This window comes from Alphaproteobacteria bacterium LSUCC0684, assembly GCA_041228335.1.
Classification (GTDB): domain Bacteria; phylum Pseudomonadota; class Alphaproteobacteria; order Puniceispirillales; family UBA1172.
Genome location: CP166130.1, coordinates 115,343 through 230,685, shown reverse-complemented (window position 1 = coordinate 230,685; position 115,343 = coordinate 115,343). Strand labels below are relative to the sequence as shown.

General features: G+C 51.7%; 115 protein-coding genes, 3 tRNA genes and 2 pseudogenes (2 of these 120 running past the window's edge). 60 read left to right on the top strand and 60 right to left on the bottom strand.

Annotated elements, in window-relative coordinates:
- The 5 genes from AB8880_01085 to AB8880_01065 form a co-directional block, all read right to left on the bottom strand.
- Positions 1-440 carry the 5' portion of a peroxidase-related enzyme gene (locus AB8880_01085; protein ID XDZ66018.1) on the bottom strand. It extends 154 nt beyond the left edge of the window, so only the first 440 of its 594 coding nucleotides appear in the window; it begins with the start codon at positions 438-440; its stop codon lies off the left edge, out of view.
- Positions 441-465: 25 nt separating this feature from the next.
- Positions 466-1,218 (bottom strand): amino acid ABC transporter permease, encoded by a 753-nt coding sequence (locus tag AB8880_01080; protein ID XDZ66017.1) that lies wholly within the window; start codon positions 1,216-1,218, stop codon positions 466-468.
- Between the two features lie 52 nt (positions 1,219-1,270).
- Positions 1,271-2,020, bottom strand: coding sequence for an amino acid ABC transporter ATP-binding protein (locus tag AB8880_01075; GenBank protein XDZ66016.1), 750 nt, complete (start codon positions 2,018-2,020; stop codon positions 1,271-1,273).
- Positions 2,021-2,137: 117 nt separating this feature from the next.
- Entirely contained in the window at positions 2,138-2,869 is a 732-nt protein-coding gene (locus AB8880_01070) for a transporter substrate-binding domain-containing protein (protein XDZ67083.1), read from the bottom strand.
- Between the two features lie 111 nt (positions 2,870-2,980).
- Positions 2,981-4,330 (bottom strand): Rieske 2Fe-2S domain-containing protein, encoded by a 1,350-nt coding sequence (locus tag AB8880_01065; protein ID XDZ66015.1) that lies wholly within the window; start codon positions 4,328-4,330, stop codon positions 2,981-2,983.
- Between the two features lie 61 nt (positions 4,331-4,391).
- On the opposite strand from AB8880_01065, the gene AB8880_01060 reads away from it, so the two are divergent.
- Positions 4,392-5,135 (top strand): glutathione S-transferase family protein, encoded by a 744-nt coding sequence (locus AB8880_01060; protein ID XDZ66014.1) that lies wholly within the window; start codon positions 4,392-4,394, stop codon positions 5,133-5,135.
- A gap of 45 nt (positions 5,136-5,180) precedes the next feature.
- Positions 5,181-5,942 carry a creatininase family protein gene (locus tag AB8880_01055; GenBank protein ID XDZ66013.1) on the top strand — a complete coding sequence of 254 codons (762 nt, stop codon included), beginning with the start codon at positions 5,181-5,183 and terminating at the stop codon, positions 5,940-5,942.
- Positions 5,943-6,822: 880 nt separating this feature from the next.
- Here AB8880_01055 and AB8880_01050 read toward each other — a convergent pair.
- The 6 genes from AB8880_01050 to AB8880_01025 form a co-directional block, all read right to left on the bottom strand.
- Positions 6,823-7,962 carry a succinylglutamate desuccinylase/aspartoacylase family protein gene (locus AB8880_01050; GenBank protein XDZ66012.1) on the bottom strand — a complete coding sequence of 380 codons (1,140 nt, stop codon included), beginning with the start codon at positions 7,960-7,962 and terminating at the stop codon, positions 6,823-6,825.
- A gap of 26 nt (positions 7,963-7,988) precedes the next feature.
- Positions 7,989-8,834, bottom strand: a complete 846-nt coding sequence (locus AB8880_01045) for an ABC transporter permease subunit (protein ID XDZ66011.1) — start codon at positions 8,832-8,834, stop codon at positions 7,989-7,991.
- Complete coding sequence (locus AB8880_01040) at positions 8,831-9,712, bottom strand: ABC transporter permease (GenBank protein ID XDZ66010.1); 882 nt, start codon at positions 9,710-9,712, stop codon at positions 8,831-8,833. Before AB8880_01040 ends, AB8880_01045 begins: the two co-directional genes overlap by 4 nt.
- A gap of 75 nt (positions 9,713-9,787) precedes the next feature.
- Complete coding sequence (locus AB8880_01035) at positions 9,788-10,510, bottom strand: transporter substrate-binding domain-containing protein (GenBank protein XDZ66009.1); 723 nt, start codon at positions 10,508-10,510, stop codon at positions 9,788-9,790.
- A 29-nt stretch (positions 10,511-10,539) separates the two neighbouring features.
- Positions 10,540-11,325 (bottom strand): ABC transporter ATP-binding protein, encoded by a 786-nt coding sequence (locus AB8880_01030; protein XDZ66008.1) that lies wholly within the window; start codon positions 11,323-11,325, stop codon positions 10,540-10,542.
- A 265-nt stretch (positions 11,326-11,590) separates the two neighbouring features.
- Complete coding sequence (locus tag AB8880_01025) at positions 11,591-11,755, bottom strand: hypothetical protein (GenBank protein XDZ66007.1); 165 nt, start codon at positions 11,753-11,755, stop codon at positions 11,591-11,593.
- Positions 11,756-11,817: 62 nt separating this feature from the next.
- On the opposite strand from AB8880_01025, the pseudogene AB8880_01020 reads away from it, so the two are divergent.
- A pseudogene (locus tag AB8880_01020) lies at positions 11,818-11,964 on the top strand (ferredoxin--NADP reductase).
- A 537-nt stretch (positions 11,965-12,501) separates the two neighbouring features.
- Here AB8880_01020 and AB8880_01015 read toward each other — a convergent pair.
- From AB8880_01015 to AB8880_01000, 4 genes are all read right to left on the bottom strand, one after another.
- Entirely contained in the window at positions 12,502-14,523 is a 2,022-nt protein-coding gene (locus AB8880_01015) for an ABC transporter ATP-binding protein (GenBank protein XDZ66006.1), read from the bottom strand.
- 1 nt (position 14,524) lies between these two features.
- A complete protein-coding gene (locus AB8880_01010) occupies positions 14,525-15,409 on the bottom strand; it encodes an ABC transporter permease (protein XDZ66005.1) in 885 nt (294 codons plus the stop codon).
- Positions 15,409-16,368: an ABC transporter permease gene (locus AB8880_01005; protein ID XDZ66004.1), complete on the bottom strand. Its 960-nt coding sequence runs from the start codon at positions 16,366-16,368 to the stop codon at positions 15,409-15,411. Before AB8880_01005 ends, AB8880_01010 begins: the two co-directional genes overlap by 1 nt.
- A 121-nt stretch (positions 16,369-16,489) precedes the next feature.
- The gene (locus tag AB8880_01000; protein ID XDZ66003.1) at positions 16,490-17,971 is read right to left on the bottom strand and encodes an ABC transporter substrate-binding protein; all 1,482 of its coding nucleotides are present in this window, start codon (positions 17,969-17,971) and stop codon (positions 16,490-16,492) included.
- Between the two features lie 330 nt (positions 17,972-18,301).
- Here AB8880_01000 and AB8880_00995 point away from each other — a divergent pair, with 330 nt between their 5' ends.
- Positions 18,302-19,015: a Type 1 glutamine amidotransferase-like domain-containing protein gene (locus AB8880_00995; protein XDZ66002.1), complete on the top strand. Its 714-nt coding sequence runs from the start codon at positions 18,302-18,304 to the stop codon at positions 19,013-19,015.
- A 22-nt stretch (positions 19,016-19,037) separates the two neighbouring features.
- Positions 19,038-20,600 (top strand): trimethylamine methyltransferase family protein, encoded by a 1,563-nt coding sequence (locus tag AB8880_00990; protein ID XDZ66001.1) that lies wholly within the window; start codon positions 19,038-19,040, stop codon positions 20,598-20,600.
- Here AB8880_00990 and AB8880_00985 read toward each other — a convergent pair.
- Entirely contained in the window at positions 20,591-21,511 is a 921-nt protein-coding gene (locus tag AB8880_00985; protein XDZ66000.1) for a LysR family transcriptional regulator, read from the bottom strand. The two genes, AB8880_00990 and AB8880_00985, sit on opposite strands and share 10 nt — an antisense overlap.
- Positions 21,512-21,628: 117 nt before the next feature.
- On the opposite strand from AB8880_00985, the gene AB8880_00980 reads away from it, so the two are divergent.
- From AB8880_00980 to AB8880_00965, 4 genes are read left to right on the top strand one after another with little or no spacing between them, the layout of a single operon-like run.
- Complete coding sequence (locus AB8880_00980; protein XDZ65999.1) at positions 21,629-22,804, top strand: alpha-hydroxy acid oxidase; 1,176 nt, start codon at positions 21,629-21,631, stop codon at positions 22,802-22,804.
- Entirely contained in the window at positions 22,794-24,536 is a 1,743-nt protein-coding gene (locus AB8880_00975; GenBank protein XDZ65998.1) for a thiamine pyrophosphate-binding protein, read from the top strand. Before AB8880_00980 ends, AB8880_00975 begins: the two co-directional genes overlap by 11 nt.
- Positions 24,537-24,559: 23 nt before the next feature.
- Positions 24,560-24,907, top strand: a complete 348-nt coding sequence (locus tag AB8880_00970; protein XDZ65997.1) for a hydroxyisourate hydrolase — start codon at positions 24,560-24,562, stop codon at positions 24,905-24,907.
- A gap of 35 nt (positions 24,908-24,942) precedes the next feature.
- The gene (locus AB8880_00965) at positions 24,943-26,061 is read left to right on the top strand and encodes a dimethylsulfoniopropionate demethylase (GenBank protein XDZ65996.1); all 1,119 of its coding nucleotides are present in this window, start codon (positions 24,943-24,945) and stop codon (positions 26,059-26,061) included.
- Positions 26,062-26,110: 49 nt separating this feature from the next.
- Here the strand turns inward: AB8880_00965 and AB8880_00960 are convergent, their stop codons facing one another.
- On the bottom strand, positions 26,111-26,578 hold the full coding sequence (locus AB8880_00960; GenBank protein ID XDZ65995.1) for an Lrp/AsnC family transcriptional regulator: 468 nt from the start codon (positions 26,576-26,578) through the stop codon (positions 26,111-26,113).
- A 112-nt stretch (positions 26,579-26,690) separates the two neighbouring features.
- Between AB8880_00960 and AB8880_00955 the strand changes: the two genes are divergently transcribed.
- The 14 genes from AB8880_00955 to AB8880_00890 all read left to right on the top strand — a co-directional run bounded on the left by AB8880_00955 (position 26,691) and on the right by AB8880_00890 (position 43,306).
- A complete protein-coding gene (locus AB8880_00955; protein ID XDZ65994.1) occupies positions 26,691-30,131 on the top strand; it encodes an indolepyruvate ferredoxin oxidoreductase family protein in 3,441 nt (1,146 codons plus the stop codon).
- Positions 30,132-31,212: 1,081 nt separating this feature from the next.
- Entirely contained in the window at positions 31,213-33,594 is a 2,382-nt protein-coding gene (locus AB8880_00950) for a hypothetical protein (GenBank protein ID XDZ65993.1), read from the top strand.
- Positions 33,595-33,630: 36 nt separating this feature from the next.
- Complete coding sequence (locus AB8880_00945; GenBank protein ID XDZ65992.1) at positions 33,631-34,449, top strand: hypothetical protein; 819 nt, start codon at positions 33,631-33,633, stop codon at positions 34,447-34,449.
- Positions 34,446-36,257: a type II secretion system protein GspD gene (locus AB8880_00940; GenBank protein ID XDZ65991.1), complete on the top strand. Its 1,812-nt coding sequence runs from the start codon at positions 34,446-34,448 to the stop codon at positions 36,255-36,257. Before AB8880_00945 ends, AB8880_00940 begins: the two co-directional genes overlap by 4 nt.
- A gap of 14 nt (positions 36,258-36,271) precedes the next feature.
- Positions 36,272-37,660, top strand: coding sequence for a GspE/PulE family protein (locus AB8880_00935; GenBank protein ID XDZ65990.1), 1,389 nt, complete (start codon positions 36,272-36,274; stop codon positions 37,658-37,660).
- Between the two features lie 2 nt (positions 37,661-37,662).
- On the top strand, positions 37,663-38,838 hold the full coding sequence (locus tag AB8880_00930) for a type II secretion system F family protein (GenBank protein XDZ65989.1): 1,176 nt from the start codon (positions 37,663-37,665) through the stop codon (positions 38,836-38,838).
- Positions 38,835-39,236 carry a type II secretion system major pseudopilin GspG gene (gspG, locus tag AB8880_00925; protein XDZ65988.1) on the top strand — a complete coding sequence of 134 codons (402 nt, stop codon included), beginning with the start codon at positions 38,835-38,837 and terminating at the stop codon, positions 39,234-39,236. Before AB8880_00930 ends, gspG begins: the two co-directional genes overlap by 4 nt.
- On the top strand, positions 39,233-39,577 hold the full coding sequence (locus AB8880_00920; protein XDZ65987.1) for a prepilin-type N-terminal cleavage/methylation domain-containing protein: 345 nt from the start codon (positions 39,233-39,235) through the stop codon (positions 39,575-39,577). The genes gspG and AB8880_00920 overlap by 4 nt, the downstream gene beginning before the upstream one ends.
- Positions 39,578-39,698: 121 nt before the next feature.
- Positions 39,699-39,899, top strand: a complete 201-nt coding sequence (locus tag AB8880_00915) for a hypothetical protein (protein XDZ65986.1) — start codon at positions 39,699-39,701, stop codon at positions 39,897-39,899.
- Positions 39,896-40,429, top strand: a complete 534-nt coding sequence (locus AB8880_00910; GenBank protein ID XDZ65985.1) for a type II secretion system protein J — start codon at positions 39,896-39,898, stop codon at positions 40,427-40,429. The genes AB8880_00915 and AB8880_00910 overlap by 4 nt, the downstream gene beginning before the upstream one ends.
- A gap of 4 nt (positions 40,430-40,433) precedes the next feature.
- Positions 40,434-41,336, top strand: coding sequence for a hypothetical protein (locus AB8880_00905; GenBank protein XDZ65984.1), 903 nt, complete (start codon positions 40,434-40,436; stop codon positions 41,334-41,336).
- On the top strand, positions 41,333-42,265 hold the full coding sequence (locus AB8880_00900) for a hypothetical protein (GenBank protein XDZ65983.1): 933 nt from the start codon (positions 41,333-41,335) through the stop codon (positions 42,263-42,265). The genes AB8880_00905 and AB8880_00900 overlap by 4 nt, the downstream gene beginning before the upstream one ends.
- A gap of 1 nt (position 42,266) precedes the next feature.
- Positions 42,267-42,659 (top strand): hypothetical protein, encoded by a 393-nt coding sequence (locus AB8880_00895; protein ID XDZ65982.1) that lies wholly within the window; start codon positions 42,267-42,269, stop codon positions 42,657-42,659.
- Entirely contained in the window at positions 42,656-43,306 is a 651-nt protein-coding gene (locus AB8880_00890; protein ID XDZ65981.1) for a hypothetical protein, read from the top strand. The genes AB8880_00895 and AB8880_00890 overlap by 4 nt, the downstream gene beginning before the upstream one ends.
- On the opposite strand, the gene AB8880_00885 is transcribed toward AB8880_00890, so the two are convergent.
- The 20 genes and pseudogenes from AB8880_00885 to AB8880_00790 all read right to left on the bottom strand — a co-directional run bounded on the left by AB8880_00885 (position 43,303) and on the right by AB8880_00790 (position 56,769).
- Positions 43,303-43,908 carry a hypothetical protein gene (locus AB8880_00885; protein ID XDZ65980.1) on the bottom strand — a complete coding sequence of 202 codons (606 nt, stop codon included), beginning with the start codon at positions 43,906-43,908 and terminating at the stop codon, positions 43,303-43,305. The two genes, AB8880_00890 and AB8880_00885, sit on opposite strands and share 4 nt — an antisense overlap.
- 544 nt (positions 43,909-44,452) lie before the next feature.
- Positions 44,453-44,587, bottom strand: coding sequence for a hypothetical protein (locus AB8880_00880; protein ID XDZ65979.1), 135 nt, complete (start codon positions 44,585-44,587; stop codon positions 44,453-44,455).
- Between the two features lie 24 nt (positions 44,588-44,611).
- Entirely contained in the window at positions 44,612-44,740 is a 129-nt protein-coding gene (locus tag AB8880_00875) for a hypothetical protein (protein XDZ65978.1), read from the bottom strand.
- A 253-nt stretch (positions 44,741-44,993) separates the two neighbouring features.
- Positions 44,994-45,443, bottom strand: coding sequence for a cytochrome c (locus AB8880_00870; GenBank protein ID XDZ65977.1), 450 nt, complete (start codon positions 45,441-45,443; stop codon positions 44,994-44,996).
- Between the two features lie 4 nt (positions 45,444-45,447).
- On the bottom strand, positions 45,448-46,587 hold the full coding sequence (locus AB8880_00865) for a DUF1501 domain-containing protein (GenBank protein XDZ65976.1): 1,140 nt from the start codon (positions 46,585-46,587) through the stop codon (positions 45,448-45,450).
- Positions 46,584-48,035 (bottom strand): DUF1800 family protein, encoded by a 1,452-nt coding sequence (locus AB8880_00860; GenBank protein XDZ65975.1) that lies wholly within the window; start codon positions 48,033-48,035, stop codon positions 46,584-46,586. Before AB8880_00860 ends, AB8880_00865 begins: the two co-directional genes overlap by 4 nt.
- 79 nt (positions 48,036-48,114) lie before the next feature.
- The gene (locus tag AB8880_00855) at positions 48,115-48,744 is read right to left on the bottom strand and encodes a dimethylsulfonioproprionate lyase family protein (GenBank protein XDZ65974.1); all 630 of its coding nucleotides are present in this window, start codon (positions 48,742-48,744) and stop codon (positions 48,115-48,117) included.
- Positions 48,745-48,810: 66 nt separating this feature from the next.
- Positions 48,811-48,867: pseudogene (locus AB8880_00850) on the bottom strand (hypothetical protein).
- A 374-nt stretch (positions 48,868-49,241) separates the two neighbouring features.
- Positions 49,242-49,317: transfer RNA gene (locus AB8880_00845), tRNA-Phe, on the bottom strand.
- A gap of 166 nt (positions 49,318-49,483) precedes the next feature.
- Positions 49,484-49,711 (bottom strand): DNA gyrase inhibitor YacG, encoded by a 228-nt coding sequence (locus AB8880_00840; GenBank protein XDZ65973.1) that lies wholly within the window; start codon positions 49,709-49,711, stop codon positions 49,484-49,486.
- A complete protein-coding gene (locus AB8880_00835; GenBank protein XDZ65972.1) occupies positions 49,711-50,970 on the bottom strand; it encodes a ribonuclease E/G in 1,260 nt (419 codons plus the stop codon). Before AB8880_00835 ends, AB8880_00840 begins: the two co-directional genes overlap by 1 nt.
- A 27-nt stretch (positions 50,971-50,997) precedes the next feature.
- Positions 50,998-51,597 carry a nucleoside triphosphate pyrophosphatase gene (locus tag AB8880_00830; GenBank protein ID XDZ65971.1) on the bottom strand — a complete coding sequence of 200 codons (600 nt, stop codon included), beginning with the start codon at positions 51,595-51,597 and terminating at the stop codon, positions 50,998-51,000.
- 28 nt (positions 51,598-51,625) lie between these two features.
- Positions 51,626-51,844: a translation initiation factor IF-1 gene (gene infA / locus AB8880_00825; GenBank protein ID XDZ65970.1), complete on the bottom strand. Its 219-nt coding sequence runs from the start codon at positions 51,842-51,844 to the stop codon at positions 51,626-51,628.
- A gap of 84 nt (positions 51,845-51,928) precedes the next feature.
- Positions 51,929-52,363 (bottom strand): arsenate reductase ArsC, encoded by a 435-nt coding sequence (locus AB8880_00820; GenBank protein XDZ65969.1) that lies wholly within the window; start codon positions 52,361-52,363, stop codon positions 51,929-51,931.
- Position 52,364: 1 nt separating this feature from the next.
- Positions 52,365-52,853 carry a UPF0262 family protein gene (locus AB8880_00815; protein XDZ65968.1) on the bottom strand — a complete coding sequence of 163 codons (489 nt, stop codon included), beginning with the start codon at positions 52,851-52,853 and terminating at the stop codon, positions 52,365-52,367.
- Positions 52,854-52,857: 4 nt separating this feature from the next.
- Positions 52,858-54,153: a histidinol dehydrogenase gene (hisD, locus tag AB8880_00810; protein ID XDZ65967.1), complete on the bottom strand. Its 1,296-nt coding sequence runs from the start codon at positions 54,151-54,153 to the stop codon at positions 52,858-52,860.
- Entirely contained in the window at positions 54,143-54,838 is a 696-nt protein-coding gene (hisG, locus tag AB8880_00805) for an ATP phosphoribosyltransferase (GenBank protein ID XDZ65966.1), read from the bottom strand. Before hisG ends, hisD begins: the two co-directional genes overlap by 11 nt.
- Positions 54,839-54,875: 37 nt before the next feature.
- Positions 54,876-55,328 (bottom strand): DUF2948 family protein, encoded by a 453-nt coding sequence (locus AB8880_00800; GenBank protein XDZ65965.1) that lies wholly within the window; start codon positions 55,326-55,328, stop codon positions 54,876-54,878.
- Positions 55,329-55,334: 6 nt separating this feature from the next.
- Complete coding sequence (gene murA / locus AB8880_00795) at positions 55,335-56,591, bottom strand: UDP-N-acetylglucosamine 1-carboxyvinyltransferase (GenBank protein XDZ65964.1); 1,257 nt, start codon at positions 56,589-56,591, stop codon at positions 55,335-55,337.
- Complete coding sequence (locus AB8880_00790) at positions 56,584-56,769, bottom strand: hypothetical protein (GenBank protein XDZ65963.1); 186 nt, start codon at positions 56,767-56,769, stop codon at positions 56,584-56,586. The genes murA and AB8880_00790 overlap by 8 nt, the downstream gene beginning before the upstream one ends.
- 172 nt (positions 56,770-56,941) lie before the next feature.
- Here AB8880_00790 and AB8880_00785 point away from each other — a divergent pair, with 172 nt between their 5' ends.
- The 7 genes from AB8880_00785 (at position 56,942) to AB8880_00755 (ending at position 63,513) form a co-directional block, all read left to right on the top strand.
- Positions 56,942-57,685, top strand: coding sequence for a TVP38/TMEM64 family protein (locus AB8880_00785; protein XDZ65962.1), 744 nt, complete (start codon positions 56,942-56,944; stop codon positions 57,683-57,685).
- Entirely contained in the window at positions 57,682-59,100 is a 1,419-nt protein-coding gene (locus tag AB8880_00780; protein ID XDZ65961.1) for an NAD(P)/FAD-dependent oxidoreductase, read from the top strand. Before AB8880_00785 ends, AB8880_00780 begins: the two co-directional genes overlap by 4 nt.
- Positions 59,101-59,187: 87 nt before the next feature.
- A tRNA-Thr gene (locus tag AB8880_00775) sits at positions 59,188-59,263 on the top strand.
- Between the two features lie 168 nt (positions 59,264-59,431).
- Positions 59,432-60,745 carry a hypothetical protein gene (locus AB8880_00770; GenBank protein XDZ65960.1) on the top strand — a complete coding sequence of 438 codons (1,314 nt, stop codon included), beginning with the start codon at positions 59,432-59,434 and terminating at the stop codon, positions 60,743-60,745.
- Between the two features lie 191 nt (positions 60,746-60,936).
- The gene (locus tag AB8880_00765) at positions 60,937-62,154 is read left to right on the top strand and encodes an MFS transporter (GenBank protein XDZ65959.1); all 1,218 of its coding nucleotides are present in this window, start codon (positions 60,937-60,939) and stop codon (positions 62,152-62,154) included.
- A gap of 17 nt (positions 62,155-62,171) precedes the next feature.
- The gene (locus tag AB8880_00760) at positions 62,172-62,684 is read left to right on the top strand and encodes a hypothetical protein (protein XDZ65958.1); all 513 of its coding nucleotides are present in this window, start codon (positions 62,172-62,174) and stop codon (positions 62,682-62,684) included.
- Positions 62,677-63,513 carry a folate-binding protein YgfZ gene (locus AB8880_00755; GenBank protein XDZ65957.1) on the top strand — a complete coding sequence of 279 codons (837 nt, stop codon included), beginning with the start codon at positions 62,677-62,679 and terminating at the stop codon, positions 63,511-63,513. Before AB8880_00760 ends, AB8880_00755 begins: the two co-directional genes overlap by 8 nt.
- Before the next feature lie 33 nt (positions 63,514-63,546).
- Here AB8880_00755 and AB8880_00750 read toward each other — a convergent pair whose 3' ends face one another.
- Together AB8880_00750 and AB8880_00745 are read right to left on the bottom strand one after the other, a co-directional pair.
- Positions 63,547-64,329, bottom strand: coding sequence for a 3-hydroxybutyrate dehydrogenase (locus AB8880_00750; GenBank protein ID XDZ65956.1), 783 nt, complete (start codon positions 64,327-64,329; stop codon positions 63,547-63,549).
- Between the two features lie 20 nt (positions 64,330-64,349).
- Positions 64,350-64,529 carry a DUF1192 family protein gene (locus AB8880_00745; protein XDZ65955.1) on the bottom strand — a complete coding sequence of 60 codons (180 nt, stop codon included), beginning with the start codon at positions 64,527-64,529 and terminating at the stop codon, positions 64,350-64,352.
- Positions 64,530-64,672: 143 nt separating this feature from the next.
- Here AB8880_00745 and AB8880_00740 point away from each other — a divergent pair, with 143 nt between their 5' ends.
- Positions 64,673-65,239 carry a DUF1013 domain-containing protein gene (locus AB8880_00740; protein XDZ65954.1) on the top strand — a complete coding sequence of 189 codons (567 nt, stop codon included), beginning with the start codon at positions 64,673-64,675 and terminating at the stop codon, positions 65,237-65,239.
- A gap of 10 nt (positions 65,240-65,249) precedes the next feature.
- Here the strand turns inward: AB8880_00740 and AB8880_00735 are convergent, their stop codons facing one another.
- On the bottom strand, positions 65,250-67,151 hold the full coding sequence (locus tag AB8880_00735; GenBank protein ID XDZ65953.1) for a propionyl-CoA synthetase: 1,902 nt from the start codon (positions 67,149-67,151) through the stop codon (positions 65,250-65,252).
- 140 nt (positions 67,152-67,291) lie between these two features.
- Here AB8880_00735 and AB8880_00730 point away from each other — a divergent pair, with 140 nt between their 5' ends.
- The 3 genes from AB8880_00730 to AB8880_00720 all read left to right on the top strand — a co-directional run bounded on the left by AB8880_00730 (position 67,292) and on the right by AB8880_00720 (position 69,132).
- Positions 67,292-67,513, top strand: coding sequence for a YdcH family protein (locus AB8880_00730; GenBank protein XDZ65952.1), 222 nt, complete (start codon positions 67,292-67,294; stop codon positions 67,511-67,513).
- 76 nt (positions 67,514-67,589) lie between these two features.
- Positions 67,590-68,051 carry a 5-(carboxyamino)imidazole ribonucleotide mutase gene (gene purE / locus AB8880_00725; GenBank protein XDZ65951.1) on the top strand — a complete coding sequence of 154 codons (462 nt, stop codon included), beginning with the start codon at positions 67,590-67,592 and terminating at the stop codon, positions 68,049-68,051.
- A complete protein-coding gene (locus AB8880_00720) occupies positions 68,044-69,132 on the top strand; it encodes a 5-(carboxyamino)imidazole ribonucleotide synthase (protein ID XDZ65950.1) in 1,089 nt (362 codons plus the stop codon). The genes purE and AB8880_00720 overlap by 8 nt, the downstream gene beginning before the upstream one ends.
- Before the next feature lie 7 nt (positions 69,133-69,139).
- Here the strand turns inward: AB8880_00720 and metA are convergent, their stop codons facing one another.
- Together metA and AB8880_00710 are read right to left on the bottom strand one after the other, a co-directional pair.
- Complete coding sequence (gene metA / locus AB8880_00715) at positions 69,140-70,060, bottom strand: homoserine O-succinyltransferase (protein XDZ65949.1); 921 nt, start codon at positions 70,058-70,060, stop codon at positions 69,140-69,142.
- 53 nt (positions 70,061-70,113) lie between these two features.
- Positions 70,114-70,758 (bottom strand): COQ9 family protein, encoded by a 645-nt coding sequence (locus AB8880_00710; protein XDZ65948.1) that lies wholly within the window; start codon positions 70,756-70,758, stop codon positions 70,114-70,116.
- Between the two features lie 173 nt (positions 70,759-70,931).
- Between AB8880_00710 and rpsU the strand changes: the two genes are divergently transcribed.
- A complete protein-coding gene (gene rpsU, locus AB8880_00705; GenBank protein XDZ65947.1) occupies positions 70,932-71,135 on the top strand; it encodes a 30S ribosomal protein S21 in 204 nt (67 codons plus the stop codon).
- A 108-nt stretch (positions 71,136-71,243) separates the two neighbouring features.
- Positions 71,244-71,687, top strand: coding sequence for a GNAT family acetyltransferase (locus AB8880_00700; GenBank protein XDZ65946.1), 444 nt, complete (start codon positions 71,244-71,246; stop codon positions 71,685-71,687).
- 85 nt (positions 71,688-71,772) lie between these two features.
- On the opposite strand, the gene AB8880_00695 is transcribed toward AB8880_00700, so the two are convergent.
- From AB8880_00695 to AB8880_00680, 4 genes are all read right to left on the bottom strand, one after another.
- The gene (locus AB8880_00695) at positions 71,773-73,146 is read right to left on the bottom strand and encodes an NAD(P)(+) transhydrogenase (Re/Si-specific) subunit beta (GenBank protein XDZ65945.1); all 1,374 of its coding nucleotides are present in this window, start codon (positions 73,144-73,146) and stop codon (positions 71,773-71,775) included.
- 15 nt (positions 73,147-73,161) lie between these two features.
- Positions 73,162-74,730: a Re/Si-specific NAD(P)(+) transhydrogenase subunit alpha gene (locus AB8880_00690; protein ID XDZ65944.1), complete on the bottom strand. Its 1,569-nt coding sequence runs from the start codon at positions 74,728-74,730 to the stop codon at positions 73,162-73,164.
- Between the two features lie 66 nt (positions 74,731-74,796).
- Entirely contained in the window at positions 74,797-76,158 is a 1,362-nt protein-coding gene (locus AB8880_00685) for an ABC1 kinase family protein (protein XDZ65943.1), read from the bottom strand.
- Entirely contained in the window at positions 76,159-77,964 is a 1,806-nt protein-coding gene (locus tag AB8880_00680; GenBank protein XDZ65942.1) for a M3 family oligoendopeptidase, read from the bottom strand. It lies immediately after the preceding gene.
- A gap of 159 nt (positions 77,965-78,123) precedes the next feature.
- On the opposite strand from AB8880_00680, the gene AB8880_00675 reads away from it, so the two are divergent.
- From AB8880_00675 to AB8880_00640, 8 genes are all read left to right on the top strand, one after another.
- A complete protein-coding gene (locus AB8880_00675) occupies positions 78,124-79,905 on the top strand; it encodes a long-chain fatty acid--CoA ligase (protein XDZ65941.1) in 1,782 nt (593 codons plus the stop codon).
- A 66-nt stretch (positions 79,906-79,971) separates the two neighbouring features.
- Positions 79,972-80,925 carry an NAD(P)-dependent oxidoreductase gene (locus AB8880_00670; GenBank protein XDZ65940.1) on the top strand — a complete coding sequence of 318 codons (954 nt, stop codon included), beginning with the start codon at positions 79,972-79,974 and terminating at the stop codon, positions 80,923-80,925.
- Between the two features lie 145 nt (positions 80,926-81,070).
- Positions 81,071-81,147: transfer RNA gene (locus tag AB8880_00665), tRNA-Arg, on the top strand.
- Positions 81,148-81,356: 209 nt separating this feature from the next.
- A complete protein-coding gene (locus tag AB8880_00660) occupies positions 81,357-82,424 on the top strand; it encodes an ABC transporter substrate-binding protein (GenBank protein XDZ65939.1) in 1,068 nt (355 codons plus the stop codon).
- A gap of 30 nt (positions 82,425-82,454) precedes the next feature.
- Positions 82,455-83,309 carry an ABC transporter permease gene (locus AB8880_00655; protein ID XDZ65938.1) on the top strand — a complete coding sequence of 285 codons (855 nt, stop codon included), beginning with the start codon at positions 82,455-82,457 and terminating at the stop codon, positions 83,307-83,309.
- Positions 83,310-83,343: 34 nt separating this feature from the next.
- Positions 83,344-84,162, top strand: coding sequence for an ABC transporter ATP-binding protein (locus AB8880_00650; GenBank protein ID XDZ65937.1), 819 nt, complete (start codon positions 83,344-83,346; stop codon positions 84,160-84,162).
- Between the two features lie 24 nt (positions 84,163-84,186).
- Entirely contained in the window at positions 84,187-84,966 is a 780-nt protein-coding gene (locus AB8880_00645) for an SDR family NAD(P)-dependent oxidoreductase (protein ID XDZ65936.1), read from the top strand.
- Entirely contained in the window at positions 84,963-85,718 is a 756-nt protein-coding gene (locus tag AB8880_00640; GenBank protein ID XDZ65935.1) for an SDR family NAD(P)-dependent oxidoreductase, read from the top strand. Before AB8880_00645 ends, AB8880_00640 begins: the two co-directional genes overlap by 4 nt.
- A gap of 58 nt (positions 85,719-85,776) precedes the next feature.
- Here AB8880_00640 and AB8880_00635 read toward each other — a convergent pair whose 3' ends face one another.
- The 3 genes from AB8880_00635 to panB are packed head-to-tail and all read right to left on the bottom strand — an operon-like array spanning position 85,777 to position 88,254.
- Positions 85,777-86,691 carry a phytanoyl-CoA dioxygenase family protein gene (locus AB8880_00635; GenBank protein ID XDZ65934.1) on the bottom strand — a complete coding sequence of 305 codons (915 nt, stop codon included), beginning with the start codon at positions 86,689-86,691 and terminating at the stop codon, positions 85,777-85,779.
- 23 nt (positions 86,692-86,714) lie between these two features.
- The gene (locus AB8880_00630) at positions 86,715-87,410 is read right to left on the bottom strand and encodes a GntR family transcriptional regulator (GenBank protein ID XDZ65933.1); all 696 of its coding nucleotides are present in this window, start codon (positions 87,408-87,410) and stop codon (positions 86,715-86,717) included.
- Positions 87,388-88,254 (bottom strand): 3-methyl-2-oxobutanoate hydroxymethyltransferase, encoded by an 867-nt coding sequence (gene panB / locus AB8880_00625; protein ID XDZ65932.1) that lies wholly within the window; start codon positions 88,252-88,254, stop codon positions 87,388-87,390. The genes AB8880_00630 and panB overlap by 23 nt, the downstream gene beginning before the upstream one ends.
- A 186-nt stretch (positions 88,255-88,440) precedes the next feature.
- Between panB and AB8880_00620 the strand changes: the two genes are divergently transcribed.
- A complete protein-coding gene (locus AB8880_00620) occupies positions 88,441-88,827 on the top strand; it encodes a hypothetical protein (protein XDZ65931.1) in 387 nt (128 codons plus the stop codon).
- Positions 88,828-88,844: 17 nt separating this feature from the next.
- Here the strand turns inward: AB8880_00620 and AB8880_00615 are convergent, their stop codons facing one another.
- The 6 genes from AB8880_00615 to AB8880_00590 all read right to left on the bottom strand — a co-directional run bounded on the left by AB8880_00615 (position 88,845) and on the right by AB8880_00590 (position 93,346).
- Entirely contained in the window at positions 88,845-89,033 is a 189-nt protein-coding gene (locus AB8880_00615; protein ID XDZ65930.1) for a hypothetical protein, read from the bottom strand.
- Positions 89,034-89,061: 28 nt separating this feature from the next.
- Positions 89,062-89,829: a sterol desaturase family protein gene (locus AB8880_00610; protein ID XDZ65929.1), complete on the bottom strand. Its 768-nt coding sequence runs from the start codon at positions 89,827-89,829 to the stop codon at positions 89,062-89,064.
- Between the two features lie 157 nt (positions 89,830-89,986).
- Positions 89,987-91,309 carry a TRAP transporter large permease subunit gene (locus tag AB8880_00605; GenBank protein ID XDZ65928.1) on the bottom strand — a complete coding sequence of 441 codons (1,323 nt, stop codon included), beginning with the start codon at positions 91,307-91,309 and terminating at the stop codon, positions 89,987-89,989.
- Positions 91,310-91,319: 10 nt separating this feature from the next.
- Positions 91,320-91,838, bottom strand: a complete 519-nt coding sequence (locus AB8880_00600) for a TRAP transporter small permease subunit (protein ID XDZ65927.1) — start codon at positions 91,836-91,838, stop codon at positions 91,320-91,322.
- Between the two features lie 66 nt (positions 91,839-91,904).
- Positions 91,905-92,969 carry a TRAP transporter substrate-binding protein DctP gene (gene dctP, locus AB8880_00595; protein ID XDZ65926.1) on the bottom strand — a complete coding sequence of 355 codons (1,065 nt, stop codon included), beginning with the start codon at positions 92,967-92,969 and terminating at the stop codon, positions 91,905-91,907.
- Positions 92,970-93,034: 65 nt separating this feature from the next.
- Entirely contained in the window at positions 93,035-93,346 is a 312-nt protein-coding gene (locus tag AB8880_00590; protein ID XDZ65925.1) for a DUF6166 domain-containing protein, read from the bottom strand.
- Positions 93,347-93,682: 336 nt separating this feature from the next.
- On the opposite strand from AB8880_00590, the gene AB8880_00585 reads away from it, so the two are divergent.
- Positions 93,683-94,438, top strand: a complete 756-nt coding sequence (locus AB8880_00585; protein XDZ65924.1) for a sulfite exporter TauE/SafE family protein — start codon at positions 93,683-93,685, stop codon at positions 94,436-94,438.
- Between the two features lie 237 nt (positions 94,439-94,675).
- On the opposite strand, the gene AB8880_00580 is transcribed toward AB8880_00585, so the two are convergent.
- Both AB8880_00580 and AB8880_00575 read right to left on the bottom strand, forming a co-directional pair.
- The gene (locus tag AB8880_00580) at positions 94,676-96,118 is read right to left on the bottom strand and encodes a Glu/Leu/Phe/Val dehydrogenase (protein XDZ65923.1); all 1,443 of its coding nucleotides are present in this window, start codon (positions 96,116-96,118) and stop codon (positions 94,676-94,678) included.
- A 516-nt stretch (positions 96,119-96,634) separates the two neighbouring features.
- The gene (locus AB8880_00575; protein XDZ65922.1) at positions 96,635-98,083 is read right to left on the bottom strand and encodes an NCS1 family nucleobase:cation symporter-1; all 1,449 of its coding nucleotides are present in this window, start codon (positions 98,081-98,083) and stop codon (positions 96,635-96,637) included.
- Positions 98,084-98,313: 230 nt separating this feature from the next.
- Here AB8880_00575 and AB8880_00570 point away from each other — a divergent pair, with 230 nt between their 5' ends.
- Together AB8880_00570 and AB8880_00565 are read left to right on the top strand one after the other, a co-directional pair.
- Complete coding sequence (locus tag AB8880_00570) at positions 98,314-98,742, top strand: hypothetical protein (GenBank protein XDZ65921.1); 429 nt, start codon at positions 98,314-98,316, stop codon at positions 98,740-98,742.
- Between the two features lie 20 nt (positions 98,743-98,762).
- Positions 98,763-99,824 (top strand): hypothetical protein, encoded by a 1,062-nt coding sequence (locus tag AB8880_00565; GenBank protein XDZ65920.1) that lies wholly within the window; start codon positions 98,763-98,765, stop codon positions 99,822-99,824.
- 212 nt (positions 99,825-100,036) lie between these two features.
- Here AB8880_00565 and AB8880_00560 read toward each other — a convergent pair whose 3' ends face one another.
- Entirely contained in the window at positions 100,037-102,019 is a 1,983-nt protein-coding gene (locus tag AB8880_00560) for a CocE/NonD family hydrolase (protein ID XDZ65919.1), read from the bottom strand.
- Between the two features lie 374 nt (positions 102,020-102,393).
- Between AB8880_00560 and AB8880_00555 the strand changes: the two genes are divergently transcribed.
- From AB8880_00555 to AB8880_00535, 5 genes are all read left to right on the top strand, one after another.
- Positions 102,394-104,079: a flavin-containing monooxygenase gene (locus tag AB8880_00555; protein XDZ65918.1), complete on the top strand. Its 1,686-nt coding sequence runs from the start codon at positions 102,394-102,396 to the stop codon at positions 104,077-104,079.
- Positions 104,080-104,186: 107 nt separating this feature from the next.
- Positions 104,187-104,540, top strand: coding sequence for a RidA family protein (locus AB8880_00550; GenBank protein ID XDZ65917.1), 354 nt, complete (start codon positions 104,187-104,189; stop codon positions 104,538-104,540).
- 32 nt (positions 104,541-104,572) lie between these two features.
- Positions 104,573-105,820, top strand: coding sequence for a D-amino acid dehydrogenase (locus AB8880_00545; protein XDZ65916.1), 1,248 nt, complete (start codon positions 104,573-104,575; stop codon positions 105,818-105,820).
- A complete protein-coding gene (locus AB8880_00540; GenBank protein XDZ65915.1) occupies positions 105,810-106,583 on the top strand; it encodes an Asp/Glu racemase in 774 nt (257 codons plus the stop codon). The genes AB8880_00545 and AB8880_00540 overlap by 11 nt, the downstream gene beginning before the upstream one ends.
- 154 nt (positions 106,584-106,737) lie before the next feature.
- Positions 106,738-107,742: a phytanoyl-CoA dioxygenase family protein gene (locus tag AB8880_00535; GenBank protein ID XDZ65914.1), complete on the top strand. Its 1,005-nt coding sequence runs from the start codon at positions 106,738-106,740 to the stop codon at positions 107,740-107,742.
- A 164-nt stretch (positions 107,743-107,906) separates the two neighbouring features.
- On the opposite strand, the gene AB8880_00530 is transcribed toward AB8880_00535, so the two are convergent.
- Positions 107,907-108,680: a universal stress protein gene (locus AB8880_00530; GenBank protein XDZ65913.1), complete on the bottom strand. Its 774-nt coding sequence runs from the start codon at positions 108,678-108,680 to the stop codon at positions 107,907-107,909.
- Between the two features lie 138 nt (positions 108,681-108,818).
- On the opposite strand from AB8880_00530, the gene AB8880_00525 reads away from it, so the two are divergent.
- The gene (locus AB8880_00525; GenBank protein XDZ65912.1) at positions 108,819-108,977 is read left to right on the top strand and encodes a hypothetical protein; all 159 of its coding nucleotides are present in this window, start codon (positions 108,819-108,821) and stop codon (positions 108,975-108,977) included.
- A gap of 232 nt (positions 108,978-109,209) precedes the next feature.
- On the opposite strand, the gene hemN is transcribed toward AB8880_00525, so the two are convergent.
- Positions 109,210-110,577 carry an oxygen-independent coproporphyrinogen III oxidase gene (gene hemN, locus AB8880_00520; protein XDZ65911.1) on the bottom strand — a complete coding sequence of 456 codons (1,368 nt, stop codon included), beginning with the start codon at positions 110,575-110,577 and terminating at the stop codon, positions 109,210-109,212.
- A gap of 62 nt (positions 110,578-110,639) precedes the next feature.
- Here hemN and fnrL point away from each other — a divergent pair, with 62 nt between their 5' ends.
- The 6 genes from fnrL to ccoG all read left to right on the top strand — a co-directional run.
- A complete protein-coding gene (fnrL, locus tag AB8880_00515) occupies positions 110,640-111,395 on the top strand; it encodes a transcriptional regulator FnrL (protein XDZ65910.1) in 756 nt (251 codons plus the stop codon).
- A gap of 209 nt (positions 111,396-111,604) precedes the next feature.
- The gene (ccoN, locus tag AB8880_00510) at positions 111,605-113,137 is read left to right on the top strand and encodes a cytochrome-c oxidase, cbb3-type subunit I (protein XDZ67082.1); all 1,533 of its coding nucleotides are present in this window, start codon (positions 111,605-111,607) and stop codon (positions 113,135-113,137) included.
- 1 nt (position 113,138) lies between these two features.
- Complete coding sequence (gene ccoO / locus AB8880_00505; GenBank protein XDZ65909.1) at positions 113,139-113,864, top strand: cytochrome-c oxidase, cbb3-type subunit II; 726 nt, start codon at positions 113,139-113,141, stop codon at positions 113,862-113,864.
- A 12-nt stretch (positions 113,865-113,876) separates the two neighbouring features.
- Positions 113,877-114,071, top strand: coding sequence for a cbb3-type cytochrome c oxidase subunit 3 (locus AB8880_00500; GenBank protein XDZ65908.1), 195 nt, complete (start codon positions 113,877-113,879; stop codon positions 114,069-114,071).
- Positions 114,068-114,943: a cytochrome-c oxidase, cbb3-type subunit III gene (gene ccoP, locus AB8880_00495; GenBank protein XDZ65907.1), complete on the top strand. Its 876-nt coding sequence runs from the start codon at positions 114,068-114,070 to the stop codon at positions 114,941-114,943. Before AB8880_00500 ends, ccoP begins: the two co-directional genes overlap by 4 nt.
- 12 nt (positions 114,944-114,955) lie before the next feature.
- A protein-coding gene (ccoG, locus tag AB8880_00490) for a cytochrome c oxidase accessory protein CcoG (protein ID XDZ65906.1) crosses the window boundary here: on the top strand, positions 114,956-115,343 show its 5' portion. Its footprint extends 1,043 nt past the window's final position; the window shows 388 of its 1,431 coding nt (coding positions 1-388); it begins with the start codon at positions 114,956-114,958; the stop codon falls past the right edge of the window.

Here is a 115,343-nt window from a genome sequence, read left to right as displayed (position 1 = left end):
ATGGCAAGGATATCATCCTCGGTCATTGTTGCTGGCGCAAGTGTCAGTTTTTCAGCATAGCGTAGCATGGCCAGTTCAGCACCGTCAAAAGCAGCTTCGGGGGTTCGGGCATCCAGTGCCTTGCGGATAGTATCCGAACGCTCGGCATTACCAATAAGATGGGCGGCGTTTTTCCAGTGATTGGCTAGCGAATAGGCGCAGTCATTAAGGATGGAAACATAGCTGCTGATAACTTCCTGAAACCAGGTCGGGATGGTGTTGCTGTCATCATGCAGGACAGCTCGATACAGAACGATATGGCCTCGCATTGTGCTCGGGCGGTGGCTGTGTACCCGCATAACATTGTCCACCGTGCCATGCGGTGTTCTCGCCATTTCCAGCACCTCAACAAGGGCCGGACTTGCATCGGCATCGCTGATCATGGAAATCCACGCTGTCATGTTGGTCCCTTTCTCAAAATGTTTTTCAGTTTCGCTCGTCTGCCTGTAAGTGACGTTCGAGCCAACGCACACCCGCTGAAACGATTAGTATCAGAACCAGATATTCAAGCACCAGGAATGAATAGATTTCCAGTGGCCTATATTCGGTCACAACAAGCTCATTGGCCTTACGTGTTAATTCCTGCATGCCGATCACTGATACAAGAGACGACATTTTCAGCATATAAACAAGCTGATTCCCCAATGCCGGCAATATTCGCCGGATCGCCTGAGGCAGGATTACAAATCGCATTGTATCGCGATAATTGAGCGAGATGGAATGCGCGGCTTCATACTGGCCACGGGCGATCGATTGGATGCCGGCACGGAATATCTCCGCCATAAAGGCACTATCTGAAACCGCAAGCGCAATAACCCCGGCCCAGAAAACACTGATGGACAGATCCATAAGTTGGGGCAGACCATAATATACCCACAAGATCAGCACCAGTATCGGAACCGACCGGACAATTTCCACATACCCGCGATTGATGCCCCGAAGAAGCGGTCTGCTGGTGATCCCGGGCAGGGCAATCACAAGACCCACGACGATTGAAATCGAGATAGCAGTTATTGACAGGCTGATAGTGTGCCATAACCCACTGAGAAGAAACCGCAGATTGACCATGCCGTTATCCAGTGTCGGGTCAATAACATACCAACCCCAGTTAGCAGAGCATCCACCAAGAAGAACCACCATAAAAGACAGACTGAAAATCGGGATTTTGTTCTTGCTCATCCTTGCATCCTTAAGCCCTGAGCCAGCTTGAAATTGCGTCATGTACTGACTCCTAGTGATGCAGAATCTTGTTGAGAAAGTCCTGAGTGCGCGGGCTTTCAGGATTGCTGAAAAACTGCTCCGGTGTGTTTTCTTCAACGATTTCGCCATGATCCATGAAAACCATACGGTCAGCGACTTTGCGTGCGAACCCCATCTCATGGGTGACAACCACCATGGTGATACCGCTACCAGCCAGTTCAGTGATCACTTCCAGCACCTCACTTATCATCTCCGGATCAAGGGCCGAGGTCGGCTCGTCAAACAACAAAATACGCGGCTCCATGCATAGGGCCCGGGCAATCGCAACCCGTTGCTGCTGGCCACCGGAAAGCTGGCGGGGATATTTGCCACTCTGTTCAGGGATATGCACCCGTTCAAGGAATTTCTTGGCCAGACTTGTAGCCTCATCTTTGGGCATGTTTCGCGCCCGCATGGGCCCGAGTGTCAGATTCTCCAGCACCGTCAGATGAGGGAAAAGGTTGAATTGCTGAAACACCATACCGACATTCTGGCGGATAACACTCATGGACTGCCGACTGTCGTCTATTTCGGTATCATCTATCCGGATAGTGCCTGCCTCGTGCTTCTCGAGTCTGTTAATACAACGTATCAGCGTTGATTTGCCGGAACCGGACGGCCCGCAAATAACAATGATATCTCCAGTTCCTATATCAAGACTTACCTTGTTCAGCGCCTGGAAATCACCAAAGTATTTTGTCAATCCTTCAATGCGGATCAACGGGGCGGTGTTACTGGTCATGATAAGTGCTCGTTTATGCCGTGGCGGTTATTTCATGTCTGGGCAAACCACCATCAACCAGCGACCGGAAAAGGAATGATCCGGGGCTGGATGACGGCGGTTTGGCTGACGGCTTTTTTACAGTTTCCACTTGGCCTTCAGGTCTTCGAAGAAACCGCGTGTCTGTTTCAACGCAATCCAGTGATTGACAAAATTAATCCAGACCTGATCATCCTGTGGCAACAGCATGGCAAGCGGAGTCCGTGCCTTGGCCTGACCAACATCGACGATCATCATCTCCGGATATTTTTCAACCAGTTTGTTCGCTTCGATAGTAGAAGTAATATGCCCATCAGCACGACCTGCCAGTACATCCTGGAAATCACGGGCGGGGGATTCCACAATACGGTGAGTGGCATTTGGAAAAAATGACTTGATATACTGCTCCTGGGTAGTGCCAAGCGTGGCTGCCACGGTGACACCGGGCTTATTGAAATCATCCCATCCCTTGAATTTGTCAGCATTTTTTTTCAGGATAAGCGGCACCTGACCAACTTCGACATAGGAAGAGGAATACCCGGCGGCCTTTGCCCGTCCCGGATTGATTGAGGCCGAACCACTCATGTGGTACTTTCCTGAGGTAATGCCCGCAACAAGGGTTTTCCAATCGGTTGGAACATACTCGATCTTGACTCCAAGATCCTCGGCAAGGGCCGTTGTCACGTCAATATCAAAGCCGGTATAGCTGTTATTGGCCGGGTCTTTCATGGTCATGGGGTTCCAGTCACCGGTGGTCCCGACTTTGAGCACGCCGCTTTCGATAATTTCGGTCAGAGCGGAATCAGCGGCCTGTGCAATTCCTGATGACATGGTAAGGGCAACAAGCCCAGCAAATAGTTTTTTAAGCATAATTTCCTCCCAATGCTATAGCACTTGCTTTTTGTTGTTCTACTACTTTTATAGTCACTTATTTAGCCGAAATTATCTAACAGAATTTAGCCAATCACGGCAAAATTGTTCCATATCCTGTCTTCTGCTGTCCTCGTTAACGTCCGTATTGCTCAGCATATGGTCCACAAGTTGGCGACTGAAGGCACGTTTGCCCTCTTCATCCAAGCTGGCTTTAAAAACACTGTCCTGAACAAAAGTCGCTATCTGCCCGAGTTTATTTGCCGATGGCTGATCAGGCTCTGTGCCTGCCTCAAGGGCGCGGATACGGTCACGGATCATCTGACGCACGCGAGCAACACCACGATCCGATGAGGCGAGGTTTTCAAGCCGGTGAATTGCGATGGGCCGTTGCGAGACCTGAGCTTCGTAATCACCTGGTTGTCGCTGGCTCTCTTCATAGCTTCGCTCATCCTTGGTCTGGCCGATAAAATCGATGGATTCCACGCCAACCTTGCTGCGATCACCCTGATTGCGCGGGTCGAGATCATGGCTGAACAGACGCCAGCCTATCGTTCTGGTCACAAAATTATCCTGAGGAACCATCCAGCGGGTGAATGCCGAACGGTTGAAGACTTTCTCGCTTTCCGCTTCTTCCCAGATTGCTCCGCCCTGATTCATGTTCGGCAGGATTGTTTCGGTTGTCCGGATCCAGATATTTTCACCAACCTCCCGTGTCTGGACATTAATCATGCCGAGGGGCGTGTCGCGATATTCGATCATCTGATCTATCCCCGAGGCCGCGCCAAACTGAACCCCGGATGACCGGGCATGGAGATGCAACACATGTATGGGGTCCTGGGTGTTTTCATATACCTGGAGCCAGTTGCAGTGGGTGGTAATACTGAACGGAATTTTTTCCACCCCATCATCCAGCAAGGTATCAAATTGCGGGAAGGGCGGGATGGTGCCCGTCGGCCCCATATAGGCAAAAATCACCCCTTCGAATTCATGGGTTGGATAGGCACCCTGAACGACCCGGCGATGCACCGGGCTATTCTCCGGTTCTGAGCCGGCTCGTATCAGCGTGCCATCGATAGCGTAATGCCAGCCGTGATAACAACAGATCAGGCCATGATCAGCGATGATGCCGTATTCAAGAGAGGCGCCGCGATGCGCGCAATGTTTGTGAAACAGGCCCAAATCTCCAGATTTGTCCCGGAAAAGGACAAGTTCCTCGCCTAGCAAAGTAATTTTTTTGGGCAGATCGCCCAGTTCAGCGGAAAGCATAACCGGCTGCCAAAACCGGCGCAGATATTCACCGCAAGGTGTTCCTCGATCTATGTGGGTGATTTCCGCATCATCATCACTCGTATCCAAAAGGATATCATATCCGGAAAATGCACCTTTGACTGTTTTACCCGGCGGCGTTGTCTCAGTCATTTCTTAAACCATAAAATTTCAAAAATATTGCAATCACCCAATCATTCTATAAAGTTTCAAAATGATCAATACATTCTCATCTTGTATTGCCCGGGCCATCCCGACTGACACCAGCATAAGCGGGCGGGAAGGCAAGGCCCGAACGCCGCCGATCTTTTATGCCACGTCAGTTTCCCTTTATTGCGCCAAGGTCAGGATCATGTTGCGTCATAAGCACATCGCATGGCAGGAAAAACAGCCCACTGGTGGTTATGGCAGCGCCCAATGGCGGCAACAGGTCCCGGCCGGCAATCTGCCCGCTCTTGAACATGATGGCCTGATGCTGATGGATTCAGAGGTGATTGCGGAATATCTCGAAGAGGTATGGCCTGAGAGATCGATGCAGGCTGAAACACCGGGATTGCGTGCACTTGTCCGCCAGCGCAGCCGCTTTCACGATACGCGGCTGGAGCCAGCGTTGCGCGGCCTTTTTGGCTGGCTGAGCACTGGCGCTGTTGCCAGTGACGCCTCATCGACCAATACGGTTGGGGAAAAATTGGATATGTTTCAGCAACGCCTTGATCAGTTGGGTCAGTTACTGGATATAGAAAAACAACAACTCGATAAAGGCAGACTATGGCTTGGCGATTGTGGTTTTGCCGCCAGTTTCCCATGGATAGAGATCATGGAACAAAAGGCTGGCCGGATTTTCATCTGGCCTGATCAGGTTCTGGCGTATCGCCATCAGCTGGAGACTTTTCCGGCTGTAATGGACGAATATGATAGCTACAAGCAGGCAATCGCCAGCTGGATGGATACAAAATAGCCAGATACTTCTCCGCCAGCAACGAGGATAAAGGGAGTATGATTGATGCGGCTTGAACAGGCAACATGGCAGGAAGTTGACGCCTATCTGAAGACAGACACGGATACAGCATTGCCAAGAGGTATCCTGCTACCAACAGGGTCTACCGAACAGCATGGTCCGATGGGGTTGATCGGCACGGACACGCTATGCGCCACATCTATTGCCGAAGCCGCCGCTCAACGTGCCGGGGTCTATATGGCGCCGCCACTTGGCTATACACCAGCCCCGTTCAACATGAGTTTCCCCGGTACAGTTTCGGTTTCAACGCCGGTATTTTCCGCATTGCTGGGCGAGGTGGTGACATCTTTGCTCAGTCATGGTTTCGGTTTCGTCTATATTCTTAATGGTCATGGCGCCAATATTGAAGTGATTGAACAGCTGATATCACAGTCCCCCGCAGGCCGGGTGTATTACCGTTCCTGGTGGGCGCTGGATGGAGTCAATCAATTGCGACAATCGCTCTATGGTGATTGGGAGGGCATGCACGCCACGCCTTCAGAAGTGGCCATTACCCAGGCGGTGCATCGCGTTATTCCTGCGGGTGATGCAACACACCCGCCGCAACCATTGAGCGCTGAATATATCCGCGATCATGGCGGGGACCGACATGGCCCGCCGGATGAACATCGCGCGCAATTCCCCGATGGTCGCGTTGGCTCGCATTCAGCACTTGCCAACCCGGCGGATGGAGAGAAGCTCCTTGAACTTGCTGTTTCCTCCCTGGTCGCCGAACTGGCAAAACTCAATACCCACACTGGCGAATAACAACACCGAAAAGCACATATATAATTCTACATTATATCAATAAGAGCAGGGTGGAAGAACTGAGCCTTCTGCTGTCAGATGAAGGGCTCGACAAGAGGCCGACAGCATCATCCCTTCACCGATAAAAAGGATAGATATATCACCCGAAAAATAAAAGATCTGCATCAAGTTCAGCTTGAGGGAGGACTTGTGGCGATATTGGAACTTGCGATATCAGGATAAAAGAAAACTGCCCTCCAAGCGGATATCGGTATTGGCAGAGACTTGATGGTTACAGGAAAGCCTGCTTGCGAGATTGCGCCTGATATCTGCTACCTCTTTTGCAAATATCCGCCATCATCAGCCCTTCCCGTGTGGCAAGGGTGTTGCAGACCCGATTGGGCCTTGTATCAGAATGGCTGAAAATGAACGAAATCAGTGGTGCCCAGGGGCTGGGTTCGAAGCCCAGGGGCGGATTCGAACCACCGACACGCGAATTTTCAGCATACTGCTTTAACTTTTCCTGTTTTATTTCAGTATTTTAACGGCCCAATAATCAGGTGTGTTAAAAACTGTGTAATGGAATTTGACTGCGGGGGCTCAATTTTCCCGAAGAATTCCCCTTGAAAGATTTTCATGACTGGGTTCGTGACCTCATCAATACGTCAAAGGCGTCCTGATGCTATTAGCCCTGTTCTCTCCTTTTGGCTTATAAGAAAAAAAGGTGATTTCTACGTATCATCCGTCTTGATCGATCTTGCGGTATCACCACCCTTATCCTCTTATTCCCTAAACTTTCTTGGGACAGGTTCAGATTGATGCTGATTTTTATCAGGCCACCCTGGAAGCTGCTGCGCTTCTTAAAGTAAATTTATACCGGGGTCAGGACACTACCCAAAACCTAATCACTCAGCAGATGTCTTCCCTTGCCATCTAGTGGAACGGTGCCAGCGATCTTGGCCACTATATGATCCGCCCAGGCCAGTTTTGTAAGATTCACCGCAAACAGCACACCATCGGTGCCGGCAATCAGCGGTCTTCTGTTAACAAAGGCCCCCTCACCCTCAAGGTCCAACATCTCTGCGATGACATCACCCTTGCGAACTTCAGCCCCAAGCGGCAAGTGATAAAGCATCAGACAGGGCCGATCCACGCGCAAATATTCCAACGCCGTCAGGGGAACGGAGGCAGGAGATTTGGGCGGCGTCTTCAGCATATCTTCAATCATGCCCCGGCCAACCAGAAACCGATAAAGGTTTTCAGCATCTTTGACGTTTATGCTATCGGCCACCGCATCCAATCCTCTGTATTCAAGCGTTGCCGAAAGAACCAGTTGCGGCCATGATGCTTCGGGATAGCGCTGGGCGAGCTTGATCCATAACCCTGGCCAAACCTCATCGAAAGACCCACCACCTGAATCCACGGCTGTCATTGTTGCCGCTGATCCCATCCAGTCAGACAGATCCTGATATTCCGGCATCAATTGCGGAACAATGTAAATGTGGTTGAGTGCATCATCGTCACAATGCAGATCAAGCACCATTTCGGCGTCGTATGCCTCGCGCATAACCATATGCCTCAGCCGATCCAGTGCCGTAACTGGCCGCAAGGCTTGAAGCCAAGACTTGACGGCGGTAAGAATGACTTGCCGATTATGCATCGCATCACCAGACAACTGATCGGCAAAATCAGCTCCATGCTGATGAATGATTGCATCGAGATCTGGCCATTGGCGATTATAGTTCATGGCATTGACCGGGTGATACCGGCCGCGGTGGGTTCCAAAAGACAAATGTGCCATCCCAAGTGGATTAACCATGGGCAGAATGACAAATTCAGCCTTAAGGCGATCTTCCTTTTCCGCCTCAATGAGTTTTTGGATCAGATGGTGAAGCACCAGCATCCCGGGCTGTTCATCGGCATGAAGCGATGCCTGAAGATAAACCTTAGCCACCGGATCAGCTGGTCGAAACCGAAAAACAGTCAATTCATGGCTTGTACCGGCGCTGTCACCAGCAATGGTAAACGTATCCTTTATCATGCCGTGCTCCTGTAATGCTGGCTGATTTATCGTATCAGAAAAGGCCTAATCAAAAGTCGGGGACGGATGGCATCGGGAAGATGCCTGTTCAGGCGGCGATTGACGATCCCGAATAACAAGATAATCACTAATGTTAACAGGATAAAATAAAAGGCAATAATCGGATATGGAATGAAAGGGTTAAACGTCTTGTCGGCAAAATAATTGGCATAATAAAGCGCATCACCGGATTGACGCCATGCCGGAAAGCCTGAAAAAAAGACCAGCGTTGTGGCATGAAAGAGAAATATGGCCTCATTGGTATATGAAGGCCATGCCAGTCGCATCATATTCGGCCACAGCACTCTCCAGAACACCTGCCATGATGTCATGCCATAGGCGTTGGCGGCCTCAATTTCACCGCGGGGAATGGCGCGCAAGGCACCGTAGAAAATTTCCGCCGAATAGGCCGTTGTGTTGCAGATCAGTACCAGCAATGCACCTAGCCAGGCACGCGTGAGCCAGCGGGTTTCCATATCAATTACCACAAACCATAAATCCAGCGTCACGCCGACCTTCGGCAACAGGACAAAGAGCTCATAGGCAAAAAAGAATTGAATAAACAGCGGCGAGCCGCGGAAGACAAAAATGAAGCCTAAGGAAAAACGACGATAAATCCCACGCCCGGATGCCTTGCCAATGGCAAATACCATTGAAAACCAATACCCGATTACAACGGCCAGCACCCCGAAAAAAATATTCCAGATCAATCCCGAGCCAATGAGGGCAAATTGATCACAAAGGGAAATATCTGTTTTTGGCAGTAGCCGTGCACCATAACCAATGGCACGGAGCCCGTAATCCTGAAAAGAGGCCAGGCACGATGCGCTCATGCCCTTTTCCTCCCTCCTTGCTGGTGGTTGATGAACATGGACTGACCATGCGAAAAATGCCGGTTGAGACGTTCAAATCCACGCTCACTCATCCATGTTATCAAGAGATAAAACACCAGCAGAGCCAGAAAATACCAGAGCCGCCAATCCGGATGCGGATAGCTGAAGGCTGAGGTTTTAGCACTGCCAAGTTCACGCGCCCAGTAGACGATATCCTGAATGCCGAGGAGAAACAGCAACGGCGTGGCCTTGATGAGTATCATCCATAAATTGGACAGCCCTGGCAGAGCATAAATCCACATCTGGCGAAACATGATGCGCCAGAAGACCTGACGTCTAGTCATGCCATATGCTGCCCCCGTTTCAAGTTGTGCCCGGGGTACAGCCGCCATTGCACCGGCCAGAACATTGCCGGCAAAAGCCCCGAACACCAACGCAAATGCAACCACAGCAAGGCCAAAGCCATAAACATCATGCACCCATGAACTTGCTGTTGATAAAGGCATCTTGGCCATATCGCATACAACAAAGTCATTGCCTTGCCAAACGGAACCTGTCTGATCCGAACACAGGATCAGGTGGCGAAGATATTCGATACCCTGATCGAGCGCGAGCGGGACAAAAAGAAAAAAAACAATGTCAGGAATGCCGCGCACCATGGCGATATACATCTTGCCTGGATACCGGATGAAAAAGAGACCAGACCGGCTTGCCGTCGCGCTGAGCAAGCCAAGCGTGATCGCCAGTGGCGCCGTCACTGCAATCAACAGCAGGACAACAATAAAGGATTGATAGAATGCCAGATGCTTGGCTGTAGTGAGATAACATCCAAGCCATGCCATGCCTTCAATCTGATCCGGATTAACGCATGAAAACATCAGGCTCTTCCTGCCTAACCAAACGAGTGGTTGTCGGGGCAGATACCTGCCCCGACCTGATAAACTATCTTCTTATCAGAAGGTAAGGCCGCTATCCCCGAACCATTTCCTGATCAGGATATTGAGCGAGCCATCTGCCTTCATTGAACTGATAGCCTTGTCCATTTTGGCTTTAAGCTGGCCATCGGATTCGCGAATTCCCATGCCGACACCGCCACCGATACCAACTTCACCCACCGCTTTAAGTTCTCCGCCGGATTCTTCAACGATCGGCATCAAGTAATCGCCATCGGCCAGCACCGCATCAGCCTCGCCATTACGGACAGCTGCAATGGTTTCGTCAGGGGTGGCAAATTCCACCAGCGTAGCCCCTGAAGACGCTACATGCGCTGCCTGAATCGTGCCAGTCTGGGCAGCAATAACGCCACTGTTTACATTGACGCTGCTGCCGGAAAGAGCAACGTAGAGCGATGGACTTGGCGGATAGTATTCCTGAGTGAAGTCGATAACTTCATCACGTTCAGCCGTTATCGACATACCGGCGATAATGGTGTCGTAATTGCCGGACACCAGATTCGGGATTATCGAATCCCAGTCATTAACGACCCAGACGCAATCCAAACTTGCCCGCCGGCAAAGCTCATCACCAAGTTCACGTTCAAAGCCGTCCACTTCATTTTTGTCGTTGATGAAATTATAGGGAGGGTAAGCTCCTTCAGTTCCCATCCGAACAGTTTCCGCCAGAACAGGCCCGGCAACCATTCCGGCAAGCAATGCTGCCAAAATTATCTTTTTCATAAAGACCTCCAAAAAGCGCACCCTTTGTATCAAGCCACAGCACTTGCGCTCAGAAATTGCTGTAACCTTTTGGATTTGGGTTTATCCAGCAGATGTTCTGGAGGGCCCTCTTCCTCAATTTTTCCTTCATGCAGAAATATCACATGATCTGACAAATCACGTGCAAGCCGCATATCATGCGTAACCAGTAGCATGGTTCGGCCTTCTTCTGCCAGCGCCTTGATAACCCGCACGACTTCCTGTTCGAGTTCCGGATCAAGCGCGGATGTAGGCTCATCAAAAAGCATGGCCATTGGCTCCATTGCCAGCGCCCTTGCGATGGCCGCGCGCTGTTGCTGACCACCTGAAAGCTGTGATGGCCAAGCCTCTGCCTTGTCTGCAATCCCGACTTTATCAAGCAATTCAAGCCCAAGACTTCGCATCTCTTCACGCTCACGGCCAAGCACGGTCACCGGCGCTTCAATAACATTGTCCAGCACTGTCATATGCGACCACAGATTAAACTGCTGAAACACCATGGAAAGATTGGTTCGCATAGCGATAACCCTTGCACGGCTCGCAGGTTGACGAGTTGCTCCATGGCCCTTCCATTCAACCAACTCACCATCAAAGAGAATATCACCAGAATGACTTATCTCCAAAAGGTTACAGCAACGCAGAAGAGTTGATTTACCTGACCCGGAGGAGCCGATAAATGTCACCACCTTACCCCGAAGAGCCGTAAAACTTACACCTTTCAGAACCTCCAGATCACCGAAGGATTTATGCAGGTTTTTTACCTCGAGCACCGGCACATCAGATGATGATTTTTGCATATGCGTCATGCTTTTCCAGCTTACAGCTTGAAATTAAAGACCGAGCAAAATTTTATGTCCATTTCGCCCTTTTACACAATGCAAAACATGATTGCGGGTATTGGCCCTACTCTGCGGCCTTTAAACCTTATCTATACAATACAAACTGCCTTAATACAGGGAGAAGTCTTTGCCTTGCCCTAAAACACGATTGTGTATGTGAACCTTGATCATGGTGAAATGCAAGGAGAATGACTGTTCTTTTATGCTCTAAACAAATGGAAGATTATTGCGCTATCACCGTTACGGTACTGGTGATCTTTGATCCACCAAGGCTGAGCCCACTATGGTCATTGGCGTATAGAGATACCGAGACTTCATTGCTGCCGGAAGGCAGGTTGGCGACATGGTACCAGTCGCCATAAATCCGGCCAAGTTTGATCCCATTCACATAGACATGTGCATGGCCATGCCCCTCAACATTATCGTATCGATGCGGCGGCCGATACAGTGCTCGACCCAGCCACTGATCGGGCGATGATCTGCGGGTCGATGGTGATGCTGGAAAGCATGAGTGAAATGCTACAGGAGCGCGGCCTGAGCGAAGGGTCGAACGCGCACCCGGCAGATTTCGTGATCGAAAAAGCCTTTGTCGGATGACCTTGGTTCATCGGATCTAACTCATTTAACCTATCACTTTAGTTTACGGCTGATGGCGTTCATCTTTGTTCAAGACGATGAATTCAACAAACAAATGAAGCCCGGCATTAGCAACCGCCCCTCGTATTGAAGCGTCATACTGCATTGAAATAAAACGGAAAAGTGGTGCCCAGGGGCGGATTCGAACCACCGACACGCGGATTTTCAGAATACTGCTTTAACTTTTCCTGCATATAATCAGTGGCTTGCAGGCCCAAAAATCAGGTGTGTTAAAAACTGTGTAATGGAAGTTGACTGTGGGGCAGGATACCGGATGACCGTCTACTTTACTCGCATTTTTATCAAATATAATTTCTTACTAGAATTTGGCATCTGATCTACAGATATATGGTTAAAGCGGATATTTTACTGAGTTCGGTTCCAACTAACCATTTATTTGAGCCAATAAATAAAAAGGGTGAATGCTGCCGGGATCACAATTACTGGCGCGACGACGTGGGTTTTGTGACATAAAATCTGGCCAAGAAACTACGACGTCTAGAGTTCTGCTAACGGAATGTGGCAGTTGATGATATGCCCCTTGCCAATAGTTTGAAGAGGCGGGGTGGCCTTCTCACAAATTTCTCCCAGTTTACGCGGGCAACGACGCTGAAAAGGACAGCCCACCGCCGGGGGAGAAAGTTCAACGACATCTTCTGCACTTAATTTTGGTGCCTTATCCGGATCAGGCTCTAACACGGCACCAAGCAAGACATCGGTATATGGATGGAACGGGGCCTGATAAACAGCTGATGACGGGCCAATTTCGCATAAACGCCCCTGATAGAGAACTGCCACGCGATCCGAGATGGCCTTAACGACGGCCAGGTCGTGTGAAACGAAAATGTAGGTGGTGTTCTGACTGGCCTTTAATTCATCAAGCAATTCCAGCACAGCGGCCTGAACCGATACATCAAGTGCGGATGTTACCTCGTCACATAGGACGATTTCAGGTTGAGCGGCAAAGGCGCGGGCAACCGCGACACGTTGCTTTTCTCCTCCCGATAGCTGGCTTGGCAAGCGATCAAGATAATGTGAGCCAAGTCGAACCTGTTCAAGCAATTCGGCACTGCGCGCCCGCAGCCGGTCACCCGACAACCCGAAATAAAGTCGGAGCGGTTGGGCCAGAATTTGTGCAACGGTATGTCGTGGATTGAGGCTGTCATCAGGGTTTTGAAAGATCATCTGAATTTGCCGCAGATTCATTGCAGGTCGGTCTTCGACATTTGCTTTAAGCGGAGATGTTTCATCCATCGTAATTGTTCCGGATTTTGGTGCAACAAGTCCGGCAATTGCCTTGAGGATAGTTGATTTGCCGCTTCCGCTTTCACCTACAAGACCAAGTGTTTCACCTTTTTCTATGGAGATGTTCACGCCATCCACCGTGGCTGGAGGCGCTTTATCATTTGCGCCGCTCAACGACGCCAGCCAGTTGTGTTTGGAATAACTGATTGAGAGATTTGAAAGACCTAATGTTGCCGCTTGCTGTTTCCCTTTTGCAAGATCAACTTGCCGAGATGGTTTGTGCCTGGATTTTGGCATGAGGTCTATTCGGTCCGGGTGAAAGCAACGCACGGTTTCCCCTGAATCCAGCCTTGTCAATTTGGGGGAATGGGTTCGGCAAAGCGCACCGGCTAGGGCGCATCGATCAGCAAAGGCACAGCCATTAACTGTTTGTCCAGGTAGTGGCGGGCGGCCATCCAGAGCCATCGGCAGACTCTTTTGGTTGAGCCGGGGGATAGATTGAAGCAGACCATGAGCATAGGGATGGGCCGGTGTCGACAACACCTGTTTGGTAGCGCCGTAAAGCACAATCTCGCCAGCATACATAACAGCAATTTTGTCACAGACACGGGCAATCGCCCCAAGATCATGGCTGACATAAAGCATGGCCATGTTATGGCTGTGTGCTAGTTCTCGGAGCAATTCAAGAATATGTGCCTGGGTTGTCACATCAAGTCCGGTAGTTGGCTCATCCAGCAAAAGCGCATCCGGTTGACCTGCCAGCGCCATGGCAATAGCCACACGTTGCTGTTGTCCGCCTGATAGTTCATGCGGGTACCGGCGAACAAGAGCTGCAGGATCGGGAAGACGAACCTGGGTGAGCAGTTCGATAACACGGGCGTCGATCTGTTCAGATGGAAATGCGCTGTGCAAATGCAAGGCTTCGGCAATCTGGTGACCGATACGCAATGTAGGCGTTAGTGACTGGCCGGAATTCTGCGGGATCAGAGCCAGTCTACTCCCGCGGATATCCTGCAACTCATCGCGGTTGAGCTCCAGCATATCGACACCGTCAAAATGTATACTGCCATCCAGCACCTTCAGACCGCGCTTGAAAAACCCCATCGCCGCAAGCGCCAGCGTGCTCTTGCCTGACCCGCTCTCACCAACAAGGCCGATGCTTTCGCCTCGATTCAATGTCAGGCTTACATCACGAAGAACCCTGATAACATCACCGGATCGGCTGGTGTAACCTATGGAGAGGTTTTGAATATTAATACAGCTGATTTTACGCATTTTATACCGGTGCCTTTTGCGCACGATCTATCCCAAGGGCCTTTGCCAAGGCGTCGGCAGTAAGATTTATTCCGATAATAAGCGATGACAATGCAATCACCGGACCGATCACGCCCCAGGGTGCAAAGGACATGAAGCCACGCGCATCAGAAATCATCAGCCCCCAATCCGGAGTTGGTGGAGATACGCCAAAGCCAAGGAATGACAATGATGAAAAAGCAAGCAGCATCCAGGACCAGCGCATCGCCCCTTCGACCATCAATGTATCAAGAACATTCGGTAGTAATTCACGAAAGATGATACTGACACGATTATGCCCCCGTGCCTTTGCCGCCCAGACAAAGTCACGCGCAATGACATCGTGGGTTGCGGCTCGTGCTATGCGGATAACAGGTATCCCGTAAAAAAAGGCAAGCGTAGGAATTAGCACTTCAATGCCTGTCCCGAAAGTAACAATCAGGACAAGCATTTTCAGGATCCATGGAAGCGACAAAAACGCATCCACGATACGCATCAGCACTTCGTCAAGCCGTCCTCCGACTAGTCCGAAAAGAATGCCTATAAAACCACCCCACATCACAGCAAGCGGGGTAGCAATGCCAGTAACTAGCAACGCTTCACGCCCGCCCATGAGCGTCCGTGAAAAGACATCTCGCCCGAGATGGTCGGCACCAAGCCAGTGCACGGCATCAGGCTGGGTTAACATTAAAGCTGAATTCTGAAGCTTGTAATCGAAGGGAACGATAAACGGGCTTAGCAAAGCCAGAAGAATATGGAATATTACAAGTGACAGGCCAATCGCACCGGACGGCCGCGAAACAAGGTCCTTGAAAACGACAACAACGCGACTGCGTGAGGAAGTGTACTGAATATCAGTTAATGCCATCACTTCCTCATGTACATTGTGCGCAGTTTGGGGTTGGCAAGCATTGTCAGCAGATCAGCTGCGAGATTCACGCAGACATAAATGCTGGCTACGATCAGTGCGATTGATTGCACAACGGGAAGGTCCCGGTCAGAAATTGAGTCGATCATCAACCGGCCAAGCCCCGGATAATTAAACACCACTTCAATAACCACTACGCCACCTAGCAGCCAGGCAATGGTCAGCGCAACCACATTAATGGCTGGCAGCAGGGCGTTTGGCAGAGCATGGCTAAATACCATCTGCCAGTAAGGCACACCTTTCAGCGTCGCCATCTGGATATATTCACTAGCCATCACTTCGATGACTGACGAGCGAACCATCCGCATGATATGCGCACACATCACCAAAGACAGCACAATAACGGGCAACAGAATTTCAGGAAAAAATTCTGCTGCAGGCGCGCCTGCTGAAGTTAGCACAATGCCAGGAAGCCAACCCAGCCAGATACTGAAAACAAGGATCAGCAATGTAGCGGAAACAAATTCAGGGACGGTCATGGCAAAAATAGCGAGTGTCGAGATGATAAGATCTGGCATACGATCCCGCCAAAGACCAGTAATGATGCCAAGTAACAGTGCCAGCGGTATCCCTGCAAACATTGCGCATACCGCCAATAGCAGAGAATTCTTTAGACGATCACCGACGATGGTGCTGATCTTGGTTTTTCCATCAACGGCAAGTCCGAGATCACCCTTGAGCGCACCACTTGCCCAATCACCAAAGCGTTCAATTGCCGGCCGGTTCAGGTCGAGGTCCTTGCGGCACTGGGATAGCAATTCATCATCCGCCTGATATTCACCCAGATATTGGGTGCAAGCATCTCCGGGCAGTATTTCAACACCGGAAAAAATAATAAGTGAGACAATGCATACGGTTACCAAGCCAAGAAGAAGGCGCCTTAAAAGCATCAACAGCATACTGCCCTCCCCATTTTAATATCGCTCTATTGGTAATTATATTAAGGGCCAGTGCACCACTGTTCATATTCTTTTTAGGTGCACTGGCCTGATGGTATTTCTCGAACCTATCTGGCTGAGATTATTTGACGGTTACCTTGTTCCAGCGGATCGAGTGATTTTCCACCGGATCAATGCCGTTGACCCTTTCGCTCATCGCATAGATTTTTGAGACGTGATAAGGGATCAATGTACCGGCTGTTTCATATAAATGCTCTTGAGCCTGAACATAAAGCGCTTTGCGCTTGTCAAAATTCAGCTCCCGGCGTGCCTTGCCTAGCAGAGCGTCAAAATTGGAATCCTTATAGTAGGATTCATTCCACTTGGCTGTTGACAGATAAATTTCATGCAGGGCTGAGTCGGCAGGCCGTTCATTCCAGCGCGTTGCTGATACGGTTTTCTGCATCCAGGTATCACTCCAGTACCCGTCAGAAGGCACCTGCTTAATGGTGACACGAATGCCGGCTTCTGCTGCCTGTTGCTGATAGGCTTCCGCAAGGATAGGCCAGGTTGGCTCAAGCGTGGCAACATAGACTTCGATATCAATTCCATCCGGAAAACCAGCTTCTGCAAGAAGCTTTTTTGCACCAGCAATATCCTGGGGGCATTTTATATCAGCTCGGTACTGATCATCTGGTTTCACGGGTGTATCGCAGGCGACTGTTGCCGCCCCACCCATGATCAGTTTCACCAGCTCTTCCCGGTTGGCCGCCTTGCGAACGGCCTGACGCACACGCACATCCGTAAATGGTTCAATATCTGTGCGGAACACTAATCCACGCCAGTTGCCTGTTGGCACTTCCATGATTTTGAATTTGCTGCTACTGGCAAACATGGGTTTCTGCTGGTTTGTCACCGTGTTCTCAAAATCAATCTGGCCACCCAAGAGAGCTTGCATACGGGCCTGACCATCGCCGATACCGATGATTTCCATCTTGGCAACACCGGGGGCTCCTTCCCAATAATCCATATTGGCTTCAAGTTTGGTCACGCCCGCGGCATCAAAAGAGACCAGTTTGAACGGACCTGTTCCGATACCAGAGGTTGCTATACTATCCCCGGAACCTTCGGGAATGATACGCAAGCGGTAATCCATCAGCTGCAGCGGCATGTCAGCAAAGGGTGTGGAAAGCGTGAACTTTACCGTGTGGCTGTCCGGGGCTTCCATTTTTTCGATCATTTTTATGGCTGACCGAGCCGGCGACTTGTTTTCCGGGTCCAGCACTCGATCGAAGGTGTAAATCACATCTGCAGAATCAAATGCGCTTCCATCGTGAAATGAAACCCCTTGACGCAATTTCAGGGTCCACTCTGTGGCCTCTGCGTTTGAACTCCAGGATGTTGCAAGATCTGGGCTTGGTGATCCCTTCATGTCAGGTCGTATCAGGCGACTCATCAGCTTTTCAGTGATCTGCATTACCCGCCCGCGAGAGGCAGGGTCAAGGCTGGATTTGTCGCCAAAACCATATTCATGCGCTTGTCGAAAAGTGCCACTTGGCGATGCGATTGCACTCGTCCCACCTAGTATAACTACCATTGCAGACGCGATTAGCCATTTTTTCATCGATACTTCCTCCTAATGCCGGCGGCATACAGCCATTTTGGCTGATACTGGCTTTTATCGTGATTTTTTTGAAGAAACACCAATCCTGCCGGACCAGTTTTTCTAATATAATTTTATGTAAAGTATGGATTTATAGAACTGCACAAACAAATATAATTTATGAATATACCCATACGAAAATTGTATAGAAAAGTTTTTTATATTCGGATTGCGTATCTAGAGATTTTCGCACAAACTGGCAACTCAACTCGTAAAATCATGTTGTCCATCTGGCGTTGAGCTCAATGTAGCATCGAAATTTGTAAGTTTTAGACAGCGGAAACTCATAGCATGGCAGTTCAGATATTTGCAGTCGGTGGTGGCGGTTTCACCCATCCCGAAGATGCCATACCTGGTGATTCTGTGCTGGAAGATGAATTGTTGGCTCTTGTTGGCCCGGTTGAATCCGTTCGTATAGGATATATAGGGCATGCGAATGATGACAATACCGAACGTCTGCGCGGGTTTTACGATCGTTTTCAAAAATGTGCTGCTACTGATCATCTGCCCTTGAATGCAGATGCAGCTTCAGCCGATAAGTTTCTGTCACGAATTGATATTCTCTATGTAAGTGGGGGGGCGACGGTGAAACTTCTTGCCCATTGGCATAAGACAGGCATTGTATCAAGCCTTTTGAAGGCGGCACATCACGGCGTCATTATGTCCGGGGTGAGCGCCGGTGCTATCTGCTGGTTTGAAGACCTTCTTCTTGGAACGGCTCAGGACGGGTATAATTTGCATTCTGGTCTCGGACTTCTTCCAGGCAGTGCCTGCCCGCATTACCATAACGAACCTGAACGCAAGGAAGCTTATGACAGCCATGTTTCTAACCGGCAACTGGCAGCGGGATTGGCTATCGACGATGGCGTTGGCGTATATATTATTGATGGAGTTGTGAAAAACATTATCCGTGCCAGGGGTAATACTGGCAATGCCTACATAGTTGAGTGTAACTACGACAGTGTTGCTGTGTCTGAACTTCAGACCGGGCATAAATTAATCTAAAAAGAGCGGGAATGGTTAAAAAATGACGCATGACATTGACTCCCATCAAGGTGCCAGAGATCGAGGCACACGCCGGCGTCGCGCAAATAAACCTGAGGCTGATCCCCGGGTCTCGCTTTCAGGGCATCGCATCATCGGCCGTGGCGGCAGTCTCAACCCGCTGGATGAGGCGGGGGTTGCGTCTATTGACGCAACAGTAAGGGAGCTTCTTTCAACAACCGGCCTTGCTGAGGCGCCACCTGCGGCGGTTGAACTGGTCCAAGGGTTGGGCGGTATGGTTGATGACCGGGGCCGGCTTCTCTTTCCCGAAAAGCTGATTGAGGCGGCGCTCGCCGGACTGCACCGCAAGATCACCCTCTATGGCCGCGGCGGGGATACCGATCTTGAACTTGCGGCAGGCAAAGTTCATGTTGGCACGGGCGGGGCCTCGCCATTGATCTATGACAACGTGTTTGGCCGCTATCGTGAAAGCACCCTTGCCGATATCTACAACGCCGCAAGGCTGGTTGATACCCTGCCGCATATCCATTTCTTCAGCCGCCCGCTGGTGGCGCGGGATATGCCGGATCAGCGTCATCTTGATGTCAACACCGCCTATGCCAGTCTCGCAGGCACGCGAAAGCATGTGATTGTCAGCGCGGGCACTCCGGAAAACGTGCGAGATATTGCCCGCATATGTTATCAGCTGGCAGGCTCGGAAGAAGATTTCCGGGCGCGGCCTTTCCTTTCGCTGAATATCAATCATGTGGTCCCGCCGCTCCGTTTTGACGGGGATGCGGTGCTGGTCCTGATCGAGGCGGTTCGTTGCGGCATTCCGGTGATGGCCAATACGTTCGGCCAGCTCGGGGCGTCAAGCCCGGTGACGATTGCGGGATGCGTGGCCCAGACGACAGCGGAGACGCTGGCGGGGATGATCCTTGCCTTTCTGGTGGACCCCGAGGCTAGGGTGGTGTTCGGCCCGCGCCCGATGATCACGGATCTGCGCACCGGCGGTATGGCTGGCGGCAGTGGCGAGCAGGCGGTGCTCACCGCCGCCTCAATGCAGATGGCAAGGTTTTATGGCCTGCCCTCCTCCACCATTGCAGGCGCCACCGACAGCAAGCTTCCCGATGCCCAGAGCGGGTATGAGAAATGCCTGACCGTTGCCCAGACGGTGCAGGCAGGAGCCAATATCATCACCCAGGCATGCGGCGCGCAGGCGGCCCTCATGGGCATCTCGCTTGCCGCCATGGTGATCGACAACGACATGCTTGGCGCGATCCTGAGGGCGACGGCGAAGGTGGATATCTCGCCGGAAACCCTTGACGCTGGCGTCATTGATGCGGTGGCGACAGGGACGGGACATTTTCTGGGTGAGGCAGAGACCTATGCCCGGATGCATTCCGATTTTCTCTACCCTGAGATCGCTGACCGCACCAGTATTGACACCTGGCAGGAAGCCGGCAGCCGAGATATACAAAAGGCGGCGGAAGACCATGTCAGAAAGGTGCTCGCCGCCCATCATCCCTATTACATCGATCCGGCGCATGATCAGGCCCTGCGGAAAGCATTGCCTATCAGGCTTGAATGGCCTCATCAGGGTTGAGAGTCTGCACGAATAATTGGGTCGTCTTCAATAGCCGTGATCAGAGCATCAGCAAGTTGTCGCGTTTCCCTTGTCATCAGTTCTGTTCCTCTGGTGATGATGCTGATGTGATAGAGAAGTTTCTGTTGCAAGGGGCGAACGACCAAATCTCCATTTGTTGCGGAGAGGCGGGCGGTGAAAGGATCAACCAGTGCAGGCACCCCGACTTCGCGCACAAGGGCAGCAGCAGCCAGCACATTAGCAACGCTGTAGCGGGCGTTATTTTGGAATTTTTCAGCAAGGTCCGCATCCATGCCCTGCATTTCCAGCGGGTATATATTGCCGAAAGTGACAAATTCATCCCTTCCTGCAACTTCCCGAAGATCAAGATTTTCGGTACTGTTTGCAAGCAGATGGTCTTGAGGTAATAACGCCACATACCGCGCCGCTGTTTGATAGACAATATGGACACCTTCATAAGGTGGTGAGCGTGAAACAATGCCAAGATCGTATTGATGCAAGCGCACAGCATCAACGATGGCGGGTGTGTTGTGCGTATAGATAACCGTATGGGTATCATTAAGACTTTGCTGCATTTTCCCAAGAACCTGTGGCAGCAGGGATATTGAAAAGGTTGGAATTACGCCAACAGACACTTTACCAATCGCCGTTTTGCGGATGGATGCGGCAAGATCATCAAGGTGATCGATATTGATAAAGGCACTTTCCACGGCCTGATGGAACCGCCTTGCCTCCAACGTTGCAACGATGCCACGACCTTTACGGACAAAAAGGGTGAACCCGATGGCCAGTTCAAGCTCATGGATAAGGCGCGTGACGCTCGGTTGCGATACGCACAGGTCGTTTGCCGCAGCAGTAATCGTGCCCAACCGCATAACTGTATGAAAAGCTTTTAATTGTCTAAAATTCATGATCTTGTATCTCTTCCTGAATCATAGGGTTTTTTTATTGATTCATGCAATTATTATATTTGATTGATGAATTTGAAATTTGTTAGCGTTCTGTATTGCAAAGAAAAAGGTGAACGCGTGACGCAGAGTTTGTTTTCAGTGGAGCAGGCCCGGGCAGGCGCAGAGCAACGTCTGCCAAAAATGATTTTTGACTTTATCGACGGGGCTTCTGGCGATGAGAGTCTTGCTGCGTTGAACAGCTCATCCCTGAATGATTTGCGCCTCATGCCACGTGTGCTGATTGACGTGGCTGAACGTGATCTTTCCACCCGGATACTTGGCCTTGAAACTGGTGCTCCCTTTGGAATTGCCCCAATGGGGATGTGCGCATTGACCTGGCCAGGTGCTGACATGTATCTGGCCAGGGCGGCGGCAAGGCGCCGGATCCCCTTATGCGTGTCGACAGCATCATCAATGGCTTTGGAAAAAGTGATCGAAGAGGCTGAGGGCTATGCTTGGTTTCAGCTTTATGCGGACCAGTCTGGTGATTTCATCGATGAGTTGATCGAACGCGCCTCGGCCGCGGCATACAACGTGCTGATCCTGACCGTTGATGTGCCCATCCCGTCGGTGCGAACACGTGATCTTCGCAACGGTTTTGCTGTTCCAATGCGCTGGGGCCCCCGTCAGATCTGGGATTTTGCAACCCATCCGCGCTGGTCCCTCGCGACGCTAGCGCGAAGTCTTTCCGAAGGCATGCCCCGTCCGATGAATTACATCACCTCACGTAGCACAACCACTTTTGTGCGGAACGCCAGTCGCAGTGGAGCAAATTGGACTTTTCTTGAACAGCTCCGGGATCGTTGGCGGGGTAAGCTTGTGGTTAAGGGGGTGCAATGCCCTGAGGATGCTCTTCGCATCAAGGCTTTGGGCGTGGATTGCATCTATGTGTCGAACCATGGTGGCCGGCAGTTGAATGCCGCCCCGACAGCTATTACTTCGCTTCGGCATATCCGTGATGCGGTGGGGCATGACATGCCGCTCCTTTTTGATGGTGGGGTGCAGAATGGTGAACAAGTGGTCAAAGCGCTTGCTTCGGGGGCCGATTTTGTCATGCTGGGGCGAAGCGTGATGTATGCCATCGGCGCGAATGGCGAAAAGGGCTTGTCCGATATTCTCGATCTGATTGGAAATGAGGCTAGTTCTATCATGGGTCTTCTAGGGTGCAGAACTGCCCCTGAGATAACCGGTGCGTGCCTTGCCGCAACCCACGGACATCAAGCTTATGGTCAGGAGAGGGAAGATGACGGATAGTCTAAAGATTAGGGGCGGCGCACTCCTTGCCCGGGCGCTTCAGGAAAAGGGTGTTGAGCATGTGTTCACCCTGTCTGGTGGTTTCTGTAATCCGGCCCTGGAAGGGTTTATGGAATGCCAGATGAAGGTCATAAACTGCCCCCATGAACAAGTCGCCGGTCATCTGGCTGATGGCCATACGCGGATCACGCGCAAACCGGCTGTATGCCTTGTCGGGCCCGAAGGCTTTGCCAATGCGGTGCCAGCAATGATGGAAGCCTGGGGTGAGCGGTCTCCGGTGATTTTTGTGACCGGGTCAAGCACGCTGAAACGGCAGGGGGCCGGCGGCTTTAAAGAGATTGATGACGTTGCCATCGCCCAGCCTCTGACAAAATATAGCGTTACCATTACGGATGGGAATAGAATTACCGAATTTGTCGACCGTGCCTTCAAGATCGCGACCGATGGCTATCCTGGCGCCGTACATCTCAGCCTGCCGGTGGATATCATGTTTTCCTCTTTTGCGGAGGATGCGGGGCGGCAGGAACGTCCCTTTGATCTGGGCGCCCAAGCTCCTTCCCGGGCCTGGCCTGATCCCGAGCGACTGGAGCAGGTCCTGGCCAGGGTGAGCACGGCCAGGAGACCGGTTCTTATCGGCGGGCATGGTGTCTGGTGGTCAGGGGCGGAGGCTGAGCTTGAAGCGGCGGGGCAACGTCTGGGTATACCTGTATTCAACATTCCCTATCATCAGAAATTGCTTGGTGAAGAGTGTGAAGCCTATATGGGGCTTGCTGATATTCATCAATATCATCCCTCGGCAGATGCTTTCCACGAATCGGACCTGGTGCTGATGGTGGGGGCCAGGCTTGATAATCAGATGAATTTTGGCAATCCGCCCCTTTTCCCGGTCACAACAGAGCTTGTATGCATTAATGGCTCCCATGAGGAAATTGCCTTTAATCGGGCGGCTGATTTTACCCTGTTGAGCGATCCGGGCGCCTTCCTGAAGGCACTGATCGCGCATGGTCAAAGCCCTGATTTCACCCTTGATCGAAGCTGGTTTGACCTTAACCGGAAACGCCGCGCCGAATGGGTTGCCAAGATGCTGGCCGACGTGGAACATGAGGCTGGCCAGCCGGAGTTTGGCGGGCGGATCCATCCGCTTCAGCTCGCCCTTGATGTGCAAGCCGCCATGGCTGATGATGACTGGCTTGTGATTGATGGCGGGAATACGCATTTCTGGTCTGAAATCGCCGTTAATCTCGCGGGATTTCAGGGCAAAAAACTTGGGGGAATCCTGCATCCGGGGACGTTTAGCCTGCTGGGAGTCGGGGTTTCTTTTGCCGTATCCGCCAAGAATTTGCACCGGGACAAGAATGTTGTGCTGATTAGCGGTGATGGCGCGTTCCTGTCTGGCGGCTTATCAATTGAGGCGGCGTTCCAGGAGAATTGCCCGATAACGGTAGTGATCGACAATAATGGCGGGCTGGACTGTATTTCTCAACAGCAGGAGCGCCTTTTCAAGAGCGGTTCTCATTACGCCACCGATTTCCGCGATATTCCCTACCACACCATGTTTGAGGGTCTTGGCGGCTATGGCGAATTGGTCACCAGACGCGAAGAGATAATCCCGGCGATACGGCGGGCTTTGGAGAGTGGTAAGACAGCTTGTGTCAACGTCAAGGCCAAAGGGGTTATCAGCCCGATTGTGCTTGCCACCACGTCAAAACGTGACAAAGCGTCAATCGAATAGGCTCAGGGGGGGAAAGGAAGATCATGGCGGTATTATCTTCGCATTTTTTGAACGGCGTCGATGGAAGTCACGCCGGCGGTGTTGCCGTGAAGCTTGTGCATATCGATGATGCCGGCGAGCGGGAGACGGTTTTTATCTCCGCGAGTGATGCGGGCGGACGTTTTGCCGAGGAAGTAAAGACACATCCCGCAGGCCGCTATGAGATGGTTATCGAAAGCGGCTCATATTTTCAGCAGTTTTCCCTGCCTCAAGACGGCAAACAGATCCTCACGGAAATTGTTATCCGGTTCACCATGCCTGATCAGGATGCCCGCTACCATATTCCTGTCATCATGGCGCCGCACAGCTATTCCTGCTGGTGGTCACAGTGACCGGCATATTGCTGATGAATATAGTGGAGGCATAGATGTCGGAAACCGGGTTGAATATGTCACGCCGGATCAGGCGGACACCTTACACGGACAAGGTGGAAGAGCATGGTGTGCGTGGGTTCAGTGTGGTCAATCACATGTTGTTACCCAAGGCCTATGGCCCATCGGTTGAGGAGGATTACTGGCATCTCCGTGAACATGTTCAGATCTGGGATGTGGCCTGTCAGCGTCAGGTGGAGATCCGGGGGCCTGATGCGGCCCGGCTTGTGCAACTGATGACGCCGCGAGATTTGCGCAAGGCACGTCAGGGCCAGGGCCTTTATGTCCCCCTGATTGACGAGAATGCTGGCATGATTAACGATCCGGTCCTCCTCAAACTGGAGGATGACAGATTCTGGCTCTCCATTGCGGATTCAGATGTGTTGCTCTGGGCAAAGGGACTTGCCGTGGGCGCAGGTTTTGATGTTGCAATAGATGAACCTGATGTCTCACCACTCGCCATACAAGGCCCCAAAGCAACAGCATTGATGACGGAGTTGTTTGGCGATGCGATACGCAAAATGCCCTATTTTGGTTTTGCCGCCTTTGATATGCTTGGAACGCGCCAGATTATTGCCCGATCGGGATACAGCAAGCAGGGTGGATTTGAAATATACCTTGAGGGCAGCCACCTCGGGGGGGATCTGTGGGATCTGATCTGGGAGGCGGGGCGGAAATATAATATCACACCGGGTTGCCCGAACCTCATTGAACGGATCGAAGGTGGGTTAATGTCATATGGTAATGAATTCACGCGAGCGAATAATCCACTGGAATGCGGATTCGATAAGATGTGTTACCTGGGCGATGATATCGATTATATCGGCAAGGCTGCGCTTGAACGCGTTGCAACCTACGGGCCCTCACAGCGTCTAAGCGGCATCAGGTTCGGTGGCGGAAAGACACCTCCCTGCGGTAAGCCGTTTCCGGTAACCAGCCATGACGGCAAGCCATTAGGCCAGATAACGTCAGGTATTTATTCCCCGCGCCTGGATTGCAATGTTGGGCTGTCAATGATAATTCGTTCCCATTGGGAGGTGGGCACGCCGGTTGTTGTTCACACGCCGGATGGGAAGGAACGCGAAGGCAGTGTTTCAGCCTTGCCTTTCTACTAGCCAAAAGGCAACCCACAAGGCCAAGTTCCACCCTTCGTATTCTTGGCGCTTATTTGCTCTGGAGTGGTGACGGCAAGGTCATCGATCGTTTGACCTGCCCGAAGGCAAAATACGTCTCCAGCTCGCCAAGGCCGGGGACACGGGTCAGGCTGTTGCGGACAAAATTCTCATAATCTTTGAGGGAGCGTGCAAAAACCTGCAGCATATAATCATGCCGCCCTGACATGAGATAACAGGCGACAACCTCATCAAGTTCCATGATGGCTTTCTCGAAACTTGCAATTTCCGTCTCTGTCTGGCGTTCAAGCCGAACAGAAACAAAGGCCATGATGGGCAATCCGTAGGCTTCAGGGTCCACGATTGCGCTATAGCCTTTGATGATGCCTCTTTCTTCCAGCATCTTGACCCGCCGCAAAGAGGGGGTAGGCGACAGGTTGACCCTTTCGCTCAATTCCTGATTGGTGATCCGCGCGTTCTGCTGCAATTCTTTGAGTATCTTCAGATCGATTTTGTCCATAGCAAAAATAATAGCATAATCTGCTAAAATATAAAATATACATAGCATAATTTGGTCAATAATTCTGCTCAGGTGGTGATATCATTTTCGATGAAAATCAGAGGAGCATATCTTGGAAGGTGATGTCAGGCCACTAATCCCAGCTGAAACAAGCGTTGATGACGTCTCACCATTGCTCGCGACATCCGTATCCTTAGGCGATAAATATGATCTTTCCCGCGACCGGGTCTATCTAACGGGCAGTCAGGCGATCATCCGGCTCTGCCTGATCCAGGCAGCGCGTGACCGGGCGATGGGAATGGATACAGGCGGGTATGTGACGGGGTACCGCGGCTCCCCCCTTGGTGGGCTTGATCAGCAATTTGCCGCCGCCAAAGAACATCTTGATGCGGCGGGCGTTCACTTCCATCCCGGGCTTAACGAAGATCTTGCCGCAACGGCGATCTGGGGCACACAGCAGGCAAGCCTACGCGGCGAAGGAACAAAAGACGGTGTCTTTGCGCTCTGGTATGGCAAGGGGCCGGGCGTCGACCGGACAGGCGATGTCTTCCGCCATGGTAATCTTGCCGGCAGCGCGGAAAAGGGCGGCGTGCTGGCTTTGCTTGGCGACGACCATTCCTGTGAAAGTTCCACCACCTGCCATCAGAGTGAATATGCGCTGGTTGACGCGATGATGCCCGTGCTGAATCCGGCCAATATTGAAGAGATCGTTGCTTACGGTCTGCATGGCTGGGCGATGAGCCGCTTCTCCGGATTGTGGGTTGGGCTCAAATGTGTCAAGGACAATATCGAGAGCAGCGGATCGGTGCTGCTTCCTGCCGCCCCGCCCTCTCCGGTTTATCCTGAGTTCAATATGCCAGAAGGTGGTGTCAATATCAGGGCAGGTGATGATCGCCATGAGCAGGAAAGGCGCCTTCATCGCTATAAACTCGATGCGGCCCGGGCTTATGCAAGGGCAAACCATCTTGATGGCATCCGGTGGCAAGGCGGCAAAAAGCCGAGCATAGGAATAATCAGCACCGGTAAAAGCTGGATGGATACTCAAACTGCGCTGGCCTTGCTTGAGCTGAATGAGAAACGCGGGGCGAAACTCGGTCTTGCCACCTATAAGATCGGGATGGTCTGGCCGCTGGAACCTCAAGGCTTAAAAGCGTTTGCCCTTGGTCTTGATAAGCTGATCATCGTTGAGGAAAAACGCGGCCTTATCGAGGGGCAGGCGCGTGAGATTCTCTATGGTCTTGACGGTGCCCCAGCGATCATTGGCAAGCAGGATGAAGCCGGCAATATGCTTTTTCCTGCCGATGGGGTGCTTGATCCCGTAATGATTGCCCGTCAGTTGGCTTTGCGGTTGCCAGGTCTTGAAGACGGGTCTACGCGCTTTTCCCATGGGGACGGCCAACCCCCTCTTGATGTGGCACGAACGCCCTATTTCTGTGCTGGTTGCCCACATAACACCTCGACCATCCTCCCTGAGGGCGCACGAGGATATGCCGGCATCGGCTGCCATTGGATGAGCCAGATGATGGACCGCGCAACCGAAGGCTATACCCAGATGGGCGGCGAAGGGGCCAACTGGATTGGCGAGGCACCGTTTTCAACGCGCAAACATGTTTTTCAGAATCTTGGCGACGGCACCTATAATCACTCTGGATTGATGGCGATCCGCGCCGCCGTCGCCGCCAGAGTCAACATGACCTACAAAATCCTCTATAACGATGCCGTTGCCATGACCGGCGGGCAGATGCATGAAGGCGGCCTGCCGCCGGCCCAGATAGCAACGGAAGTATTAGCTGCTGGAGTTGCAAGGGTTGAGATTGTCACCGAGCACCCCGGGAATATTGACCCAGCAGGATTGCCCAACGGCATAGGGATACATCACCGTGATGAGCTTCAACCCGTTCAGCGTGCGCTTGCTGATGTGTCGGGGGTGACAGTTCTTATTTATGTACAGACCTGCGCCACCGAAAAGCGACGCCGCCGCAAGCGGGGACTTGAGGCCGATCCGCCGCGCCGGGTGATGATCAACCCGGAGGTGTGCGAAGGATGCGGAGATTGCGGGGGGCAGTCGAACTGCGTGGCGATCCTGCCCCTTCAAACGATGCTTGGCACGAAACGTACGATCGATCAATCGGCCTGTAACAAGGATGTGTCCTGCCTCAAGGGATTCTGCCCGAGCTTTGTTACGATTGAAGGCGGCAAGCTCCGTAAGCCCGCAGCGTTAAATAATCACCCCGACGACTTGCCGCTACCGCAACCCGTGCTTGATCTTGATTCCCCCCGAAGCATACTGATCACCGGTGTTGGCGGCACCGGCGTTGTCACCCTTGGGGCGCTACTTGGCATGGCTGCTCATATCGAAGGCAAGGGCGTTGGCGTTATCGACATGGCGGGGCTGGCACAAAAGGGTGGTGCGGTGACTACCCATCTTCGGCTTGCCGACTCCCCGGACCAGATCCATGCCATTCGCCTTGCCCCGGGGACGGCGGATCTGATGCTCGGCTGTGATATCTTAACCAGCGCAGGGCATGGGGCGCTCAACCTGCTCAGGCCAAATGCCCATATCATCGCCAACACCCATGAGATGATGACCGGCGCTTTCGTGCGCGACCGCAACTTTACCCTGCCATCCATGCAGATGCAGGCGCGTCTTGAAAAGGCGGTACCAGAGGGGCAATGCCTTTTGACCAACGCTACCGAAATGGCTCGGCAACTCCTCGGTGATACGATTGGCGCCAACCTCTTCCTGCTTGGCGCCGCCTGGCAACGGGGTCTTATCCCCCTTTCCGAGGTAGCGATTATGGAAGCCGTCAGGCTTAATAAGGTAGCGATCGAGTTCAATCTGGCAGCCTTTGGCTGGGGACGGGCCTTTGTGGTGGAACCTGCCCGGTTTGATGTCAAGGCTGATGAGAATATAGGAACCGAAACCCTTGAAGCCCTCATCAAGGATCGCGCCTCCCGACTTGCCGCCTATCAAGATAAGGATTATGCGAAGGTTTATGAGGATTTCATCACAAACATCGTTGCTACGGACATAAATCCCTCAAAGAATTTTGCCATAGCTGTCGCAAAAAACCTCTACAGGCTCATGGCCTATAAGGATGAATATGAAGTGGCCCGCCTGCTTACCAATCCTGATTTTGAGCAATCACTTGCCCAGCAATTCGAAGGCGATTATCGCGTGGTCCACCATTTGGCCCCGCCTTTTCTCGGGGGTGTTGATGCCGCGACCGGCCGGCCTCGAAAACGTCGCTTCGGACAATGGGTGCGGCCAATGCTCAATCTGCTTGCCCGTGGAAAATACCTGCGCGGCAGTTGGGCTGACCCTTTTGGTTACTCGGCAGAGCGCCGCATGGAACGTACCCTGATTGTGGAATATAAAGCAATGATCACAACGGTGTCCAACGGACTTACGACCAGTAATTATGCCATTGCTGTTGACCTTGCCGAGACACCGGATCAGATCCGTGGCTTCGGTCCTGTCAAGATGGATGCAGTACAACAAACCCACGCGAGGCAAAACGAGTTGCTAGAAAATTTTGAACTCGCTGGATAATGGTTTAATCGCCAAACAGTAGGGGACTAAATGTGCCTACATTCGATTACTAAAAAGTGGTGCCCAGGGGCGGATTCGAACCACCGACACGCGGATTTTCAGAATACTGCTTTAACTTTTCCTGCTTATAATCAGTGGTTTGCAGGCAGAAAAATCAGGTGTGTTAAAAAGTGTGTAATGATACTCGATAGTTTTTCAATTTTTTCTATGCAAACATTCTTAATTGATATCTTTTTGAAAAACTAAATGTTCTGCGCCTTATTACCATAGGCCACTAATTTAAAATTAAAGAATTAAAAAGATAAATTTAAATTCCTGAGTTCAGACGGCATCCATCAACGTGAAATAATTGAGGTAGAATACTTGAGGGACAATTTGCCGAGCTAATGGTCTGTCTTCACCTGTTGCAGGTGTCTTAGTAAGCGTATACTTCCAAAATCCCCTCTAGCAGCACCATGATCACAACAGCGACCCAAATCACAAAATATACCGGCATCAAACATTAGCTTGCTAAACGTTATATGCTGTCTCATTTCTGACATCTCAGGCATAACTGGGGCACAATTTCATTGACAAACAGGCATGAGCAACCCGGAACCAGGTAAATACTAGTGGAATGGGGCATTACCCATCACCGCATCTTTTTTGATCAAGGAACGTGATGATACGTTCGCTTTCAATGAAATATGAATATCATGTTCCTTAGTGATACTATGTTACTAGTCTAGAAAAAAGAATTTTATTTTGAAATAATCAAATATAAGATATTTTAGATAAGAGATTGAAACTAGTTCAAAGCAGGCTAATTGCATGACTACAATGATAAACATGTTTTGATTTCACCATAATTATTACTGATTTGCGAGGTGATTGATATGTTTGGTACAAGTGTTCAATTCCGAAAAGCCCTGATTCTCTTGATGCTTGCAACGTTTCTTGGCTCATGCGGGGGAGGATCTTCTTCATCCTCATCGAGCACTTCCACTGCGACAAGTGGGATGCTGACGCCTAGTTCTGTGTCGGCGGTTCCAGCGAATTAACCAACCGTTATATTGTAGACAGTTGTTCGATGGAGAAGATTATGAAGCGTTTCAACATACATTTGGTAAAAACTGCAATCGTTATCTCAGCTGTAATACTTAACGCACCACCCTTGATGGCAGCTTACAATGATGCTGGGACAGACTATTCCAATCAATCTGTGGAAGAATGGACTGAAGATTCTGCAAATGAGTTGATAAGCCTTGCAAATTCATTTGCATGTATTATCAAAAACTCTAGAGGTGATCTTTCCCAACATGTTAATGGGAACTGGCAGGCACTTATTGATGAAGTGGCCTGTGGATTGGGCTCAGATAATAGTCAAAATGGCAAGCAGCTCGCGAAAACTATTTTGACGTCTTCGCGAGCATCGAACTCATCGCCGCAAGAAGTTACAGCATGGTTTTTGTCTTCAAACTCCGACCGTTACATTGCAAATGTTACAATCAATTCTGACGCTGAGACATTGCCTCCTTTCGGGGCGTGGTATTTTTCCTTTTTCCAAGAGAGGAAAGGGGCTTCAGGCTCTTCAATTGATCTGACAACGAGCAACCTTGCTTCCACCGACAATGGCTTTACTTCCATAACCCAGGACGGCTCAGATATTACGCTAGATGTAGCAGAACTATATTCTGAAACAGGTTATAGTCAAGTTAACGCCGCAACGTTCAGCATCATTAACGGTGACACCGACACCGTTAAGTTTCTTGGAAAAACAACCACAACCAACAACGGTTCAACATCGATCACTGGAACAGCAGGGCAGACTAGCGCAAACTATTATTACAAAGCATATGTCAACAGTTCTGGTGTTGTCGATACTTCCACTGATCAGTGCTTGTCCAGATCAACCAAATGGGCAAATAATTATGGCTACAAGCTTTTTGATGCCTCCTCCGGCGCAGCTGTATCTCTTGATGCGGGATATGGCTTCGAAACAGCAGGAGGCACGCGAGGGTATATCGGGAGTTGGGGCACCTGGTTTGATAATGATGCAAACCCTTTTTCTCCATCTTCGCCAACGGTTTCCGCAACCAAGAACAGTGACTCAAGTTCTGTTACATTTTATTGGTCACCGGGGAAACTCTCCAGTTTGTCTGAAGAAACGGAATCACTTGTAAATGGTGATAGTTTTCGCTGGTGGGGTCCAAATGACTCGGGAACATGGGGAGGTTATTATGCGACGTGGGATGCTGCAAATAGTCAATTTAACCTGACAGATTCTAATGGGTCATCACAAGGCACTTTGACCGGGGCTGAAGTTTCAAACAGTCCCTGGTATGGGTATATGTGGTCTGATCTTAAGAGAACGCAAGTCTACTGGTCGGGAGGAAATTCAACCAGCATATCTTTTTTTGTGCAATCATATATTAATGCCACATCAAGCATGGCATCGGCAACGAGCACAAGCTTTTATTGCGCTGAAAACAGCTGCCCTGGATCAGCATCAACAGGTGCAAACTATACAAATATGACCCTGTCTGATTATGCCTCACAAAGAAATGATGGTTTTATGAATGGGTCGACAGGTGATCTGTATTTCTATACAGGGAAAACCCCAGGCGGAAGCTATGAGGCGTTCACGATGTACCACGATACAGATGATAGTGGGGCTTTATCGTCATCTGATACACCGCTGCGATTTGATTTCAAGGTAACTGGTCAAGGTGAGTATACCGATTGGGACGCCAGCGCTACTGGAACTTATAATGGTGATTGGCCTGAAAAGTCCTTTAACTTTATTCTGAAATCAGAGGTTGATGCAGGAACTTGTTCTGTACAATCTCCAGGGAATTGCCCTGAATACCAATGGAATATTGGTGCATATCCTTGGCATCATTCGGTAATGATCTTCAATAGTTCCGGAACGGGCGTAAAACTCGATGACCCGCTTAAGTTCAATTACACATATGCAAAGACAAGCGATGTAAATGAGGGGACTTCCCTAAGCTTTACAACCACTTCAGATTACAACCCTGTGAAATCCCTCTGTACAGAAAGTAACGGAACCTACGCGTGTTCAAACGTCACCCCCAATGATCTCGATGGAAGAAAATTCCTTCTTGAATATGATGGTGAGAATATACATGGTCTTCCAGGGGTAGATTCAGCAGGCAACAATCAAACAATATGGTTGCAGCTTGTGAATCTTGAAAACGGAACAACACTTACAGATACCGAAGGGAACAGTTACGTTGTAAAGGCGGCAGAAATCGGTTATTCCTTTACATCAACTAATATGTCGAACTGCTCCAGTATTGATTTCACTAATGTGTCTGAAATTGGATTTACAATGAGTAGCGTCCCGGATATCACGGATAATGATACATATCCTCGTCCAGTTAATGTGGATTGGTCTGATATTCCAAGTATAGATGCAACAAGTTGTGATATTGTTCATGGAGTTGCAACCTGTCCATGATGACACAACTTGATGCTTCCTGTACAGGATAGCAAAATGGTTTCAATTTATCTTGTGATAAGACAGCGGCTTTTGACGCTGTCTGTCACTTTTCTGTCTTTATATTGTCTGTGTTTGGAAGCTTCAGCCTCAACATTCCCAGATGAGGGCATATGGAAACGCCTTTTTTTGGAAAGACCAGCGACGATGCCACTAGATGGTAAGGTCTTTGCGGTAAACCTAAATCCCTCATTTACATCTATTGTTGTTTCATTCGAAGGCAGTTCTCCCATCTTTATGGTACCAGGTGATAGATATGTTCTCTCGGGTCGAGAGTTAATATTGAGTTCAGTTTCCGATGAAAAAGTGATTTTTGAAGATGCCGATGGTTTATCCTTTGTATTATTTCTAAGTGAAGTTGCGAAAGATAAGTCGCAAGTTTCACAGGCTCCACTCTCCCCAGGCGCAGCACAAGGTATTGGCTTTCTGGGTGTCCAACGACAAAAAGCAGCTTCAAATCTGATGCCCCAAAAGGGGCCCATGTATGGCCTGACCAATGTTCCGACCGATCAGGTGGAGCAGCTGGCTGCAGAAGCAGGAATCCCAGAACAATTTATACATCTTGTTGCGGGAAATGTTGAACCAGCAAGAAGCCGGGGCGGGCGACCTGGCTGGAAAGTTAACGCTGCCCCCCCTCTTTTAAAAAAATTTGGGATCAATCTGCATAGAGGTGATATCATTCTGGCAGTAGATGGAATCCCTTCCCAAAGACTTGAAGAAATACAAAAACATATAACAAAAAGACAAAAGGGCCAGATATTTCAAGTTGAAGTGCAACGGGACAACAGATTGATCATGTTGGAATTCAGTGAATGAGATTACCAAATAACAAAATTTTATCTTGTTTGTTTGCTGTTGCCTTTTGCATCGGAAGGTTTTTACCGGCTCAGGCTGAAACCATGCGGTTCATTGATGCGCCGCTCTCATCCGTGCTGGCAACCTTCTCTGCCGTTACAAATTATATATATACGGATGATTTGCGTTCAGAAAAAACCATTACCTTTCTAACCAGTGATGAAATTACACCAACCAATGCCCATGAGTATCTGGAATCTATCCTCACGTCTTTAGGTGGCGCCCTGGAACAGATTGATGCCAAGAGTTATCGAGTGCTGCCGATATCTTCCAATGAAATCAGAGATTTGCCAAAAACTGTAGATAATGAAAATTCTGCATCTTCTCACAGACTAACTCAACCCACCCAGACTGCTGACAAGCAACCTCCCAAAAAAGTCACAAGATTAAATCTTGAAAGCAAGTTGGACCGTCGAGGGTTGGAGCAATTGGTCGGTCTTGATCCGGAATTGAGGTCTCTGGGCATTGTCAATGATGGTCTGTCATCCGAATCCGTCATCCTCATCGGATCAGAATCGCAGATAGATCGTGTCAAAGACCTATTAGCAGAATTATCTGGCCTACCACAGAACAATATTGATGTTGCCCCAGTTCAAGTAGCGACTACAGCGACGGTTTCCAATCCAGCACATCAACATGAAAGCGAGATTGCCAGCAGAATCATTGACATGCGTTTCTCAGTTGCTGAAACAGTTGTGGCAAGCCTTGAGAAAATCATCTCCCTAAGTGGTCTTGACGGAAAAGGAAGCATGACGGCCCATTCGGAATCCAACCAGATTGTCCTGGTTGGCACCGTTGATTGGCTTGAGGTGATTGAGCCTCTAATTCTTCAAATGGATCGAGAACCAAGGCAGGTATTCGTTGATGCTATTATTGCTGAAATATCTGAAAACTCCACGCGTAGATTGGGGCTTCAATTTTCAGGTCGCAAGGGTGTCTTGGGGGTAGCGCAGGGCTCAACCACAGGCGGGTTAAGCCAGGGATCTGTTGTTGGCAACACAATGCTATCTGGATTAACAGGCGGTATGCTGGCTGTTGGCGGCGGTGCGTCAGCACTGCCGGATCTTGGCATTCTTCTCACGGCTATTGAAGGAGATGCCGATAACCGTATCCTTGCCACACCAAGCCTGATGACACTAGAAAATCAAGAATCCGTAATTCTGGTGGGGCAGAATGTTCCTTTTATCACGGGTAAATATTCATCTGATAGTGGGAATCAGACAGCCTCACCCTTCCAAACCATTCAACGCGAGGATTTGGGGATTAGCCTCAAGGTTAAGCCCAGAATTGGTAGTAATAACGATCTCATTCTTGAAATTCAGCAGGAGGTATCTGGGCTGGATAGCGCGACTACAGGGCTAAGTGATGTGGCAACAAAGAAGAGAGAAATATCCACCGTCATCCGGGCCAGGCCAGGCGAAACAATAGCCATCGGCGGTTTGCGTGACACGCAGACGGAACGGATGACGACAAAAGTTCCTTTCCTTGGCGATCTACCCGGCCTTGGTCTTCTTTTTCGTCAGGAGATGGTAAGAACAATCAATACCAACTTGGTGATTTTTTTAAGGCCTACATTAATGACAACACAACCTGCACGGATCAAAATACTTGACCTAAAGCAGCAAGAACTTGAAACAGAAAACCAGAAATTCCTGTCCGGGCCGGGGGAGGACGCAACTGCAATTGATCGCAAGGTCTTCAAGTTTTTTAAGCCTGATGGATCCTTCCCGTCACTTCAAATCGATCAAAATTCGAGCAACCAGCAATGATTAATCCGAAGAGCATGGCTAAATTTGGCATAGCTTGTAATTTTGACGCCAGCGGCAAAGTACTCACATTAATTCACAGCCAGCCTATTGATCCTTATCTGCTTCAGGATATTACGCAATCAGGTGATTACAAAGTATTATGCAAGCAAGTTTCGGCTTCTGAACTTAAAAATTCGTTAGATGAACTTGAAGAAAAAACCAGCCCCAAAGCACTTGTTTCTCTTGGCCAACAAGTGTCACTATCTGAAATTGATGCAGTCGCACGTCTAGCATTGAATTCATCAAATGAGGCTGATGCCCCTATCGTGCGATTGCTGGACGCGATATTGACGGCGGCAATTTCCCGTGGCGCCTCTGATTTGCATTTTGACACCGATGAGAATGCCTTTCGTGTGAAAATGCGTATAGATGGTGTGCTTTCACACTTTACCGAGTTTGATATTCGTCTTGCTCCAATGATGATTGCACGTCTCAAAATATTGGGAAGGCTGGATATAACCGAAAGACGACGCCCCCAGGATGGTCGTATCGGCCTTACTTATGGCGGTGCTCCAGTTGACATTCGTATAGCAAGTCTGCCAGTCCAGGAAAATGAGCGTGTTGTTCTTCGTTTTTTCCGTCACCTGAATGGGCAAAAGACACTCCAGCAGATTGGGTTGTCACAGCAACATGTTGAGGTGATTTCCAAAACAGTTTCCCACCAGTCTGGAATTATACTGGTTTGTGGCCCAACCGGTTCGGGGAAGACCACAACTATATATTCAATTTTAAACATGTTGCGTGGGCGCGGGCTCAATATCATGACAATTGAAGATCCGGTTGAGGTCGAAATTCCAGGGATTGTTCAATCGCAGGTAAATGACGCCATTGGATTTAACTTTGCTTCAGGACTACGTGCACTTCTTCGTCACGACCCTGATGTACTACTTGTTGGTGAAATTCGCGATCAGGAAACTGCAAGCACAGCAATTCGAGCAGCACTCACGGGGCATCTGGTGATCGCAACAATTCATGCCAACAGCCCTCTTGGGGCTATCATGCGTCTGCTGGATCTCAATGTTGATATTGGGCTGATTGCTGATGCTTTGCTGGGGGTATTTAATCAACGGCTGATAAGGACCTATTGCCCTGAATGCCGATCGGAATCTCTTTCGAGTGAAGAACATAAAACATCTTTGCCGGTTATGTTCAAGGGATGTAGGGATTGCTTCTTTACTGGTTTCGCAGGCCGCGTTCCCATAATGGAGCATCTGATAATGACAGCCCGAAACCGAGACATAGCATTAAAGGACATTCACTCTCTGGCCTGTGCTTCAACTCTTGCAATAGAGGCCAGAGATTTGTTTGAGCAGGGTTTGGCCCCCTTCTTTGAGGTCGCACGTGTAAGTGAGCAGGATGGTTGAATATGCAAGAATTCTTGTATATCGGACAGTCTGGTCAGGATCGGGTAAGCGGGATTCTGTCATCGGGAAGCCTTGAAAAGGCTACCAGAGAATTGAAGCTTGCAGGCACATCAATTATCTCAATCAGGCGCATAAAGAAATATAGCACTAAGCTTTTCTGGGAATTCCTAGTCAGATTAGCCATGTTCGTTCGCCAAGGATACAACGTGACAGATGCCTTGAGCTTACTGATGGATGATGATGATATAAAAATCAAAGATATATCCACCGTTATCTTACGACGTCTGGAGATAGGTGTTGGATTGGTGGAAGGCCTGAGAAAATCTTTCCCATCACTGACGCCGGAAATATTGGCTGTAATTCAGGCTGGTGAAAATGCCGGCGAACTTGAAAATGCATGTGAGCTGTTATTAAAAAAACATGACTCAGAACTTCGCAGGCAACGACAAATGCGCATTGTGCTTGCCTATCCTAGCGTTGTTCTGGTTGCTACTTTTATTGTAGCTTGGATCTTGTTTGATGTTGTTCTCCCAGGCCTACAGACAGCTTTTCCAAATCAAGTTGAATTACCTCCTATCAGCCAGTTCATTTTGTCTTTGTCTGGCAGATTTGGTGCGCTTGTCGAATTTATCATTTGGGCTTTATTACTGGTTCTGTTTCCTATTGCTCTACTTCGGCGGCATACAGGTATAAAACGCTGGTTGGACATGGTTCTAATAAAATTTCCAGTTTCCCGATATTTCATTATTTCATCAGCAAGAAGCCAATTTTTTGAAATTTTAGCACTAGGTCTGGAAAGCCGCCTTCCTCTTCCGCGGGCACTCGTCCTAGCTTCAGCGGCTTTGGGAAATGAAGCCCTTTCTGAATTTTATAAAAAGGCACTAGAGCAAATTCAGCATGGTATCCCTCTTTCATTAGCCCTGAAAGAGACACGACTCTTGAACCGGCGTGAGTTAAGCCAACTCAGAGCTGCTGAAAAGAGTAGCCATCTTGAGCGGGTGGTTACCTTGATCGCAGCCGAAATTGAGGAAAAACGTCATTATTCAGCGACTATTATTTCGCAAATCACCGGCCCAGTTTTTGTTATTATAATTGGCCTAATTGTATTCATCGTAGCTATGGCCGTGGTGATACCAATGATATCGATGCAGACACAATTTGAAAGTTTGGTTCAATGATTAATAAAAGATCACGTCGAGTTACAGGCTTTACTCTGATTGAAATCCTGGTTGTGTTGACAATTATTGGGCTTCTGCTTTCCTTTGTTGCACCGATGGTTCTTGATCGACCAAATCAAGCTCGACAATTGAAAGTCCAGAACGATTTGGAATCAATCAAAGCTGCCTTGTCACTTTATTACATCGATCAAGGCTCTTTACCGACTGAGTCGCAAGGTCTCGATATTCTGACAGAAGGTGGATCCAACGGAGTATATCTTGCTGAAAAGCCCATCGATCCTTGGGGGAATGGATATCAATATCGTGTTCGCGCTGGCGGTCAGGTTATCATTTTTTGTCTTGGTCCTGATGGGGAGGTTGGTGGAGGTGATGATATTGAGATTGAGGTAAGACGGTGAAAACTGAACATAAAGCGGGAGGGTTTGCCCTGCTTGAAGTTCTCGTAGCATTATTGATTGTCGCGCTTCTGGTTTCATTTGGCCAGAATGTAAGATTGGGAAATCTGACAAGCTATAGCGACAAATCTCTTTCAGAGCGAAACCAGCAACTTGTAAGAAATGCTGTTTGGCGGATGGCGATTGCTCAGGACAGACCTGTTGAAGATGTCGGTCTCCTGGCCTGTGGTTCCCAAAAGGTACTTGTGGGCGCAGGGGGGATAGTCCAGCAAACCAAGATAAGCTGTAAATGGGGCGAGGTGAGCATAGATAAAGCCGGGAATTTTACCTATGCTTCCGAATAGAAAAAGGGGCTTTCTGATACTGGAGTCGTTAATAGCACTCCTGATCTTCGGAATTATTTCAAGTTTTTTCTGGCAAGGTTGGCAAAATTTGAACAGTCATAGTTTGGCTATGCTGAAACGCATGTCACGAGAGCGTGCGGCAACAAATGCTCATCTTCTTTATAGTCGGGGACTGGCTGAAAAATTGCCTGTAAAGGTCCATGAAGCTTTCAGTCTGGTGTCTTTAGTTCAAGAGGAGGATGGTATTGATGCACAAATTATCACCATGCACTTGCAGGATAGTAATGGTGCTAGTTTTACAAGAGAGGTAAAGACCAGGTGAAGTTTAGAACTAGAAAAAAGGCGTTTGTTCTAACTGAAACTCTGGTTGCCTTGCTCCTAAGTGCCACAGTGTTATCAGGTGCAATTCTTATGGCACTTCAGGGAAGCCAACAGCTTTCACATCTCGATAAAAGGAACAATACCTTTATCGGGATTGAGGCAGGCCTCGCGGTTTTACGTGCTGATCTGAATAACGCGTTAACATTTAATGGAAGGAATGCATCTCCTCAGGAAGGGGGAGAAAAGACGACACTGGAAATTAAACTTGAGCGATTTGTCGTTAATCCAGCAAATGGCCAAATGATTTTAGCAAGAATTGGCTGGCATCTTGGATCTGGAGGTGTAAAACGCGAAATTAGCACCTTGGATGACAGGTCATGGTCAGCACATCAATTTAGCACCATGCCAATAAGCTCCAGCTTCACGTATTTAGGTGCTGATCTCTGGAAGCTTGATCTTACTCTCACTGAAGAGTTGCTAGAAAAAGCTTTCACCACCATTCTTTCCATTGATACCAATGAGGCGGGCTGAGACGATGAAGTTGAAGCGGGCAATAAGAATTATTTTCCGCATCCCTTGGCTTAAGCGGCGGCGTGCAACAGCTCTTATTCTACCAGGATTGCTGGTATTGCTAATCGCACTCAGTACACAATTTGGCCTACAGCAGAGATCAATTGAAGCACAAATTGACCTATACAAAAGCCTCCAAAGACAGACCCGGTTTATGGCTTTAATCGATAGTTATAAAGAAGCTGCATTGAAGATTGATCCTCTTGCCCCTCAGATAGAAGATACCGCCGCAACGCAGTCTTTGCGCGTCAGGTTAACCGGGGGCTTATACAATCTTTCGCATGCGCTTAATTGGAATGGAATTGCTTCGATGGCAACTCTGGACGAGAATCAATATGAAACTCTTCGCCGTGTTGTTATGAGCTGCGGTTTGTCTTCAGATCTAGTTATACCCCTTGTGGAGTATGCACGACGCGCGCCTGTCAAGATGCGGCCGCGTCATCTTTTGACTTTACAAGATGGCAATTCTCTTGATGCAGAGACGCTCTCTCAATTGGCAGGTTGTGTCGAAATGCGCCCGTTTATCGCCAGATTTGAGATTTTGCACACAGAGCCAAAATTGGGTGCTGCGGTGCTAGGCATCGGGGTGACTGATTTCATCAGGATAAAAAGTTTCATACGTGATGGTGTCATAACCAACAGATCAGCTCTGAAAAATGAAATTCAAAAAATAACCCCCGATGCCATCAATAACATTGATTTCAGTATTCTTTCATTGTCATCAGAGCCAAGTTGGTGGACCATTGATCTATTGGATAATGATCGAGTGTTTGCCAGCTTCACGATCTATCAACATGCTGATCGAAAACGTGAAATCGTTGCAACACAGATACTCTGGATACCTGAATTTGAGGGTGATATTCTGTGAAACATCTATTACTTATAAATAATCGATTTAAAGCACAACTATACGGTGTATCCAAGGGTATTCTGTCACTCCTTGAAACATTTGATGAAGGTGAATTGCAACCACATCAACGAATCAAGATTGATGCTGTTTTGATTGGTGCAAGCATGTTGGCCTGGAGGCTGAACAGTCACAATGGAATGAGATTCCCTAGCAAGGAGTTCTTTTTTGGTGATCATACCCCAAACAACCCTGATGAACTTTACTGGACGGAACTGACCGCAAATCAAGAAAAAACCAAAGTGTGGCAGGCCTGGATTAAGAAAGATAGGCTAAGAGATTTGCTTAATTTCTGGGGCCTTCCTGACGCTAGTATCTGCTATGCAGAGCCTTTATGTTTTGAGGCTTCAGCTAAAAAGTTACAGTGGATGTCTGGATCATTGGTATTGGGACTTGAAAAAGGGGAAGGTGCCGCAGAAATCATTGCCGACAATGCAACAGCATCAGATTTGTCATACCCTGAAGGGTTGGTATTCAATCCTGATGGTGCGCAATTTCTGACTTCTGGAACAGGCAACAGCATTTTCGATATTCTGTCTCGCAAGACGTATTTTTGGACCTGTCTGATCATTACCATTTCGATCATTTTTTTGGCGATCGGTGGAAACTTAATCCTCAAAGAGCGAATTAAACAAGTTAATAAGATGATGATAGAGGCTTCAAATAAGATGCCTCCTCCCGCGATGAACTGGTTTTCCCGTCTTATACCGCATCTGCAAAATGGTAGTCTTGAAACATTTAAAATTGCACAGGATGGAAGGCTGTTGTCCTTGCAACTCAATCTCAAACCTAAACTAGATTTGTTGGAATTAAAGAGACTTTTTGAAGATGCAGATATCAACATGACAGACAAAGATGATGTTTTCTCAATTATTGTCAGGAAAAATTAGCATGCGAAACCCGGCTGTAAAAATCCGTATGTTAATTCTAGGCACAGCAGTTGTTTTGATGATTGGAGCGATCGTGGCTTTCGACAATATCTATAGCGAATGGAATGAACAGAGCAAGTCACTCACATTCCAATTGGCACAAGGCATTGAACCTGACAAGATCGAAAATTCATATTGGCAAAGGCATTTTGGAAGTAACGCTGGTATCGAAATCGTCACTACAGCTGAATACACTATAATCACTCAACAAGACTTGGAAGTTAATCAACTTGCTCGATGGGTTGAAGCAATCTTCAGGCTTCCGGCATGGAATGTAAGCATCTTTCAATTACAGCGAAGAGGTGAAAAGCTGAGCATCTCTGCCAAAATCATCTCAACAACAGACAGAAAATGACCGTCGTTTTATTGATTCTTATTGTCGGGATAATACCGATTATTTTCTTGTCGCATTACCTTGGATCAAGGACTGTTTTACATGTTCTGTTTCGCCGTGGGGGGATAATTTGTCTGATCCTGCTCATCCTCTGGGCTGTAATGGCCAGATCTCATGGAGGACCAGGAGTTACAACCGAGATCAGCCCGGCATTATATTTGCTGGCCACAGGACTTGGATGTCTTGGACTTTTGTGTATTGAAGATCTGGCAAGTAGAACAGTTCCGGTAGTATTTCTCGTGGCTACAGTATGCATCTTGATCAGCTATCATTTTTTTCGACTATGGCCAGACAAAGGCATGTTGTTCACTGATTATATATATGCAGCTTGCTGCGCAGGTGGAATTTGGGTTCTGGCTAGCTTTATTTCAAAATACTTGGGTCATGCCGCCCTTGGAGAAGCAGATCCCCCTTTAATCTTTGCTCTTTCCTTGGGGATGAACCCCCATGGAATTTCAGTTTGGATTACGCTTTTCAGTGCTGCCGCGCTAGGAGGTCATATTCTAGCGCGGGGGATGTTAAATAGTAGAAACGATGTATTAGATCGAGAAATTCCCCTGATACCTTACATGGCTGGAACCGCTGCTATCATCCACGTTATTGGCTAGTCTTTTTCATTTTCGAATGCTTGGGCAATCTTCCTTGCTGAATTTTCCAATCCCTTTGGCCACATCATCGTGATTGAGATCTGGCTATCATCCAAAATGAATTCTATCATCACAGCCTGGCGCGCATCGGGGGATACCTGGCACCCAGTGATGACGGATGTGCGGGTTTCATTGACAGCAAAGACAGTGCCCAGATCATATTTCAGACACAATCCAACGAAGGTATCTTGAACTTGTGCAATGGTTTTTCCTGCAACTATCCAATTTTCAGATGAAATCGAGTTGGCATGTGAGAGAAGCAGGCGATTGGCTTCATTATTTGACAGTTCAAGCCATTTTTCTGGCATGGCAGGAGAGCATGTCATCTCTCCAGAAATAATATTTAACTCTTGAATGGGGCTGTCTGATCTGTCCAAAAAGATTAGCGAACCCTCAGCAATTAGAATGGTTTTTTCGGCTAAACGGTTATCGCATTGATTGGTAAATTGTAGTGGATCATCAGATTTTTCATCGGGGGCGAAATTTGCATCAGGTGTGTTTTGAATTCCAGTACAGGAAATCAGAAAACACAGTAAAAATAAAATGGCGCCTCGGAAAACCATGAGCAATCTATCATTTAGGTATATTTCATCAAAATTTCAAACATTTCCAAAATACTGTATTTCCCCAAGCGGGTCCATAAGCACAATTTGTTTTCGAGATAGCTATCTGAAGCAGCCTGCTTGGCTTCGTTTAGATCGCTTTTTCCAGAAGTGATGCGTATTCATTGACCATATTTTTTCAAGGCAGCTTCCATTTGCGGCATTGCTCACCCCGAAGTTGCATCAGCGGTGGCGCAACCCAATAAGTATATAAGAGGTGTAACGCTAAAAATGCCGCAGAGGTATTTTTGAAACGCCATAAATAATTGTAGGTATTGGCAAAAAAGTTGGTGGCGGAGGAGGTTGTGCTTGCCCCCGACACGCGGAATATGATGAGTAAGTGGTGCCCAGGGGCGGGTTCGAACCACCGACACGCGGATTTTCAGAAAACTGCTTTAACTTTTCCTGTTTTATATCAGTGGCTTGCAGGCAGAAAAATCAGGTGTGTTAAAAAGTGTGTAATGAAATTTGACTGTGGGGACAGGCATGACGTTTTCTTCGCGTGTCAGGCCTTTGGTTTTAAAATATCCAGGCTTTCCTTCAAGATCAACTTGTCCAACTCAAGTTTAGCTACGATCTTCTTCAGCCGATCATTCTCTTTCTGAAGTGACTTCATCTCGCTGAGCTGTGAACGCCCCATGCCGCCAAACTTCTTGCGCCAAAATTAATAAGCCTTGTCTGACACGCCGGCTTTACGGCAAGCACCGACAACATCCATTCCGCTATGAACATGCACCTCAATCTGATGCAACAGCTTGAAAATATCCTCGTCTGAGTGACGCTTGCGGGCCATAATTCTGTTCCTCCGTATCTATAAAATTATGGCTCTGATTTAAGGGGCTAAGGCACCCCAATAAAACTATACCCCACAAACTCTGCGCATCTATCACCCCAGCAAAGTCACATAATCTGTAATGTAATGTTTTAGGGGCAACCCCCCCTCTGATCTTTATTCTTGCAAACGGCAAAACCTCCAAGTAACCCCCGATCCAAGGTCCAAGACCCGCGATGAGATGCAAAAAATGGTACTGCTCAAGGTTAAATAATTATTGCCTAAACTTCTTGTGACAGGCCTTGCAACTTGCGGCCAAGTCTATGAAAGCCGTACGAACCGATTGCGCATCACCGTCTTTTGCTAACTTTATCAATCGGCGGGCAGCCACTTCATTTTGAGCAGCCGCAGCAGCAAACTCAGCTGGTTTTTCCCAGATCACATCAAGAGCTTCTGATGGTTTTCCATTCGATCCTTCGGGGAAGTACGACACCATCTCATTGGCCCAAATTTCGATGCTTTCAGTATACTCAACAAGGCGATCAAAATCTTCCAATGTCACCGCATCAGCCATAGATTTCATGGCGTCTTGACTGGCTTTGAAGCGTTCCTTACGTTCATTTACGATGCCTGTGGTATCGCTATGGGCAAATGTATTTGATGTAACTATTTCAACAGTCATAGCTATAGCCACAATCATGGAATACCCAATGATTTTTTGCATAGTTTTAGATCTTGAATAACCGATCAGAAAGATCTGTGAGCGGATCACCAAAGAAGGCTCTATCCTTCATCGTTTTGAAATCAACATCAAAACATGTTGACATGGCAGAGCAATAGACTGAACGAGCATCAATCGTGGCGTTCAAATCCTGTCGCTCAAAGAGATTCTTGGTAGCCAGGCCTGGCCAATCAGCATAAATTTGAGAAGATTTGACCAATCCCCCTGCCATCAAGATCGCCGTGCCATAGCCATGTTCAGTGCCATAGCCCCCGTTTTGTTCTACCTTCCGACCAAATTCTGTTAATGTAACAATCAGAGTCTGATCGAATTGATTGCCAAGTCCGTTGCGCAATGCGTTCAAAACTTTATCAAAATCAGCCAAGCATTCACCATGGGCTCCATCTTCACCACCTTGAGCAGCATGGGTATCAAAACCTCCAATGTCAAAAACAGCAACACGAGGACCATCTTCACGGCGTAATTCCTGCGCAGCCACAACCGCCAGTTCATGTGCTTGGTTATCACCACCACGTTTCATCATAGAAACAGGACGTGAACGAACGCGATTCATCACTTCAGCCAAGGCTGATCCTTTTGAATAGGAACTTTCAATAACTCTTAGATCACCATCATTTGGCAAGCTCATCCAAGTGGGAAAAAAATTGTCGAGTGTATTCTTCCCCCGCAACAGCAAAGGCATTGGCAAGGATATCGCCAATCCGCCCAAAGCTGAGACTTCAATCCCACGCCCGAGCCAGCCTGTTTTTTCGGTATAGGGGGTATGCCCGCCACTTTGCATCAGGTTTTGTCCATCAAAATGTGACCGCATCGTGTAAGGTATTGAGGTAGCATGAACAACTGACGCCTTGCCTTCTTGCCAGCATTCATAAAAAGCCTTTAGGCGAGGATGGATATTAAAATCAGCAGTAAGTTTTTTTACCCCTTTGACCAGAATATCAGGCCGCACTTGTGCCATTTTGCTGTCATTGGGTTGGATCGCCGTAAGACCGTCCATCCCACCCCTCAGCATGATCACTACAAAGTTTTTCTTCTTCATGGAGGCGGCACGGGCATTAAATAAAGGAGATCCCAGCAAGGTCAGGGATCCTATCCCTGATATGAAATGTCGACGGCTAATAGTCATACTTTTAACATCCATTTACTAGAAAATAGGGCTTGTCCCATTCGTTTTGGATTAGAGTAAAAATCAACATTTTTAGCCTTATGGAGGAAATAATTCACGTCATCCAACGCATCAAAATTCTTTTCCGCCACTTTGTGATAATCCACAAATACACTGTACTTCGGATCATTGGCAAATTTGCTCGACGCCGCCAAACGTCGGATCAGCAGTTCCGGAGACAACCATTCTGCCTCTGTATCTGGCCAGCCGTTAGGTTGTGAGGGCGCCAACAGATTATGCCCTAATTCCCGCATGATAATACTAGGTTGACGAGCAGGTTGACTAGGCTTTGATTTGAAATCATAAGCCATGACCTCCGGCGAAGGTGGCCAATTCGTTCCGGAAATACGAATGCATTGCAACAGCCACGTTTCAGGATTCAGAAACTTTTGCTCCGATCCTGTATGCTCATAAACAACCTTAATTAAGGCCTTGTAGACCGATGGCAGATCTCCGTCGGTTTCTTCCCATGCTTTAATCAATGGCGCAATCATCGCATCGGTGGGTTCATCGGTAACAAAATGTCGAACCAATTTCCAACTGATAAAGCGGCGTGTGCATGGGTGCGCACAAAGGTCTTCAACAACATCAAATAATTTGGTTTCTGAGGAAATGCCCCGTTGCTTATAACCTTTACCCATAACTTTATGGGTGCCAGGCTCATGTTTCTTGTCATTGAACTGAACGGGATTGCACTCCTCACGTTTTTTAGACCACCTGTTTTCCCATCCCGCCATGATATAGGCCAGATTTATCACATCCTGCTGAGTATAGCCCGCAGCTGGTGAAACCGTATGTAATTCAAGTAATTCGCGGGCATGATTTTCGTTTACAGTTGCGGGCTTACCCTTTTTACGGCGATTTTTTCCCCATTTCGAATTAGGCCCCACTGACTCGGTGTTGTCCAGATGATGGATCATTGTCCAAGACACGGTTACTTTCTTAACCAAATCGGTAAAACTGCCACACAAATTGGGACGGATGGTCTCACGTTGATAACCGCCGGTGTTCCAGCGATCGAGCATATCCTTTTCAGAAATCGCAAAATGATTGCACCAAAAATGCCATAGCCGCTCAAATACAGGCGCCTTACCCTTAACTGCGGCATGATGGCGAATTACTGTCTCTAAACTGGGGAAATAACGTTCGCCAGTTTTGTATCGCAACTGCGTTTTTGCATCATCATAGGCGTTGCGATTATTTTTGAACTTTTCGCGAAGAATACGCCGATCCTGATAGACAAATTCAGCCCTGTGATCAAGTAATTCCTGTTCCGATGGTATATGCCCTGGCCAAGTGAGTTTTGCAGGTGTTTCAACCTGACGCACTGCCCATGCAATGGGATCAGATGGAACATTTTCATCCGGTGCTAAACCAAAACCAATCTTCCGAAAGAAATCAAGTTTCATAAAAATTACTTTAATCTCATAAAAAATAAGAATTCAATAATTAATGAGGTTTCATGTTTTTTAATTTTACTATAGTTGTCTAGCCCCGATTTTCTGTGCCAGTAATTTTGGATTTCTCTATTGATGTTTCAGGAAGCCCCAAATATGTATATTGATCGGTCGAGATATCCCCATCCCATATGTAAACCGACATAAATGCGGAGTCTTCTGTCCGGGTCGCGTGTGGCATCATGGAAGGGTGATAGGACCGCTGGCCGGTAAAGAGTTGCTCGTAAGCATCATCGCCACGTTTCCAGAACGCATTTCCTGCCAGCATGAGATAGGTTTCTTCTGCCGGATGGGTGCGGATACCGTATTCTGAATGTGGCAGCATTCCATATAGCCCTACGCGCACCTCGGAGGATGGAACAAGCCCGGTCGGACCAAGCAGTTCCACATGAGCCTTGAAATGGCTATGTTGTTTATAAAGAGGGTCTTTTGAAGTTTCAGGCGGCGCCCAGTGAAAGGGGATATCCCTGATCAGATCACATATGGGATTTGCCTCAGCCTGCGCCATCACCTCAAGGAAAGGTGCGGACAGGGGGGATGATTGATACTTCAGATCAATCTCGGCATCCGCCTTCTGCAACGCCTTGATGGCGTTCGCTTCAATCGTGTAGTCACCGGAAAGAAGCGCAGATAATTCATCAAACAGCCGTGAGAGTGTCATGATCTCCTGACTCCGATTTAAAATGCTATCTTACCGTATTATCTCTGATCATTATACTAATCTGTCTTAGCGGCCACTAGCACCACCATGGACCCTGCAACACCCATTCTTCTTGTTGGCAGGTCGTTGGCACTCAGTTCCTTTTCTTGTCTTGGCACCGCATCGCTGGCCAGGCCAATCAGCCCCAAAACGTCATTCAATACCTATGGTGGCATTATCTTTGGTCTGCAACCTAAAGACCCCGATGTGAGTGTCTATTATACCGCATATCTATTGCATCCAGAAGAGTTGGATCTCTTGATTAAATTTCAGGTTACGGGGGCCCCGCAACCGCCGCTTCTTGCACTTTGATTTTGTCTAGTTCTGGCCGGGTTACGGATTAACATCTACCTTGGCCACCAGTAACAGATAACCAATAGCATGCAAGAATCGAAATTACTGAAAAACTTAACCTGGCGGTTAAGTGGCAGAAAAGGCGAGGATTTTCAGGGAAAAAATGGTGCCCAGGGGCGGATTCGAACCACCGACACGCGGATTTTCAGTCCGCTGCTCTACCAACTGAGCTACCTGGGCGCAAGAAAGAAACCGTTATGTTTCTTTCGACATACGGTACTAGCCCATCTCCACGCCGCTGTCCAGCGGTGATGGCACGATTAGGCTGAAAATTTTGCCGCTCCCCCGGCTTTCCTCCCCCGTCCCCGGCTAAACTGATGAGCCTTTGCCATTAAAAGCACCAGAGCTAATCCTTGCGGCGAAACTCACCCGGAACAAGCGTGCCGTTTTCCATGGCCTCGACAATAGCCTTTTCCAGTGCTTCGAGATCGGCGCTGTCAGGCTCCTCTTCAGCCGGCACGGCATAATGGCCTGAAAGCCAGCGGCCCAGATCCGCCTGGGCGCAACGCTGTGAGCAGAACGGCTTATGCTTTCCCTGACCAGGGTTTCCGCATGTCGGGCATTTCACGGCCATCAGCCTTTCCTCTTTGGTGCCATATCCTGGACGAATGCGTGGTCTAAGGTGCTATCTGATCGGAAACGCGGCGCGAAGACAAGCCCTTCTTCGATTTTCGCGCGGCTCAATGCACCTGGCCCTTCAAGCCATTCAAGTCCTGCGGGCGGCAGACATATCTCAAGAGGATGATGTGGCCGCCTTGCGCCATTCCTCCGCAAAAGCCTGAGCGCATCACGGCCAATCCGGGCAGGTGACGGCGCCAGATGCACCGCAAGCGAGCGCCAGCGCCAGGGTCGTGTCAGGGTAAAGAGCCCGCCTTCGGTAAATCCGTGGCAGCGAGGGCGGCAGGGATCATCCTGGACAGCCGCATCCATGAGATCCGCGATCTGACGGCGGTCCTTTGCCCCCAGACGCGGAAAGTCAATCACCACGGGACCACCGATCCGCCGTAACCGTATTTGCCGCGCCACTTCAGGGACCATGGCCCGGGCAAGCTGCATCGGCGCAAGCGCATCATCGCCGCTATCACCATCAATCACGGCCGCACCCGGGGGTGTGCTGATATGGATAGCGCCGCCTCCGGCAAGAAAAACCGTCGGGGCAAGCGCCGCCTCCAGCGCCTCATCGATGCCAGCCTCCTCCCACGCGCTGCCGTCATCATCCATCACCATCTCGGCGTCGGGCTCCACGAGACGGGCTTCTTCAATCCCGGTAATGGCCGGGGCAAGGATGGCAGGGCCGGATGATGGCAGATCAAGGATCGACTCCGCCCAGGTGACGAGTTCATCAAACTCCGCCTTTACCCATGAAGGATCTGCCCCTGCCACTGCCCGGCGCAGCGTAATGGTGAGCGACGAAAGAGGGCGCAGGAGATCATCCGGCGGCATATACCCCGTCTCACGCAACCCCCTTGAAAGACGGCGTTCAGCCGCGCCATCTTCCACCATCACATATCGCCCGGCCCTGAACAGGCCGCGGCGGAGTTGAAGCGGTTTTTTCTCCCGCGCCTCGGCTGCGACGGTGGCAAGGATCATCTCCCCGGGCCGCACGGCCTTTCCGCCACGGTTGCGCATGCTGGCAGGAATACCGCCGATATCGAGGGAAACCCGGTCGTGATCGGGAAAGACACGCTCCACCCTTGCGCGAAGCACTGCACCCGGCCCGGGGGCGAGATCATCGGCATCATCGATAAAAAGATCGGTCAGCAGGTTATCCTTCAGCAACGCCGTGCGGGTATATCCTGCCAGCCGGTCAACAATGATCCGCGTTGAAGCCACGCGCCACCTCCATGCCGAGAGAGAGCCTCAATCCGGGCGGGTGGGGCGATACCCTGCCCCCTCAAGCAGCCGGGCAGTTTCCGCGAGCGGCAGACCGACGATACCGCTGTAAGACCCGCTGATGAAATCAATGAAGCGGGCGGCCTGACCCTGGATGGCATAGCCGCCGGCCTTGCCCTGCCATTCCATTGTCTCAAGATACCGGGTGATCGCATCATCGCCAAGACGGAGAAAACGCACGGTGCTGGCGCTTGTCCGGCAGGCCGGTTTGCCATCCTTCGGGGATATCAATACAACAGCGGTCAGCACCTGATGGCGGCGGCCGGAAAGCAGGCGAAGATATCTTTCCGCCTCATCGCGGGTTGCAGGCTTGCCAAGGATGCGGCGACCAAGCGCAACGACCGTATCCGCCGCCAGCACCAGATCACCGGGATTTCGCATCGCGGCGGAACGCCCCTTTTCTTCGGCCATGCGGCGGACATATGTTCTGGGAGACTCATTGGCATGCGGCGTCTCATCAATATCCGCAGGCTCAATTCTATCGGGGAAAATATCGATCTGGGCGAGAAGTTCCTGCCGCCGGGGCGAGGCAGAGGCCAGAACCAGTTTTGGGGTTGCCTTGGGCATTATCAACATCCCCGATCCGGCAGGGGTTTTACTTGAAACGGAAGGTGATCCGTCCCTTGGTCAGGTCATAAGGCGTCATTTCAACATTCACCCGGTCTCCGGCAAGCACCCGGATCCGGTTTTTCCGCATCTTGCCGCTGGTATGGGCAAGCACTTCGTGATCGTTATCCAGTTTTACCCGAAACATTGCGTTCGGCAGCAGTTCGGTTACCGTACCAGAAAATTCAATGACATCTTCCTTGGCCATGAAGAACCTTTTTTTATCGTTAATCCTGCTGTTTTGTGACGGACCAGGGCAATCTGGTCAAGCCTTTTGTTGCGCAAAGTCTCTTCAGGTGCTGAACCTTTCCCGAACAAGTTCGTGGATCCGGTCACGAACAAGACGATACGCCGCCAGACGTTCTTCACGGTTATCGCTGGCAAGACCTGCATCAAAAACAGGCCAGTACTCGACCTCGGTTGATCTGGTGCGGGCAAGCTCGGCTGCCACCTTATAGGAATCTTCGGAAAAACAGATGATCAGATCAAAGAACTCATCATCAAGATCGCTGAAGGATTTTGGCTCATGCCCGGTCATGTCAATCCCGATTTCCTGCATCACGGCAATGACAAACCCGTCGCTTGACCCGGCGTTGATCCCGCAGGAATCAACAAAAACACGGTTGGGGTAGAGCTGTTTCATGATGCCTTCGGCCATGGGCGAACGGATCATGTTATGGGTGCAGGCGAAAAGCACGGTACCGGGGAAAGCGGGGGCTGTCGTCATTCTATCCTCTCAGCCTCAGAACACAGACAAGACTGAACAGTCGCCGGGATGTGTCCTTGTCCATGACCACCTTGTTTTCCAGGCGTTCCTGCAATATGGCAGAGCCTTCGTTATGGAGCGACCGCCGACCCATATCAATGGCCTGAATCTGGGAGGGTGATTTGGTCCGGATCGCATCGTAATAGCTCTCGCAAACCATGTGATAGTCACGGATCACCCGACGCAAGGGCCCCATGGCCAGAAAAAACCCGGCAATGGGCTGATCATCAACAGTCCGTATATCGAAATGGATGTGGCGTGAATCCGATCTCAGCACAAGGTGGTACGGGCCCTCAACCTCGGCCAGCGTGAAGTAATTTTCTTCAATGAGATCATAAATCGCGATTGAACGCTCATGCTCGGCTTCAGGTGAAAGCCGCGGCGCATCGGCCTGATCAAGCCGAATATGCACAATCCGGCAGGTATCCGGATGTGATGGAGCGCCGCTCATCTCATCACCTGTTCATCCGCCTTGAGATGGAAAGACCATGCGCTTCAAGCCCTTCGGCATGGGCGAGGGTCACCGCCGCCGGACCGATTTCGGCCAGCGCATCCGCATCACAGCGGACGGTGGTCGTCCGCTTCATGAAATCAAGCACCCCGAGACCGGAGGAGAATCTGGCCGTCCGCGCCGTCGGCAGAACATGGTTCGGCCCGGCAACATAATCGCCAATGGCTTCCGGCGTCCAGCGGCCAAGGAATATCGCCCCAGCATGGCGGATCATGGCAGCGATATGTTGAGGATCCTCGGTCATGATCTCAAGATGCTCGGCGGCGATGCGATTGGCAAGCTCAGCTCCTTCGGGCCAGTCGGCAACGGTAATGATCGCCCCGTGATCCCGCCAGGAAGCCCCGGCCACCGCGGCCCGTTCAAGCCCGGGCAGAATCCTGCTGACCGCATCGGCGACGTCATTGGCAAAGCCCGCATCATCGGTGATGAGAATGGCCTGGGCTGCTTCGTCATGCTCAGCCTGGGAGAGAAGATCCATGGCCACCCAGTCCGGATTGTTCCGGCCATCGGCCATCACCAGAATTTCGGATGGCCCGGCGATGGAGTCGATCCCCACCTTGCCGAAGACCTGACGTTTTGCCGTGGCAACATAGGCATTGCCGGGGCCGACAATCTTATCCACCGGCGCAATAGATTGCGTGCCATAGGCCAGCGCGGCGATCGCCTGGGCGCCGCCGATCCGCCAGACCTCCGATATCCCGGCGATATGCGCCGCCGCCAGCACCATGGCAGGCACGTCGCCATCCGGGGCCGGCACCACGATCACCCGGCGCTGAACCCCGGCAACAAGAGCCGGTATTGCGTTCATCAGCACCGATGAAGGGTAGGCGGCCTTGCCACCCGGAACATAAAGCCCGGCCGCATCCACCGGTGTGTGCCGAAGGCCGAGATCAACCCCCTGATCATCGGTATAGCTGATATCCTCTGGCAGCTGGCGTTCGTGAAAGCGGCGGATACGGTCCGCGGCCACGGTCAGGGCTGCGCGAAGATCATCGTCGATGGCATCATAGGCTGCCGCCATGGCATCACCATCCAGGCGAAGATCAGCCATGGAGTCCGCCCTGATCCCATCAAAACGATGCGTGAATTCAAGTACCGCCTCATCGCCACGGGAAATCACCTCGGAAATGATGGCGGAGACGGTAGCGCTGACATCGGCGCCATCTTCCCTTTTCGATTGCAAGAGGGAGGTAAACGCCTCCTCAAACCCGGCATCGCTGGTATTGAGCCTAACCGGCATCAACCGCCTCCCTGATCCGGCTTACCCAGCCGCTGATCTCCGCCGGTCTGGTTTTCCAGGCGGCGCGATTGACGACAAAACGGCTGGACACAAGGGCAATTTCCTCAACCTCTTCGAGGCCGTTGGCTTTCAGCGTTGAACCGGTTTCGACAAGATCGACGATCCGCCGACACAGGCCCAGACCCGGGGCAAGTTCCATCGCGCCATTGAGTTTGATGCATTCCGCCTGCACCCCCCTTGCGGCAAAATGCCGACGGGTGACATTGGGATATTTGGTGGCCACCCTGACATGACTCCAGCTGCGGGGGTCTTCTTTCCTGATCTCTTCGGCCGGGCTTGCGACAACCATCCGGCAGGCGCCGACACCAAGATCAACCGGCGCGTAGATTTCAGGATGATCAAATTCCATCAGCACATCGGAGCCAGCAACACCCATATGCGCGGCACCAAAGGCAATGAACGTGGCGACATCGAAACTCCGCACCCTTATCGCCTCCACCCCCTCGGCTTCGGTGCTGAATCTGAGCCGCCGGTCGCCTTCATCAAAAAACCCCGGTTCAGGTTCGATCCCGGCATGTTTCAGGATCGGACGGATAGATTTGAGGATACGCCCTTTCGGCAATGCCAGCACCAGGCTTGTGCCCCTGCCCGTTCCGGCCATGTTCAATGGTGATGTTTCCGTCATGTCTGATCCCTGACCATCTGTCCCGGGCTGATCCCGTTCAGCCTTCATCCACGTCGTGGGCAGGCTGAAAATGTGTCTGCCAACCTTCCCCCAGATCAGCGGCATAAACATTTATTCCGTCACATTCAAGCCTGACTGTTGCCGCACCGGAAAATATTACCTCAAGCATGGTGCCTTCAGCGCGGATGGCAAGCAGAATAAGCACATCATCACGGTCTTTCGGGGAGAAACCCCGTCGCTGCAGGCGTTGAACCCCGCCGATATGAACACCCATCAGCCGTCGCCGCATCTCCCCCGATGATTCCCTGAGGTGCCGGGCGGCCACAAAAAGAAACTGGCCTTCGCCTGCATCATACCCCATATCACCGATCAATACCGTGGCATCCTGCAAAAGCGAGGACAGGACGTTGAGATCTTCACCATCCTTGACGATCAGCCTGGCCAGATCCGTTCCGGGGGCGCCGCCCTTGCTCATGTCACTGCCTGTCATGATCTTCTATCCTCGTTCCCGCGTGATCCGGGCTCCACAGGCGGAGAGTTTTTCTTCAAGCCTGTCATAGCCCCGGTCAAGGTGGTAGACACGGCCGATCACCGTGGTGCCTCTGGCCACCAGACCTGCCTGAACCAGCGAAACCGAGGCGCGAAGATCGGTCGCCATCACCTGAGCACCGAGAAGATGCTCAACACCGGAAACCCGGGCCAGCCCCCCCGATACCTGGATATCAGCCCCAAGGCGAACCAGTTCAGGGACATGCATGAAACGGTTTTCAAAAATCGTTTCTGAAATTTCGCTCGTTCCATCGGCAATGCACATCATCGCCATGAACTGGGCCTGAAGATCGGTCGCGAACCCGGGATAGGGTGCGGTGGTGACGTTAACCGGCCTTGGCCTGCCCTGCCCTCGCACCCGCAGACTGGTCGCCATTAAATCAATCTGGGCGCCGCTCGCACGCATGACCTCAATCAATGCCCCAAGATGCTGCGGCTGGCATCCGGTGAGCGTGATATCCCCTTCGGTCATGGCAGCTGCCAGCGCGAATGTCCCGGCTTCAATACGGTCAGCCACCACGGCATGGCGGCAACCTTTGAGGCTGCTGACCCCTTCAACCTCGATGGTCCCGGACCCATGGCCGGTAATTTTCGCCCCCATGGCATTAAGGCAGTCGGCAAGATCCGTGATTTCCGGCTCCCTTGCCGCGTTGACCAGCCGACTGGTGCCATCTGCAAGCACGGCCGCCATCAGCGCATTTTCCGTGGCCCCGACGCTGACAAAGGGAAACGTGATCTTACCCCCCTTGAGCCCATCGGGTGCCGTCGCAACGACATACCCGTCTTCAAGTTCCACCCTGGCGCCAAGAGCTTTCATGGCCATGATATGAATATCCACCGGTCTTGTGCCGATGGCGCAGCCACCGGGCATGGAAACCCGGGCCTCGCCAAAACGTGCCAGAAGCGGGCCAAGCACCAGCACCGATGCCCGCATCTTGCGGACAATATCGTATGGCGCGAAGGTCACCGGTGCCGCATTTGGGGAAAAGGTGACGGTCTCCCCCTCTCTCGTGCTGCTGATGCCAAGATGATCAAGCAGTTCAGCCATGCAATCGGTATCGGCAAGTTCCGGGAGATTTTCCAGCACGAGCGGTGTTTCAGCCATGAGGCTGGTTGCCATCAGGGGAAGTGCCGCGTTCTTGGCTCCGGAAATGGCAATCCTGCCTTCGAGTCGCGTGCCACCTTCAATCCGGAGCTTATCCATTGCTGTTTTCCTTATCTTTTCCGGCGGCGGCGATGTCACTGGCATGACGCCCGCGTTTCTGCGCCTTGCGGCGATGGAGATTTGCCCGCAACGCTTCCGCAAGGCGAGATTCACGCTTCTGCCTTTCGGATTGAGCCTGGGAGTTAGGGCACTGCTCGCCCTGGTTCTTGTCGGTCATGGCACATATATTCATATTGTTCGTGATCACCATAAACTTTGCCATATCAAAGGCCAAGAATTTTCCCTAGCATGGCGTCATGTCAGAATTATGGCTTCACCCTTCACGGATTTGTGAATTGCCGCAGATCAAGGGGCTCGTTAGGGTAGACGCGATCATATGGGAACGTGTTATGTCACCTGTATCAGATACATCCCCGGAACATCGGCAGCCGCACCGGCTGCGGCGTCTTCTCCCCTTGGGGATACTTCTTCTTGGCCTCGTGTTGTTCTTTGCCTTTGATCTTGATGATATTTTCAGTTTTGCTGCGTTGAGCCAGCATTACACGGCAATCACCTCCTGGGTTGCGGAGAACACAATCCTGGCCTGGGGCGGGTTCATGCTGGCCTATACGCTGGCCGTGGCCTTCTCGCTGCCCGTGGCAACGCTCCTGACACTTGCGGGCGGCGCGATCATCGGCTGGCCGGCCGTGCTGCTGGTGGTAACGTCGGCCACCGCCGGGGCCCTGATCCTTTTTCTCGCGGCCAAGGGCGCACTGGCCGACAGCCTGACCCGCAAGGCCGGGCCGTTCATCTCGCGGATCAAGGCCGGGTTTGACCAGTCCCCCTTTCTCTGGCTCCTGGCGCTGAGGCTGATACCCGCGGCCCCTTTCTGGGTGGTGAATATTGTGCCGGCGGCACTGGGGATGAAGACAAGAGATTTCCTTTTCGCCACCTTTATCGGCATTTTCCCCGGCACCTCGGTCTATATCTGGGTCGGGCGCGGGTTTGACACGGTGCTCGCCAGTGGCCGGACACCGGATACAAGCAGCCTTGCCCGGCCTGAGATCATCCTGCCGCTGACGGCGCTGGGATGCCTTGCGCTGGTGCCGATGGTGGTGAAATTCATCAAATCCCGAAAGGATGCGTCGCTGTGAAAACCCTGACTACGGATATCTGCATCATTGGCGGCGGCTCCGGCGGCCTCAGCCTGGCGGCGGGCGCTGTCCAGATGGGGGCCGATGTGATGCTTTTCGAGGGGCATCGCATGGGGGGTGACTGCCTCAATTACGGCTGTGTTCCGTCAAAAGCGATGCTGGCGGCGGCCAAAATGGCCAAATCGGCCAGAGGCAATGCGGCCATGGGGATCAAGGGGGCGGCGGCCGAGGTGGATTTTGCCGCCGTCAAGGACCATGTCGCCGATGTCATTGCCGGGATCGCCCCACATGATTCGCCGGAAAGGTTCCGCGGGCTCGGGGTCAAGGTTATCGAAGACTATGCCGGTTTTACGAGCCCTGATACCGTAACCGGAGGCGGTTATACAGTTCGGGCAAAACGGTTTGTCATCGCCACGGGATCCTCCCCGCTTGTCCCGCCCATCCCCGGTCTTGCCGATATCCCCTTTCATACCAATGAGACGATTTTTGCAGATCGCACCCTGCCCGAACATCTCATCATTATCGGCGGCGGCCCGATCGGGGTTGAAATGGCGCAGGCGCATCAGCGGCTCGGGTCGAAGGTGACGCTCATCGAAGCTGCCCCTTCCATCATGATCCGGGATCATCCCGATCTCGTGGACACACTTCGGCGATGCCTAACTGAAGACGGGATTACGCTGATCGAAGGCGTCGGCGTTACCGCGGTTGGCGGCAAGGCAGGTGCCATCCGGGTTGAGCTTGAGGGGAATGATGCCATTCGGGGAAGTCATCTGCTGGTGGCAACAGGCCGGAAGCCCAATCTTGAGCGGCTCAATCTTGAGGCGGCTGGAGTTGATCACAATCGTGCCGGCATCATCACCGACCGGCGCCTCAGATCCAGCAACCGGCGCGTCTATGCCATGGGCGATGCGGCCGGGCGCCACCAGTTCACCCATGCGGCGAGCTATCATGCGGGGATCGTGATCCGGAATATCCTCTTCCGAATTCCGGCAAAGGTTGATGATGCCATCATGCCCTGGGTCACCTATACGGACCCTGAACTTGCGCATGTCGGTCTTGGCGAGGCTGACGCAAAGGCCCGCAATATCACCTACCGGACTGTCAGCTCGTCTCTTGCCGAAAATGACCGTGCCCGGGCGGAACGGCGCGGTGAAGGCCGCATCATTGCCCTTACGGATAAAAAGGGATTTATTCTTGGCGCCAGCATTCTTGCCCCCCATGCCGGTGAGATGATACAGCCCTGGGCGCTGGCCATCTCAAAGCGCCTGAAAATCAGTGCCATGGCCTCCTATATCGCGCCCTATCCCACCTATGGCGAAGCTTCCAAACGTGCCGCTGGCGCCTATTTCACCGAAGCCCTTTTTTCAGCACGGACACGGCGTCTTGTGCGGCTGTTGCTGAAACTGCCGTTCTGACATTCCGGGCCCTTTACCGGCGGATTGGAACCAAGGAGCGACGAGGGGCTTGCATCCCCCGGCCGGTGCTGATAATAAAGCGGCAATGCTGCTGTAGCTCAGTCGGTAGAGCACTCCCTTGGTAAGGGAGAGGTCGATGGTTCAAATCCATTCAGCAGCACCAGCACCCTATTGATTTAGCTGGTAAATTTTCAGGTTTTTTCAAGCTTTGTCCTCACCGCGCTGGCACAGCGTTAGAGTGATTTTTATGCTTTTAGTATTTTTCAACTTTTGAGGTCGAGTTTCCGTCCCGGGTGCGATTAAGCATCTGTACTCAAGGGGAGACAAAAAATTGAGAAATGTATTCGACCAGTATTCCCAAAATGAGAATAAACTTACTCATGCACTGTTTGCGGCATTGAATAATGATCCAGATCTGCTGGCCTGCTTTATAAAAAATATTTGTGGTGTTTCGCCCCCGAAATCACCTGAACTGCAAATTTGCGTACAAACATATCCTTGGGCTAAAAATTATCCAGACGGCGACAGCAAGGCCAGGAATATACGGAATATACCAGATGCGTGGATTTTCGATGAAAAGTCTGAATTTACCATGGTTTTTGAAGCGAAGATCACGGCGCCCCTTGATGAAAATCAATTGAAAGGACATGAAGACATTGCGAAAAAATACAGACCGGAATCCAACTCCATGTATTTCTTCACAATCGTTGGCACAATCCCAACCCCTGGAACAAGGGAAAATGCAAAATCTGGAGCATGGACGGAATTATACTGGTCAGACATTTATCTTTGGCTACGCAAGAAACCTTGCAAGAAACCTTCAATATGGGCGAAACACGCGGCCGATTTCTTTGAACTGCTGGAAACACGCATGATGAAGGATGGAAAGATGCATAACACAGCGATCACAGAGTTTGATGGATTTCCAAAATTTGAAAACGATTATAGCTATTCGGTTGCCAAGTTGAAGCTTCGACAAGCAATGGCTAAACTTCGAGAAAATACCGATCTTATAACTCGATTGGGTATGGACCCGGAACACAAAGGACGTGCCTCAATCACAGGTTCCCGTGAACGGGGCGTCTGGGATATTATCAAGTTAAACAGTGGTCCAGAAGAAAAGAGTTCCGATAAATTTATGCATTTGACGCTTTCTTTGAGTGAAACGGATGTGATGGCTGAGATTACGATTCCTAACGGGCTTAACGGACCGCCCAGGAAACGTCTTAAAGAACTGGGGAAAGACGGGTTTAGAGACGTATGCTTAATGATTCTCAATAAGATGGATCATATTCTGCGCGATAATGAAAAGGCCACGCCCAAGGTCGGCGGGTATCAGAGACGCTACAAGTCACAAGGGGCCGTCCCAGATGAGGATGCAATACTGCGTTTTGACCTGCGCACAGCATTAGTCACTGGCGCTGGAAGCCGCCAAGAGCAAAAGTTTCAACCCAAGTTTCAACCCCAATGGTTGGATGCGTTGTATGATGTGTTTATTTCCCATAAGTCTAATTTCCAGTTTGGGATTGGGATCAGTTTTAAACATAATGATTGCCCCAAAATCCATACACCAGAGTCCTTGAAATTGATTGCAGATACCTGGCTTGCATGCGAGCCACTGATTTCATTATGCAAAAATGAATAACTCAGCAGCACCAGCCTTTTCATACCGTTTCGCGGGCTCCTTCCAATAAAGGTATCAGGTCAATCGCGTGCAGGCTTGGCAGGGGCCGGGTTTAGGTGCAGTATGTCCCCAAGCTTCCGGCCATGTAACGCCGCGCCGGGGCTGCAGCCGTTTTTTCTCCAACCCGCCCGATTGATCAAGGCCGCCCCGACATGTCGTCGATCTTCCCTTCGAAAGACTTTATCCTCGATCAATGGAGATTCCTTCTTTTCGGTTTCCTCCTCGCGTTTTTCTCAGGCCCGGGGCAGACATTCTATATCTCCCTTTTTTCAGGCGTGATCCGTGAAGATCTTGCGCTCAGCCACGGGGAATTCGGCACGCTCTACGCCATCGGCACGCTGGCCAGCGCCGCCACCCTTATCCCGCTCGGCCGGCTGGTGGATACGATCCGGCTCAGGATAATCGCCACGGCGATCATTCTTGGTCTTGCGCTGGCCGCGCTGTTCTTTTCTTTTGTCAGCAGCGTTGCGATGCTGGCGGCGGGGATCTATTTCCTGCGGCTCAGCGGCCAGGGGATGATGACCCATCTTTACGCCACCGCCATGACACGGCGCTATGTGGCGGAACGTGGCCGGGCGCTGGCTTTTGCCACTTTCGGGCATCCGGTGTCGGAATTTCTGTTGCCTATACTCGCTTTTGCCCTGCTGACGCTCTATGACTGGCGGCAGGTCTGGCAGATCACGGCGGCGACGGTGCTGATCGTCATGATCCCGGCCGCACTTTCCCTGACCGAGCGCCGCGAAGGCCAGGATGGCGGCGGCGTGGACGCGATGGCGGCTGGACGTGACGGCCAGCACTGGACACGCAAAGAGATGCTCCTGCACTGGCGGTTCTGGATGCTCACCGGCATCGTGATGGCACCAAGTTTCACCTCAACCGGGCTCTTTTTCCATCAACTCTATATCGCCGAGCAGAAGATGGTCGCGCTTGATCTATGGGTCAGCGGATACGCGTTTTACGCCAGCATGAGCATCCTTGGCGCCTTTCTCGGTGGCGGGGTCGCTGACCGTTTCACCAGCGCCAGAACAACCCCTTTTGCGGTGATGTCCATCACGCTTATCCCCTGCCTTCTTTACATGGTCGGGCCGGGGGTGATGATCTATCTCTATTTCATCGTCTTCGGGCTGATCCAGGGGCTGGTGCATACAGTGGCAACCCCGATCTGGGCGGAAATCTACGGCACAAGGCATCTTGGCGGCATCAAGGCGATCACCGCGGCATTGATGGTCTTTGCATCGGCGATGTCGCCTGTTACGCTTGGACTGATGATCGATGGCGGCTACCCGTTCGGCGCGTTGCTTCTTGTGCTGGGTATTGTCCCGTTGCTGGCTGGAACATTCGGCCTCATCGCGGTAAAAACAAAAGCATGATCAGGATGGCCGGAGAGATGATGGGACTGAAAAACTCAAACTGGCTGATTTCATTTGCAATGCCTGGCCTTGCCATGGCGTTTTTTGCAGGACCTGCCCTTGCCGGATCATCGGATACCGCGAACTCGTGGAACGGCATCTGGTTCGAGTGTGAATTCGCGTCACGTACCAGCCCGCCCGGCGATGGTTGCGCGATGCTGGATGATGACGGGTTCATCTTTGAAGGAAACACGGTTACCTATATCAAGGTCATCGACAGCACGGAGACGGATGCCTGCAAGAAACAGCGCGCCGGCCAGTGTTTCAGGGCAGATGCCCCTGCCATCACGGTCACCCGCAACAGGAAAGGGGAGGCGGAATTCACCCCCGGCACCATCGGCATTCGTTTCATTGGCTGCACCCAGGTTTTCCACACCACTCAACTGGCGGATTATATAGAAGCGAAACCGGATGCGTCGCGGTGTTTTTGGGCCGGGGAAAAGCATTTCTATCTTCGCCGTTATAATGGCATGGTACGTTTCGATGGCTGAACCTTCTCGTTGTTTTCTGCCCGAACGGGGGCTGATCTCGATCCGCGGACCTGAGGCTGCGGAATTTCTTCACGATCTGGTGACGGCGGATATCTGCGGTCTGCCTGAAGGAATGGTGCGGCCCGCGGCCCTGCTCACCCCGCAGGGGCGTATTCTTCATGATCTGCTCATCAGCCGTGATGACGGCGGATTTCTGATCGAATGTGATACAAATGGGCGAGGTGATCTCCTGCGGCGGTTCAAGCTCTTCCGGCTTCGGCGCAAGCTTGATCTTGAAGAGACTGACCTGCCTGTCCATGCCAGCATCAATGGCGCCGGCCTCAAAGATGAACGCTTTGCCCAAGATGTCTTCCGCCTTTACGGCGATCCCGCCCTTCCTGCCGACGGGGATACTGATGACTGGAAGAGGTTCCGCTGGCGTCACGGCGTGCCGGAAGGCGGCCGCGATCTTCCCTCCGAGAAGGCGTTGCCACTCGAGGCAAGACTGGACCTTAACAACGGGATCAGTTTTGAGAAAGGCTGCTATGTCGGCCAGGAAGTCACGGCGCGGACCCGCTATCGCGGCCTGGTGAAGCGGAGCTATGTTCCTGTACATGCCGACCGGATGATTGATGCCCCGGCAGACATAGAGGTGGAAGGAAAGCAGGCCGGGCTTCTTCTTGATACCGTCCGCGATGGTGAAGGATGTCTTGGACTGGCCTCGCTCAGGCTGGAATATCTGCGGGAGGAAAGTCGTGTCTACCTATCAGGAGGGGTTGCGATCACGCCCTTTTTCCCGGACCGGCTCCTGCCTCTTCCTGGAGATACTACCGCCGATGAGAGAGGATAGCGGGCATTCGAGGTTTTCGCTTGCCCGGGTAATTTATTGCGCAGTCCAGGCACCATCGATTGGCATGGCTGTGCCGGTTATGCTGGCCGCCCCCTCACCTTCGATGAGAAACCGGACCAGATCACCGATTTCCTCTACCGTGACAAACCGCTCATTGGGCTGACGTTCACCAACAATGGCGCGGGCTTCTTCATCACGGGTGGTGCCATTGGCCGCCATTCGTGCCTCGATCTGGGCTTCCACCAGCGGGGTCCGAACCCAGGCAGGGCAGATCGCGTTGCAGGTAACCCCGGACGTCGCCGCCTCCAGCGCCACCGCCTTTGTCAGGCCTACAAGCCCGTGCTTGGCGGCGATATAGGCCGTCTTGTTCACTGATGCGATCAGCCCATGCACCGATGAGATATTGATGATCCGGCCAAAGTTCCTCTCTTTCATCCCCTTGAGCACCGCGGCAATGGTATGGAAACTTGCCGACAGATTTACCGCGATGATCTCGTCCCATTTTTCGGGTGGAAATGTCTCAATCGGGGCAACATGCTGGATCCCGGCATTGTTCACCAGCCCGTCTATCCGGCCCAGAACTTCTTCGGCCTCCGCCATCATCGCGCGGATCGCCCCGGCATCGCGCATATCACCATCAAAATAATGGCAGCTTTCAGCGCCTAGACCGGCAAGTTCAGCTTTGACGGCGTTAACCGTGCTGGCATCCGCAAGACCATTGAACGCGACATGATGACCGGCCGACGCAAGTTTCCGTGCAATCCCAAGCCCGATACCACTGGTGGCACCGGTAACAAAAACAGCATATCCTGGCATGAAAACTCCCTCTTATATATCTAGGATTTGAACAGGTTTTCGGCCGCCGAACGTACATCGCCCTTGCCATCCAGAACAGCATCAATGCGGCGAACTTCCTCCAGCAGGCGCAGTTTATAGGCGTTAAGATCTTCAATATTCCAACGCTCCAGCTCTCCCGGGGGATGAGCTGGCCTGAAGGCTTCAAATTCATCTTCCATGATCCCCTCCATCGCTCGAATGAAATACCAGTCTAGGACGAGGCCGAAATCTTTGCAATTTTTTGACGCAATCCCTATTTATAGTGTATGAGATGTTCACTCCGGCGCCGACCGCGCCAAAACCTATTTGTCCAGGAGCCACGATGTCTGATCTGCTTATGCCAAAAGCCACCGCTGTATGGCTGATTGATAACACCGCATTGACCTTTGCTCAGATTGCAGATTTCTGTGCTTTGCATGATCTTGAAGTTCAGGCCATCGCTGATGGGGATGTCGGCGCCGGCATCCAGGGCTATAATCCCATCCTGAACAAGCAGTTGTCCGAAGATGAGATCAAGCGCTGCGAAGCTGATCCTTCTGCCAGGCTCAGCCGGGAGAGTTCTGCCCTGCCCGAGCCGACGGCCCGCACCAAAGGGCCGCGCTATGTGCCCCTGGCCCGCCGCGGCGACAAGCCCGACGCTATTGCCTGGATCGTCAAGCATCATCCAAATATCAAGGATAGCCAGATTTCAAAACTGATCGGCACCACTAAGGATACGATCGGCAAGATCAGGGACCGTTCCCACTGGAATATTGCCAATATTTCAGCCAAGCATCCGGTCATGCTCGGGCTGTGCAGCCAGCAGGATCTGGATATGGCGATCGAGAAATCAGGCGGCACACCTCAGGCACCCGAAGATCAGGTGGCAAACATTTCCGAGTTGCCCTAGGTTTCAGCCCCTATCCCTTGCGGGGATAACCGATAGATGCAAGAACAATCGTGATCTCATCTAGGATGGCGGGATCATCAATCGTAGCCGGTATCGGATAGTCCACTCCATCCGCGATTTTCTGCATCGTGCCGCGGAGGATTTTACCTGACCGTGTTTTCGGCAGACGCTGGGCAATGACCCCTTCCTTGAAGGCTGCTACCGGGCCGATCCGTTCACGCACCATCTTGACGCATTCGGCGATGATCTCATCCCCGGCGCGATTGACGCCTGCCTTCAGCACCAGAAAACCAAGCGGCACCTGCCCCTTGAGTGCATCCGCCGCCCCGACAACGGCGCATTCCGCCACATCGGGATGGCTTGCCAGAACTTCTTCCATCCCGCCGGTGGAAAGACGATGGCCTGCGACATTGATGATGTCATCTGTGCGGGACATGACATAGACATATCCGTCTTCATCGAGGTATCCTGCATCACCGGTCTTGTAATAGCCGGGATATTCCGCCATGTAGCTTTCCTTAAAGCGATCATCGTTGTTCCATAACGTCGGCAGGCTTCCCGGCGGCATGGGCAGTTTGACCACAATCGCCCCGATTTCGCCAGCGGCAACCGGATGACCTGCTGGATCCAGCACCTGAATATCCCAGCTTGGGACCGCGCGCCCCGGGCTCCCCACCCTGACGGGGGATTTATCGATACCAAGGCAGGTGGCCGCAATGGACCAGCCGGTTTCCGTCTGCCACCAGTGGTCAATAACCGGCACCCCGAGATGGCGTTGCAGCCATTCAAGCGTATCCGGATCACAGCGCTCACCGGCGACAAACTGGGCCCGATAATGGCTGAGGTCATGGTTCTTCAGCAACGCGCCATCGGGATCTTCTTTCTTGATGGCCCGGATAGCCGTTGGCGCCGTGAACATCACCCTGACCTTATGCTCGGCAATAACACGCCAGTAAGCCGCGGCATCGGGCGTGCCGACCGGCTTGCCTTCATAGAGGACGGTAGTGCACCCGGCAAACAGTGGCGCATAGACAATATAGGAATGGCCGACAACCCAGCCGATATCCGATGCCGCCCAGAAAACATCCCCCGGATCGGTATCATAGATATTTTTCATGGACCACTTGAGGGCCACGATATGGGCGGCGGTGGAGCGCACCACCCCCTTGGGGACACCGGTTGTGCCGGATGTATAGAGAATATAGCAGGGATCACTGCTGTCCACGGGCACACAATCCGCCGGCGCGACACCTTCATGCGCTTCATGCCATTCGATATCACGCCCATCAATGAGGGGAGCGATAACCTGCTCACGCTGAAAGACGATACAGTACTCAGGCTTATGTTTGCTCAAGTCGATCGCTTCATCGAGGAGAGGTTTGTATTCCACCACCCGGCTCGGCTCGATCCCGCAGGATGCCGAGACAATCAGTTTCGGCGTGCAGTCATCAATTCTCTTGGCCAGCTCGTTGGCGGCAAACCCGCCGAACACAACCGAATGCACGGCACCAATACGGACAACGGCCAGCATGGCGACAATCGCCTCAGGTATCATGGGCATGTAGATGATGACACGATCGCCATAGCCGACACCGCGGGACTTCAACACCCCGGCAAAATGCGCGATTTTCTGCTGCATTTCGGCATAAGTGTAGCTTGCCTTTGTATTGGTGACCGGACTGTCGTAAATCAGGGCCGGCTGATCACCGCGGCCATGTTGAACATGAACATCAATGGCGTTATGGCAGGTATTGACCTTGCCACCTTCAAACCAGCGATAGAAAGGGGGGTTATCGTCATTGAGGATGCGGTTGTAAGGTTCAATCCAGGTGATATCCTCTGCCGCTTCCGCCCAGAACGCTTGCGGATCTGCTTTGGCGGCGGCGGTAATCTCATCAAAACGATCAGTCATGGTCAAAGCGCCTCAATTCTCGTATAATATTCATGTTCCGGTCAGCGGAAGTCATTATTCTGGCTGTTCATACAGTCTGGTGCAAGTCAATTAAGGGTGGAGTTCGCCTAGACCGGTAACGGATCAGGTATCCGATAATCATGGACGAAAGCAACGATCTGGCAAAGCAGCAGGAGATGCTGCGAAAAAAACTGGAGCAGATAACACTTGAGCACCGTGACCTTGACGAAGTGATCGAGGACATGGCGCGCAACCCTTCATGCGACATGATCAAGCTCCAGCGGCTCAAGAAACGCAAACTGGCCATCAAGGATGAAATACGCCAGCTGCACCAGCGGCTGTTGCCAGATATCATCGCCTGAATTACAGTCGCATTTTACGAAAAAACAGTCGAGGCACAGGAATATGGGGGCATCTGAAATTTGCGTAGGTATCTGCATGGGCAGCCAATCCGACTGGCCAACCATGCGTCATGCCGCAGAGATGCTGGACCAGTTCGGCATCGCTTATGAGAAAAAGATCACGTCTGCCCATCGCACGCCAAAACGGATGGCAACCTATGCCGAAGAAGCCCGCGCCAGAGGGATCAAGGTGATTATCGCCGGGGCAGGCGGGGCCGCTCATCTGCCGGGCATGATCGCGGCCCATACGACGCTGCCGGTTCTCGGCGTGCCGGTTGAATCCGCTGCCCTCAAGGGGATGGACTCGCTTCTTTCGATTGTTCAGATGCCCGCCGGCGTTCCGGTCGGCACGCTTGCCATCGGCAAGGCCGGGGCGGCAAATGCCGGCCTTCTGGCCGCCAGCATCATCAGCCTCGACGATACCGGTATCGCCGAGAAACTCGCCCGCTGGCGTCAGGACCAGACAGCCGGGGTCATGGAAGAACCCCAGGATGACTAGTGCTACGAGCTTAGTGCTTCCCGAAGGATCAGTCATTGGCATTTTGGGCGGTGGCCAGCTCGGCCGGATGACCGCCATCGCGGCAGCAGAACTCGGCTATCGTTGCCATGTCTTTGCCCCTGAAGGTGATGCCCCTGCAACGGATATTGCCATGACCTCCACACGCGCAGCCTATGAAGATGAGGATGCGCTCGCCGCTTTTGCCGATAGCGTGGACACGATCACCAGCGAATTTGAAAACGTCCCCGCCGAGACCATGGAGTTTCTCGGCCAAAGGCGGCCGGTCAGCCCCGGGGCTGAGGCATTGCGCGTCGCCCAGCACCGGATTGCCGAAAAATCGCTCGCGGCAAAACTGGGGATAGCGACGCCGCGTTTTGCGGCCATCGCCCGGGCCGACCAGATCGCAGAACCGCTGGCCGACATGCCCAATGGAGCCATTCTCAAAACCTGCCGCTTCGGCTATGACGGCAAAGGCCAGATGCCGGTGATGGCGGCAGGCGAAGCCGATCAGGCTTTTGATGCCCTCCGGTCGGATGACTGCATTCTTGAAGAGCGGATCGATTTCATTGCCGAGGTCAGTTTTCTGATTGCCCGCACCGAAAATGGTGAGACCGCTCTTTTCCCGCCAAGCCTCAACACCCATAAGGCCGGAATTCTCGATACATCGACGGCACCGGCGGATCGAGACATTGTCTCTCTCGCGCTGGTTCGTGAAGGGGGTGAGGCGGCACTGGCGCTTGCCGATCATCTTGCGCTGACCGGGCTCTTGGCGGTGGAAATGTTCGTAAAAGACAACAGGCTCATCTTCAACGAGATGGCACCGCGCCCGCATAATTCCTTCCACTGGACGATTGAAGGCGCCGAGACAAGCCAGTTTGCCCAGCTGGTGCGCGCCATCACGGGCCTTCCCCTTGGCTCAACCAAAGCCACCGGGGTCTGGCAGATGGAAAACATCCTCGGCCAGGATATGGAAAAACTTGACTTAGCGATGGGGCAGCCTGGCGCCTATATTCACCGCTACGGCAAGGCGGCCGCACGCCCGGGCCGGAAGATGGCCCATATCACCCGGCAGTTGAGCTGATCAGCCTTCAGCGCTCGGCCAGTTTTTCAAGATCAAACGGCGTGGCCTGATAGAGATCATGGATCCAGTTTGTCATGAAAAGATAGGCAAACGGCCGCCAGAAATTTGTTGGGGGCCTTGATGGATCATCGCCCGGAAAATAATTCACCGGCAAGGCTGTCCCGAGGCCGGTTTCACTATCCCGGCTATATTCGGCACCAAGTGTTTCCGCGTCATATTCCAGATGATTGAAAATGAAGATATCCCCTGATTTGCTGTCGCGCACCATGCCGGGGCCGGAATCGCGGCTTTCAGCCAGAAGGTCAAGCTCGGGGATGGCCAGTATCTCATCCCGCAGATTGGTGGTGTAGCGTGATACCGGCATGGGGAACAGATCCGTGAACCCTTTCATCAGACGAGAGGTGTTCTCGGTCACCAGATGATCGTAGATGCCGAAGACCTTGCTTTCCAGCTGATGCTTTTCAAGCCCGTAGAAATGATAGAGCAGAGCCTGCGCCCCCCAGCAGATCCCAAGTCGGCGGAAACAGTGCTGTTGAGACCAGTCAAAGATTTCCTTGAGTTCGGGCCAGTAGTTCACCTCCGTAAAGGGCAGCGTTTCCACCGGTGCCCCGGTGACCAGAATGGCATCGAAATATTCATCCCTGATATCATCAAGGCTGCGGTAATAGCGCCTGAGATAGCCGGGTTCGGTATTCTTGGGCGTGTAGCTCGCCGTCGCCATGAGGGTAAGCTCAATCTGCAGGGGCGAGTTACCAAGAAGCCGGGCGAACTGAATCTCCGTTTCCTTCTTTTTCGGCATCAGGTTGAGCAGAAGAATTCTGAGCGGGCGGATATCCTGTTTCAGCGCGGCATCGGAAATGATGAGATCCACGTTCTCATCTTCAAGTACCGATCGCGCCGGCAGATCATGTTGAATCTTGATGGGCATGGGTTATGGTCTGTAACGGTCAATTTCCGGGGGATGGATGAAAGGACGCTGGATCAGCTGGAATGCCGCATCGGCATTCGGCTGAACATCCGGCCCGCCATCTTGAGCCCCATCGCCGCGGCTTTCCGAGCCGGTGCGGTAATTTTCGGGATGAGGGCGACTTCGCGCAGCCGCTGGTCAAGAAACGTCTCCATCCGCTGACGATCCGCCGACGGGTTGGCCACCCAGTAAAGAAGCGTCGCCGAATAGACACCAGCAAGTGTCGCCCGTTTTGTGTAAAAGGAAAAATCAACCGCGCCGTCTCCGGTCAGCCGCCAGATCCGGTCCACGGTACGGTAAAGCGTTTTTGCCGCCAGCGGTGCATGTGGCGGGCGGGCAAGAATCCGCAATGCTGTGGCCACCGCCTCACGATGCGGGGCGGCACCATCCAGCCGGCACAGAATGGCTTCACGGATGATCGATGTGATGCCCGTTGGTCGCGGATCAAGCTGGTCCAGTGCCACGGCCATATCCTGGTCAGCAAGATGGGTAAAGTGATCAATGGCATCGATCGGGCCACCTGGCAGGAGAGTGCGCGCGTCATCATCGCTGATGCCACATTCCTGGGCTGCCGCAGTTATTGCAGCATCGCTCCAGCCATCAAAAGGCACATGGATGAGCATCGCGCGGACAAGTTCATCCTTATCTGTATCAGCCATTATCACTCTCCTTGTCCTATTTATATAGTATCGGGGGCCGGGGATTGGAAGTCCTAATCCGTCACAGCCTGGATCAGGCTTTAGGGTTTGCCATCCAGATCAAGTATGGTATAAGAGGCGCTTCCGGCCACAAGGCCATAACCATTTATCCATCTGAAAGGATGTGAAAGCCAGTGTTCGTAACCGTTCGGGACAATAATGTTGATCAGGCCCTGCGCGTATTGAAAAAGAAAATGCAGCGCGAAGGACTTTTCCGTGAGATGAAAAACCGTCGTTCCTATGAAAAGCCATCGGAGCGTCGCGCCCGGGAAGCCGCCGAATCAACCCGCCGTGTTCGCAAGCTCATGCGCAAGCGCATGGAACGTGAAGGATTCTAGTTTCCTGGAATTCTCCACATCAGGTTTTGTAAAACTGTCGGATGAAGCCACCCCCCGGGTGGCTTTTTCTTTTTCGGAATTTGCGATTTCGGCCTTATACTTACGATCATGACTGATTCGATCCATATACGAAGCTACGATGACAGCGATGAAGAGGCGGTATGCGCGCTCTGGAAACGTGTATTTCCGGATGATCCCCCCTGGAACGAGCCCAAAGCCATGCTTGCGCAAAAAAAATCCTTTCAGGCCGAAGGTCTGCTGGTTGGCGAAGATAAGGGACGTATCGTTGCCGCGGTCATGGCTGGCTATGACGGCCATCGCGGCTGGATAAACGCCATGGCGGTGGACCCGGCCCATCGCGCCAAAGGGTATGGCAAGGAGTTGATTGATGCGGCCATCGCCAAACTTGAAGACATGGGGGCGGTCAAGGTCAACCTCCAGGTTCGAGGCAACAACATGGCCTTGAGGCGGTATTACGAAAGCCTTGGCTTCGAAGTTGAAGACCGGATTTCAATGAGCATGCTGACGCGCCGCGGCGAGGAAATGGCCTGAACCTTCCGTCACCCCGCCCGACCCGAAACCTGAAGAGGAAAAAGGCGAGGTCTCCCTCGCCTTCTTTAATTTGACTTCTTTAGGCTTAGGATATCTGTGAGAGCAGATTATCGACGCTGGCCTTGGCATCGCCATAGAACATGCGTGTATTTTCCTTGAAGAAAAGCGGGTTCTCAATCCCGGAATATCCCGTGCCCTGTCCACGTTTGGACACAAAGACCTGCTTTGCCTTCCAGACTTCCAGAACCGGCATTCCGGCAATCGGGGAATTGGGATCTTCCTGGGCGGCCGGATTGACGATATCGTTCGATCCCACCACGATCACCACATCGGTATTCGGGAAATCCTCGTTGATTTCGTCCATTTCAAGGACGATATCATAAGGCACCTTGGCCTCGGCGAGCAGCACGTTCATGTGCCCGGGCAGACGCCCTGCCACCGGATGAATGGCAAAGCGAACGTTCTTGCCTTGCGCCCTCAGCCGCCGTGTTAGCTCGGAGATCGACTGCTGGGCCTGGGCCACGGCCATCCCGTAGCCGGGCACGATGATGATGCTGTCGGCGTCATCAAGCGCCGCCACAACACCATCGGCGTCGATGGCGATCTGCTCACCTTCAATTTCCATGGCAGGCCCTTTGGCATCTCCCCATCCGCCAAGGATGACCGACACGAAATGGCGGTTCATGGCCTTGCACATGATGTAGGAAAGGATCGCGCCGGAAGAGCCTACCAGTGCCCCGGTAACGATCAGGAGATCATTGCCAAGCAGGAAGCCTGTCGCCGCCGCCGCCCAGCCCGAATAGGAATTGAGCATCGAGACAACCACCGGCATATCCGCGCCGCCAATCGCCATGACCAGATGCACACCAAGCACAAGCGCAAGGGCCGTCATGACATATAGCGTCCATGATCCGGCATGGTTCATATACATGACCATGAGAACAAGCGACACCACAACAAGTGCAATATTGAGAAGATTTCGGCCAGGCAGGATCAGCGCCTTACCATCAATCCTGCCAGCAAGTTTCCCATAGGCAATGATCGAGCCGGTGAAGGTCACCGCACCGATGAACACCCCGAGGAAGATTTCCACTTCATGGATGATCCGCTCGGCCTGGCTTGCAAAATCATGCACCGTCAGATCAGAATTGATCCCGATGAAGACAGCGGCAAGACCGACGAAGGAATGCAGCGCCGCCACCAGTTGCGGCATGCCGGTCATCTCCACCCGCATGGCGACAACAGCCCCGATGATCGTTCCGATGACGATCGCCCCAATCAGCACCATGCTCAACGGTACCGATGGGCCAGCCACGGTTGCAAGCACGGCTATGGTCATCCCGATAATGCCGTACCACACCGCGCGTTTGGCGCTTTCCTGATTGGACAACCCGCCAAGAGACAGAATAAAAAGAACTGTTGCCGAAATATACGCGGCGGCCTGAATACCAAAAACCATATCTACACCCCCGCCTTAGGACTTCTTGAACATCTGAAGCATGCGGCGCGTCACCATGAACCCGCCAACAATATTGATCGTTGCGATCAGCACCGATATGGCCGCCAGTGCCGTGACAACCGAATTTCCTGTATCAAGCTGCAGCAATGCGCCGAGAATGATGATCCCCGAAATCGCATTTGTTACCGCCATCAGCGGCGTATGCAGCGAATGCGCCACCCCCCAGATCACCTGAAAGCCCACGAAGACCGCCAGCACGAAGACAATGAAATGCTGCATGAAACTTGGCGGTGCATAGATGCCGATCAGGGCCATCAGAAGACCGCCCAGAACAAGCAATCCTGCCTGCTGACGTCCGGCCCGGGCCATGGCGGCCGCTTCTTCGGCGGCGATCTCTTCGGGTGTCTTCTGGGGTGTTTTTTCCGGTTTCTTTGAGGCAATTGCCTGAACTTTCGGCGGCGGCGGCGGATAGGTGATCTCTCCTGCGAAGGTCACCGTGGCCCCGCGGATGACGTCATCTTCCATATCATGGACCAGGACGCCATCTTTCCCAGGTGTAAGATCCGACACCATATGCCGGATATTCGTGGCATAGAGCGTGGAGGCCTGGGTGGCCATCCGTGACGGGAAGTCCGTATAGCCGATGATGGTCACCTCGTTATCCGTGATGATCTTTTGATCGGCAACGGTGAGTTTACAGTTGCCGCCCTTTTCGGCTGCCAGATCGACGATCACCGATCCTGGCTTCATCGCGGCCACCATATCAGGCGTCCAGAGTTCAGGCGCGTCCCTGTTCGGGATCAAGGCCGTGGTGATGACAATGTCAATTTCCGGGGCCTGTTCACGAAAGAGCGCCAGCTGCTTTTCACGAAATTCAGGGCTGGACGGGGCTGCGTAACCGCCGGAGGCCGCGCCATCCTGGCTGTCCTCGAAATCAAGGAAGAGAAATTCCGCGCCCATGGATTCGATCTGTTCGGCCACTTCAGGCCGGACATCAAAGGCACGGACAATCGCCCCGAGAGACTGCGCTGTCCCAATCGCGGCAAGCCCGGCCACGCCGGCACCAATAACAAGCACCTTGGCAGGCGGCACCTTGCCCGCGGCCGTGACCTGACCGGTGAAGAACCGGCCGAAATTGTTGCCAGCTTCGATAACCGCACGGTAGCCTGCAATATTCGCCATGGAGGAGAGCGCGTCCATCTTCTGGGCCCGGGAAATCCGCGGCACCATTTCCATGGCAATGACATTGATGCCCTGTTTCCTGGCCTGCTCGAGTGCCGCCGCATCACCCGCCGGGTTGAAAAATCCGATGAGAGTCTGGCCCTTTTTCAGCAGTTTGAGCTCATCGGTGGTGGTGGGGCGGACCTTGGCCACCACGTCGACCTTGGCGAAAAGATCCTTCGCCGACTCCACCACTGTCACGCCAGCTTCCGCATAGGACGCATCTGAAAACCGCGCCGCTTCGCCTGCGCCAGCCTCGATAAAGCAGTCATGACCCAGTTTCTGAAGCTGACGCGCCGAATCCGGCGTCATGGCAACCCGCGCTTCACCTGCCATGATCTCCTTGGGGGCACCTATCCGCATCACATCGCTCCGATATCAATATCCACGGCGGCAAGGCACCGTTCGTTTTTCAAACACACCCGAAGACTACCCATGCGAATAGACCGTCTCAGGAATTCCACACAAAGATGCCGCATCACGCTGACGCTTTGCAAGGTCTTTTGCGTCAAATGCGTCAATTAATCCTTCAAACAGTTGATGCCAGTTGACCTCTGCTTTCAGGTGCATGAAAACCGAGCCAAGTCCGATCGCGGCCCGATCCATGAGCACGAATTCCCGGGGCGGCTGCACACCGCCGATCCTTTTCAGCTCATCATAGACTTTCATGGCAACCTCACGTCCCTGGTTGCCTGTCCGCATTTCCTGTATCGGTCTTGCCCGGTCCTCGAGAAGCGGCGTGTAGATGAATTTCGCCCAGATATTGAGAATATCGATGGCCTCCCGGTCAAGCCCGGCAAACCCCCATTTCTCATAGGCCTGAACCGCCAGATCCGTATCCCCATTCCTTAGCGCGTGATAAAGATCAATGACGCCGGCGACAAAATCCGGCCGGAACAGTCTGATACAACCATAATCCAGAAGGTTGACCGACCGATCCGGGGCGATGGTGTAATTGCCCGGATGCGGATCACCATGGATCACCCCATAATAATAGAAAGGCACATACCATGTTCGAAACATATTGATGGCAACGGCGTTGCGTTCATCCTGATCTTCGGTGGCGGCGATATAGTCTTTCAGTTTCTGTCCTTCAACCCAGGTCATGGTCAGAAGCCGCTCTGTAGAGAGTTCCGGCACGGGTTCAGGCACATTGGCCCCGGTTTCATCCTTGAGCATCAGATGATAGAGCTTCATGTTTGCGGTCTCGCGCGCGTAATCAAGCTCTTCTTCAAGCCTTTCAGCGAGTTCGGCGTGAATCTCACCTGTTGAGATTGCCTTGTCGTAGCGTTCGTAGAGCGAGAAAATCAGTTTGAGCTGACGCAAATCCGCTTCAACGGCAGAGCGCATGTCCGGATATTGCAGCTTGCAGGCATAGGCGGTGCCATCATGACCGGTGGCCCGGTGCACCTGGCCGAGCGACGCGGCCGCCGCGGCCTGTTTTTCAAAATTGGCAAATCTGGACTGCCAGTCCGATCCCAGTTCGGTTGCCATCCGGCGCTTGACGAAAAGCCAGCCCATCGACGGCGCATCTGTCTGGAGATTGGCCAGTTCTTCGGCGTATTCCCGGGGCAGGGCTTCGGGAATGGTCGCCAGTATCTGGGCGACTTTCATGAGCGGGCCCTTGAGCCCGCCCAGCGCATCGCGCAATTCGGTGGCGTGACTTTCCCGGTCAACCTTGATCCCGAGATAGCGCTCACCGGCGATTTTCATCGCCAGATTTCCCATGGTTCCCGTAACTTTGGCGTAGCGGCGAATACGGCCACCCATGCCGGACTGATCATCGCTCATCTACACCTCCCCAATACCATCAGCGGCAAGATCTTCGGCCAGGCTGTCGATCATCCCGGCGAGCATGTCGAGCCCAAGTGACCAGAAGGTTGCCTGCCGTGCATCCAGCCCGAACGGCGCCAGCGCCGCATCATGGCGATCGGTCCCGCCAGCCCGCAGCAGTGCGAGATAATTTGCCACAAACGTCTCTCTGGCCTCGGCGGTATCGGCTTGCTGATAGACCTGCCACAACGCGTTCACCAGGCAATCCCCGAAAGCATAGGCATAGACATAGAAAGGCACATGAACGAAATGAGGAATGAATCCCCAGATCGGCCGATAGCTTTCGTCCATCGTGATCGCCGGGCCAAGAGCCATGGCCTGGGTTTCCATCCAGATATCGGAAATCTGATCCGGGGTCATCTCGCCTTGCCGACGCTGATCATGAAGGCGTGTCTCGAAATTGTGAAAGCCGATCTGGCGAACAACCGTATTCAGCATATCCTCGATCTTGCCTGCCAGCAGGGCACGCCGCTGGATCGGATCTTCAGCTGTATCGATGAGTTTCCGGAAGACCAGCATTTCACCAAATACCGAAGCTGTTTCGGCCAGCGTCAGCGGGCTTGAGCACATCAGATGACCTTTTGGCGCTGCCAGTACCTGATGCACCCCGTGACCAAGTTCATGGGCCAGCGTCATCACATCCCGCACCTGCCCGCTGTAATTCATGAGAATATAGGGATGCGCCGACGGCACCGTCGGATGGCTGAAGGCACCAGAGGCCTTGCCGGGACGCTGTGGCGCATCAATCCATTTCCGGTCAAAGAACCAGCCCGCCACTTCGGCCATGCCCGGATCAAACTCGCCAAAGGCCTCAAGAACGATCGATCTGGCCCTGTCCCATGAAAATTCCCGCGTATCCTCCCCGGGAACAGGGGCATTGCGATCCCACCAGGGCAGAGTATCCATGCCCATCCAGTCTGCCTTGAGCCGGTAGTAGCGGTGGGTCAGATCCGGCATGCGGTCTGTCACGGTCCGGGCCAGGGCATCGACGACGTCATCCTCGACATCATTGGCCAGATTGCGCGAAGACACCGGCCGCGGAAACTTGCGCCATTTGTCATCGACGCTCTTCTCCTTGGCAATGGTGTTGAGGATAAGCGCCATCAGCCTCTTGTTCTTGTCAAGAACATTGGACCGGCTGAGCCCGGCCTCGCGCCTGATCTCGGGGTCGGGATCCGTCATCATGTCGAGGATTTCGGCTTCGCTCACCTCCCGGTCGCCAACGGGAAAACGAAGTCCGGCGGCGGTTTCGTCAAAAAGACGGATCCAGGCAGCCCGGCCGGAAGGCTGGCGTTCAAGCAGCAGGGTTTCCATTTCATTTGAAAGCTGATGCGGCCGGAAAGCACGAACCTGCCGAAGCCAGGGCTGCCAGGAGGCAAGACGCGCACTTTCGGCATAAAGCTCCTCCATCCGGGCATCATCAATCGCCGCCAGTTCAAGCTCGACAAAGACAAGCCTGGCGCTGATCTCGCTTTCGGCCTCACGCATCATCTGTGCTTTCTGGCCAACCGCGGGATCGGTCATGTCGGCGGCAAAGGCGAGATCGGCAAAGCTTGTCATCCGGCCGAGTTTCTCGCAAATGCTCTCATATGTCTCGATTACGGCGGCGAGTTCATCTCCGGTGGCACTGCCGAGCTTGCCTTCCCAGTTTCCTGCAAGATCAAGGGATGCGGCCTCGCAACTGACGCGATCATGCGCAAGTTCTGGCGCATCGGGAGAAACATAAAGATCATCTAGGGACCAATGGGGAAGACTGTCAGGCATGGCTCACACATATCAGATGGGACACTTGAGATATAAGGCCGATAGAGGATAAAGCAATATCCCTGACCGGCCCTTGGGGTGATTATCAATCATATGGTTTCAAGGCTCAAGGCTTGCCAGCGTCTTTTCTTTCCTCCTTAATAGGGAAAAAGGCATGCCATGAACAGAATGAACCCTTCCACGCTCTTTCCAGAGGATCGATCCCTCCCTGCAATGTTTCTGCGCATTTCAACCCGGATGGGGCCTGGCAAGTTCATCTGGAATCGCCATATGGGCGGCTGGATCGGCATCAGTTACGGCGAGGTGGCAAAAGAGGTGAGACATATTGCCTCCGGCCTGCTTGCCCGCGGAGTCAATGCCGGGGACCGTGTCATCATCAATTCGGAAAACCGGCTCGAATGGGTCATCGCTGATCTTGCAATCATGTCTATCGGCGCGGTGACCGTTCCTGCCTATACCAGCTACACGATTGACGATCACCTTCACCTGATCAATGACAGCGGGGCGGTGGCGATTATCTGCTCGACCCGGAAACTGGCATCGGTTGCGGAGGTGGCAGCCGAACAGGCCCCTTCCTGCCGGCTTCTGGTGCTCATCGAAAGCTCCAAGACCATCCATCAGCCAGCCGGGCTTGCCATTATCTCCTGGGATAATCTGATTGCCGATGGCAAACGTTTCCCTGCTGATATCGATGCCATGATCTCAACCCTTGAGCCTGATAATCTGGCCTGCATCATCTACACATCCGGCAGCGATGATCAGCCCAAGGGTGTCATGCTCAGCCATCGGTCGATTCTCGGCAATATCACCGCCGCCCGCGAGAGGTTTCCCATGGTGCGGGAAGGCAGGGAGGTTTTCCTTTCCCTTTTACCGTTGAGCCATGCGTATGAACACACGATCGGGCTTTATTTCGCGATACTGGTGGCAGCGGAAATCTATCATCTACCGACGCCGGAACATATCGCCCAGGCCCTTCGTGAGGCGCGGCCCACCATGATGACCGCCGTGCCCAGATTATGCGAGCTCTTGCATGACCGTATTCGCAGCAGCGCCAAAGGCCGGGGAAGAATGGCTGAAAACCTTCTCGCCCTGACGCTTCGTCTTGGCCGCAAAAAAGAGCAGAAGGACAGGCTTTCGCCTGGGGAGATGCTGCTTGACCTGTTCCTGACCGTGCTGGTCCGGCGTGCCGTTGCAAGGCAACTTGGCGGCAGACTGAGGATCATCGTCTCAGGCGGGGCTGCCCTGTCACCCGCCGTGGGCCGCTTCTTCCTCGCCCTTGGCATCCGGCTTGTACAAGGATACGGCCAAACCGAGGCTTCCCCTGTGATCAGCTCAAACGGAACGGACGATATCCGTATCCAGAGCGTCGGGCGGCCGCTTGAAGGCGTTGAGGTCAGGCGCAGCAAATCCGGCGAGCTCCTTGTTCGCGGGCCCCTCGTCATGCAGGGATACTGGGGACAACCCGAGGAAACCGCCAAAGTGCTGAAAGACGGCTGGCTTCATACCGGCGATATTGCTGAAATCGACGGGGACGGTTTCATCACCATCACCGGCCGCAAGAAGGACATCATCGTCAATTCCGGGGGTGAAAACGTGTCTCCCGGACGAGTGGAAAGCCGCCTTCTCGCCCAGCCATACATCGAACAGGCGATGGTGTTCGGTGACCGACGGCCCTGGCTGGTGGCGGTAGTCGTGCCAAGCCAGCTCTGCCTTGATCACGCCGCAAAAAAGCCCGACAAGATCACCAAATATATCCAGAGTGATATCGACACGGCGAACTCCCGCCTTGCCGCAAGTGAACGGGTGCGCCGGTTTATCATCGATCGGGACGGCTTTACGATTGACAACAAGCGACTGACACCGACGCTTAAGCCCAGACGCCATATCATCTGGCGGGATTTTGAAGACAGACTGAACCAGCTTTATTCACGCCAGAACTGAAATTTTTCTTGCCCGATGGATGAATTTGGGATCACTCTTCGATGAGGAAAACCTGGGGAGTGCACCATGCGCATCGGATTTATTGGTCTTGGCAATGTTGGCGGTAAACTGGCGGGAAGCCTTGTTCGCAACGGGCTCAATGTAACGGTCAGGGATCTCGACAAAGACGCGGCCACTTCGCTGCTTGAAAAAGGGGCAGGATGGGCCGAAAGCCCTAAGGAATTGGCCGAAACCTGTGATATGATCATCACCTGCCTGCCCTCGCCTGCGGCCAGCGCCCGGGTGATGGAAGACGAAGACGGAATCCTGGCCGGACTCGCGCCTGGCAAGATCTGGGCAGAGATGAGCACCACCGATGAGGCTGAAGTTCGCCGGCTTGGGGCTCTTGTGGCGGAAAGAGGCGGCGCTGCGGTCGACTGCCCTGTTTCGGGCGGCTGCCACCGGGCGGCAACCGGAAATATCGCCATTTTCGCCGGTTGCGACCGCGACGTGTTTGAGCGGATTCTGCCTGTTCTCACCGTCATGGGGCGCCGCATCCTGCATACCGGCCCTCTCGGTTCTGCATCGATACTCAAGGTGATGACCAACTACCTCGCCACCGCCAATCTGATCACCTGCACCGAAGCGCTGGTGACGATGAAGGCTGCCGGCATGGATCTTAACACCACGTTTGAAGCAATCCGGATTTCATCTGGAAACTCCTTTGTCCATGAAACGGAAAGCCAGGTCATCCTGAATGGCAGCCGTGATATCAACTTCACCATGGATCTGGTGCTCAAGGATATCGGCCTCTTTCAGGAGATCGCCGAACGCTCAAACGTGCCGCTTGACGTCTCCCCCCTTCTGATCGAGATCTTCAAGGATGGCATGGCCAGATATGGGGCAAGGGAATGGTCACCGAATATTATCAGACGGCTTGAAGATGCAACCGGGCTCGATATCCGCGCGCCCGGCTTTCCTGCTGAAATGGTTGATGACGAACCTGAAGAGGTGGGCTATGAGATCATCCCCCAGCGCTAGGAGCACGGCTCGCAAGACAGCCCGCCAATCCGGTCAGCCCGCCACCTGATAAATGCATCAAGGGAATGCGTAAAAACGGATCGAGGCAAAAGATTGGTATTCATGCCTCAACAAAAGGGATGGGATGTGGTATCACATGCCTTGTGGTCCCGTAGCTCATCAGGATAGAGCGTGAGATTCCTAATCTCAAGGTAGCAGGTTCGAGTCCTGCCGGGATCACCACCCAAGTTGGGAAGTTGAGGATATCTTCTGGCAAATCGAGAAGGTATTTCAGCCCTGCAAGTACGCTGGGAATTGAGGTATTCTTTCGTCAATCCCGGCTTCTGAATTTTATTTCAGATAATTTAGACGTTCAAAAACAGTGATAGACAACCACAGCTTATTATTTGATTATAATATTAGAAATAGTAAATTTATTTCGGGAGGAAGAAATGAAATTGGCAAAAATGATACTCGCAACCCTGGCCACGCTTGGTGCTGTTTTAAGTGTAAATTTTCAGGCGGCAGCCAAGGAAAATGTCAATATCGGGATATGCGTTTCATGGCCGGGCTATGCCATGTATGAAGTCGTACGGCAAAAAAATCTTGCCCCTGATTATGACCTTAATCTTACAATTTTCGAAGATCCGATTGGGGGGCACTCCGCTCTTGCAGCCGGCCAGATAGATATCTATCTCTGCACAGGAGATTACACGCCATTGACCATTGACAGCAACACGCCCGTTGCCAATGTGGCCTTTTTGAACCCGTCTTATGGTGTTGACCATATCATCCTTTCCCCGGATCAGGATATCGGCGCGTTGAAAGGGCAGAAGGTATCCGCACCTCAAGCCTATATCGGCCATCTCCTGATGGGGTTATTCCTGGATAAAAACGGAATCTCACCTGATGACGTGAGCTGGGTGAACCTTAACGCTGACGAAGCGGTCGGTCCCATGATGTCAGGTGATCTGGCGGCGGCCTACATGTATGAGCCGTGGATCAGCAAGGTTATTGAAAGCCGCCCTGGCACAAAAAGCGTGATCAACACTGCTGATCCAGACATGCTCAAGACAGGCATCTTCATGGATGTGATGTATATGAACACCAATTTCATCAGCCAGCGGAGAGCAGTTGCGGTTGATATGCTCAAGGCCCGCTGGGATGCCGTGCAGTATTGGCATGACAACACCGAAGAAGTTAACCAGCTCTTTGCCGATTATCTGCAATGGCCCGCCGAAGATATCGGCTATGTCATCGGAACCAATGGCAAGTTTTTCGACGGCGGCATCTACATGTATGATTTCAATGAATCTGCCCGTGTCTGCGGGGTGCTTGATGGAAATCCCCCGTTTGGCCTGCCTAATGGCTCGATGAAGGATGTTGTATCCCTGACCAATGAATGGTGGATCAAGCTTGGGCTGATGAGCAAGTCCCATGATGCCGGCAAAGGCATTGACTGCAGCCTGATGGGTGATCTCGTCAAGCAAGGCTACAGGCAGTCCATCTCCGCCAGATAAATGCCGTTTCGATTAGAGGCAGCATCACTGGTGCTGCCTCTAACCCATGTTTATCAAGCAGATCCGACCAGACCAAAAAACCGAACCTCCGCCATGAGCGAAACGAAAAAAAAGCTAGAGATCAGAAAGCCGGTCAAACGGATGACCAGCATTTATCTGGGCATCTCGATCTGGGGTATTTTCTTTGGCCTCTGGCAGATATCATCAAGCATGGGTTGGGTTAACCCATTACTTGTGCCTGGCCCGGTTGATGTGCTGGAAGCTCTGCGTGAGTTAATTTTCGAGCGTAGTTTTGCCGAAGACATTTTGCACAGTATATGGCGGGTGATCATCAGCTTTTTCCTGGCTTCTGTCGTGGCTGTACCGCTGGGTATCATGATGGGATACTCCCATGCTGTTGAATCTTTTTTCAATCCATTTGTATCCGCCTGGCGGTATCTGCCTGCCCCTTCCTTCATACCGGTGCTGCTGATGTGGTTTGGCACTGGAGAGACCCCCAAACTTGCCTTGCTTTTTATAGGAGTGGTGTTCTTTCTCATCACCATGGTGATGGATTACACGAAAAAAGTGAAACTTGAATTGCTGGAAACGGCAGCGACGCTGGGGGCGACCAGAAGGCAATTGATCCACACTGTTGTCATTCCGGCTGTTCTGCCAGACATCGTTGTTTCCATGCGTCAGATGCTGGCGGTAACATGGACCTATCTGGTGATAGCAGAAATCGTCGCCTCGACTACAGGTATTGGCGCGATGATGATGCGGGCCAGACGGTTTTTGCACACGGATGAAATCATGGCAGGCATTATGATCATCGGGGCGCTGGGTTTGATCTTTGATCTGCTGTTTCGTTTTCTTCACCGAAAGCTCTTTGCCTATCTTTACTAACTGGGCTGAAACCTGATTTAGGGAAAATATCGAAATGAAACCCGTTTCAAAAAGATCAGCTGTTTCAGACAAAAATACCATTCTTCGGATAGAAGACCTGCATAAAGTCTTTGACCAGAACTCAGCCCACCCCGTTGAAGCTGTAAAGGGGGTCAGTTTCCATGTTATGGAGAATGAACTCACTGTTCTTCTTGGACCGTCGGGTTGCGGTAAATCCACCGTTCTGAGAATGATTGCAGGTTTGGAGATACCTAGCAGCGGCCAGATCATCCATGGGGATCAGATGGTGGATGGTCCTTCCCGAAAACGAGGCATGGTCTTTCAAAGTTACACATCTTTTGAGTGGCTGACGGTATCAAAAAACATCGAGTACGGAATGAAACTCAACAAGGTTGATGCGGCCATCCGCAAGGAACGTGTTGAATATTATCTTGAATTGGTTGGGTTAAAGGATTTCAGGAATGCCTATCCCAAACAGCTTTCCGGCGGTATGAAACAGCGTGTTGCCATCGCCCGTACTCTGGCAAATGAGCCTGAATTGCTCTTGATGGATGAACCTTTCGGTGCACTCGATGCCGAAACACGCTGGAATATGCAGGAATTGCTGATTTCGATCGCCCAATCCACCAAGACAACCATTATTCTTGTCACCCATGACCTGGGAGAGGCACTTTTTCTCGGCGACCGTATCATCTTTTTTTCAAAAAGGCCGGCCAACATCATCAGCGATATGCCAATATCGTTCAAAAAAAACAAAAGGTTCATCCGCAAGGAAGATATTCTTTCGGAAAAAGGCTATAAAATGGCTGAACAGGAATTGATGCGATTGATGCGATCACAGGCGCATGCGTGAGCAGGGAGAGCATAAAGAGATTTCATGTCATCAGGGTTTGATTTCACCAATAAGTCCGTAGTTGTTACAGGTGCCTCGCGCGGGATAGGCTATGGCGTAGCCGAGGCATTTGCGCGCCATTGCGCCGAGGTGCATATTCTGTCCAGCGGTAAAGGCATCTTCAGCGCCGGAGAGAAATTGTCGTCGATAGAGGGATGCCGCGTTAAATCCTATCAATGCGATATCAGCCGTAAGGATGAGGTGGAGGATATCCTTGGCGAAATCGATCAGATTGATGTGCTGGTCAATAATGCGGGCCTTGAAAAGCCAACCCCGATTACCAGCCGGGATAGCAGCACCATTGCTGATTTTGAGCGCATTATATCCATCAACGTTCTGGGTACGTTTTATGTCAGCAATGCGGCCATCCCCAAAATACCTAAGGGCGGGAGCATTATCATTACCTCCTCCATCTGGGGGAAAACAGCCGTAGCAGAGTTCAGCGCCTATTGCGCGTCCAAGCACGCCAATATCGGTTTCATGCGCTCTCTTTCAAAAGAACTGGGGCCTGCTGGAATTCGCGTCAACGCCGTATGCCCCGGTTGGGTGGAAACCGAAGCCGCCATGAAATCACTTAAATGGATGTCGGAAAAAATTCAGACAACTGAAACCGATCTCTTAAAGGAAATTGTCGACGCCCAGTCTCTTGACGGATTGATGAAACCGGAAGATGTCAGCCAGACTTATCTTTTTCTGGCATCTGATTACGCCGCCAATATTACCGGACAGGCTATCAATGTCGATCGTGGTGAGGTGCTGGGATGAAAATCAGCCTTAAGGGAAAAACTGCGCTGATAACAGGGGCCTCACGCGGTATTGGCAGAGCCATCGCCATGGCTATGGCTGAAGCAGGTGCTGATATCGTTTTTACCTATAACAGTTCTCCAGATGCTGCTGAAAAGACCAGGGAAAACATTATAAGACATGGAAATATGGTGACCGCCATCAAAGCCGAGATATCGGATGAACGGGCAATCCTTGACTTCTTTCAAGTGATTGATAAGCAGAATATCCAGATAGATATTCTGGTTAACAATGCCGGCGTTATACTCGAAAAACCAACCATTGAGACAAGTGCGGCCGAATTCGACCACCTGATGGCAATAAATCTCCGCGGAACATTCCTGACCGGCCGGGAAGTTCTGATGCGCATGAAGGCAAATGGCACGGAAGGTCGTATCATCAATATCAGCTCTGATCTCGGTTTCCTGGGAAGGGAAAGTTTCGGGCTTTATGCCGCATCAAAGGGGGCGATCAATGCCCTCACCAAATCCTGGGCGCTTGAATTTGCGCCGCATATACTTGTCAATGGAATTGCCCCGGGGCCGGTGGACACCGATATGCTGGACCTTGAAAACATGACACCTGAATGGCGGGAAAAAGAAGAACAGATCCCGATGGAACGAATAGGTCAGCCTGACGAAATTGCTGGTCTTGCCGTTTTTCTTGCCAGCGATAAAGCCAGTTTTGTCACCGGGCAGATTTATGGGGTCAATGGCGGCAGCGTCATGCCCTGACCTTTCTCTTTTTCAGAGAGAGAGCGAAAAACATAAAATCCACCAGATGATTGACTGTTCAGGCGGATGAGTTGCTTTTATTTTCTCCGGCCTGGGCTGCGTAGATGGATGTATAGCCCTTGGACCAGTCTGGCGGCATCTGGCATGGTCTCGGGTCATGATGCGCCCATAAAACAGGTTCACCCCTTACCAGTTTATAGCTGTTCTCTGTTGGCTGGGGATGCGCTGTGTATGGTTTTGCATCTGCCGAGGCATAGCAGTTCAACAACAGAGGCCGCGGCACGGGTGATTTGGACGATGGTGAATAATGTAGCGTCCGCGCATTGTGAACAGTGATTGACCCGGCCTTGCCAGTGATATAGTCGACACGGCTCATGTCAATACCGGCAGCATCTTCTTCCGAGAGCATTCCCGTCCAGTTGCCATTCTTGTCGTACTGATCGTAAAGATCCTGATTATGCGATCCTTTGAGAACAGCAAGAGGCCCGTTTTCCATGGTGGTATCACTGAGATAGCACCCGATGGTTATCACGTTGTAATTTGTATGCGGGAAAAACTGGATATCCTGATGCCATTTTACCGTATCGCTTTCATCAAACCATTTGAAGTTTAGTTTTGAATGATGAAAGGTGACGTTTGGCCCAAGCAGGTCCGCGGCGACATCTGCCATGAGGCCGGTTGCGAAATTCCAATAGACGTCGCTTGCGGAATCAGGACATTTAAGGCGACGCAGGACAGGCTGGACAGCAGAATGCCCGGGGCCGATATCGAACCGTTCGTCGCTTTTCGTGACGCTCTTGCTTTTTTCGACAAAGTCATCCGTTACAGCCTGAAGCTCAGCCAGAGTTTCGGCGGGGACAAGTTCGTCAACGCCGATATATCCATGTTCAAAGTAATGTTCCCGCTGGCTTTGGCTGAGCACTCTTGCCGGGTATGATAAAATTTCCTCGGGTAGCAATCTTTCCTCCATCATCAAAATGGCCGTGCCCTTTAAGACTACGGCAAGTTAAAGGCAGATTTTGTAAATTCCAGCACATAGTCGTTGAGAGTATCGCTTGCCTTGCCTGCCTGTTTAGGATCACCCTCGGTTATTGCCCGAGCTAATTCGGCATGCAGTTTGGCAATAAGCGGCAGATCGGCTGCGCGTTGATAATGCAGATACCAGAAACGGCGGGACAACCCGTTCCAGATGCGGCTCATGCGCATGGCATATTCATTGTGGCAGGCTTCCGCAAGCAGGATGTTTAGCCTGCCGTCATATCGGATAAAGGTTATTCCATCATTGACTTTTGCCGCCTCTTCCATGTTTTCAGCAATAAGCAGAAATTCGTTGCGTTCTTCCTGGGTAGCCCGCAAAGATGCCTTTGCCGCCATCAGCCTTTCGACTTCGCGGCGCACTTCAAGTACGAGCATCTGTTTTCCGTAGTCAATCTCCGACACCAATACACCTCGCCTCGGCATGATGACTACGAGTCCGTCCCAGTTCAGCCGTTGAAGCGCCTCCCGGATCGGAGTCCGGCCCAGGCCAAGCTGGCCTGACAATTCGGCTTCCGAAAGCAGCTGCCCCGGCTTTAACTGCTGCGTTACAATCAATTCTTCAATCTGATTATACGCATCAAGAGATAAACTTCTTTTTCTGTCGCTCATGGATTGTTTTCTTGCCTGAATTTTAGGTTTGTTTCCTTTTTTCAACCATCGTCATGAACTTGTCCAATTCTTTCTCGTCAACACCATAGGTATGATCTTCGTCAGGGAAAGTGCCAGCCTTCACTTCTGCAACATATTGGGAGACACCTTTGACGGCCACATCGGTCAGGTTGGCAAATCTCTTGGTGAATTTCGGTTTGAAATCGGTGAAGACACCAAGCAGATCGTGGCAGAGAAGGATCTGCCCATCTGTTCCATTACCGGCACCGATACCAATCGTCGGTATCTCCAACTGCTGTGAAATGACTGTGGCAATCGGGCCGGGCACGGCCTCAAATTCAAGCATGAAGCAGCCTGCATCTTCAATGGCCAGGGCATCTTCAAGGATTTTCATCGCTGTTTCTGCCGTGCGCCCTTGTATCTTGAAACCGCCAAACATGGCAACCGTATGCGGGGTCAGTCCGATATGGGATGCGGTCGGTATGCCGGAATCCACCAGTGCTTTGAGGATATGGGCCTGGCTTTTGCCGCCTTGCGGTTTTACCGCATCAGAACCTGCCTCCTGCATGAAACGAGTGGCATTCTCCAGAGCGCGGTCAATTGTGTTGTAACTCTGATACGGCATGCAGCCGAGCACAAAAGTATTTGGCGCGCCCCTCCGGATAGCGGCTGCATGCATTACCATCATGTCCATGGTCGCGGGAATGGTGTTGGCATGGCCATGGGCGATCATCGCAAGGCTATCACCAACTACAGCCACATCTACACCGCCCATCTCCGCCCATTTCGCCGAGGTATAGTCAGGGACAGACATATAGACCATTTTCTCACCGGTATGTTTTGAATCCCTGATTTCAGTGATCGTTCTTTTCTTCTTGTCCTCGGCCATAGGCTTTCCCCTTCACGGTCCATTTTAATATTTACCCTTAAAATATCACTGATATATTAGTGTGTAAAATATTTTGCTATGGTGAAGTTTACGTTGCGTCAGGCATGGGCTGAAGGGGTGGAAATATCCGTCAACACCCCTGATGCGGCGTTTTTGAAACTGGTTGTATAATTTCAGGAGAAGATCTTGGATTTCATCCTCCCCATCCCGTCCTATTGGGAGCTTTTCCTTGCCATCATCGGGATGTTTATGGCGATTGTTTCCTTTGTTTTTGCCGCTGGTGCCTTTCAGCCCGGATTTCTTGCACAGGAAGATGCTCACACAAATGGCTCATTCCGCCTCCCTGGTGTTGCAACGCTAGTGCTTGCAACAGCCTGCCTCTTTTCAACGGTCTGTTTCATCTGGCTTTATATTCCATGGTATGTGGCGGTTCCCGTCATGGGGCTTAATCTTCTTTATGCGCCACCGATGGAAGAGGTTTTTCACAAAACATTCAAATCACCGGGACTAATTGCCCTGGTGATGTCACTTCTTGATATGTTGGTGATTTACCTGATGTGGTATGTGCCTTGAATTTCAGCAGGCACCATTCAGGGTTGTTTCTTTCGCTTTACCTTGCCGGTTTCTGGGAAAATCCAGATGGCCAGGATCATCATCAAAGAGAGTGCTAGTGTGACCTTGCCGACACCTGGGGATGAAGTATCCATAGCGTATAAACCATAACCTCCAATAACCAGAGCTACCAGAAGGGACAGGATCAGCTTAATCCGTGGTGGCATTTAGCATTAACTCCCCGATGGCTTCGCATCATTCAGCTGCTATTGGCTGGGCGGCCGCCTCATCCGGCCGTTTTGGAATTTCGCGAAGGTCTTTCTTGAGGTGCTTTGTGTCATATCCATTGAAAATATGACCGAGAAGTCCTCTATCCAGATCCGATGTCCCAAAAAGCCAGTCAGCAATCGGAAACGTCAGATTCATATTCACATTCATCATGATCTTGTCGTTGTGATGCGCGGTATGGTGGCGGCGCAGGGTATTCACAAAGGGACACCAGCGCACAAACCAGTTTTCATCCACATGACAGCAGAAATGCATAAATTCATAGATGAGATACATCGCCGTTGTGGTGGAAATGAAAAGCCAGGCGGCGTTCGGCGTTGCAATCACATGCAACCCTACGACCCCGACAGATGACATGAGAATGAACACCACCAGCGCATAGGGTGGAAAGAAAGTAACACGCCAGTCTTTGGAATCCCTGAACCTCATTTCATGATCGGTGAAGAACTGATGATGGTTCAATGTATGCCGTTCATAAACAGCTCGAAGAGCGGGATTCGTGTGCGGGCGGTGCATCACATATTTATGAAGAAACCATTCAAAGATATTGCACATCAGGAATGCCGCCGGGATGATGAGATATTCCCATAAACTTGGCGCATTGATGTGCTGTGCGTAGATCCACATTGCCGTCAAGCCGATGGCATAGATCACGACAACATGTATCGGTCCATTATACCAACCCACAATCTTTTCTCTGTAGGCTTTCCGGAAAGATAACTGACGATCCTTCATGAATCAGGCTCCTAATACATTGATTGGGTAATCATGATTAATTTCGAACTAATATATCAGTCACACATCAGCTTTGCAAGGACATCTGCACATCTTAAGCACTTTGTTCTTGCAGGATTATCAATCAAAAAATACCGACGGGGAACACCATTGAGCGTCAGTTAAAACCAAGCAGTTGTTCCGGTAACCAAAGTACTGTCTGCGGGTAAAGCATGACGATAAACAAGGTCACTATCTGCATCAGGATAAAGGGTACGACGCCCTTGAACATATCCGTGAGCTTGATCTCTGGCGGCGAGATTCCCCTGAGATAGAAAATGGCCGGCGCCATTGGTGGTGTGAGATAACTTGTCTGGATAACTATGAGAAACAGAATACAGAACCAGACAGGGTCAAACCCTAACGACACGATGATGGGGATGAATACGGGGATGAAAATCAGCAGAATGGATATCCATTCAAGGATGAAACCCGCAAGAAAGCTGATGGCAAGAAACAGGAACAATGTCCCCCAGGCCCCGAGATTGGATTGGGCTATCAAGTCAGAAGTGAGCGCAACACCCCCTGATGCGATGAACACACCGGAGAAGATGCTGCCAGCGAGCAGAATCAGCATGATCATGCAGGTGACCTTGACCGTTTTCTTGAGCGCCTCTCCAATTACCGCAAGGCTGAACGTGCCGTAGAAAAAGGACAGCAAGATCGAACCAAACGCACCCATGCCAGCGGCTTCCGTCGGCGCAGCCCACCCCAGCATGATCGATCCAAGCACCGCAAAGATAAGCAGAACCGGAGGAAGCAAAGCTTTGAATGTTATGATTAATTTATCTTTAATTGGTATATCCGTTTCCGCCAGATCAGCCGGTGATCCGTCCTGCGGCCGGATAATGCAGCGGAGCAGAATATATAAAATATAGCATCCCGACATGATCAACCCGGGAAATATCATGCCGACAAAAAGGTCTCCCACGGACACATCGGCCACAGGACCAAGAATTACAACCACCACTGATGGCGGGATAATCGTCCCCAGCGAACCACCAGCACAGATTGTCCCTGAAATAAGCCCCGTATTGTATTTATGCTTCATCATTACAGGTATCGCAAGCAACCCGACAACCGTTTCCGTTGCACCGATAACGCCTGTGGATGCCGCAAAGATTACGCACATAATGATCGTACCGATCGCAAGCCCGCCGGGAAGACGCCTGGTCCAGAGATGCACCGCATCAAACAGTCGCTCGGCAATCCCTGAGCGCTCCAGCATAGATCCCATGAAAACAAAAAGCGGAACAGCGGCAAGGATAAAATTGCCGCCGATATCCGAAACTTTTTCAACAAACTGAAAAATGACGGGAGAGCCGAAGTTATAAAGGCCAAAATAAAGCGCAACCCCCATCAGCGACAGCGCCACCGGAAAACCCATAAACAACACTGTCAGGATAGCGGGAAACATCAATAAAGCTGCATATTCACCCATCTTCTTCGCCTCAATCACTGTTTCGTGGTGGCGCCTTGCCAGCCAGTACCATTAAACTGCGAAACCACTCAGCCAGGCTTTGAAGCGTAAGCAGCAGAAAGCCGAGAACAAAGACAACCCGATATGGCCAGATGACCGGGTTCCATGCAGATTCCCCCGATCGCTCTCCCCAGATCCAGGCATCATAGGCATAAAGCCCCAGGCGCCAGGTCAGCCAGATGACAAAAGGCAGCATCAGGAACGTATAGCCCAGCGCATCAACCAGAGACTGCGTGCGCGGTGAAAAATGGCTGTATAGAACATCAATGCGGATATGCGCCCGCTCACGCAAGGCGTATGACATGCCGAGGAAAAAATTCGTGCCCGTCGCCATATACCCAATTTCATAAGCCCATATTGTCGGCGCATTGAACACATAGCGCGAGATCACCTCAAACACTGATGCGAAAACAAGGGGCACGATGAGAAGGCCGGCTATCCAGCCGAAGGCTCCCGATAATCTGTCTATACCTGCAAGTAAGTATTTCATTTGAATTCAGTCTAAATCAATAAAGCAGCACCGGCAGCATTGTTTGTTGCCGGTGCTGATCAAGATTTAGTTTGCTGTAGCTACATTGCGGTAACGCGATGCATCTTTCCACAGGTTTTCGTAAGCCAGTTGACTTTCATAGGCTTTCTTAAACCACTCGTTTTCATTGCCCTGGGCCTTGCCCCATTCGATTGCCGCTTTCTTGACATTCACCTGAACATCTTTGGAAAGTTCGATGATCTCATTGCCCTGCGAGCGGAAAAATTCCAGCGCTTTTGCATCTTCATGACCAATGCGAAGCCAGCTTTCGAGGGTAACCAGCTTTGCCGCTTCTTCGATCAGTTTCTGATCATCTGCCGAAAGTGCTTCGAAGGCCTCCTTGTTGATAACAAGCTCAAATGGCGCGACAGGCTGGTGAACACCGGGGATGACAACATACTTGGCGATCTTGTGGAAGCCCGGAGAAATATTTTCATAAAGCGTGCCCCATTCCGTTGCATCAATGGTACCCCGTTCAAGCGATGTGTAGACCTCGGCTCCCGGCATGGTCACGGGAGCTGCCCCCATTCCCTTGGCGATTTCAAGCCATGCACCGGCAGTGCGGACCTTGAGCCCCTGCAGATCATCCATGGATTCAACTTTCTTGCGGGAATGAAGAAAGGCTTCGGCTGTCCGGATGAAAAGCGGCATGGATACCACGCCGAATTTCTCCATGCGGAAATCGCGCTGCATCTGGGTACCACCACCTTCATAAAGCCAGTGCAGCATTCTTTCGGAATCCATGGATCCGGCAAAACCACCAAAGACAACCGTGGCCTTGTCCTTGCCCCAGTCATATCCCATCCAGGTATGGCCGACCTGCGCGATACCGTTGCGAACCGTTTCGGAAACATTAAGAGCCTTGCCCAGCGTGCCGCCGGTAAAGACCTCTATTTCGATACGTCCGTTGCTCATGAAAGCAACCTTGTCGGCAAAGGCTTTGGCCCCGATTTCCATCAGCGGACCGCCTCCCCAGCTTGTCGCCATTTTCCACTTTACTTCAGCGGCAAATGCCTGAGACATGGTCAAAAGCGATGCCGCTACAAAGAAAACGGTAATTGCCCGTTTTAGGGTATATTTTAATTGAAGCATGTTTACCTCCCTTTACTTTTCCTGCTGTTGCTGACCTAAGGGATACGCTGCAGGACTGCATAAATTCATCCCTTGGAAATACTTGTCTTTATGAAACCCTCAATTTCTTCGGAAAAAAGTGTCCAGTGATTGTCGAGATTGCTCACCACTTCGCTGGCAAAACTGTCAGCAAGCGAAAGTGACGTTGCCTGATCATTGGTGTGATGCATGAGTAGAGCAAATGCCAGTTGCTTTGATGCGTCTCCGTAATATCCCCATTCAAAACCGGCAGGGCAGAAGGATTTGATATCCGCATATGTTTGAAGCGGAGTTCCATCAAATGTAACCACCAACCCATCGATGGTCCTGGAACCTTCATATTTTGCTTTCTCTGCCAATGTTCAAAACTCCAGAGAAGTTCCCCCAATAATGAATTTAGAACTGTCGATGTCTTTTCTTCAGGATCACAAATTCATTACACAACAAATATATCACACATATATCAATAATATCTAAATATTTTTTACAGCCCATTCCGGCGCGCACAAAATCAGGTCAAAAAATGAAGAAAGACTAGGTGGAAAAAGGATTGTCGCTTCATAAAATTATACTTAACGTCGTAGTGTTCATATCGTGCCAACCCGCTGCTGGCGCCTGGCACGTCCTGCCCTCCTGGTCCGGTAAACCTGAAAGAATATGATGGTCCAAAAACTGCTTTTCCTGATTATGCCGTAATGAGTATTGACGTCATATTCCTGATCATTGCAGGTGCGTTCGCCGGCGGCTTTGTCAACGGGCTGGCCGGGTTCGGTACTGGTCTGTTTGCGCTTGGCTGGTGGCTGGCTGCCTTACCGCCGCTTGATGCGGTAATTACCGTTGTAATCATGTCGCTGGTTGGCGGCCTGCAGGGGCTCTATGCAGTTCGCCATGCTGTTGACTTGCCGCAACTGGCACGGTTTCTCCTGCCATCCTTTGTGGGTATTATTATTGGTTTTATTATTCTCGATGCCATCAATGCCACCATTTTGAAATTTCTGGTGGCCTGTATGCTGATACTGTATGGCGGCTATTTTACCTTCAGCAAGAAACTGCCCACGCTTCAGAAACGCTATCCTGTGATTGATGGTTTGGTTGGATTTCTTGGCGGATTTCTTGGGGTGATTGGCGGTTTGTCGGGGTCGGTAATGACCATGTGGTGTTCGCTTTACGACTGGCCAAAGGCTGAGCGTCGGGCACTAACCCAGCCCTTTAACATGGCAGTCCTTGGATCGGTGTTCGCGTCGATGGCTTGGCGCGGACTTATCGATGCTCATATCTGGCTTATTGTTGCGATAGCGTTTCCCTTTTCGGTAATGGGAACCCAGCTTGGCATCTTTGTCTTTCGCCGGTTGACCGATCGGGGTTTTCAGCAATTGCTGATCTGGCTCATTCTGGCATCGGGTCTGATGCTTGTCGGCCGCGAATTAACTGCAACGGTTTTGGCGGGCTAGGGTTCTGGCGGGCAGGATAAGCCCTGGCAGCATAACTTTAAGGCATATGGGGTGGCTCGGCATCACATCGACATTTGCTCCATTACCCGTCAATTTCCGGGCTGGTCAATTTCCGGCGCCGTCAGGATTGAAATGGGTGTCGACGGTATGATTACAGATCAACCTGAACGATTTTTTGCCTCAAAATCAAGCGCTGCGAATCTGGTGGTTTGGGCCAGCTTCAAGGCTTTTGTTCCCTTACAATTCTTTGGACAAATAACTGGTTGCAATACGGTCGATGGCCAGGATGAATGCCGCGGTGCGAAGGCTTTCCACATCATCACGACGACGCCAGATCTCGCGAATTGATTGATACGCTCCACGCATGGTGTCGTCTAAACCAGAACGCACCATTTCAATTTCGCCCGCACCCATCATATAGGTATCTATAAAATCAGAAGACAACTGCCAACCGCTACCTTTATCTGCAGTCAGGCGTTTCAATTCGCTTATAAGCATTTCATGGCGCATTTCTTCGCGTCGACGTTCCATTCTTCCGAAGCGGATATGGGTAAGGTTTTTGACCCATTCGAAATACGATACCGTCACCCCGCCAGCATTGGCATAAAGATCCGGGATGATCACAACACCCTTCTTGCGCAGGATATCATCCGCAAGGAAAGTGACAGGGCCATTGGCCGCCTCGATTATAAGCGGAACCCTGATCCGGTCAGCGTTACCCTGATGGATAGCCCCTTCCATAGCGGCGGGGATGAGGATATCCGCCTCAGCTTCGAGCATGGAGGGGCCGTCTTCAATGAACCTGGCATGGGGATAGTTTACAATACTGCCGGTCTGGTCCATGAAAGCTCTGATATTTTCGACATCAAGCCCTTTGGGATCATGCAAGGCGCCTTGCCTCTCAATGACAGTCGTGATTAATGCACCATCTTCTTTCGCCAGCAAACTCGATGCGTGATACCCGACATTACCTAACCCCTGAACGATCATGCGTTTGCCTTCCAACCCGCCTTTCAGCCCAGTGAGAGCCACATCTTCGGGATGGCGAAAGAATTCTCGCAAGGCGAATTGAACTCCCCGACCCGTCGCTTCAATGCGCCCATTGATGCCTCCTGCATGTATCGGTTTTCCTGTCACGCAAGCACGTGCATTGATATCCGTTGTATGAATTCGGGCATACTGGTCAGCAATCCATGCCATCTCGCGTTCACTTGTTCCCATATCCGGCGCGGGAACATTCTGGCTTGGATGTATCAGGTCACGTTTAACAAGTTCAAAGGCAAAGCGCCGGGTAATCCTTTCCAACTCTTCTTCCGAATATTGAGAAGGATCAATGACCAGCCCACCCTTGGCGCCTCCAAACGGCACTTCGACAACAGCACATTTATAGCTCATTAATGCGGCAAGAGCTTCGACCTCATCTTGATTAACAACACTGGCAAAGCGGATGCCCCCCTTGACCGGCTCCAGATGTTCAGAATGCACGGCACGATAACCTGTAAAGGTTTCGATGCGGCCGCGCAGCCTGACCCCAAAACGGACTGTATATACGGAATTGCAGATTTTTATTTTTTCTTTAAGGCCGTCCGGCAGATCCATCAAGGCCGCTGCACGATCAAACATAAGATCAACAGTTTCGTTGAAACTGACTTCTCTGGTAGTGGTAGTGGTTGTTTTCATTTCATTTCCACTCATGACAATAAATTTATCAAAGAAATTTTCCCATGATATGAGCCATTATCATATGTGAACAGTTTCGATTTCCGTATGGCAATTCATACATACGCCTCATCGTAACTCATAATTCAAGGAAATGCATAAATATACGTCCGTTTTATGTTCACATATCAGTGATCTTGATAAAGAGATGATGGTGATTATCGCCATATATTCCCAAACTCAAGGGTGCAGGTTCGAGTTCTGCCGGGATCACCATTTCAGCCGGAAAATTACGGACTATATTATTGGAAAACCAAATCAATGCCGTGTTCTGCATATGTGTGGGGGCATTTGAGCACGCTTTGCCATGTGTGGTGGGGTGAATGGGGTGTATATGGGTGTATCGCTGGGCGGCAGACTGCTGCCCTGATCGTGATCATTCAAAGCATCAATTTTAGCTGTTGTTCTTTTATTTCTGAATGAGATAGCCCACCAACCTCTTGGTCGGCAGGATATCTCTATTTTTGGCTTTAGTGTTTATCTCCTGGAAATACCCAGGTGAACCAGCGCGCCCAGCGATGCCCCGATTATCCAGGCATATCCACCGCCGCCGCCCAAGTTTGCGAAAAAGTCATCCAAGCCGAACACAAGAATGTTTGGCCACACTGAACCTACCGCGATGTAACCTGAAATAATCCAAGCCAGGATGGCTTTGCGGTTAAATCCTCCATCGTAATGGTACTCGGACTCCGGGCTGTCATCAAACAGGGCATCAATATTCAACTGCTGCTTTTTGATCATGTAGTAATCAACGATCATGATACCGAATACCGGCGCCAAGATAGCACCCAGTGTGTTCACGAATGGGAAAAGGCCCATCTGCGTTATGACAGCGACCCACAAACCGCCAATTACGAAACCAAAACCGGCAGTTATCAGACCGCCCGTTCGGAAATTGATCCTGCTGGGAAGCAGGTTGGCCAGGTCGTAAGCAGGCGGGATGAAATTCGCCACCATGTTGATCCCGACGGTAGCTGCGAAGAAAGCAAAGGCAGCAACGATGGTCAGAAACATATTATCAACTTTTGCGACCATTTCTGTCGGCTCAGCTATGTATTCACCGAAAATTGCAATTGTTCCCCCAGTGATCATCAACGTGATAAATGAGAAGAACACGACATTGCCGACCAATCCCCATAAATTACCTTTCCTCATCTCTTCTTCACTTTTGACAAAGCGTGCGAAGTCGCCGAAGTTGATCACGACGGCGGCAAAATACCCGACCATGATGGAAAACACCGCTACAAATGCGCCAAATGAACTGAGATTTTCAAATTCCCCTGAACGGGCGCCACCGGAAAACACCGTGCCCACTTCAGACAGCAGACCGCCACCAGCCTTTGCCCATATAGCGATCATCAGAACAATCATCACCAGATACACCGCCGGGCCGGCAAAATTAAGGAAGCGCTTGATGAGATCCACGCCATGCCAAAACAAGTAGACCTGGAATGCAGAGACAAAGATAAATGAAACCCACATCACCCCGGTCATTCCGAGGAACATGACTTCGCCTTGTATTCCCGTTATGCCGGTGATCAGCAGTGCCACTGCGGTTGAGGCAGCATAGGTTTGTGCCCCATACCAGAACATGGCCACAAGACCTCTGGCCATGGCAGGAAAGTTTGCCCCGAAAACGCCCATGCTGACGCGGGCGAAAACCGGATACGGGATGCCGTGCTCCACACTTGGCTTGCCCGATAGATTGACCAACCAGGAAATAAAGAAGCCGGCCAGTATCAACGCTGCAAACACAGCCCAGCCATTGAGTCCCGAATACAGAAACAATGATGCGGCAAGCGTGTAGCCGAAAAGGCTTTGAACATCGTTTGCCCAGACATTAAATATTTCAAACCAACCCCAATTTTTTTGCTCGCTTGGCGTCGGTGCCAAATCAGGGTTGTATAACCTCTCAGATTTACTCATTTTGTCCCCCTTCGTACAAAATAATTTTGAGTCTCAAGATCTCAAAAGATAAACGTGCATTAGTCAACAAATAATATCCAATTGATTTAAAATAATATCCAATTAATATAAAAATTGTATACGATATAGAAAAAACTGTTGCGGAAATTATGATTTTTTCTCCATTAATTCATATTGTGTTGGAATAAAAGTTTTTCACGAAAAATCACACATCAAGGAAGATAGTTGAAATGATTGGAAAATTATTGACATTAAAACCCCTTGCAGCATCAGTTGCCGTTACCGCGACGATTGGGTTCAGCGGATTATCAGCACAGGCTGAAAACGTGACACTGAAAATAAGTTTTGTTGGCGTGACGAGTGGTTCGGCGGCAACTTGGGGTGTATCAAATGCGCGCTCGATGAAGGCGCGCGCTGCCTGGCTCGATGAAATCGGCGGTGAAAAGATCGCCACAAGGCCCAAAAAAATCGAGATCGTCACATTTAACGACGGGGAAAACCCGATTTGGGCCAATGCCGGTTCGGTCAACTTCATCAACCCGATCATGGCGCATGACCAAGGGAGTTGGCACGATGAAATGACATTGCGTATCGCTGGGTTAAACCGCCTCCCTTCATTGTCGCTTGATACCGTTTCTGTGTTCACCCAAAAAACCTGATTTTAAAAGGAGTTCTTCACATGACCCCCCTAAATGTTTTGATCCTTGGCGCATCCTACGGATCCTTGCTTGCGACTAAAATTGTTCTGGCTGGTCACAATGCGACCATGGTGTGTCTCCCGGCCGAAGCTGACCTTTTCAACAGTGAAGGCGCGATTATTCGCACTCCAGTAAAAGGCCGCGATGGTCTTGTCGAAATCCGTAGTCGCGATCTTGCTGGCAACCTTGCGGCCTGTGCGCCGGGGGATGCCGACCCTGCAGCCTTTGATCTGGCGGTGCTGGCAATGCAAGAGCCGCAATATTCAGCCCCTGAAGTTGGGGAATTGCTTCAAAAGATTGCCAAATCAAGCGTGCCGACAATGTCGATCATGAACATGCCGCCGCTGGTATTTCTGCGCCGCATTCACGGGCTTGATATTGACGCGCTTCGGGGATGCTATACAGACTCAACCGTCTGGGATGCGTTCGATGCTGCTAAATTCACCCTGTGCAGCCCCGACCCACAGGCATTCCGTCCGCCAGAGGAGAATCTGAATGTGTTGCAGGTGCGCCTGCCAACCAACTTCAAGGCCGCACGTTTCAAGGGTGATGAAGATACCGCAATCCTTTACCGCCTGCAGGCCGATATTGAAGCTGCCCTGTTTGCCTCCGATGACGGCAGCAAGTTCGAAATTCCGGTGAAACTGAAAGTGCATGAATCCGTGTTTGTCCCCATGGCGAAATGGGCCATGCTGATTGCCGGCAATTACCGCTGCATCGGCAACAACGAAATGCGCCCGATCCAGCAGGCCGTGCATGGCGATATTGCCTTGTCGGAAGCAATCTATAACTGGGTTGTTGATCTGTGCATTTCGCTTGGCAGTGACCCGGCCGATCTGGTGCCGTTTGAAAAATACGCCAATGCCGCCCTCTCGCTTGGCAGCCCGTCATCAGCGGCGCGTGCGCTTGCTGGCGGGGCCAAGAATATCGAACGTGTCGACAAACTGGTTCAATTGATTGCCGCGCAGAAAGGGCAACATCTCGACAGTCTTGACGAAATCGTTAGGCTGGTAGATCACTGGCTAACCAAGAACCGCGGCTAATCCATGACGTGAAAAGAAGTTCCATTTCCGATGGAACGATAAGGAGAGCAAGACAAAATCCACGGGCTTGCCGTTTTTCTTGTCAGCGATAAAGCCAGTTTTGTGACCGGGCAGATTGTTGGGGTCAAGGGCGGCGTCATGCCCGGACATTTCTCTTATTTCAATGAGACAAAAAATGGTTAATTCCGTCTAACCCAGAAAAACTCCCAAAATCAAAGAAGGCCCCGGGGGATGGTCTCGATCCATTCCTTGGTGAGGACTTCGGATTTGACTGCGCCCTCTGTTGCGCGCAGCCCTCGATGCAAATAGAAATTCTCCTCATCACAGGTCATACGCGTTGAGGTATCTATTTCGACTTGCCATTGATCCCGCCCGTAGGAAAACCGCCATGTGACCTGTAGATCCGCGCTTTCCGGCCTTTCGGGATGGATGGAATATCGCATATGGACATGACTGCTCGTGACCATGCCATGGGTCAGGTCCTCCGATTTGCCAAAATCATCAAAACTTTCCTGGACGATCGTGCCATCAGGTTCAACATGATCCTTTGCCCAGCCACCGGCAGAACGAAGCATCCGCGCAGCGTCCGGTACCACAGGGTCAATCGATGCCGGATTGGCAGGCGGAAGCAGATCCTCGCTCTTGCGCACCGGCAAGGTCAGCTCAACGGCATCTTCATCAAGGGTAATGGTAACCGGTTTCGGGGCAGGCCAGACAATCGGCCAGTATGAAGTGGAAAGCGACAACCTTAACCGATGTCCCGCCTTAAGACGATGGGCGCAGGCATTAAGCACAAATTCGGCCATATAGGTTTGCCCGGGCACAAGCGCTGAAGGTGTTTCATGACTTTCCCAATGCGTCAGATTAAAGGGCCGATACGAAATACGCTGGGACACACCATTGCTGTCCACTTCACATAACCTGGCGACAATCTGGGCAACAGGCTGATCAACACGAAAAGCCAGTTTCAGCCGGGGTTGCCCCATTAGTTCGATATCTTCGCACAGCACCATGTCAAAATGTGTTGAGAGCGCGTCATCTTCGGCCTGATCACCGGCCAACTCGTTATCAAATCTCATCCCGGGGCAGAAATATCCGCTGGCCATCCCGAGATGTGCCGGGTTGCTGATCTTCACCTCACCCGTACCTGCCTCTGGCCCGAGCGTTTCGGCGTTTATATAGAAAACCTTCTCCATGACATTGGGAGATGGCCATTCGGCCTCGGCGATCCAGCGGCCTTTTGGCGGCGCCATCTTTCGGGATGGTGCATGGAATTCTTTGCAGAATGTTCGAAAATCGGGAATATTGTCGATCCCGTTCTCCTCACCTTTGAGCCAGCGATCAAACCAGTTCAGGACCTCTGAATGGAAGTCCGCCGCCCCAAGTTTTGATATATGGGGATAGCGATGCTCCCAGGGGCCGATCAGTGCCTTGGCCGGACTCCTGAGGTTTTCAACGAGATATCCAGGCGTGTTGACATAGGCATCCGCCCAGCCGGTTATGGCCAGAACAGGAATGGAAATACGTGACCAGTCCTCGCAAACCGAACCATGTTTCCAATAAGCATCCCGGGTCTGATGGCGGAGCCATGTCGCCGTCAGATCTGGCAGATTTTCCATCCGGGCAATCCAGTCTTCTCGCCAGTCTGGACGCAGCAGCGGGTCCGCCGGACGCGACAGATAGGCAAGCATGGTCGCCCCCCAATTGGCGTTATCGCTCAAGAGGCACCCGCCCATATAATGAATATCATCAGCATACCGGTCGGTGGTGGATGCCACGCTGACCAAGGCTTTCAAGGCAGGCGGGCGGCGATAGGCCAGCTGGAGACCATTGAACCCGCCCCAGCTGATGCCGATTATCCCGATAGAGCCGTTGCACCAGTCCTGCCCTGCAATCCACGCAAGCACCGCTTCCCCATCGCTCAGTTCCTGCTCGGAATATTCATCGTCAAACCGGCCTTCGCTGTCGCCGGTGCCGGCTATATCAACGCGAATGCAGGCATAGCCCCGCTTGACAAAACAGGCATGGGTGGTCGCGTCTCTTTGTGCTGTTCCATCACGTTTCCGATAGGGCAGATATTCGAGGATTACCGGATGCGGGGTCAGGTCTTCAGGTAACCAGACACGTGCCGAAAGCCGGCGGCCATCCGGCATTTCGATCCAGTAGGTGTCATCCGAATTGGTTGCTGAACGCATGATCTGGCCTGGTCAGAAAGATACAATTCCCAATTATAATCCAACGGAATTTCCATGAACGGAAGAATTTTCTGGTCTGGGAAAGGGGGTAAATAAACGAATAAATCATTAATATATCCAAGAATTTATATCTTAACGTGTTGAAATAATTAATTTACTTATTGCGCCACTATATATTTCCCAATCGCAACGGTTCAGGTTCGAGCCCTGCCAGGATCATCATCTCGGCTGAAAAGATGCGTGATTTCTTATGGGAAATTTCTAATTCAGCTGAGATCAATAACGCGCAATTACATATATCTGCCTTAAACCTTTGATTATGTGACCGGCAACTGATAGTTTTTTCGTGATTTCAACCCCGTTGCCAGTGTTTCATGTCACTTGATCCGTCCCCCCACCAGCAGATACACAACCATCCTGTTGCGAATGGAACCAAACTCCATCTTGACGCGGTGATTGTCGGCGCCGGGTTCTCCGGGCTCTATCAGCTCCATTGCCTGCGTGATACGCTCGAGATGAATGCAGCAGTACTTGAAGCTGGAGACGGTGTTGGCGGGACCTGGTACTGGAACCGCTATCCCGGTGCCCGGTGTGACTCGGAAAGCCATTCCTATTGCTATTATTTTAACCGGGACCTGCTGGATGAATGGCGCTGGTCCGAACGTTATCCCGGGCAGGCCGAAATCCTCAGTTACCTGAATTTCTGCGCCGACAAGCTGGATTTGCGGCGAGATATCTACCTCAATCAACGGGTTGATCAAGCGGTCTGGGATGAAGCCTCCGGCAGATGGCAGGTCAGATGCACTTCAGGATTAGAGGTCGAAGCCAGATACCTCATCACGGCGGTCGGGTGCTTGTCTTCGGCCAATCTGCCATCGATCAACGGCATCACGCGGTTCAAGGGCGAGATCTACCACACCGGGGAATGGCCGCATGACGGGGTGGATTTTGAAGGCAAGACGGTGGTTGTGGTGGGCACCGGGTCAACCGGCATTCAGGCTATTCCGGTCATTGCCGCTGAAGCGTGCAAACTGACGGTCCTGCAGCGCACCCCCAATTTCAGTGTTCCGGCCCGTAACGCGCCGCTAAAGGAGGATTTTCACCCAAATTTCTGCGAGGAGATTGACTCCTGGCACCAGAAGATGCTGATCTCACGGCACGGCCATCCCTGGAGTGCGCCACCACGTAAATTATGCGAAACGCCTGAAGATGAGCGCAATGCCATTCTGGAAGACGCCTGGCGGATCGGCGGGCTCCGCTTTCGTGAAAGTTTTGACGATATCCTCCTGGATGAGCGTTCTAATCATCTGATGTCGGATTTCATCCGCGCGAAAATTCGCGGCATTGTCGATGATGCCGAGACTGCCGAAAAGCTCCTGCCCCTGGATCATCCCTTCGGCACAAAACGCCCGCCGATCGATACAAACTATTTTGAAACGTATAACCGCGACAATGTCGAGCTTGTCGATATCCGTCCCAACCCGATCGATTGTCTTGACGAGGATGGCGTGAAACTGGCGGATGGCGCGCATATTCCTGCCGATATCATCGTCTTTGCAACCGGCTTTGATGCCATGTCGGGCGCGCTGCTGAAGATGGGGATCGTCGGGCGCGATGCCTGCACGCTTGACGAAGCATGGAAGGAAGGGCCGAAAACCTATCTCGGACTTGGTGTTCACGGATTTCCCAACATGTTCACCATAACAGGCCCGGGCAGCCCGTCGGTGCTGACCAATATGCCGCGATCCATTGAACAGCATGTGGACTGGATCACGGCATTGCTGAAACATGCCGAGTCCAGCGGCATTGCCAAGATCGAAGCCGAGGATGACGCCATGCGGAACTGGACCGATCACGTGACCGATACCGCCAACCTGACACTTCTGCCCAAAGCCAACCATTCCTGGTATCTGGGCGCGAACGTGCCTGGCAAACCGCGGGTGTTCATGCCCTATGCCGGCGGCCTTGATAGATACAGGTCCCATTGCGATGAAGTTGCGGCCAAAGGATATCCGGGCTTCCGCATGACCGGCATCCACGACCACATAAGATGCGTGTAACCACCGCTGTTTTACTGGGAGCTTAATCTTTCCGGCTTAATAAATGGTATACAAGGTTGAGACCTTGGACTAGGTTGGATTCATATGCGTATTTAAGGGGGTAAGGTATGTCGATTGAACGTTTTCAAACCAATGATCGTATGAGCCAGATGGTGATCCATAACGACACCGTCTATCTGGCAGGTCAGGTTGCCCTGAAGGCACCTGGCGCTTCGGTTGCAGACCAGACGCGCGCCATTCTTGATCAGATCGACGAATTGCTGGCCTTGGCCGGAACAGATAAATCGAAGGCACTCACCGCCACCATATGGCTTTGCAGCATGGACGATTTTGCTGAAATGAACAATGTCTGGGATGAATGGGCAAAGGGCGGAAATGCCCCATGCCGTGCGGCGGTGGAATCGCCACGTCTCGCCGCGCCTCAATTCACTGTTGAAATCGGTCTTATCGCCGCGCGATGATTTTTCTGCGGTGAAAAATTGCAGGGCATCCGATGCATATTGTTGTCTTAGGCGCTGGCATCATCGGAATCACAACAGCCTATCAGTTGTTGAAGGACGGCCACAACGTCACGGTTATTGAACGTGATACAGGTCCGGCACAATTCACCAGTTTTGCCAATGCCGGACTGGTTGCCCCTGGCCATGCCTATGCCTGGGGGTCGCCTGCGGCACCTGGCATGATGTGGCGATCATTCTTCCGAAATGACCAGGCCATCCGCTTCAAGCCGCGAATCTCGGTGCGGCAATGGCGATGGGTGCTGGCTTTTCTGGGTGAATGCAACTCCGAGCGTGCCGCCATAAACACGCAAACGAAAGCCCGCCTCTGCCGATATTCGCAATCCATGCTCGAGGAAGTCGCCCGCGAAACGGAAGTTGAGTATGACGGCCAAACTGGCGGGCTGCTCTATTTCTATCGAGATCCGTCACGGCTGGCGGCAGCAACACGGAAGGCAGATATCCTGCGCAGTCAGGGCCTGACCGTACATCAACTTACCCGTGATCAGGTTGTGGAAAAGGATCCCGGTCTGGCGGGTGCCGGGGACAGGATTGCAGGCGGGCTCTATGCTCCGACAGATGCAAGCGGGGATGCTCATCTCTTCACCCGTGCACTTGCAGCCAAGTGTAGCCAGATGGGGTGCAGCTTCCTCTATGGTGCTGAGATACATGATATCAGGCGCAAGTCCGGCATGGTCGTTTCAGCCAGCACCAGCAAGGGCGAGATATCTGGTGATGCCTTTGTAATGTGTCTTGGGGTGTTCAGTCCATTTCTTGCTGAAAAGATTGGAGTGCAGTTGCCGGTCTATCCGGTGAAAGGTTATTCCGTGACCGTTGCCGCAGATGATCTCCGGATACCACCAAGACTTGGAGGTGTCGATGAAGAAAATCTGCTGGCCTATTGCCCGATGGGAAACCGCCTGCGATTGACAGCAACAGCGGAAATAGCCGACTATTCAACACAGCACAGCCCGGCGGATTTCAACGTCATGCTGAAAAAGGCGAGAGAGCTGTTCGGCGATGAACTGGGTGCTTCGGGTATTGAATACTGGGCCGGGTTGCGTCCCATGACGCCAACAGGACTGCCGATTGTTGATCGTTCGCCGATCGACAATCTTTTCATCAATACCGGTCATGGTCACATGGGCTGGACAATGTCAAATGGATGTGCGCGGATGATGGCTGACATGATCGGACAGAAACCGATGGCCCATTCAAACGAGGGGATGAACTATGCCAGTTAAGACAGAACATATTGAACATCTGCCGTTCCAGACAAGCAAGGTGATCGGCGCCAGGGCCAGAATAGGCATGGTGGTGCTCGCAACCGACTATACGCTGGAACATGAGTTGCGGCATCTGATTACCTTGCCCGGTGTTGATATCTATCACGCCCGGATTGCCAACTCACCCAATATCACACCAGATACACTGAGAGCGATGCAGCCATTGATAACATCAACGGCCGAATTGATTCTGCCAGGAGACAGGCTTGACGTATTGGCCTTTGCCTGTACGTCGGCATCAATTGTGCTCGGCACACCGACGGTGGCCGAAAACCTGAACGCCGCCAAGCCGGAAGCAAAAACCACCAATCCGGCCTTCGCCGCGTTCAATGCATTTCGAGCCCTCGGGGCAAGGCGGATTGCCTTGCTGACCCCCTATGCAAAACCAGTTAATGAAATGGTTCAGCAATCGGTGGAAGAGGCAGGGTTTGAGGTTCCGGTCTTCGGCAGTTTCAACGAGCCCCATGACCCGACCGTTGCTGCAATTGACACATCCAGCCTGAAAGATGCCATTGCCAGGATCACCGCAAACCATGAGGTTGATGCAGTGTTCATATCCTGTACCTCGGTGCGTATTGCGGCCGATGTTGCGGCCATCGAGGCTGAGCTGGATATTCCGGTCACCTCGTCAAATCATGCCCTTGCCTGGCATTGCCTGCGGCTTGCTGGTATTGACGATGAATTACCCCAGCATGGAAGACTGTTCAGCCTCCAGGGATAATTCCGCTCTCGACCCTTGGCAAGGTCGGCGCCAAACTCGTGGCCAGATTGATCCGCAACGCATCTGACGTCACGATCATGAATACGAAGCCAAAGGTGTCAACCTCATCATCAGGAATAGACAAAGTTCTGAATAGGAAAATGGAGATTTTCAGATGGCTGTGAAATCAGATACACCTGCCCTTTCCAGGGATCAGATATCCTCCTTTGAGGAAAACGGTTTTTTAGCAATAGAACAACTGATCGATCCCGATGACCTTGTTGAAATAGAAAGCGAATACGAAAATCTTCTGGATGAACTGGCAACCCGCCTCTACGCCGAAGGCAAGATTTCAACTGAACACGTTGATGAGGATTTTGGTACCCGCTATTCAAAGATTATTGCTCAATATCCTGAATTGCACCGTTTCTTCAACATATCGCTGCCGCTGTTGAATGGAGAGATTGATCCAGAAACATTTCATATGCATAGCGGCCCGGCGGCCTTCAACCTGATGCGTCATCCGAAAATTCTGGATGTTGTGGAAGCAATCATCGGCCCGGAAATCTATTCAAGCCCTGTTCAACAGATGCGGATGAAACCACCTGAAAAGGCTGTTCACCATGACCTTGCTGGTCATTCCAATGTTGGCGCCACCACCTGGCATCAGGACATTGTCGCCTTGCTGCCAGAAGCCGATGACACCCAGCAATTGACTGTCTGGCTGGCGATAACCGACGCCAATGTGAAAAACGGCTGCCTCACCTCCATCCCGGGCTCTCATCGCGAGGGACCAAAGGCGCATTGCAGCAATTCAAAAATCGCCTCAGAACCGCAGGTTCCAGACAGCATTATGCAAGGGCGTGAGGCTACGGCTCTTCCTGTCAAAAAGGGCGGTGTGGTGTTGTTCCACAAGATGAACGTGCATCGGGCTCTGCCCAATCTTTCCGATGGGTTGAGATGGAGCATGGATTTGCGCTACCACCCTATTGGTCAGGCGACCGGCCGCCCGGCTTTTCCGGGTTTTGTTGCCAGAAGCAAGGCAGACCCGACACAGGAACTTCATGACCCAAATATCTGGGCACGTTCTTGGGATCAGGCACGTAGCAATATCCTTTCCGGTCACTACAAAGGCCGGCTTTTTGAAGACACAAGATGGAATGACAGCGCTGTCTGCTAGTATCTGAACAGATGATGCCAGATTGAAGGGAAACCCCCAATAACAATCTATTTCTATCTTGGGCAATACGTCCTGCCATGCCGAAGGGTTTCTGTAACCACCAGATTATATACACACCGGATGGATGAACGGGTTCCGAGACAGAATACCCATCCTTGCCGGCTTTAATGTGCAAAAAGAACAGGTGTTGTGCACTCGCTTAACACGGTTTCCGTGACACCACCAAAGATCTTTTCGATCATCATTGAACTGCCATAGGCGCCCATCACCAGAAGATCGGCATGCCTCGCCTGCTCCATGATCAGCTCGGCGACTGTTGCATCGCCGCTGACTTCGCTTGCTATACTGGCTTCGATACCATGTGCCGCAAGATAACTGCCTATATCGGTTGGCAGCGAGCGGCTTTTGGCATCAATGGTGATGACATCAACCTCATCAAAACGAGGCAGAAGCGGCAGAGCGGCGCGCACTGCCCGGCCTGCTGCCATGGAGCCATCCCACGCGATCACGCAGCGCCGGTGAAATCCGCCGATCTTCGTTGCACCGGCAATCTGGATGGCGGCCGAAATACCCGTGTTTGCCAATTCGGGGGCAGAAAAAGGTGGCGTTGCGACCACCAGATCAAAATATGGGGACAGAGCTGGCCATTCATGCCGGATGAAACCGTGCTTCCCGTACCACTCCTGGGCAATGCCATGGGCCTCGCACAGTGACCTGAATTCCTCCTCGCATTCCCTGATCTGATTTTCAGCAGTTTCGATACGTTCTTGCACCACGTCAATCATGCCACCTTCACCCATGGGGTAATAGTCAAGACCCTGTTCACTGGTGATGATTCCCGTAATTGATGTATCAATCTCCTTGGCCAGATTGATGGCCTGGATTATCTGGCCAGCTGGAAAGGCGCGAGCCGCAGATATCAATACAGCGATTTTCATTGCAATGCTCCATGTGTTGTAGGTTGCAACACCAGAAAATCATAAATTTTACCGGCAAAAATTGATCTCGATCAAAGAGAGGGCGAGAGACCGACTTTAACTTGAGGGAGTCTTGATTGCTTTTATGGGAGATCAGTAATGGTTACACAATTCACGTATCTTGCGATGGTGCTTGCCGCGTTTTTCATTTTCATGCTGGTGTTTATGTACCTGCAGATTTCGTATGCGCGCAGCAGGCAGGAGCCGGCGGGGGTATCGGAATCCAGCCTGTCATCTGAAAACAGGGCTGATGCCTGATGCCCTGTTTCAGATTTCGCGCTGAGCAGATTTGTACGGATTGCCGTCTTGCACCGAATTCGCCCAACCATGTCGCTCAACATGTGAACAGCCCGGTTGCGGCCGCATTCCGGAATCTGCTGGCGCGGGGTATCCACCCTCATCAAGCGGCGCGTTCGGCCATGATCGTACTGCGGATACATCATCCTGATCTGTGCCTTTACAATGCTAACCTTGTGCGCAACTGGCTTCTTCAGACCGCCAGGCCGTGCGATTTTTCAGGGGCGACATACTGATCAAAATATTGGGCGACCAGTCTTGCGGTCAAATGTGGCTCTTCTGCGATTTCATAGACCTCCCTGCCGTCGCCATCATCAACGCGAACAAGACCGATCTTGCGGGCATTCCGGGTGATATCGCAAGAGAGCAGTTCTGCCAGGGTGCCAAACCTCTGCCTGATTTCATCAAGTGAGATGCGGAAACGGCACATCAGTTGCTCGATCACATAGCCACGCAGCTGATCTTCGTCGCTGAACCTGTGGCCGCGGCTTGTGGCAAGGGCACCGTCTCTGATCATTTCGAGATAGGCCTGGGTGCCGCTGGTATTCTGGGCATATCCTTGCGGCAGGCTTGAAATTGCCGAGGCGCCAAGACCGATCAGATATCTTGACTGGTCATCGGTATAACCCTGAAAATTGCGGCGAAGCTGACCTTGCCTTGACGCCTTGACCAGCTGGTCTTGGGGGTTGGCGAAATGATCAATACCAACCGGCTCATACCCATGATTGGCAAATAATTGACGACCTGTTTCGAGCAAAAGATACCGGGCATCCCCGCAAGGCAGGGTAGCGGCATCAATCAGTTTCTGGCGGCGGGCCATCCATGGAACATGGGCATAACCGAACATGGCCACCCGATCAGGGTTCAGCGCGAGCACTTTTTCAAGTGTATTGCGGAAACCGGCAGGCGTCTGATTCGGCAGACCATAAAGCAGATCTATATTGATGCTTTTCACCTGGCCTTTTCGAAGCATGTCAAAACAGTCTTTCGTCTGCTCGAAACTCTGCGGCCGACCGATGGCCTTCTGGATGAGAGGGTTGAAATCCTGGACGCCGACACTGGCACGGGATAATCCGGCGTCAATCAGGACATCCATCCGATCCTGATCAATCTCGGTCGGATCTATTTCCACCGCGAGATCATAATCCTGGACGAACCGAAACCGGGTTTTGAGATATTCCAGCAACTCAATCATCAATGGCGGGGGTAACAGGGTTGGCGTGCCGCCGCCAAGATGCAGGCTTTTCACCATAATGGATGGGTCAAGCAAGCCCGCAACCCTATCGATTTCAACCTTGAGGCCATCGACATAATGGTGAAGCGCATCAACGCGGCGTCTGATGCCTTGCGTGCGGCAGGCACAGAACCAGCAAAGATTCCGGCAGAAAGGTATATGCACGTAAAGAGAAATGCGGCTAGCGGCGGGGGTGGCCGCCAGCCAACCCGCCATGCAATCAGCATTCACCGATCCGTTGAAGTGGTTTGCCGGCGGGTAACTGGTATAGCGCGGAACTCTTTTTTCAAGAGCGCGGCTTTTAGCAATTTGCGAAACATAATTCATGCTGGTAGAATAAAAGTGCGTTCAATGAAAACCTTGATCGAAGTCAAACTTGTCGACATAAAATGAAACCGGCAGAATCATCCTGGAATATGGCCGTGGTAAAAGACTGCGGCGCGTGCCCCATCCAGCGTCAGGCAATCTGCTCGCGTTGCGCGGCTGATGAATTGGCCGTTCTTGACGGCATGAAAACATATCGCACCTACGCCAAGGGAGAGATGATCACCTATACCGGCGCACCTGTCAGCCATGTGGGAACACTGGTTTCCGGCGTTGCGTCGATTTCGCAAGGCCTCGAGGATGGCCGTCGTCAGATCATGGGGATATTGCTGCCCAGTGATTTTATCGGCCGCCCCGGCGCGCGTGTTGCGCAATATGACATTACCGCATCTTCAGAAGTCACCATGTGCCGGTTTGAGATCAACGCTTTTGAAAAACTTCTGGCCGCCTCCCCCGCGCTTGGCCCGCGGCTTCTGGAAATGACCATGGATGAGCTGGATGCCGCAAGAGAGTGGATGCTTCTGCTTGGCCGGAAATCCGCGCGGGAGAAGATTGCGACCCTGCTCTTCTTGATAGCCATGAAAAACAAGTCTCTTTCCGGCAGCCACGCCCATGAGTCGCTGAGCTTCACCCTGCCGCTGACCCGTGAAACCCTTGCGGATTACCTTGGCCTCACGATTGAAACCGTCAGCCGGCAATTCAGTGCCCTGCGCAAGGAAGGCGTGATCAGGATCCAGGGGCAACGGCATATCACGATACCGGATTTCCGCCGCCTTATTGTCGAAGCCGGGGATGATTACAGCGGCAGTGTGCTGCCCTAGCTCCCGAAAACATTATCCGCCTCCCCCGTGAAAAATTGATTCATATCAAGGTTTAAGACAGCCCATTTTCCCATAATGAGTTCCGACCGGGCAGATGTGTGGCCTCATCGCTGCACCCCGGCGCTGAACAGGGGGAAAGGCAAATGGGCAAAAACATCTTTTATCTGCTGTTGGTATTTGCTGTCGCGGTGCTGGGCTCGGGCGTGATAATGGCCGAAGATCTGCCCTATCAGGTGGCCATGGCGATCTTGTTTGGGGCGGCGGCAATCTGGCTTTTGAAAGAAATCTTTTCAGGGACTGAACACGTTGCGCCGGACCCGGCACAATATATGGATGATGTTGTCCGCGCCGGTGCGATCGCCACAACTTTCTGGGGAATCGTGGGGTTCACGGCAGGTGTCTATATCGCCTTTCAGCTTGCATTTCCCGAATTGAATCTCAATCTTCCCTATACGACCTTCGGCCGCCTCAGGCCACTGCATACCTCGGCGGTGATCTTCGCCTTTGGCGGCAATGCGCTGATCATGACGTCGTTCTATGTGGTGCAGCGCACATCTGCTGCACGACTCTGGGGCGGCAATCTGGCCTGGTTCGTCTTCTGGGGATATCAGATCTTCATTCTGATGGCCGCGACCGGCTATCTGCTTGGCGCGACCCAGTCCAAAGAATACGCCGAGCCGGAATGGTATACCGATATTTGGCTCACGATTGTATGGGTTGCCTATCTGGCGGTGTTTTTTGGCACCATCCTGAAACGCCGTGAGCCACATATCTATGTCGCCAACTGGTTCTATCTCAGTTTCATCATCACCGTGGCGATGCTGCATCTGGTCAATAACCTGTCGCTGCCGGTTTCGCTTTTTGGTTCAAAATCCGTGCAGCTTTTTGCCGGCGTTCAGGATGCACTTACACAATGGTGGTACGGGCATAACGCGGTCGGGTTTTTCCTGACGGCCGGCTTTCTCGGCATGATGTATTATTTCGTTCCCAAACAGGCCGAACGTCCGGTCTATAGTTACAAACTGTCGATCATTCATTTCTGGGCATTGATCTTTCTCTATATCTGGGCAGGCCCGCATCATCTTCATTACACGGCCCTGCCGGACTGGGCGCAAACCTTGGGCATGGTGTTTTCCATCATGCTGTGGATGCCATCCTGGGGCGGGATGATCAACGGCCTGATGACTCTTTCCGGAGCCTGGGACAAATTGCGGACGGATCCGGTCCTGCGCATGATGGTGCTATCCATCGGCTTCTATGGCATGTCGACTTTTGAAGGCCCGGTGATGTCCATCAAATCCGTCAACGCCCTCAGCCATTACACCGACTGGACAATCGGCCATGTGCATTCGGGGGCATTGGGCTGGAACGGGATGATTTCCTTTGCAGCGCTGTATTTCCTGGTGCCGCGCCTGTGGCAGAAAGAAGGCCTTTACTCACTTCGTCTCGTCAGCTGGCATTTCTGGCTCGCCACCATCGGCATTGTTCTCTATGCCGCCTCGATGTGGGTGACCGGCATCATGGAAGGGCTGATGTGGCGTGAAGTGGATGCCCAGGGCTTTCTCGTCAATTCCTTCGCCGATACGGTGAGCGCGAAATTCCCGATGTATCTGGTGCGCGGTCTCGGCGGGATACTCTATCTGGCGGGCGCGGGCATCATGGTGGTCAACCTCTGGAAGACCATAAGCCTCGGCAAAACCAGGGCCGGCGCCCTTCAACCAGCAACCGTTCAGGAGCAGTAAGATGGCACTTATCGACCGGCACAAGATACTGGAAAAAAACGCAACACTGCTGCTGATCTTCAGTTTTCTTGCAGTGATTATCGGCGGCATCATCGAAATTGTTCCGCTCTTCTACCTTGAAAACACCATTGAAAAGGTCAGGGGCATGCGCCCGTATACACCGCTGGAACTGGCCGGTCGCGACATCTATATCCGTGAAGGATGCTACACCTGCCACAGCCAGATGATCCGCCCGCTTCGTGACGAAGTTGAACGGTATGGCCATTACAGTCTGGCTGCGGAATCCATGTATGATCACCCATTCCAATGGGGCTCAAAGCGAACCGGGCCGGATCTGGCGCGGGTTGGGGGGCGGTATTCCGATGAATGGCATGTGGACCACCTGAAAGACCCGCAATCGGTGGTGCCGGAAAGTGTCATGCCGAAATACGCCTTCCTTCTGGAACGTGACCTTGATTACAGCAACGTCCAGGCATTGCTGGAAACCCACCGTCTTGTCGGGGTGCCATATACGGATCAAATGATCGCCAATGCCGAAGCGGACCTCATCACGCAGCTCGACCCTGATGCGGATACCGATGGGCTGGCATCGCGATATGAGAATCTGACCATCCGCAATTTTGATGGCAATCCGCGCATCACGGAAATGGACGCGCTGGTGGCGTATCTGCAGATGCTCGGCACGCTGGTCGATTTTTCGACCTTTGCTCCGGATAAAACCCGGTAGGAGGGCGGAACCATGTCTCAATATGATTTTCTTCGTACATTTGCTGACAGTTGGGGGCTGGTGCTGATGGTGCTGATATTCCTTGGTGTTGTTCTCTTCACCTTCCGGCCAGGCAGTTCCAGGGTTCATGCGGAAATAGCTCGCCTGCCCCTGCGCAACGAAAAAGCACCCGATATGTCTTCCGGCAAGGATGGAGGCGGAAAATGAGCCCTGATAAAAAAACGGTAACGCCCGATGAAGAAAAGGAAATCGAAACAACGGGCCATTCATGGGACGGGATCCGTGAATTCAACAACCCGCTTCCCCGCTGGTGGCTATGGACGTTCTACGCAACCATCATCTGGGGGCTCGCCTATATGGTGGTCTATCCGGCCTTTCCCCTGCTGAAACAGGCAACCCAGGGGCTGATTGGCTATGATTCCCGCGCTTCGCTCGAAGAGGACATCAATGTTTTCAAACAGGCCAATGCCCCGCTTGATACGGCCCTTGTCTCCACCGCTCTTGAAGATATCGGCGCCAGGCCTGATCTGGCACATTACGCGGCAACCGGAGGGGCGGCTGTCTTCAAAACGTTTTGCGCCCAGTGCCATGGTGCTGGAGCGGCGGGGGCAAAAGGCTACCCCAATCTCTTGGATGACGATTGGCTTTGGGGCGGAAGCATTGGCGATATTCACCTGACGATCCGTCACGGCATTCGCCAGGAAGGTGACGACGATACCCGCGCTTCTGAAATGCCGGCCTTTGGCGAGATTCTTGAACGCTCGGAAATCGCTGATGTGACGCATTATGTCCTTTCTATTGCAGGTAGCACCCATAATCCATCGCTGGTCAATAGCGGCAGCAGGGTCTTTGCTGAAAACTGTGCCGATTGCCACGGCCCGGAAGGCAGGGGCAACCGTGAATTGGGCGCGCCAAACCTCACCGACAGGATCTGGCTTTATGGCAGAAGCCAGCAAGCTGTGGCCGAAACCATCACCAATGGCCGCAAGGGAATGATGCCGGCCTGGCAGGATCGTCTCACCGAAGCACAGATACGTCAGGTTACCTATTACATCCATCAACTTGGTGGTGGGGAGTAGATCGCATCAGCCATGGCGCAGAAAGTTTCAACTCCCTCATTATACGCGGCGCGTGAACCTGTTTTCCCGCGCCGGGTCAAAGGCCGCTTCCGCACGTTGAAATGGTGGATCATGGGAGTGACGCTGGGGATTTACTACCTCACACCATGGATCAGGTTTGACCGCGGCCCGGATATGCCGGATCAGGCGGTGCTGGTGGATCTGGCTGGTCGCCGCTTCTTCATGTTCTGGATCGAAATCTGGCCGCATGAATTCTACTTCGTGGCCGGACTCCTGATCATGGCCGGGATCGGGCTTTTCCTGTTCACCTCGGCATTGGGCCGGGTCTGGTGCGGCTATGCCTGCCCGCAGACCGTTTGGACCGATCTGTTCATTCTTGTTGAACGCTGGATTGATGGCG

Bases quoted from the DNA above. Each gene is read 5' to 3' on its own strand.
- AB8880_00545 (XDZ65916.1), top strand. From the start codon at position 104,573: ATGCATATTGTTGTCTTAGGCGCTGGCATCATCGGAATCACAACAGCC.
- AB8880_00840 (XDZ65973.1), bottom strand. From the start codon at position 49,711: ATGGCCGTGAAATGCCCGACATGCGGAAACCCTGGTCAGGGAAAGCAT.
- AB8880_00880 (XDZ65979.1), bottom strand. From the start codon at position 44,587: ATGGGGCGTTCACAGCTCAGCGAGATGAAGTCACTTCAGAAAGAGAAT.
- hisD (XDZ65967.1), bottom strand. From the start codon at position 54,153: ATGCCGGTTAGGCTCAATACCAGCGATGCCGGGTTTGAGGAGGCGTTT.
- AB8880_00575 (XDZ65922.1), bottom strand. From the start codon at position 98,083: ATGAGTAAATCTGAGAGGTTATACAACCCTGATTTGGCACCGACGCCA.
- AB8880_01005 (XDZ66004.1), bottom strand. From the start codon at position 16,368: ATGCTGTTGATGCTTTTAAGGCGCCTTCTTCTTGGCTTGGTAACCGTA.
- AB8880_00830 (XDZ65971.1), bottom strand. From the start codon at position 51,597: ATGCCCAAGGCAACCCCAAAACTGGTTCTGGCCTCTGCCTCGCCCCGG.
- ccoP (XDZ65907.1), top strand. From the start codon at position 114,068: ATGAGCCCTGATAAAAAAACGGTAACGCCCGATGAAGAAAAGGAAATC.
- ccoO (XDZ65909.1), top strand. From the start codon at position 113,139: ATGGCACTTATCGACCGGCACAAGATACTGGAAAAAAACGCAACACTG.
- AB8880_00610 (XDZ65929.1), bottom strand. From the start codon at position 89,829: ATGAAGGATCGTCAGTTATCTTTCCGGAAAGCCTACAGAGAAAAGATT.
- AB8880_00670 (XDZ65940.1), top strand. From the start codon at position 79,972: ATGCGCATCGGATTTATTGGTCTTGGCAATGTTGGCGGTAAACTGGCG.
- AB8880_00820 (XDZ65969.1), bottom strand. From the start codon at position 52,363: ATGACGACAGCCCCCGCTTTCCCCGGTACCGTGCTTTTCGCCTGCACC.
- infA (XDZ65970.1), bottom strand. From the start codon at position 51,844: ATGGCCAAGGAAGATGTCATTGAATTTTCTGGTACGGTAACCGAACTG.
- AB8880_01070 (XDZ67083.1), bottom strand. From the start codon at position 2,869: ATGTCATCAGGAATTGCACAGGCCGCTGATTCCGCTCTGACCGAAATT.
- AB8880_00555 (XDZ65918.1), top strand. From the start codon at position 102,394: ATGTCACTTGATCCGTCCCCCCACCAGCAGATACACAACCATCCTGTT.
- fnrL (XDZ65910.1), top strand. From the start codon at position 110,640: ATGAAACCGGCAGAATCATCCTGGAATATGGCCGTGGTAAAAGACTGC.
- AB8880_00945 (XDZ65992.1), top strand. From the start codon at position 33,631: ATGGTTTCAATTTATCTTGTGATAAGACAGCGGCTTTTGACGCTGTCT.
- AB8880_00720 (XDZ65950.1), top strand. From the start codon at position 68,044: ATGACTAGTGCTACGAGCTTAGTGCTTCCCGAAGGATCAGTCATTGGC.
- panB (XDZ65932.1), bottom strand. From the start codon at position 88,254: ATGGCCGAGGACAAGAAGAAAAGAACGATCACTGAAATCAGGGATTCA.
- AB8880_00585 (XDZ65924.1), top strand. From the start codon at position 93,683: ATGAGTATTGACGTCATATTCCTGATCATTGCAGGTGCGTTCGCCGGC.
- AB8880_00885 (XDZ65980.1), bottom strand. From the start codon at position 43,908: ATGGTTTTCCGAGGCGCCATTTTATTTTTACTGTGTTTTCTGATTTCC.
- AB8880_00565 (XDZ65920.1), top strand. From the start codon at position 98,763: ATGACCCCCCTAAATGTTTTGATCCTTGGCGCATCCTACGGATCCTTG.
- AB8880_00870 (XDZ65977.1), bottom strand. From the start codon at position 45,443: ATGCAAAAAATCATTGGGTATTCCATGATTGTGGCTATAGCTATGACT.
- AB8880_00875 (XDZ65978.1), bottom strand. From the start codon at position 44,740: ATGGCCCGCAAGCGTCACTCAGACGAGGATATTTTCAAGCTGTTGCAT.
- AB8880_00760 (XDZ65958.1), top strand. From the start codon at position 62,172: ATGATGGGACTGAAAAACTCAAACTGGCTGATTTCATTTGCAATGCCT.
- AB8880_00985 (XDZ66000.1), bottom strand. From the start codon at position 21,511: ATGAATTTTAGACAATTAAAAGCTTTTCATACAGTTATGCGGTTGGGC.
- AB8880_00785 (XDZ65962.1), top strand. From the start codon at position 56,942: ATGTCACCTGTATCAGATACATCCCCGGAACATCGGCAGCCGCACCGG.
- AB8880_01065 (XDZ66015.1), bottom strand. From the start codon at position 4,330: ATGACTGAGACAACGCCGCCGGGTAAAACAGTCAAAGGTGCATTTTCC.
- hemN (XDZ65911.1), bottom strand. From the start codon at position 110,577: ATGAATTATGTTTCGCAAATTGCTAAAAGCCGCGCTCTTGAAAAAAGA.
- murA (XDZ65964.1), bottom strand. From the start codon at position 56,591: ATGGATAAGCTCCGGATTGAAGGTGGCACGCGACTCGAAGGCAGGATT.
- AB8880_00975 (XDZ65998.1), top strand. From the start codon at position 22,794: ATGACGGATAGTCTAAAGATTAGGGGCGGCGCACTCCTTGCCCGGGCG.
- AB8880_00815 (XDZ65968.1), bottom strand. From the start codon at position 52,853: ATGAGCGGCGCTCCATCACATCCGGATACCTGCCGGATTGTGCATATT.
- AB8880_00965 (XDZ65996.1), top strand. From the start codon at position 24,943: ATGTCGGAAACCGGGTTGAATATGTCACGCCGGATCAGGCGGACACCT.
- AB8880_00905 (XDZ65984.1), top strand. From the start codon at position 40,434: ATGAAGTTGAAGCGGGCAATAAGAATTATTTTCCGCATCCCTTGGCTT.
- AB8880_00765 (XDZ65959.1), top strand. From the start codon at position 60,937: ATGTCGTCGATCTTCCCTTCGAAAGACTTTATCCTCGATCAATGGAGA.
- AB8880_00950 (XDZ65993.1), top strand. From the start codon at position 31,213: ATGAAGCGTTTCAACATACATTTGGTAAAAACTGCAATCGTTATCTCA.
- AB8880_00755 (XDZ65957.1), top strand. From the start codon at position 62,677: ATGGCTGAACCTTCTCGTTGTTTTCTGCCCGAACGGGGGCTGATCTCG.
- AB8880_00540 (XDZ65915.1), top strand. From the start codon at position 105,810: ATGCCAGTTAAGACAGAACATATTGAACATCTGCCGTTCCAGACAAGC.
- AB8880_00895 (XDZ65982.1), top strand. From the start codon at position 42,267: ATGCGAAACCCGGCTGTAAAAATCCGTATGTTAATTCTAGGCACAGCA.
- AB8880_01050 (XDZ66012.1), bottom strand. From the start codon at position 7,962: ATGATAAAGGATACGTTTACCATTGCTGGTGACAGCGCCGGTACAAGC.
- AB8880_01010 (XDZ66005.1), bottom strand. From the start codon at position 15,409: ATGGCATTAACTGATATTCAGTACACTTCCTCACGCAGTCGCGTTGTT.
- AB8880_00660 (XDZ65939.1), top strand. From the start codon at position 81,357: ATGAAATTGGCAAAAATGATACTCGCAACCCTGGCCACGCTTGGTGCT.
- AB8880_00960 (XDZ65995.1), bottom strand. From the start codon at position 26,578: ATGGACAAAATCGATCTGAAGATACTCAAAGAATTGCAGCAGAACGCG.
- AB8880_01075 (XDZ66016.1), bottom strand. From the start codon at position 2,020: ATGACCAGTAACACCGCCCCGTTGATCCGCATTGAAGGATTGACAAAA.
- AB8880_00740 (XDZ65954.1), top strand. From the start codon at position 64,673: ATGTCTGATCTGCTTATGCCAAAAGCCACCGCTGTATGGCTGATTGAT.
- AB8880_00915 (XDZ65986.1), top strand. From the start codon at position 39,699: ATGTCACGAGAGCGTGCGGCAACAAATGCTCATCTTCTTTATAGTCGG.
- AB8880_01035 (XDZ66009.1), bottom strand. From the start codon at position 10,510: ATGAAAAAGATAATTTTGGCAGCATTGCTTGCCGGAATGGTTGCCGGG.
- AB8880_00940 (XDZ65991.1), top strand. From the start codon at position 34,446: ATGAGATTACCAAATAACAAAATTTTATCTTGTTTGTTTGCTGTTGCC.
- AB8880_01045 (XDZ66011.1), bottom strand. From the start codon at position 8,834: ATGAGCGCATCGTGCCTGGCCTCTTTTCAGGATTACGGGCTCCGTGCC.
- AB8880_00890 (XDZ65981.1), top strand. From the start codon at position 42,656: ATGACCGTCGTTTTATTGATTCTTATTGTCGGGATAATACCGATTATT.
- AB8880_01015 (XDZ66006.1), bottom strand. From the start codon at position 14,523: ATGCGTAAAATCAGCTGTATTAATATTCAAAACCTCTCCATAGGTTAC.
- AB8880_00745 (XDZ65955.1), bottom strand. From the start codon at position 64,529: ATGGAAGATGAATTTGAAGCCTTCAGGCCAGCTCATCCCCCGGGAGAG.
- purE (XDZ65951.1), top strand. From the start codon at position 67,590: ATGGGCAGCCAATCCGACTGGCCAACCATGCGTCATGCCGCAGAGATG.
- AB8880_00685 (XDZ65943.1), bottom strand. From the start codon at position 76,158: ATGAGCGATGATCAGTCCGGCATGGGTGGCCGTATTCGCCGCTACGCC.
- AB8880_00560 (XDZ65919.1), bottom strand. From the start codon at position 102,019: ATGCGTTCAGCAACCAATTCGGATGACACCTACTGGATCGAAATGCCG.
- AB8880_01055 (XDZ66013.1), top strand. From the start codon at position 5,181: ATGCGGCTTGAACAGGCAACATGGCAGGAAGTTGACGCCTATCTGAAG.
- hisG (XDZ65966.1), bottom strand. From the start codon at position 54,838: ATGACGGAAACATCACCATTGAACATGGCCGGAACGGGCAGGGGCACA.
- AB8880_00635 (XDZ65934.1), bottom strand. From the start codon at position 86,691: ATGATGGAGGAAAGATTGCTACCCGAGGAAATTTTATCATACCCGGCA.
- gspG (XDZ65988.1), top strand. From the start codon at position 38,835: ATGATTAATAAAAGATCACGTCGAGTTACAGGCTTTACTCTGATTGAA.
- AB8880_00695 (XDZ65945.1), bottom strand. From the start codon at position 73,146: ATGGTTTTTGGTATTCAGGCCGCCGCGTATATTTCGGCAACAGTTCTT.
- AB8880_00855 (XDZ65974.1), bottom strand. From the start codon at position 48,744: ATGACACTCTCACGGCTGTTTGATGAATTATCTGCGCTTCTTTCCGGT.
- AB8880_00750 (XDZ65956.1), bottom strand. From the start codon at position 64,329: ATGCCAGGATATGCTGTTTTTGTTACCGGTGCCACCAGTGGTATCGGG.
- AB8880_00690 (XDZ65944.1), bottom strand. From the start codon at position 74,730: ATGCGGATAGGTGCCCCCAAGGAGATCATGGCAGGTGAAGCGCGGGTT.
- AB8880_00710 (XDZ65948.1), bottom strand. From the start codon at position 70,758: ATGGCTGATACAGATAAGGATGAACTTGTCCGCGCGATGCTCATCCAT.
- AB8880_00990 (XDZ66001.1), top strand. From the start codon at position 19,038: ATGACGCATGACATTGACTCCCATCAAGGTGCCAGAGATCGAGGCACA.
- AB8880_00615 (XDZ65930.1), bottom strand. From the start codon at position 89,033: ATGCCACCACGGATTAAGCTGATCCTGTCCCTTCTGGTAGCTCTGGTT.
- AB8880_00790 (XDZ65963.1), bottom strand. From the start codon at position 56,769: ATGACCGACAAGAACCAGGGCGAGCAGTGCCCTAACTCCCAGGCTCAA.
- AB8880_00530 (XDZ65913.1), bottom strand. From the start codon at position 108,680: ATGAAAATCGCTGTATTGATATCTGCGGCTCGCGCCTTTCCAGCTGGC.
- AB8880_00860 (XDZ65975.1), bottom strand. From the start codon at position 48,035: ATGAAACTTGATTTCTTTCGGAAGATTGGTTTTGGTTTAGCACCGGAT.
- AB8880_01080 (XDZ66017.1), bottom strand. From the start codon at position 1,218: ATGAGCAAGAACAAAATCCCGATTTTCAGTCTGTCTTTTATGGTGGTT.
- AB8880_00640 (XDZ65935.1), top strand. From the start codon at position 84,963: ATGAAAATCAGCCTTAAGGGAAAAACTGCGCTGATAACAGGGGCCTCA.
- AB8880_00730 (XDZ65952.1), top strand. From the start codon at position 67,292: ATGGACGAAAGCAACGATCTGGCAAAGCAGCAGGAGATGCTGCGAAAA.
- AB8880_01000 (XDZ66003.1), bottom strand. From the start codon at position 17,971: ATGAAAAAATGGCTAATCGCGTCTGCAATGGTAGTTATACTAGGTGGG.
- AB8880_00865 (XDZ65976.1), bottom strand. From the start codon at position 46,587: ATGACTATTAGCCGTCGACATTTCATATCAGGGATAGGATCCCTGACC.
- AB8880_00535 (XDZ65914.1), top strand. From the start codon at position 106,738: ATGGCTGTGAAATCAGATACACCTGCCCTTTCCAGGGATCAGATATCC.
- AB8880_00580 (XDZ65923.1), bottom strand. From the start codon at position 96,118: ATGAAAACAACCACTACCACTACCAGAGAAGTCAGTTTCAACGAAACT.
- AB8880_00675 (XDZ65941.1), top strand. From the start codon at position 78,124: ATGAACAGAATGAACCCTTCCACGCTCTTTCCAGAGGATCGATCCCTC.
- AB8880_00550 (XDZ65917.1), top strand. From the start codon at position 104,187: ATGTCGATTGAACGTTTTCAAACCAATGATCGTATGAGCCAGATGGTG.
- AB8880_00605 (XDZ65928.1), bottom strand. From the start codon at position 91,309: ATGGGTGAATATGCAGCTTTATTGATGTTTCCCGCTATCCTGACAGTG.
- AB8880_01060 (XDZ66014.1), top strand. From the start codon at position 4,392: ATGATCAATACATTCTCATCTTGTATTGCCCGGGCCATCCCGACTGAC.
- dctP (XDZ65926.1), bottom strand. From the start codon at position 92,969: ATGCTTCAATTAAAATATACCCTAAAACGGGCAATTACCGTTTTCTTT.
- ccoN (XDZ67082.1), top strand. From the start codon at position 111,605: ATGGCCGAAGATCTGCCCTATCAGGTGGCCATGGCGATCTTGTTTGGG.
- AB8880_00525 (XDZ65912.1), top strand. From the start codon at position 108,819: ATGGTTACACAATTCACGTATCTTGCGATGGTGCTTGCCGCGTTTTTC.
- AB8880_00700 (XDZ65946.1), top strand. From the start codon at position 71,244: ATGACTGATTCGATCCATATACGAAGCTACGATGACAGCGATGAAGAG.
- AB8880_00995 (XDZ66002.1), top strand. From the start codon at position 18,302: ATGGCAGTTCAGATATTTGCAGTCGGTGGTGGCGGTTTCACCCATCCC.
- AB8880_00735 (XDZ65953.1), bottom strand. From the start codon at position 67,151: ATGACTGATCGTTTTGATGAGATTACCGCCGCCGCCAAAGCAGATCCG.
- AB8880_01030 (XDZ66008.1), bottom strand. From the start codon at position 11,325: ATGCAAAAATCATCATCTGATGTGCCGGTGCTCGAGGTAAAAAACCTG.
- metA (XDZ65949.1), bottom strand. From the start codon at position 70,060: ATGCCCATCAAGATTCAACATGATCTGCCGGCGCGATCGGTACTTGAA.
- AB8880_00650 (XDZ65937.1), top strand. From the start codon at position 83,344: ATGAAACCCGTTTCAAAAAGATCAGCTGTTTCAGACAAAAATACCATT.
- AB8880_00935 (XDZ65990.1), top strand. From the start codon at position 36,272: ATGGCTAAATTTGGCATAGCTTGTAATTTTGACGCCAGCGGCAAAGTA.
- AB8880_00970 (XDZ65997.1), top strand. From the start codon at position 24,560: ATGGCGGTATTATCTTCGCATTTTTTGAACGGCGTCGATGGAAGTCAC.
- AB8880_00500 (XDZ65908.1), top strand. From the start codon at position 113,877: ATGTCTCAATATGATTTTCTTCGTACATTTGCTGACAGTTGGGGGCTG.
- AB8880_00600 (XDZ65927.1), bottom strand. From the start codon at position 91,838: ATGAAATACTTACTTGCAGGTATAGACAGATTATCGGGAGCCTTCGGC.
- AB8880_00930 (XDZ65989.1), top strand. From the start codon at position 37,663: ATGCAAGAATTCTTGTATATCGGACAGTCTGGTCAGGATCGGGTAAGC.
- AB8880_00680 (XDZ65942.1), bottom strand. From the start codon at position 77,964: ATGCCTGACAGTCTTCCCCATTGGTCCCTAGATGATCTTTATGTTTCT.
- AB8880_00645 (XDZ65936.1), top strand. From the start codon at position 84,187: ATGTCATCAGGGTTTGATTTCACCAATAAGTCCGTAGTTGTTACAGGT.
- AB8880_00800 (XDZ65965.1), bottom strand. From the start codon at position 55,328: ATGACAGGCAGTGACATGAGCAAGGGCGGCGCCCCCGGAACGGATCTG.
- AB8880_01040 (XDZ66010.1), bottom strand. From the start codon at position 9,712: ATGTTTTCATGCGTTAATCCGGATCAGATTGAAGGCATGGCATGGCTT.
- AB8880_00570 (XDZ65921.1), top strand. From the start codon at position 98,314: ATGATTGGAAAATTATTGACATTAAAACCCCTTGCAGCATCAGTTGCC.